Below are 92,025 nucleotides of genomic sequence, written 5' to 3' on the forward strand. Positions count from 1 at the left end.
TATATAAAAAACGTAAAATTTATAGCTCTTAAGCATCTATGTACAATTTATTATCTAATCACTCAGTATAAACAGAGCTCTACATGAGATGTGAAATTTTATATTTAAAATTTTCCATACTTTTACCATATACATTTTCATTAAAATAGAAAAATAAAACTAGACTTATAACAGATTATAATTAAACATTATTCGATGTATAAAACTTTAATCCTTGTATATCGATTTTTTTATCAAAAATATACTCAGCAGAGTTTCCATAGATATCTGTTTAATACAAGATTTATTGTGTAAACCTTACATATCTTTTCAGTAAAATGATAGAGTATCACTAATAAACAAGATTTATACATATTAACCTTAGTCTATAAATAAATTTTTTTTTTAAAAAGTGAACAGAAATAAAAAAATTCTGTTCACTTCACTAATCATCCTAATAAACAAGGTTTAGTATTATTTTTAAAGCGATTATGGGATTATCTTTTAATACAACTATCACTTTTATACAAGTTGCATTTCAGCTATTCTTTAAATTAGTTTCTAATTTATAAGTACTTTTCTCGATGAGCACTTAATTTTAATTTTTTTATTCTACTTTTTCTAGAATATTTCTTAATTGATGTATCCATTTCTCCAAAGATGTATGTGTCGCTTTTTCAAGTACCTCTGCATACAACGCATGTGAAACGGGATCTTTTTTTTTCATATAACTTAATGATTTTTTAGGTCCATAATATTTTAATGAACAAATGTCAAAATATATTTCTAGACTGTCAACTAGAACCCAATGTAGTCTATAATATCCTTCAGGATCTTTTCTTAACGATCTAGCTAGCATTTTTTCACACCACTCAATTTGGGCTTTATTTTCTTCGTAATTTTTATACGGAATGGAACTTATTACATAATTCACTCTTTTTTTTAGCCACATTCCTATTTTATCACTGTCATAAACAATTTTTCCGTCAAAAATTTGGACAAAACTCATAAAATCAATCTCTGAGTTTTTAAAATAAGACTTGGGATACACAAATAAATCCAATTGGATATCATCTACAAAAGATGTATCATGTATATATTGACAAGTATTGCTTATTACTAATACGTCAAAATCGCTATTAGTATTATTTGTTTTGTTTGCATAAGATCCATACAAAATAATAGAGCTTGGATCATATTTTTCAAAAATATATTTCATTATTTTTTCCATAAATTTTTCTCCTAATATTTAATATTAGTAACCATAAGCTATACTATAATACATATTCAAAGTAAAAAAAGCGAGAATTTTTTAATTCTCGCTTTAAGTGCACAATATCTATACTTATTGTACACGAGATTCAGTTAATTCTTTTGCTTTAGAACTACCTTTTGAAGCTAGTTCTTTTGCTTTATCTGTCTGCTCACTGGTAAAGTTAGTTACTGCTTCTGTAGCATCACCCATTTTATCTTGTAATGTTACAGAATCTTCTTCATGCTGCTCTTCAGTTTTTATATCTACAACATTCACATTCACTTCGATTACTTCTAATCCCGTCATATTTTTAACTTCTCTTGTAATGATTTCTTTCATTTCGTTATAAATTTTATGGATATCTTTTCCATATTCTGCGACAATATCTAGGTCTACCGCCACTTGTTTTTCTCCTACTTCAACATCTACACCAGATGTGACATCATCTGTGTTTACTAGTTTACCAGCCAAATTTGAGAAAAAACCACCGTCTACCGTAAGCAGTCCATCCACTTTCTCCAATGAAATGCCAATAATTTTTTTGATTACTTTGTCTTCATATGTTAATTTTCCTTTAACCACTTCTACTTTTTTTAATTCTTTTGTGTTTTCTTTTGCTTTATCCATTAAAAATCGCTCCTATACGTTTATATTTTTTATTTATTAATGATTTTCCCAAGAAAATCACTTTTGCTAATATAATTCCCTATAAATATACCTAATACAACCATGATAACAACAAGAATTGTTTTAAAAAAACCTACAGTTAAAAATAAAATTGCAAAGACTAATCCCGTTAGTCCGCCAATAATTGGAGACTTATACACTGTTAATATTTCTTTCAAATTCTCCCCTCTTTCTTTATATTACTCGTTTTTTTTCTTTTTTATTATCGTCTGAACGAGCCACATTTTTAAAGATAACTTCTGTTTTTATCGATGTATCTAGTCCAATGAAATTCTTAATATAGGTATCAATTTTTCTAATTGACTGATTCGTCTGATCAATAATATCTATATTACTACTGGTATTTCCAACGATTTTTATTTTTATCTTTTTTTTATACATTTTTACTTTTACTTTCGAATCTTTTAACAAGCTAGACTGGTTTATTTGTGATTGAACTAAACCTATAATCGCACTTTTTTTTATCTCTAATTTGCCTTTATCTTCATTCAACTTGATAGACGTAACTTCTATAGGGCTTAGAATAGTTACAAAAATAGTTAAAGCAACAGCTATCATTCCTATGACGCTCCCCCAATAAAGATAGAAAGGTAGATATCTACCTATCAAAGGATAGTCTTCTGGCCTGATAAAATGAACGCTCAATGAGTAGACAAATTGATAATGGACAAAAATTGTAAATAAAAAAGTGCCAAAAATAAAAGCAATAAAACTAAAAAGTATTTTTTTCCCCTTCGTCATCGATCCCCCCTACTTTCATATGAAATTTATCACAATAAAATTTTACCAAAAGTATTTATTCTATAAAAATTTTATGCTCAAAATTTTTAGTATTATTAATTAACAATCAACTTAATAGTGGCTAATTAAAACAATATTGTTCTTTTTAATAAAAAGAGTCAGAACATTCCTTTACATAATTTTCAAAGTCTTGAACTTTCTTGGTTACTTAATTCACGAATGTCTCTGCTTTTTAATCATGAATATCAGCAACATTCCATTTCGTACATTTTTTAACTTTAAATTAATCAGCTAAACCTTCATCTGCCATTTTCATTCACTAAAGTTTTTTTATTGAAATGATACAGAAATCACACTATTTCCTATTATTTGAGGTGGTATAGAACGTGTTGTAGCAAAGTCTTTATGCACTCTCACTACTATTTTATCTCCTACTCTAATCTCTTTATTTGTAGGTAACGTGGTAATCAGTCTTCCACCCTCATTAAATGTATCTAGATTGTTTTGGTCTTCCTCATCGACCACTTTTACGTCATCAAACGAAATGAAATAGTCATCTGTCTGGTCTACTTTCTTCGGTGGTTCGATAAGCGTAGCAGAAAACTCAATCGATGACTGGTCTGATCCACCAGAAATGGATGTATCTTTTTGTTCATTATTTTTTATAAGCAAAAATATAGCAACAAAGAGTATTATTAGCATCATAAAACTAATTATAAATATTTTTTTCATGAGATACCTCCTTTTTTATACAATCATACCATATTAAATGTTTTTTGTTATTTTTTTAGGAATAAATTTGGCATATTTTATCGTTTAATAAACTTCTTTGTTAACTAGATGTGTTGTCAATACATCTATTATTTAGATTACTTTTACTGATTTCCCCTTTATGTATTATACTTATCAATTATTATCAAATTCTAAAATAGGTTAAAAACAAGTACAAATTAGAAGGCCTTCTTAAGAGTAATTTTTGCTACATATTTTTATCAATCCAATCTATAAGGTTGATTAGTAGTGAATAAAAATGTCAGCAGGTCATGACCTACTGACATTAAGATACCTTAAAATATTATTTTACATTATATAAAAAATTTATTTTAAGCGGAATATGTTTAAACATAAATATCTTTCTTTTATTTTTAACTAATACTTAATAATACGTTTTAACGAATTACAACCGCGAAATTTCTCTCCTTGTATACACTCTCAAATGTATTCTTATCGATCCAATATTTACCAGAAACCGGATCCGATACGTGAAGTTTTCCTTTTTTGAATCATAACCATCTAAAGTTACTGCATGATTATTATTTACTGCTCTACCAAAATCCCATATTCCCCATCGTACCGGTTGAAATTTTATCGTTACCCAAGCAACAATTGTGATTATTATTTTTCACTTCATTTAGTAATTCATCTAAAGAATGACCTGACATATCTTTTAGATCACCATATGCTTGTTCCCATTTTACTAAAGGAATAGGATAGATAGCGGAATAAGTCCATGAGTTTTCAACAAAAGGACTTCCTACCAATCCATCATAAGGATTTCCACTAGAAGAGATAGGAATCGTCTTCAAAAACTTGATTAAGTCCCAATCTGGAATTTTCCCTTTATACTGTAATCCTTGTAATAGTGAAGCTCCCTCACACCCACTAGGTGCTCCTAATGCATACTGATCATAATTTTTTACTCCAAGTAAATTATAATCTTCAGAAGCAAAAGCATTAGTACTCAGCATAAAGAATACTCCAACAACAGGCAAAATAAATGATTTTTTTAGTATATTGACTATACCTTTATTTATACTCGTTCACCCCTTTAAAATTTATTAAATGCGTAATCGTGCTGTTATTTTTTAAATTTAAAAAGGATTAGACTGTGAAATGCCAATTTGTAAGCGATCTAACGGTTCCCCAAAAATTCCTGCATAACTATCTAATCCAGGAATAGAAACATTATCTGCACTTACTTTTAACCATCCTAATCGTTTCGTAGTTTGTGAGCGATAGTATGCTTGTGATAATTTTTCTCCCTTAGGTGCTATATAATTTAACTGAACGCCATCAATTGCTTGTCCTTGAATACCTGCTACACCATTCACTGTATCATTTTTATTTCCTTTATTTACCCAAGCTAACCAGCCACTTTGAGCTGTATGAACACGATACTTCATTTCCCCTTTATCTACCTTAATATAAAGCATGTCATGTTGACGATTAGGATAACCTGCAAAACCATCATTAGTGTTGTTAAAGTTTGTTACTTCCCCCAACCAAGATCCCCCAAGGACGTGTAAACCATAATGTACATTTGTTGTGAAATTTGTTGGTCCTGGATTTGGAGGTGTAGGCGTAGATCCTCCTTGAAGTATAGGAATTGGGTTAAACCAAGTGCCATCATCTTTATTCCAAGAAGAATGAGCAGAACGCCATTCTTTTTTTGTCATTCCTAAATGTAAATGACTAGAAGTAAACTTTCCTATCAGCTGTCCTTTTTTAACAGTTTGTCCAGTGCTAACTTTAATATCTCCAACATTTCGGCTAAATTCTTGATAAATCACATTTGTGTTTCCTGCTTGTAGTACAATAAATGCACCTAATGAACCTCATCCTACAGGATCCCAACCACAATATAAAATTTTACCATTATAATCATATCAAAGTGTTAAAGTGGAATGCCTGTGGTTTTCGTAATTTCTATAATTTCAAATTGCGGATTTTTGTCCAACAAGGAAATTAATACAACCCAAATTAAAAGTCCAGAGGATTTTCTCCTCTGGACTTGAAACGACTCTACAATTTCTCTTTACCAACATTATTTGAAAAAAATCCAAATAAATTTGAAATTTTTTAATTATGATTTTTTATTACTGTTTTCGATGGCTATTTTTTGACTTTCGAAAACGTAAAACAGAAGTTATAAGGACCAGTACTAAAAGTACTGAACCTACTCCAATACTTATCAACGCCAGCCTTTTATTTTCACCAGTTTTGGGTAAAGTGTGTTGGGATGATGAATATGTTTCTTTGTTATTAGTTTTATCTTTATGGTCAAGCTTATTATCCGCTTTTGAGTCAGGATAAATTTTATATTTCATATACACATAAGTTACAGTCTGAGCTTGATCTGTATACTTACCCGTAGGGTTGCCTCGAACTTCTTTGAAAGTATAGCCATCAATCGCTTTTTGTTCAGTGGTGTAGTCATCTCCAATATTACCCGTTTTCACTACTTCATCTGAAATCTTATTTCCTTCTGTATCAACATATTTAGCTGTCACTTCTGCTGCTTTTACTGGATTCTTCACGTATACATAAGTAACCGTTTGAGGTTGGTCTGTGAACTTACCCGTAGGGTTGCCTCGAACTTCTTTGAAAGTATAGCCATCAATCGCTTTTTGTTCAGTGGTGTAGTCATCTCCAATATTACCCGTTTTCACTACTTCATCTGAAATCTTATTTCCTTCTGTATCAACATATTTAGCTGTCACTTCTGCTGCTTTTACTGGATTCTTCACGTATACATAAGTAACCGTTTGAGGTTGGTCTGTGAACTTACCCGTAGGGTTGCCTCGAACTTCTTTTAGAGTATATCCCTCTATTTCTAGCCTATAATCCGGCGTTGTTGCATCAAAAGATTCACCAATATTGCCACTAATCTTTTGAGAAGGTTTCAATTCATTCCCGTCCGTATCAATATAATTCACCGTAACATCTGCAGCGGCTTCTTGATGATTGATCGAAAATTGGTGCAAGTAGGTTCCTGATGAAATGGCATAAAAACTATAACCATCCGGTTGTGCATATGACCCAGCTGGATTATTATAAAAAGCATTGTATTCCATTGTTTCAATATTTTCAAATTCACTTTGAGTAACCCCAGATACAGTAATCCCATCTTCAGTAATAGTTAATCTTGAAGAAGGTATCTGCACACCATTCAAATCAAAGTATGTCTGACTAGTACTATTTGATGTTGTAAAAGGAGGCTGATACCCATCAAAATTTGTTAATCGATTAGGCATAATGGAAAACGGAATAAAAAATGATTGATTTTTGGGATCATAATTTAACTCTTTTGCAGATAGTGAAGTGACTGCGTCATTTCTTCCTGTATTTTGGCCATATGCAGCCAAAATCGATAGTTTGGGAAAATCATTTATCACAGTAAAATCTGTCACACCACAAGTCTGAATTCTTAATTCTGTTAAATTTGGCAATGCAGTCAACGGTGCAATAGTCGTAATATTCATATTAGACTCAAAACTTAGCGACTCTAGTCCTTTCATATTAACAATTTTTGAAAACACTGCATCGGTTACGCTTGCGGAACTAAGATTTAGTCTAGTTACATTGTCACCAAAGTTTGGTACATTATCATCGGTTACATTTGCTCCCATTAAATATACATAAGCTAAATTATTTAAAGACTTTAAAACTGAAAAGTCAGTAATCTGATTTTGTCCGCTCATATAAAACGATGATAAATTTATGGCAAATTCTAATCCCTTCAAATCAGCAATAGCGGAATCTGCAGCGTATATATAAAGAGTCTGAAGTTTGTTCATCTGTTCCTTCGTGATTTCAGATACCTCTATACCTAGTGATTTAGCAACCACGGATTGTAGCGTTGGATCTGGCATCCAAGTTGCAAGATCTTCTGTATCATTAGCCATAGCGATTTCAGATTGTTCTTTAGAAGCTTGTCCTGCTGCTTCATTTTTGACTTGGTTATTTCCATGAGTTTCACCGTAATATTTTGCGCCGTTAGTAGAGTTTTCCGTAGTTGTTTCTTCTGTAGATTCATTTTTGTCTTCTGTCGAAGAATCAGAGGATTTGTCTGACGTTCTTGAAGAATCCAACGTTATATTTTCCTTATTCATTTTTTCAGAATCTTCACTAGTTGTTTGCTCTAAACTCTCTTGCTGATCATCTGCTCGAACATTCACAATCGGAGTCAAAGAAGACGTCACTATTAAACTTGCTAAAGATATATAGGAAAAAGCTTTCTTTTTCATTTGTCATCTCCTTCTAGGCGATTTTAAAACCACCAAATTGTATTAATTTGTGTATCTGATACATTATAACAATATTTGACTAAATTAACAATTCTTTAATGTGCATTAGATGAAAACAATAATTTGGAAGAAAAATATACATGGTGATATATAGCTTACAGTGTGAGAAAAACAAGTAGTAAAAGCAACTGCTCAAAGAGATAGATTTTTAAAAAAGTGATTTGTGCTTCCTACAATTTTTTATGCCATTTCATTATTGAATAGACAATTATTTTAAGGAAATAATAATTTACAATAGTATGTACCTATTGGTACTTTTGCATCAGTAACTTATAATAGTCATTTTATATTTTATTATTGGCGAAGCTTTCTAAATTTTTCTTTATACTATCAGCTTTTCTTGTCTGTAAATCTATATATGATAGAGGTAATCCAATATTCTTAATTTTTTCATCAAGATACGAAGCATCCACCTCATTATACATAATAATATCTGCATTAGGAATATCATCTTGTGCTATATCATAACTAATTATAGTTAAATCCCATTCAGGTTGTAATTCTTTTTTTAACTTGTCTTGAAATCTCTTAGAACTTATCCACACCATAGCATATCCACTACTTCTAATCACAGTTCCATTAGTATTTATTGTATAAATCCATACTACACTTTTCATAATTTTTTCTCTCCTTATATGTTTATTTTTTCATTAGTATGCTTCTTTGTCTTTTGATAATCTTTTAGCTGTTCCTTTAGACAGTAAAAATCCACCCATTAAACTTCAAAAAAAAGTTAAACTATTAATGAACTAAAAATAATAAATTCTTTTACAAAAGCTTGATGAATGTTTATTAATATAACAATCATAAGTAATTACTTACATATTAATTTACTACTAAAAGTGCTATTAAACAAAAATTTTTAAATAATATGTATACTCAAAATTTAGAAAATTAATTGTTGTTATTATGTCTAAACCATCTATAAACTAGATTTGTTAAAATTTAAAATACAAATACTATTCTAAACTTTTCATCTCATAAAATTTTCAGCTTTTAAATAACTGGAAACTTTGGAATGTAAAAATAGGAAATTTAAAAAATTTAATTTATCTTTAAAGTTCTTGTTTTACTATTTCTATGATTTGCGGTAATATAAAATAAGTTAATACAAGGAGCGTAATTTATGAAGATTACTTTTAATGATATATTTTCTCATATCCCTTTTTGGAAACAAATTATAGTTTGGCTTATTAGTATTGTTATTAGCGCCAAGGTGATTGATTTATTTACTAAACAAAATGGCATATTGTATACTCTTGTAAAACTTGTTGTGGGTTTCTTATTAGGATTGTTAATACTTTATATTATTGCAAAAAGAAAGCACTCCTCTTAAAGAGGAGTGCTTTCTTTTTTAGAATAATGCCCAAGCTATTCCCTGTGCAAATTTTCTTGCTACTCCACCACTGAAGCCTAATGCTTCTAGTCCTACAGTTAGTCCATCTTCCAATGTTCCAGAAAATGTTTCTAATGTCTTGGCCAAACTATTAGCTGCCCCGTAACCAACAACTGCTTTTATCCACCCTGGTAACTTGTTATAATTCTTTAACAGAATTTTAGCTGCCGCAGACCATTTTCCCCGAACTTGTCTATCTGAATTTCCATTCACAACATACCCATTTATCAAATCAACATTAGAAGGAACTTGGCTATTAACTTCATTAATATCAGAATCTGTCAATCCTAAGCTTTTTAAAAAGTTTATCTCATCATTATTTAAAGGATTGGAAAACTGTTTATTGTTCTTGTCATAACTAGGATTTGTTTCATTTTCAATATCCCACAGTGAAGTTTGATTCCCACTATTATATTCTGATGCAAAAGCAGTTGTTCCTGGAACTACCATACCTAAAACTAATACTGACAATAGTGTTATCGAAGAAATTCTTAAGCTGTTTTTCATAATTACACTCCATTCATAAGTTTAATTTCTAAATTATATAGTTATGTCACCTTGTTTGCAGCCTTTTTGTCTAGAAAAAATTTAATCAAAAGTATTTTTCATGTATAACTTCCTACTTTTTTTTTTATTTGTTGTAATTATAGCAATACTTAAGGTAGCTTATTATCAAAATCCCTATTTAACGTTTATCCCATCCTAAGAAACCGCAATCTTGTTAGAATTGCGACTTCTTTGATTCTTATACATTTAAACAAAAAAGCTGAGTTAAATGCATAAGAAAGACTGTCTTTTTTTGGGAGAACAGTCTCTAAGGATATAACATATTTTGACTTTTCATCTCTAACAAATACTCATAAAACCAGAATATCTACTAGTATAGTTTCTACAAGTATGATTAAAAAGTTCTTAACAATACAGTACAGACATACTAAAAATTTACGCAAATGAAATATGCCCAACTTGAATGCCCTACTGCTTACCTAGTAGCAATCAGAATATTAAAAAGACCAACAAGGCATACCCTGTTGGTTCTTTTAATTATTTAGCTATACTTACTTTGTCAATAACATTATTAAGCAATATTTCTCCAAGTGTAAGTTGCTACATGATCAGCGTGATCGTAGTCTACAAACATGTTAGGGAGTGCATACGGAGATACCAAACGTCCAGGTATAATCATTCCATTTCCATTATTGGCAAACCAATAACTGTGAAATACTATTTTAGAACAATAAGTAGGATCTAAACTTGTAGGCGCACCTGTAATTCCATAACTAAAACTTTTTCCTCTTATATTATTATTTCCCCAATTGGCAGATTGGGCTGGTTTATAAGCAGCCTTTGGTCTATATACTTTTGTCCATGTATCTTTTGTAGAATTACGAGCAATCATCCATTGAAACAAACTAATTGTTGACGGGTGCTTTTTGGGTCCGTCTATACTTAAGATAGTACCATCGCCTAAGTAAATACCTGCATGACCTACTATCGGACTAGAGGAAGTACTATTGGTGACTAGAATATCACCTGCTTGTGGTCTCTGAATATCTCTTTTTTTCCGAGCATGTTCTACAACAGGATCTTTAGGTTCCGGATATGTGACAAACTCATAAAATTCTGAGTATGTTATGGTGTTGTCTAATTCACCTTTTTTTATTAAATCTGTGTATTCCTTCTTAATAGCACTCTCGTCTAAACCAATATCTCTCTTTTGTCTAACTGCTTGTTCTCTTGCTTCAAAATTATCTAGTTCGACTCCTGATAAATTGTATTTGTCCAGAAAGTCGTCTATTTCATCAGCACTTGCTTTTGATGGAGCTATAAAGAACAATCCAACACTCAGCAGAAAAATAATCCCCAATAACATTTTTTTCATTTACTTCTTCCTTCTTTCTTTTGAATAATTTTGTAAACGCTTCCCTTCTTCACTTTACCATAGTCTTGAATCCATTTAAAGGATTTCTAAGTTAAATGATATAATAATCATTATTTTCTATATATGATATAATTAAAGAAAATATCTAGGAGTTGAGTAATATGGATTTATTTTTTGAAGTGATACGTGTTACTGGTGGTTTTTTGTTATGTTGGTTAGTATTTGTTATATTTTGTGCCACTTTAATTTTTCTATCAATAAAACATTTTAAAGAGTCACATATTCTTCATTCGTTTATTATTATTTTAGCATCCTTATCAATAATAATTACTACTTATATGGCATTGGGACTTTTCATAGCCATTCTTAATAAGTAGTTTACTAGCAAATATCAAGTATCTTTATTTTCTAGTAATCTAGTATCTATTTTTTCACTCCTAAACTTTTATTATTTATCTTTAGTAAAATATTTGTCTACTTACTTATAAAATGCTATAAAAGAATTGTAGGAAGCACAAATCACTTCTTTACAAATCTATCTCTTTGGCCAGTCGGCGGAAAACGACTGGCTATTTATCTGGTAAACAAAATAAAAGCAATCAGTGGTCGATTGCTTTTTTTGTACTTAATTTTAATGTAGTTCCTTGTAAGATAAATACAATAAATAGTTTGTATTCTCAATGAATTGGTAGATTGCCAGTTTTATCGTAGTGCTTATACCCTTCATTTTATTTACTTTACTCTCTACCTCTTCCTTGTTATAAGTAAAAAAATTATCTTGCCATACCAACGTTATTACTAACTCTTCTTCACGTAAATTTATAAAATACGTACATCCATAAGAATTTCCTCTTTCGTTAGCATAAATTTCCATATTAATCATTCTCTCCTTTTTTTAAGATCGCCTCTACTGGCTATTTTACCACTATTTGTTATTTCTAAACTCCGCTTAATTGAAGGAAAGTCTGTAAGACTTTCCTATGAATTTGTCAATATACAGTCGTTCGCTCGTACCATCTTCGACGTCGCTCTCTTCCTTTGACGCTTCGCTATATTGACAAATTCAGCCAGCTGTTACACAGCTGCCCTTTATTGAAAGGGAACGGGGCTTACAGCCCCTTTTCCCCCATCAATCTACGATTGCTGGGTCCCCCTGCGTGTGCTTCGCACACTTCCCGCCCGTTTACAACGGGCTATCGCTGACTTTGTCAGCTCACTTCCTTTCGCGTTCTATTTCCTTTGGTTGTCACCAGCAACTCCGTTGCTTCTATCACAGCTTCTGGGTAAACACAAGGGTAAATATACGGAGTTTGTACGCTGCTAAAGCAGCAACAACCTCTCGCCCTTGTGTTTACCTTCAGCCGTGATAATCCAACCTTACAAAGAAAATAGAACGCTAACGAAAGGAAGAAAACCCCTTCCAAAGAAAGCTATTTTTCTATTCTTCTTTGAACCAAATTAGGAGGGATATATTATGGGTTTAGACATGTGGCTCTATGAAAAAGAACAAGAAAAAGTGGAAGCACAAGCAATTGGTTATTGGAGAAAAGCAAATCAAATACGGGAATTTTTTGCTAGTTACGCACCCGAACAATCAGACATAAATATTGAAATGCTTATTGTGAATGAAGAAATGCTTTTAGAACTAAAACAAAGAATTATGCTTTGTCTAACCGAGCGCAAGGAAGAAACTTCTTCAGAATTACTACCAACCAGTCAAGGATTTTTCTTTGGTAGTACGGAATATGATGATTGGTATTATCAGGACTTAGAAATAAGTTTACCTATCATAGAAAAAGCACTAACAGCCATTAAAGATAACAAACTAGTGTTTTATCATGAATGGTGGTAATGCTATGGGATACACTACAGAACTTATAGGTACTTTCACAATAAATAAGCCTGTATCAGAGGACGTTGCCTCTTTGTTTCGTGGGCTTACAAATACTCGTAGAATGAAACGAGATAATACCTATCTTATTGAACATGGTTATGGAGATTGTGGCATTGATGGAGAATTTTTTGTTGAAGATTTAGATAATTATGGACAAGGTAGTTGTCTGGAATCAATCATTGAGTATAACTTCCCGCCTTCTACACAGCCAAGTTTATGGTGTGATTGGGAATTATTAGACGATAGCCAAACAATTTGTTGGAACTATGCAGAAAAATTTTATAACTATGTTGAATGGATAGAGTATTTAATTAACAACTTGTTGAAACCTAAAAATTATATTGTCAATGGCGTAGTTGCTTATCAAGGAGAAGATTTTGACGATTTTGGAACGATATTTGTCCGTGATAACTACGTTCATCACTTCCCACAATTAAGAAAACCACTTGATAGTTTTCAATAATAAAAAAGAGCAAGACTACTTGCTCTTTTTTATAGTCTCACTTACTTTTTGCTTATGGAAGCAAAGTCCTACAGCCTTTGCTATGAATTTGTCAATATACAGTCGATCGCTCGTACCGTCTTCGACGTCGCTCTCTTCCTTTGACGCTTCGCTATATTGACAAATTCAGCCAGCTGTTACACAGCTGCCCTTTATTGAAAGGGAACGGGGCTTGCAGCCCCTTTTCCCCCACCAATCTACGATTGCTGGGTCCCCCTGCGTGTGCTACGCACACTTTCCGCCCGTTTACAACGGGCTATCGGACTACGTCCTCCCTTTAGCGCTCCTCCGTCGCGCACCGGCCTTTTCGGCCTCCACCTTCTTGTCATTCTATTTTTTTGAAAAAACGGCAATTCCATTGCCTTATATCCCATCTTCCGTTGGATTAACAAGGGTAAATGCACTAACACCTGCATCCAGCTAAAGCTGGTACAGCTGTAAGCCCTTGTTAAACACTTCAGATAGGATCTATTTTTCTTAACAAAAAAATAAAAAAACAACAAGAAGGACACCCTTCAAAAAAGGAGAATTTATGAACCCAAAATCTGAAATCCTAAAAAAACTTCATCTATTTTCAAGAAAACATTCTTTGTCTACCGTTTACTATGACTGGATACATTTAATGGCGTTTACGTTTTCAAACAGTTGTGACAAACATAATTACGAAGAAAGAGAAAACCAATATTTACACACTATTAGTAAATACACAGAAGAAGAAGCCCAAATATTTGCAGAATGTTTCGGTCTTTTAATCCTAGCTTTTGAAAATAAACATACGGATTGGTTAGGTGAAATTTACATGGAACTACAACTCAATTCCACACAATCAGGACAAGTATTCACACCATATCATGTTGCAAAGCTAATGGCTGAACTAACGTTTAATAGCAATGAACCTCAATTAATTCACCAGAATTATTTTTCTTATTATGAGCCTTGTTGCGGAGCTGGGTCACTTATTATCGCTCTTTCTGAAGTTATGATAAAGAAGAAATACAATTTTCAAAAACAATTGATTGTTCACTGTGAAGATATAGACGAAAATTGCCTTTTAATGTGTTATGTTCAACTATCCATACTCGGCATAAAGGCTATATGCAAGGTTAAAAACAGCTTGTGTGAAGAACCTGAATCATCCGTTTGGAAAACCCCTTTTTATCAATTAAGTGTTTAAATCTAATCCAACGTCCAAACTTGTAATACCTAGTGAATACATGATATACTTAATAAAAAATGGAGGTGTTAACCATGACATCAACAAAAACTAGAAAACAAGGAAACTCACTGGTTATAACAATCCCTGCTGCGTTAGGAATCAAAGAAGGTGAAGAATTTGTTATTCTTCGCAAAAGCAATGGATCCATCGCTTTAATTCCGAAAGTAGAAGATTTTTTTGAAAATGCGACTGAAGGAGAGTTCTATATGCCCGAATTAGCGATTGATTACTCACCTAGCGGAGGCGAAATCGATGGAATATAAACCAAAGCAGAGAGATATTGTTATCATCGACTTTGCACCTTCAAAAGGGTATGAAATCAAAAAACGTCGCCCAGCTCTTGTAATGAGTAAAGACAATTACAATCGTTCAACCAATTTAGTGATTGTATGTCCAATAACCTCATTAAGCAAAGAACGTCCCTTTCTTGTTCCTATCTATAGTGAAAAACTTCATACTGCGGATAACGCAGTAAGTAAAGTAAATACACTGCAAGTATATTCGCTAGACTATACAGAACAGGCCCAACGTGGGATAAAATACGTAGACACGTTGGACGAAGAAACATTTTATGAAATTGCGCAAAAGTTTTTACAAAATTTCTCGTTTGTTATTTAAAAAGCCTTCAGTCGAAGGCTTTTTTTGTTGTCCACTTTATGGAAGCAAAGTCCTACAGACTTTGCCATGAATTTGTCAATATACAGTCGTTCGCTCGTACCGTCTTCGACGTCGCTCACTACCTTTGACGCTTCGCTATATTGACAAATTCAGCCAGCTGTTACACAGCTGCCCTTTATTGAAAGGGAACGGGGCTTACAGCCCCTCTTCCCCCATCAATCTACGATTGTTGGGTCCCCCTGCGTGTGCTTCGCACACTTCCCGCCCGTTTACAACGGGCTATCGGACTACGTCCTCCCTTTAGCGCTCCTCCGTCGCGCACCGGCCTTTTCGGCCTCCACCTTCTTGTCATTTTATTTTTTTGAAAAAACGGCAATTCCATTGCCTTATATCCCATCTTCCGTTGGATTAACAAGGGTAAATACACTAACACCTGCATCCAGCTAAAGCTGGTACAGCTGTAAGCCCTTGTTAAACACTTCAGATAGGATCTATTTTTCTTAACAAAAAAATAAAAAAACAACAAGAAGGACATCCCTTCAAAAAAGGAGGAACCCCCATGCCAAAAATCTATTTTGACGATTTTATCAAACTAACAAAGGATAAAATGGCTCAACAAATGGAAAACATGACCTATCAATACAAAGAAACCAAAGTGCCAAAATCGCATTACAAGAAAATGTTAGAGACAGCTCAAGAGGAAATCATAGAGCATAGTGTCGAAATTAATCTTATAGATACTTATTATCGGACATTAGAGCAGTTGCTAAAAACGAATCCTAAGTGGCTTTTCCAAGCACTTCTTTGTATAGATACTGGTATAAAACCTAGCACTATTAAGCCTGCAGAATATCAAGCATTAGAACTAACATGGTCTAAATTTATCGAAGATAAAAAAGCAAAAACCGTCGATAAAGTATGGTTGGACTACTTTGAAAACATTAAAGAAAATGGTGCTACTTACTCACTTATTAAAGAACAAGACAATAACTTTTAAAATTCAACAGGAGATAATAAAAATGAAAAAAAGAAAGTACAAAAATTATACAGCTATTTATCTAGAAACTATTTCTATCGAGGAATTTACAAAAAGTATAGAAAAATATAAGCAGGTTAAAAAAACAGAAAAACATGTTGTCATCAGACCCACTAAAAAGGCAATAAACAACTTTATTCAATCTCACTCATTATTACTATCAGAATGTACAATAGGAGCTAGCTATGAACTTTTAGGAATGCAATTTCACGCAGTTGATAGGTACAAAAGTCTTGTTACATTTTCTTATCTCAATAGAGAAGGAAAAAAAGAAGAAATAACACCTTTTATACAAAGTACTGCCCCGGTTGCCTATGTGCTTCTAGAAACTATTTTCGAGTATACAACAGGTAAACTTCTCTATTTCTAATTTATTTAGAAACTTCCGTTTTATTTAAATAGTAACACTTTCTACCTTTCTTAATAATAGGTAGAAAGTGTTTCCATCCTTGGTTAGTATTCGTTACACGAATACTTATGAATTTGTCAATATACAGTCGTTCGCTCGTACCGTCTTCGACTTCGCTCACTACCCTTGACGCTTCGCTATATTGACAAATTCAGCCAGCTGTTACACAGCTGCCCTTTATTGAAAGGGAACGGGGCTTGCAGCCCCTTTTCCCCCATCAATCTACGATTGCTGGGTCCCCCTGCGTGTGCTACGCACACTTCCCGCCCGTTTACAACGGGCTATCGGACTACGTCCTCCTTTTTAAAGGGCTTTTCCTTCGGGCACGGCAATTTCATTGCCTGGTATCACACCTTCCATTCAAGTAACAAGGGTAAATACACTAACACCTGTATCCAGCTAAAGCTGGTACAGCTGTAAGCCCTTGTTACTCATTCCAGGAGTGATCCATTATTATTTACAAAGGAAAATCCCTCCCTTAAAAAAAAGGTCAATCGGCATCATTGTTTTTTTAACAGATCATTTACTTATTTACAACAAATACATACAATAGATATTAGAAAAGAAAAGGAGTATTTTATTATGAATACACATTATACCTGTAAATACTGCGGTACTACTCTATCAGAACGATTAACATGTAATTTTTGCGAAATTGGTTTTTCACTTGACTCTGTATGCAAAGATAAAGAACGATCATCACAAATCCCTTATGAAATACCTATCTTAGGCGATGAAAATGAAGTTCTTAATCGCTCAACGATTGACTTACTATCGGAAAAAACACTTACGCTGTATTACTTGCTGAAGATTGCTCGTAAATCAAAAGATACTGCTTTTCGTGCGCATGAAGAAGAAAAGGTCGCTGTTTTAATCAAAAAAATATACATCATTGAAAATATAATTTTTGAAAGAGAAGGTGTCTTCCCTAAGGCAATGAACGACTCGGTATTAAAAAGAAAAAGAAAAGAAATTATTGAATTTGAAACGTATTTACGAGATAAAAATAAGTATATTATGAAATAAAAAAGCAACCAATCAAAGAACTATCAAGTATTCTTTGATTGGTTGCTTTTTATTGCTATGCTACTAATCACCAAATGCTTTCAACAACTCGTATCTATCTCTAATTAATTTTTCCATTGTATGTGCTGGATAGTATCTCTTGTTTTTTGTAGCCTTTTTCTTTTCATGTGAGACAATTTCCTCCCACATTGTGGCAGCCTCTTCAGATACTTCAAAATAAATCCTTTTCTTTTGCTGTGTACCTAGTTTATTCAGGTGTGTACCTGTCATGTCCTCACCTCTTTTATTTAAACTCTTACTTTTCTAAAATCATCACAATGAGTAAATCAACACTCCATTTTTTTAATGGATTCTTTTATTGTTTGACAAGGAAAAGTATTGATCCCATTTACTGATTTAGTAGTCGTATAATATGGAGTTAAAATTCCGCCATCGTCATGAATCATAAAATAGTCAACTCCCTTTTTGCTTCCAATTCTTTCAATGCAGTACACACCTTCGACTGGATAATCACACACAACAAAATCAATCGGCATAAATCCTTCATTTCTTAACATAGTACTAATTTTTAGTAAATGCTCTTTCTCTAAACTATCAGATAAATTATCTCTAATTTTAGTTTTTGCTAGGTTTGTTCCTTCAATTGCTTTCCAGTCACCATCGTAAATATATTTACTCATTTTTTATACTCTCCTTTGATTGTAGTTAACATTTTGGTATTGTTTGTCAGCTATTACTTATCCTGTCTAAATAAACATTACTATAATTCCAAACTATTTCGACAACATTCTCTTTTATTTAAATCCTTTGTCTGTGACATAGCCTGGTATGCTCCAGATTCCGAGTGATTCATTTTCAGCCTTTTCCTGTGCTTCCTCTAATTCTAGTAAATACTTAGTATTAGGCTCTTTGATATAAGCCACACGTGCTAAACCTTCTCTCACAAGCGTTTTTTGTAGTAATGTTCCATCTACGAATATGTAGCCCAGCGCTCGTCCGTAGCGATCTGTTTTATCGCCCTTATCATATTCAAAAGTAATTTCTGAAGCAGTAGACAAAAGCTCTTTTATACGGTTGCTAGCTTCTATGCCATAGGGCTGAACTTTTGTATTTGGTTTTACCGTCTCCGGTGTGTCAATTAACAAGAAGCGAACCTTTTGTTCTTTTCCGTCAATCCTCAAAACCGTTGTGTCACCATCTACGTGTCGAACAAGTTCAGCTAGAATACGTTGATCGTTTGAAATGGTTTGAGTAAAATTTTCAGTAACTTCCTTAACACTATCTAGTGCTTTTTGTTCAAGATTTGCGCATCCTGATAAGAATAAAGTGGCTGCTGCTGTTAGCAGTAGCCACTTTATTCTGTTTAGTTTTTTCATATAAACACCTTTTTCTTCCCCAATATTTATTTTTTCTGTTTTATAGAATAATCAATTTGTTTGTCACTCTCATTGCTTTTCTTGAAAGCAACACCTTCCAAAGCCCGTTCCCACTTGTCTGTCTTCATTTTGCGCATTTTAATACTATCTTGATAGTTTTTCTTTAAGTCCTCTTTTTCCATGTAGATAAAGCTCCTTTTTTTAAAATGTTTTCAAATTAAAATGGTAAATCATCATCCGAAATATCAATAGGACGTCCGTCACTAAAAGGATCTGCTTGAGGACTAAATGATCCATTTGCACTCCCATTAAATGAACTACTAGGAATTTGATTGTTTGACTCTTGCTGCGGTTGTTCTTGTTGTTTCGACTCATTTTTCGCTCTTGATTCTAATAATGAAAAACTTGTCACAAATACTTCAGTAACATACACTCGTTGACCTTGTTGATTCTCATAGTTACGCGTTTGAATCCTTCCTACTATCCCCACTAGTGTTCCTTTCTTTGTATAAGTAGAAAAGCTTTCTGCAGATTTGCGCCATATGACACAATTAATAAAGTCAGCTTCTCGTTCACCATTTTGATTTGTAAAATTCCGGTTGACTGCTAAGGTAAAGGTCGCAACTGCTGTCCCATTTGCAGTATAGCGTAAATCTGGATCTTTCGTTAATCTCCCAACTAAAGTACTTGAATTCAACATGCTGATCACACTCCTATTACTTTTTTTATTTTTTTCTGAATTCGTAAGCATTGTTTTTTTAAAGTTAAATAAATGACTGCTGCAGTAGCTACTATAAAAAGAATTTTAGCGACAAATGATATAAGTGGCACAAAAAAGACAAGAAGCGGCACAATATAAGTCCAAATGTAATAAAATATAGTTAAATAGATAGCAACCAGCATAAACAAAGCACTTAAGAAACATATCCTTTCAAAACCTTGCGTCTTAGAAATACCTTCCAAAACATATAACAACGGGAAACCTAACGCCTGGATAAGCAATGATAATAGATAATCTATTCCTGCACTTACAAAAGAATAGATACCTTTAAAAAAAAGTAAAATATTTTCCATATTACTCCCTCCTTTTGCACTAAATTACCATTCATCCTCCTGAAATTCTTATTCACTTTATTATACCTTATAAAGTTAACTTTGTAAATATAATACATTGATTTTTTTACCTTTATAAAGTATACTTTGGATAAGAGTTATCAAGGAGGTATCATTTTGAATAAAGAAGAGTTCAACAAGATACTAGACAATCATCCATTATTTCTTAAAGAATATCTGCAAGAAAATTTACTTACAAAAGACGAAGCACCAAAGTTTACGCAACAAACGCAAGCAAGTTTTGATTCGACGGCAAAGCTAAATTCAGTGATACAGCCATTCTTCTCTAAACAAAAGAACGGCCGCACCACTTTTAAGCTATATTTGAAATCTGAAATGATTGAATACGGTAAAAACAGACGAAGAATACACAAAAAAGAGGACTGATAGTTACGTCCTCTTTTTTATGCTCTTGCTAATTGTGCTTTTTTTGCGTATTTCTTTTGGTCTTCTCTATCTACTGCTTGATACCCGTAGTTCTTCAGTAAAAAGGCCATTTCGTGCGCAGAATCTGCTTCATAAAATCCTACGGTCTGATCAAAACGTTTTCTAGTAGCAATCATTTTTTTCTTTCCTTCTCGTTTCTTCACCGATAGTTCTAATTGTTCTCCGTCTTGTCGTTCATATGCTTCTGAGATCATTTTTCTTTCCAAACCTTGTGCCGTTCGTACTTTTAAAATGTCATTCCAATCCTTATATATGACATCTACTGGTTTGTAGCGTTCTTCCTTGTATAGTCCGTAGTATCGCTTTACTTTGTAATCTAAACTACGCAAGACGTCTACGCCAATATCAGGTTGGGGTTTCCGCAAAAACTCTTGCACATCAATATACCCTGTATTTGCATTTCTAGACTCATTTAATGCTTTTGCAACTTGAATAGAAACCTGGCCAACATCTATCACATGATCATTCCGTTCTCCAGGAGAAATTGCAGAATAATAACCACGATAATTCCATCCGTTTCCGACTGTTGTTTTATTAGACATATCCGTTAATGCTTTGTGGACCCCTGCAATTAATTCCCACTCTACCGAACCATTTACGGCTGCTGAAGCTGCCTGATAATGTCGGATATTATCTTTTAATACCCAGTGGTCCAACGGAATTAATGAATGGAATTTTTCGTACTTATTCATTTGATCCCAAAACTGATGCCCTGTAGGGTCATTATCCAAACCAAAAAACAATCCTTGTTCAGGTTTAGTACCTCTCGTCTCTTTCATATAATTAACAGCTGAAATCACTGTCTCTATATTCATACCATGCCTTCCATCTAAACAAAACAACATACAATCTTTCAGCTTCTCCTTATTTAAGGACCAATAGGACAAAGCATCAATAGGTGCTTCAAAGAAAAAGATTTTATTTGGATTTTTCCCTAGTGTAATGTTAAATCCAAAATGCTTTTGAGAGTTTTTTGCAATCTTTTTTACAATACCTCTAGGTCCATTCTTTTCATAGTCTACTTCTATTCCTTGAACGCTAGCTCCGACCCGTTTACCAGCTTGATTCCAAACGAAAATAGCTTGGCCATAAACATCTTGTTGAATCATCCCTTTGTGAATAAGACTCTTCACTATTTCTTCGTCCAACCCTCGTTTATTGATTAAATAATTTTCGACTTTTTCTGTAGAAGCTGCATGCTTGAAATAGTAGCGAAAAGGTTCCTTTTTTTCTATTTTTATTTCTGCTTTTGGAAACTCTGTATTCGTGAGTATTGCAACACATTCTTTGAACGTGCCTAGTTTCAAATACTCTTGTGCAAATGCAATTGTATCACCGCCACTTGTCTTTCCATCCGCATTAATTACTGAGTTTTGCCACCAGCGATTGGTAAATTTATTAATTCGTAGACTATCATGTTCTGCATCCGTTGCCCACTTGTTTCCTAAGTCGATAATATCTAAACCTTGCGCACGAGCAAAGTCCACAATAGACACCTGTTTTGCTTTAGCCTTTAATTCATTAAACGACTTAGCCCTGTTCTCATTCTCGTTGGAACGAGAACGATCTTCAGACACTTTTTCCTGGGGCTGCGAATTAGACTTTCCTTTTTTTTCCGGCATTTATAAACGCCTCCTTCAGTTTTTTATTGATAACATTTATTTTTTTCCTTCCCACCTAACGACAAAAAAAAGACAGATCTATTCGTTCTGTCTTTTTCTTTATCTGCTATTTTCTTGTTCTTGTTCACGGATCACTTGCTGGTAAACACGTTGGTTTTTGGCATGTTCTAATTGCTTATCTAAACCACGCTTTATTTTATTCAGTTGTTTTTGACTTACTAGCGGTTTTTGAGCCGTTGTTTTCCTCCACTCCTCCTGGTTTCTTACAAAAGAAAGAGGAGATTTTTGTCTGCGTTCTTTATCCTGTTCCTTCATATCACGTAACAAAGAATTACCTAGTCGTGTATATAACTCATGATACTTATTCCGCCGATAATCAAGTATACGTTTGTACTCAATATCACCTGTCCCATATGCCCGTTCTCGTATATCCATTTCTTCTTTTAACTGTTGATCCAACTGAGAAATCAAGTAGGGTTGAAACTCAGATAAATATGTTTCAATGTATTGATCAATAAATGGACGAACCTCTTTTAACGCATTGTTGTTGTACTTCCACAACCGTTTATCATTTGGCAAACGATCATAAATTTTTGTATACAAATTTCTGTAGGGATCCTCCCGCAACGCTACATTCCACGAATAACCAGGACTAGTAATTTCCTTACGAATAAGCGTTGATATTTTTTCTAATGACTGATCCCTATTTAACATAGAACTCACCATTCGGCTACGAACATGATCGAGTGACTTCTTCTTCCAACTTCCCTTACGCGCTTGATAGGACTCTCCTGTTTTTCGATTAAGGAATGTCCCATAGGGCCGAGTCGGTTCTGGTTCGACAATCGCAAAGTGAACGTGGATATTATCCGTATTGTAATGAATAGAAGCAGCCCACTTTGCCGACTCTGCTAATTGCTCTTCTACTAGCGTTTCTTCTAACGTATATCGAACGGCTTTTCTTAACGCTTCCGCATCGAGGTGTTTTGTTTTTGGATCCCAAAATCCGTAACGAGCAAGCCACGCGTTATCAAATGAAATCACGCCTTGCCACATGACCGAATCTTGTTCCTGGGCCAGCTGAAAAACTTCCTTCATAGCACGTCGTTCCGTCCGTGATAATTCATCCTTGTGTGCTGTAAAAATCCCTTCACTCTTTTCTGGGTTTTCCATGTATTCTAGGTAACCATCTTTGTCTTGGGTCGCTGCATTGAACTGGTCATAGTGTGCTGTGCGGATTGCTTCTTCCCGGTCTAAATAATCAACATATTCTTTAAACACTTTTGCGTTACCTGTGACATATTTAAAAGCAAAGACAACACCGGGACGTTTCTTCGCTTCACTCATTCATGACCACCTGGATTTATATTGGTATTCTTTTGTTCACGCTCCACTTTTTTCATGCGATAGGCTGCTATCTCGTCCGTTACCCGTTGAATCGATTGTTTCATTGGCTTGGCTACTAAGTCATTCATTCCACCTAGAGACGAGATTCCTTCTTTGATTAACCGACCATTCTCAATATCCATCAGTACCCTAACATTTTTGTCAACGTATCCCGTACGTATACGGATAGGGTCTAGCTCTTTTTTTATATCTGCAATAATAGATTCACGCAGAAACTGCATCGAGTCTAACTCATTGCGCAGCTCGTTTAGTTCCACACATAAGTCTTGCAAGATATCTGCCTTTGTCTTCCCTTTTTTTTCTTCAAGCTGCTTGGCAAAATACTTCATTGCAACATCATGCTTTCCTGGGACAAACTTTGCTTCAAACCTGACACGTTCTTCCATTAGGACACCTCCCCATAGTCTTGTAAAAAGCGTTCAATAATTTTTTGTTGTTCCTTAATCACCTTCAAGGCTTCGGACAAAACTAGCTCGTGGTTTTTGATAAGCGCCTCCCACTCCAGACGTTCACCAGTGAACTCGACACTGGCCACGTGAGAAGCTAAAACAGACTTTGCGTAAGCTTCGCGGCTTTTCGTTTTTTGTTTGGCTAAATCATCAAGACCCGCCACTGTTTTTTGGGAGAGTTTACGTAATAAAATATCTGGCATAGCGACAGTCCTTTCTATAAAAATTTGAAGTATCGTACGATGGAATAAGCGGAGCTTATCTCCATCGCGTTACAAGATAGTTGAGGGCTTGGCACAAGGCCTCAACTATCTTGTAAGAGCATAAGGCAACCCTGATATCAAATATGATATAAACCGCAGTGCGGTTTGGGTTTGAGGTGATAACAGATTTTTGACAAAAATCGGCTAAAATACATCTTTAGCCGACCTTGAACAGCCGACTAAACAATACTTATTAACGGCTAGCCGACTAGAAATAACCTGTAGCCGTTCGTTTTCCCGTTACTTTTCCCCCGTTTTTTCAGTCAATTTTTGGTATTGTTTAATCATTTCCTTCTGTTCTTTGACTCGTTTTTGTTCTTCTTCTATTGACTGAGTCAAGGTATTTATCTTGGTCTGATTCTGTGATATTTTCGTTTCATCCGAAGTGCGTTGCTCGCTTGTTTTTAATGAAAGGCTCTCTTTTATTTCATTGATTGACTCTTCCAAAACTTTGATATCTTCTTTTGTATTTTGAATAGTTTTTTCTGATTGTTTCACTTTTTTTCTGGCTTCTTCTTCTAAAAATTTATAGAGAATTTTTAAATATTCTTGCTTGGATTTCGGTTCAAACTTTGTCTCTGAATGCGTATATTTTTCTGCTACAGGAAAGAGTTCTGTGGAACTGATAAGGCTCTTCACCTCACTCTTTGTGTAGAGTGCAATATAGATATGATCCCAATTTTTTTTAACAGACTTAACAAAAATTTGATAGTAATCATCCGTGATTTTTTCTACTTCTAGATCCAAGGAATTAAATGTATTTTTTGTTTTTCGTGCTACAGGTTGAATAGGATCTAAAGGATCAATTTTATTTGTTTGAAAGTAAACACCTAACTGTAAAAGTTCTCGATCTTCATAGTAATTCATGTTAACGATTTGAATAGTATTCTGTCCTTGCTCAACAGCTTCTCCTACTCTTACCCCTTTGTCTTTTTCGCTCCCTTTGTAAAAAAATAGACTGCCTAACATGAAGAGAACGACTGTTAAAAGAACGTATCCTATCCGTTTATACTTTTTTACTCGACCGTCTTTTAATGACAATTCAGGAATCATTTTCTCCCTCCTTCCGCGACTTATTTTTTTCTCACAAGACTAGTTGTAATTGGATATTCTTTCCCCCATTGGCGGGTGTATTTTACTGCTATGCGTCCTTTTTCACCGTTCTGTTCATATATAGTGAGTTGACCATTGCCATCAACACTCGCTACGATTCCAGTGTGTCCATATTCTGTAATTGCATAGCCACCAGGTGCAAAATTTATTACATCTCCTGCGCGAACATCGCCATAAGAAGGATTCATAATTACTTCCCAACCATAAGACGCCCAATCATAGTCTGTTCCTATCTGTGAGGCATACCATTTATTAGATCCCATCAGTTGAGGTCCACCCAGCATAGTGACATAATAAGCTGTTAATCCGTAACACTCGCCGCCATTAATAGTTTGACCTAAAACACCATCTAGTGAATTAATTGATCCAGTGGAACCTTCTTGTTGTTCTGTAGTAATATACTGTTTTACTTTGTCACAATAAAAGAAGTTACCACCGTTTAAATAGAGCCAACCGCCATTGTATAAAACAGCAATAGGATCGTTATATTTATACCGTTGACCAGTGGTATTTCCTAACGACGGTGCGACCACTTTTAATGAATATTGATCCGCTAATTTCGTTGAATGTACTTTCCCATTTTGCGCAACATACACGTTATAGTTACGTCCAAAATTATACGATTGGACAGCTGTCCAACGATCATTTCCTAAGGCTCGTGCCTCTTCCAAACATTTTTTGTAGTGCTTAACCCCTTGACGAATTGACGATTCAGAATCGGATAAAGTAAACTGTGACAACCCAGCTGATTCACTACTTTGCATCGGGTCCGGCTCTTTTCCACCTGACTCAACCATCATAATGGCTAATAGGACCGGCACCTCTTCTGGGATCTTTTCTTCACGCGCATATTTTTCTACAATTGACTTTTTCGACAGTACTTCTTGACTCAAATTTTGATTTCCAACCACACCTTCAACTGATCCATTCGAGCCGTTTGAACCATCAGCTTGTACAATAAGAAAAGCACCTATGGTTACGAGTATCGTTATAAAAAGAGTTGATAGTATGGTGAAGAATCCTCCTGGTATGAGCCAACATAATACCTTATGTTTCAATAGCTTCTTAACCATTTACGCTACTCCTTTTCTTGAAAAGAGACCTCCTCTATTTTCCATTCTTTTTCAGTTTGCTCAAAAAGAATTTTACAGGTCATTGACAGTCCGCGGTTATGCTTATCTACACCCATAAATGAATAAATTAACTGCTCCTTGGAGCCATAATGAATTACCTCTTCTTTCTCAATGTTTTGCACTAATTGAAACGAAGGGTACTGTCCCCCAACTAATTTCTTGTAAACAGAATCATTCACAATTGTTTTAATTGAAGAATCTTTTTTCACATCAGGATCCATTAAAGAAACAATAAATTGTGTGCCTATCGCTTCTAATTTAGTAATCGAATCAAGGTTAGCCTCATTCCAATTTGCTTTATCAATAGAATTCCGTGAAGGTTGTTCTTTATTGACTGAGTTTTTCGTCTTAGACATCACAGTTGAGAAAGACGTTGTTTCTTCTGATTCCGAAGAAACGTCTGTAGTTGAAGAAAGAATATACTCTTCCTTCTCGACGTCTTTCTTATCTGTTGGCCATAGATTTATTGCAAGCCCAAAAATGAAAAACGCACCAAAAAGGCCCGCAGTTAAAAGCCAAAATCCTTTAGGCTTTTTCATTACGCACCACCTCCAAAAATATTCAATTCTTCTTTTGTAACTTCAATACTCATTAACAAATTTTCTGCCCCATCGATGCACAACAATCCTTGTCCTCTTTCAAATTGAGGAATCAAATCATATTGCGTCTCAGTAATACTATCTCCAAACAACTGCCGGATAATGGCCAATGATACTTTGCTGTGTTTTAAAAGAAAACGGTATTGACACAAACCATATAATTGAGAAATATCATTGGCTGCTTTGGCCATTTCTTTATCTGAAATTTGATCCATTTTTGGAAACATTCTCTCAAGCCGTTGTGTTGCTAACCAGATACCACCAAACAGTTTTCGGGCTTCAGACATCATTGTCATAAAGAACTTCGTTACATAAGATTTCGTTGTATTTATCCAGTTATGACATTCGTCTACTGCAATTACAAAATGTCGTGCCAAATCCAATGCTTCTTCTGAATCCATTGTTTTAATTCGTTCATTATACAGATCAAATTCTTTCATTCCTTGTCGCATACACGCCTCGTTGGTTTGATCAATAGCGTTATACATCTGTAAATCTTGAATATCTTCTGAAAGTTGTAACAAAGTATTCGTGTTGTAACAAACTACTTGGACGTCCCCTAGATCTTTGAATGTTGTTGGACCATTAAACATATTTCCATACTGTTTTCTTAACTGGGTTAAAGATAACAAAATGCTTGAGTACAACGTTTTATAATCAGGTTCGCGCTCTTGTTCTTTTCTCTGTTCAAAATAGGTGATTACATCACTTAAAATAGGGTAATCTTCAACCGGAAGTCCTGTAATTGGGCCCTTTTGATTTTCACCTGTGAAACCAAGTGATTCATAAAAATCGTGCAGCGTATTCGTATACAATTTTATCGTATCTGATCCAGCCTCTTTATCAATCATTCGATACTTAATACCTGCTTTAGAGATATGTTGCTGAAAGGAACTTTGTTCATCCACTGTGCCGTCTTCTCGAATAGCTGTTGGAAACACCTGGTACATATTTATCATTCCATCAGTTCCATCCAGATTTACTACAGTACCGTTAAACGCACGTACTAGAGAATTTGCTTCCTTAGTGGTTCCAAATATCCGAATTAAATCTCCACGCATTGCACGATCAAATAACATTGCTTTTAACGTGGTAGATTTACCTGCACCCATATCTCCTGAAAGAAAGGCATTATAATACGTTCTTTTACCGGTTTTTTCAAAAAAATCAATATAAACTGTTCCTCCTGTAAAAGTCGTTCCATAATAGCGACCACGTCGATCGTTTAATGCTGTTTGATTATGAGAAAAACCTAGTCCCATTACCTCTCCAGGTAACGGTAAACTTTGTCGTGCATTGGATAAACGTTCTTGTTCGTTAATAGGTAAGAACATTGAACGGTATTCATCGTCATTTTCATCCATAAAAACAGTTCCAGTGTATCCTTCACTTCCAATGGTTTGTAGTATATCGTTGACTCGTTTTTCCAGTCCTTCTTCCGTTGCATCATAAACAAAAATACGCAAATGAACTTGCTTCATTTGTTCCCCTGTTTGACTCAAAGACAAAGACCATTCACGAGAGATTTGTTCTTCAGCTGCCAACTCGTCATACTCAGCTGTCGTTTGTGCTCGTCTTTTTTGAGAAGATATTTCACTAATCGAATCAGCAATTTCCTGCTTGTAATTCCTTTCTTCTGGTGTATAGTAATCTACAATTAAAATTGTATTCGGTGAGACTAATTGTTTCACCCAATTATCTGTAAAAATTGTAGGACGATCAATTACGTGAATACAGGTATTATAACTATCACCCATCCGTATAAAGTATTCATGGGCTGTTGATACTCCCCCTTTAGGTTGTGTATCATAGATAAATTGTAAATCTCTTCTACTTTGTTGGGTATGTTCTGATACTTGTTTTTTACGTTTATTCTTCTTCCACAAGTCGAATCCCTCCTGTATTATTCATTAGCTGCAATACCAAGACTTTGTCTTGTTCTGATATAGGTTCAAATGAGTATACCTTGTGAATGGCCGCTTTTTTCAAGTTATTTTCCAGTTCTTTCACCGTATTACCAAAAAACCAAGAAAACGAAGTAAACCGCATAACTTCTTTCTCAAGCCATTTCAGCTTTTCTAACTCATTTTGGAGTAATCGTAAATGAACGGGATTTGTCGTGTGATCAATCATTTTTTTGTAATAAGTTTGCTGTAATTTGTTCTTTTCTGGAAAATTCATATAAACTTCTTTCACTGGAGATTTGTACTCTCGCATGAACTTCCAAGAGTTTGCTTCAATTACATCCAATTCTTCATAAGTTAAATAGTCTAAATCATACTTCTTAGGGACAGTAATTTCTGCGTAAATTTCGCGATAACTATTTCTTAACTTTATATATCCTTCAGGTGTTATCCCTGCAACTGGGTAGATTTTGGTAATTTCTAGGATTTTTTTCTGATTCTTTTTGGATTCTCTACTTTGTTTCTTTTTTCGTTCAGCAATCGCATCAATTCCCATCACTATTCTCCTCCTTTGGTGCATGAATTGGGTGATAAACTCCGCGCGTTTTATAAAACGCACGGAATATCACCTGAAAATTCTTTTTTTCATATACTTCAGACGGACTAATTAAAAAATAAACGGTTAGTGGAAATATCACTAAAAATATCCCCTGGAAAATCCCTACAAAAAAAGTAGAAATTAAGTAACCTAAAGGAATTGAAAGGACGCAGATAATCACGTCTTTCATGCTTAATTTTTGATTGTATTTTTCTTTTTCAATTAATCGTTTAGGCACTGCTATTTGTCGTCTCATGGCTTATCTCTCCATTTTTTCCCTGTATTTTTTCCTAATTCAAAGCTACGAGCACCGCCACGTACTAATTTTGTTTTCGATAGATCCTGACGCGCACCTATATATTTATCCACCAAAGCATCGTTAAGTGTGTCAGTTGACATAGGTACAGATAAATCTTTTTCTAGTTGTGAACGTGCTTCTTTCACTTCACTTGGTAACGACATTGGATTAGCTTTAACCCCTGTAAAACTATTTTCTTTTTCGCCTTTACCAGCTTGATAAGCAGCCAACGCACCTGGTGCTTTAGACGCTTGATTTTGAACACCTTTTTTAGAAAATACATTAGAAGGTGCTGGTACCTTCGCTTTCCTGTTTTGAGTTTCTGAGTTTTTACCTAACCCAAGGTGTGAAGGCGACTCTTCTTTGTTATTCCCATTTATTTTATCTAAAACTTTTGCTGCTTCTTTTGGATCATTAATTGTTGGAGGAGTTGGGCGCCCATTATCTGAAGGTCCTTCTCCCGTATTATTAGAATTCCCGTTATCTTCATTCACTTGAGAACCATTTTTACCGAGTCCTTTTTCTGGATTATTATTTGAGTTGGTAGACGTTTCGTTACCACCGGAAGAACCTTCATTTTTAAAGTTACTTAAAGATCCTCCTTCAGTATTAGGTGAAACATTCCCCTTAAATCCACTTAATAAACCACCAATTGCTGAACCTGTATTTGTAGCCCCACGTACAGCTTTTCCGCCAACTGATTTTGCCATATGGCCCAACTTGTTGACACTTGCTGCAGTAGCTCTTCCAGCGCTAGACAATGCCATTCCACTTTGACTTAAACCAATTAAGCTTCTTCCTACAGAACTTAATCCTGCATCGATTCCAAACAACTGCTCTACTATATTTGGACCGTCAATTGCAGCCATAGCTCCAGCCAAAATAGCAATCATATCCCATGGTTTATCCAACGATAATTCTCTAACTGCAGACATATAGATAGTAAATAGGTTTAACAGCAACGACAGCAAATACAAGACAATAAACGAATCTCGTATCTTTAGGAACAGTGTCTTGTTTCGTTGGCCACTATCTAAATCAGTCAAAACTAAACCGTAACTAAGAATTTTCATTGCGCCTATTTCATAACTGATCTTCGCTGTTTTGAAAATAGTAAAGATTAGTACCAATCCATAGGCCAATAATTCTAAAAGAATATACCAAGGGTGCCAGGTATAACGGTAATACGCCTCGTCAAATTTAAACATACCTTTCATTTTTGCTAGTTGGGGTTCGCCATTGACTTCAATAACCTTTTTACTCAACGTTTCTTTTCCTTGTTTAGACAGTGGCGAATCGTCAAAAAATACTCCACCAGTATCAACAGCTTCTTTTATGTCTAACAAACGTAAATTGTTCACTGTTTTTATGTCGTTAACGCCCAAATCATTATCCGGGTATCTCCATTCTTGTTTGTCGATCGCATAAAGATCTGTAATGTTATTCTGAAATATTTGAGTCGTTGCTTCAGACGGACTCTGTAAGTTCTCTCTACCTGCAGTTACAAGTTGTCCAGCTTGTGTCATGAAAAAAGGCAACCCAACAAATAATAAAATAGCAAATAACACGTTATTTACAATTTTTTGTTTGTCTTTTTTAGGATCACCCATTAATCGAAAGGCGATCCACAGCATTGCCAATGTCATAAGAGATATAACGATAGGTCGATAAGGTTCGATAAAACTTTGGATTTTAGGACTTTCCCAAAAATTCATCACTTTGTACATTTGACTTACGCCATCACCTAAGGAGTCTACAAATCCCTTTAGGCCTAACAAAATTGAGTATCCTATCCCTCTCAACGCATTGGTCCAAAAGTCTGCGACTTTTAATAATGGATTAAACTCAAGCAGTCGAGCAATAATTTCCTCATTTGACATTTAATATAGCCCTCCTATCCCTTCAGCACACCATAAAATAACTCTTGTACTTCTGGTATTTGGAAGTTTTCCAACCAATTTTCAACTAATTCTACATGCTGTAATGAAGCGAAATAGTCATACTGATCTTCGTCAACAGAGCGTTGTACAATCGAGCGCATAAGAGCCAACTGATCTTCACTGAAATAATCCGTTAGTAATGTTAAATTTTCATGTACTTCTTCAATACTTTCTAACAGTGTTGATACCTCTTCTGGGCTCATTTTTTCATCACTTAATACTTCTGGATACAAATCCATATCGTCCACCTCCCTAGTTTCTTGAAGTTCTTGAGGGTCCTTCGTGTATTCACCAGTGTCCTCTAAGTCAACAGTATCAATCTTAAAATTGATAATTAAATCTTTCATATGCAATTCAGCATGTTCGCTCGTGTTTTGGTGTAGCTCTTCAAACGTCATTGGGTGATCAAAACGAGGCATTAGATACTCGTAACGGTGTAACATTTTAGTACCTTCTGCTTCACTTGCTAAAATCGGCCGTGGATTAACACCATTTCCTTTTAAATCCCTACGCATTTTGGTACGATAAACAACCCATTCCCCAGGTTTTAACATGCGTAGCTCTTCTTCTTTTAGCAGCTCCCGGCCGTCTTCTGATTCACCATAACTTTTATCCATACTTAGTGGATCCCCGTGACGACTAGCTGCTATAACGGTTGTTGTTCCTAACATATTACAGAAGTACTTGGCATCGTCTTCGCCGTCTCCCATAATGTAATATTTATTCCCACAAGCATTGATTAACGTACGCGCAGCTTTATCTCCATAACGATCCTCTAATTGCACAACCGATTGTGTGATCAGATAATAAACCATTCCTCTCTCCAAACCGACGTTCATATGTCTACCTAACCCATGAATCGGTGGAATATTCGCCGCTTCTTCAAATAAATGTTTAACTTTACGTGGTAGGGTAGACTCTTTTGACATGGTCGCACTTTTAGCTAATACATAACCAGCTTGAGAAATAAAGGTTGAAATCAGCGCATAGTTAGAATCGTCATAGTCTGGATAAACAATAAACAAAGCAACTGGTTTATCACCAAAAACTAAATTTTCAAAATCAAAATCACTTGTTGCTGTTAATCGACCAATGCTATCAAAGGTAAAGCTTTTCAACTTCGCCATTGTTCCAGTATAAATCCCTGAACGAGTAATCCCTTGTGAGAACTTAATTGTCGCAAACTGTAATTTTGCAGGATTCGTTGGCTCAAGATCGCTAAAGAATGCGTCTAATGAAGTCAATCCATTTTCGTCAGGATCTTGGCCAAGCTCACTTAACATAACAGCAACTGTATACATAGTGACTTTTTCTGGTGTGTTATTTTCCTTACAGATAAAGCAAACAGCTAAAATCAAAGCATTCACTAACGCTATTGATGCTTCTTCCCACATTGGGTCAGCATTTGATTTATCGTTATGGAAAATAGAATACGAAAATGTATTACATAGCAACTGGGCAGAATCATAATCGCCTTCCCAATAAGCATTCTTTATTAACTCTAATGGATTATATCCAATAGAATATGAAGGCTGAACTAAATTCAAACAGAACACATCAAAACCAAATTTCTCGAATTCTTCTTTAGTGTTTTTTATCATATTTCCTTTTAAGTCAGTCACTATTACAGAGTCTTTGATTCCTGCACGCATAATCAAATCTAATGTTGGATAACTCCACATTTCAGTTTTACCTGACTGTGTTCCTGCGTCTATCCAAGCATTTGTTTTATTTCGATCAATGAACACATAGCCATTCTTGCAATAGGGAAGATTGAACCCTTTTATTTTCCAAAAAAAGTATCGAAAAGGATTTAAATTGAAATGTAGCACAGGAACGCCACTTTCGCCTTCGTATTCTTTATGGTCTAAAGCAACAATAGGATATTGTTGGATCATTTCTTTAAAAGTTGTCCACCGCGCTACTCCTTTTGTTCCTTTATTTATATCCCTAAACGCAATACGCATTTGATACAATTTTTTCGGCATGAATAACAACCACACCAAAATAACCAAGAGAGTAGAGATAAATGAAACTTCTCCAAGTACTGGAGCAAACTGAAACGGCGAAGTGCTTTGTACGTAGCTCAATATCTTTTTCGGTAATTCCTTTAACAAAACTGGATCACTAGAAGCTCCCTGATGTTTTAAGCTAACTAAAGTTTGCAATAAAACAAACAGCACTTTTGATACCAGGTTCAACAACAGTAAAAGAACGATAAAAGAAACTATCGCTACTAATGTAATCACAGCCGGGTGTGCAAGAATCTTTTTCCATTGTTTATACTTTTTATTCACAGTTAATCCCTCACTAACGACTGAATCCTTTTACAACATTTTTCGCATTAGAAGTACTTTTTGTTTTCCTTATTGTTACTACTTCTTGCGATTGCTTATTTTCTTTTGTAGCACTTTGTTCTTTTTCATAATATTGATCTAATTGTTGAATAAAGCCTTTACACGTTTTTTGAATACCTCCCATAATCGCGACTTGTTCTTCTGGCGTTTCCCCATAAAATTCTTGGCCATTATTCGTCCATGCAGCAATGTAAGGAATGGCATGTTCTTTTGTGTCAATACCATAATGACTTGAAACAACGTAAGAGACCATTTCTGCTTGAAGCTCTTTAATACTTACTTGCAACTCAGTTACATCTTTTGTAGACCAGTAACTTCCAGCTTCCTGTACTCTTGTTGTGTCATGTAATTGAGCATGTGCCAATTCATGAATCAACGTCGCGACTTCCTCACTAGGTGTATTTCTCGGATTTAGCACGATTTCTTTATGGCCGTCTTTCCCTACAGCAAAAAGCCCCTTAGCTGCCCCAAGTTCTCGGATACCAAAAATAGAACTAGCAGGAGTATGGACTGGTACACCCATATTTGTAGATACTTTTGTCAATGCACTTTTAAGACTTGATAGGTTGGTTGCATTGCTCATAGTAAATTCAAATCGTTTATTAGGAAACAATTTGGGATAATCCTCTGGTTTTGCATTCGTTTGTGTAATATCAAAGACCGTTGTAGGAGAGAAGGTTTGTATACTGTGTTTTTTTAGCTCTCCAGTCTTCAGTTTTTCTTGCTGCTCTTTCGTTGCTTTGTTTACAGGAATTCGCTTTCCATCGGCATTAATGTATTCAAAAACATTTGGTTTTAATATTCGAATGCCTTTTTCGCCTTTTTTTACCGAAAAGCCCATTTTCTTAAAAAAAGCAAAACTACCAACTGCTTTTGCCCCCTCAAATTGCGTTTGTATCAGTACTTGATTTCGAAAGGAATATTCATGAAACCGATCCATGAATTGGAAAAATTCCAATTTGTCTTCTAAGGTATTCATGTGTTTTTTTACAAACGTAAGTGTTTGGTCCGTCATCATTTTGACTTCTTGTTCAATTTCTTCTTTTGTCCGTTTTTGATACTTAGCCATTGAAAAACTCCTCTCTGGTCATAAACACCCCTTCACCTTGTAGACTTTTTTCACGAAAAATACGTTGAAAGTCTTCAGCAACGACTTCGTCTACTTCTGTCACTAGCAACTCTTTTGTATCGATATCTTTTGCATGGAGCCGATTAGGCTCAACCGAGGTAATACGTACAATACTTTGTTTATTCATTGTTCTCCTCCTTCATTCTAAAAAAAGAAGCAGGTAAGAGTACCTTGCTTCTTTTCACACGTTTTATTTATACTTTGATTAATGAATCTTTAGCCAATTGTAGGTTATTAAATGCGGTATCAACGTTTTGTTGTGTTGCTTGAGTGTCTGATAATACTTGGTTTGCTTCTCCTAAAGCAGTCTGAAGGACTTCCCAGCTACTTGTAGTGTATAAATCAGCTTCCAATTGCATTACTTCAGATACTAATTGTGTTAATGAGGTTTTATCCACTTTGATTTCTAAACCTTCTTTTGCTTGTTTTAAGGCTGTAATCTGTGCTTTCACCTCTTCTTCAGTTACATTTCCATTAGAGACTAAAGCTTTAGCTTTATTAAGTTCATCCATAAAATGAGCAACTGTTTGTTCAGTATATCCAGATAAATCTAGTGTTTCGTATTCAGCGATTAAACGATTTAATTCAATCAGACTCAAATCTGGTTCGCCAACTTTCTGAAGGCTGTCTAAAGCAGTTTGTACTAATTGGACCATTTCATTGACTTGTTCCTGGGTTGCATCGATTAGGGTAAGCAAATGCTGTGCCTGTCCTACTGCTTCGTCTAAAACCTGAAGACTTTCTGCAGTGTATATCTCACGATCGATACTTTTCGCTTGAATTATAACATTCCGTAGCACTTCCTTATCTCCGCGTGCGACTAGCTGCATAATCGCTTGGTTTAATTCTTTGAGAACAGAATCAATTGTTTCCTGGGTTGCTTCCCCTTGTTGAACTAGCTCTTTAGCAGAATCATTTGCTTGATCTAGTTGTCTAGCACTATCAGTTGTATAAAGTTCCCGATTAATATTTTTAACCTGTTCTATCAAATTCTCTAGTTCAGTCATGTTTCCTCGCAAAACTAATTGATTAATCGTATTTTGTAACGCTTGTACTTGAGCATTTACTTGCGATTGTGTTGCATTTCTTTCTGCTAACATAACTTTAGCCTGGGTTAATTGGGCTTGCATAGCTTCATAAGATTTTGATAAATACGCTTCTGCTGGTAAGCCTTCAGCATTTGCAATCAAAAGTTCTAAAACGCCGTAATCTACAACTACAACTGGTGGTTGAGGATCTGGGTTAACTGGCTTATTATCGTCCGGTTTAGACGGATTTGTTTCTTCTTCCTTAGGCTTACTTGGTACAATTGGTTTCTCCGGAACTTTATCGGGAATCACAATTGCAGGATTTTTAACAATTTGATCAACTATGGTTGGCTGTTGTTCTTTGTCCTGTTCCTTAATTGTTTGTGCTACTGCTAATAGTTCTTTTGGTTGTAACGATTGGACACTATCTTGTTTATTTGTATCCATTTTTTCTGTTTCTGATAGACCAAAACGATCAAAAACATTTTTAGATACGTCCGTATCTTCTTTTTTTGTTTGCTCTTTTTTACTCTTTTTCCTGTTATCTTCCGGAATAATCCATGACGAACTTTCCTTCTCCTTTTTAGGGGCTACTTTTTCTGCAGCTTGTGGTTTTGCTGGTGTGAACGATTGATACGCAGCATAGCCCACTGTTCCTGTACAAACTAAAATTGCGGCCGCTATTCCCATAACTTTCTTATTTTTCAACAAGTCTTTGTCAAAAAAAGAATTATTTGGGTTATTCGTTTTCATTGTAAAACTCCTCTCCTAGTTGAGATAAACGATTTTTCCAAAGAGTCTCATTCTTCGTATCTTTTTTTTCTCGATAGAAATGGACCATTTCCTGACACGTTTTTCCCGTTTCAATTAATTCACCTAATTGATTATTTTTTAGATTTTTGTTGATTTTTTCCGCTTCTGAAAACTCTTCTTTTCTGATCATTCGAATTGCTTTTCTTATCCATGCCTTGTTCAACTCAGTTGTCAGTTGTTTACTTTTTAACGTTTTGTTTAATATTTCCGCTTCTTCTAACTGGTCTAACTGAATGTACGCATAAGCAAGCATTACTTTTCGATCAGCATTCAATTCTGTCCCTTCAGTTTGAACAACTTTCTTCCATTCTTTTTGATAGAATGCTAGATCAAACGTTCCTTCATTCGTTGGGAATTTTTCATTGAACGATTTTAATTCTTGAAATTCTTGTTTCTCTACAAGATACTGCTCGATAGCCTCACGATTATCGGGAAATGCCACTGCTGCTTCTGAGTACTTCCCTTCTTCCAACAATTGTTCATACGTTGGTTTAGAAGGGGCTTGCTCTTTTTTTGAGTAAGAATTAACAAAAAATAAACTACCACCAATCAAAGAAAAAAGAAGCACCCCCATTAGTATGAAGAAAATGCTTCTTTTCTTTAAAGTTCCACCGGAAAAGTGACGACGTTCTCGGTGAATATTCGTGGATTTTTTCTCTTTTTTCTGTTTCTTTTTGTTTAAATCATTTGCTGGCTCTGTCACTTTTGGATTCTCTAGTTCTTGCTGAATAGCTGTGATCAATTCCATACATTCTGTAGAATTTGTATTCCCATAAAGAGTAGTAAACGTATGCTGAACAACGAGAAGAAGGTTTCGTGAAATCCCTTCTCCTATTACACAATCGTCGCGAAAAAGTACGTCTTTATCTTTTACAAGCTTAATACGTATCGTATCTTTTATTCCTGTATCTTCAGCAAAGGTTTCAAGCCTCTGTAAAAGTATATTCGTTTCTATTAAGCTTAGCTTTTTTCTTGATGGAGGAAGAAGCTTTTTCACCCTCCTCCCTCCGGTTATTTGAACATACATACTCTTTCCTCCATTACGCAGACATTAACCAATTCACAATTGCTGCACCAGCAACTGCAATTACAATCCCAATTACAATGTGTTCAATATGTTCTTTTGCTTCTTCCACTTTTCGTTGATTTTTGCGCATCATGTTCCAAGCAGCTTGTAACAACTGTAGAGTAGCCCAAGAACCAGTTAAAGTGGATATTCCACCGATTAAAAAGATTAAGATTGTTTGAATACGATCCATTATGCCTGACCTCCTTTTGTATGCTGTTGTGTAGAATTATTATTTTGTTTTTCTGGTTGTGAACGCTTTGACATTAACAGTAACGCTTTGGTTAATGTTGCTTGATTTGCTGATATATATTGTTGATAATGCTCTCCCAACCACGTGTCATGATCTTCGTTTTTAGCCTCCATAATGGCTTTTGCTAATTTTTTGCGATTATTCAGTTCAGTTTGTGTAATTTTCATAAGTTCCTCCTAATAGCTAACAATTTTCTTTTTGTTACGTTTTAATTGGTTTGCTTGTTTTCTTTTGGCTGTATTCATTTGTTTAGGAAATGTTGGTGTAAATCGTTTCCCAACAAGCCGCAATTCATGTAAGAATTCCATTTCTTCGTTATAAGCCCCAACTGGGACCTTCTTAACCCATTCTTTTTTCCGACCATATCCTTGCCAGATATACCCAGCTTGATAAAGTTGTTGTTTACAATCAAATCCACCAACAACGCCAATATAATAATGCAAACAGAAAAGCGCCTCTATAGGTCGTAAAACTTGGACATCGATACTAGGAAATTGTTTAGTTAAATAATTGGCTTCTTCGTCAGCTTCTTTTTTTGTTGTAAATTCTTTTTCCCAAGCTTTCGCCAATGTAAACCAACGATACATTCGTTGTTTTAAAACTACACGTGCTTCATAACTATTCGTGACATGGACCGTAAAGGAATTGTTTACTAATTTATTTGATAGATTCCATGTAGAAACTTCTCCAAACTGTTCAATCAATTGATCATACTCTTTGATTGCGTATATTATTAGTGTGTCTTCAGACAGTAAATCCATTGACATTGCTGTTGTAAGTAGCAAATAGAATCTTTCGTAAAACACATCATTACTTTTTAACTCACCTTCGTCCATAAACGTCACATGACGAGCAAGTTCCCTTAAAATAGTTAATATCGTCGCTTCAGGTGGCTGAGTTAGTGTAAATAATTCGATTTTACGAAAATTGGGTAAATATTGACTTTGTTTAGATTTCAATTCCTTTGGTACAATACTCATTTCAAAATTTTTGTAACGATTGATATCTTCAAATGTGTTCGCTAATATTGCACATAGCAAATCGTAAAGTGTCTCCTCTTCTGTAGCCATTCATTTCACCTCCTTTCAGGGTCTCATATTAGATATTTGTATCTAAATAATTGTAATTTAAAGATAATTTCAACCCCTAGTGAGCCTAAAAGAAAAAAAGGCAATATCATAGGTGCTAAAATGTAAAACATTACTGTCTTCATGAAATATTTCCTTCCCTTATTTAGGTTGTACATATGACAACATGCTTGTATTTTCAGCTGAAATTGTTCGTGTAGAAACCACGTTTAAACCTTTTACGTTCATTTCTGAAATTAAGATACTACCGTCCTTGTTCACTTTCTCCACAAATGCCACATGACCATAAGTGCTGTCTGCGCCTAAAACAGCTGCAGGAAATGAAACAGCTGTGCCGGCTTTTGGTGTTCTTGTGACTTCATAGCCACGCGCACGTCCTGTTTCTGCCCAATCTTGGCCATTACCCATTGTTAGATCGATATGTTTTCCTAATTGAGTGATTCGGTTGTATACATATTGCGTACAATTCCCCCAGGCATAGCTATTTCCTGAATCATAATTTACACCGTTGTAACCAGGAAAATCTGATTCACTCGGCGTAATTGTTTTCTCCTGGTCAAATTCAGTCAAATGGTACGTTTCAATCAAACCGTTTAATTTTTGATTGTATTGAGTATCGGTCGCATACGTTCCTGTTAACGCCTGTGTGGCATTTTCGTATGTTTTCGCTACGCTTTTATGTGTGCCTGTGTAAATCGCTGTGTTCCAGCTCACACCGTCTTTTAAGAGCTTTGCATAGTCCTCGAATGATTCTTTATAACTCGGATATTTTCTAAAGTTTGATTGAATAGAATATAGCTGACCTGTTCCGTCGTCTTCAGCTGTCAGAAACGAAACAGATTGGCCGTTAAAATCGCCCTTAATTCCAAACAAATTGTAATTTGGTTCACGGCTTAATTCACTGCTACCACTACCACTTTCTAAAATGGCTTGCGCAATCATGACACTTGCGAACAAATCGTTGTCTTTTGCGACGTCTCTTGCGGTTTCACCGATCTGTAAAACAAACTCTTCTGTACTTTTCACTTTTTCAAAATGAATAGTTTCTGTGCTGTAAGGGATTGTTACAGCTGGTTCTTGTGCGACTGTTTCATTGGGTGTTTCACTTGAAACGATTTCTTGTTCCATTGAAACACTAGGCGTGGTTTCTGGAACAATTATCGGTGGTTGTGTTTCATCGGTTGCAACAGGTTGTTCTTTGGAACTGTCTGGAACAGTTTCAGTTGTACTTGTTGATTGTTCTGAACTTTCCGCTGTTTCAACTGTCTTTTCAGTGCTATCAGAGGTTTCCGACGTTTCAGTTTGCTGTGTCTCACTTGTTGCTTCCATCGTTTCACTAGGTTTCGTTTCGTCTACTACTTGACTAGTTTCCATTGTTTCCGTTTCATTGCTCGTTCCGTCTGCAAAAGCAGTGATTGGAGCTGCAGTAGAAAGTAAAAGAATCGTCGAATAAATAGTAATTAGTTTCCTCACTGATTTCCCTCCTAATTTTGTATTTAACTAAACTCAATGCTGTCTATAAATCGTTCTTTCCAATCTGATTCTTTTTTAGCAAAGTAATTTAGTTTTGCAATTGAAAAATGTGATTCGTCTGAAATTTTAAACTTCAATACTGCTTGATTTTTTAATTGTTTGTTGCCTTTTATAGGTAGATTTCTTACAATCTCTCCTGAGCCTTTTTCTAACTTCACAGGAACTTTTTGTTTCCCAAAAGTTAAAATAATACGCGTGTATTCACTTAGATTCTCTTCATTAAAAATTTTATTTCCTTTTAACTCTTGCAGTTTTCCTTTTGGGATAATGATTTCACTTGCACGACCTGTATGATCAAACAAAAAGTATTCCTTTAGTTCCGGTGTATATAAAAATAAATCCACTGTATCACCTCCTCCTGTTTTTGACGTTCACTTTTTGACACAAAAAAAGACACAAAAGAGAACTTTTCTGTCTGTGGTTAGTTATTCTGTTTTCTTTTTGTTGTTACAAGATATGCTGCGCCTGCTAATAAAATGAATCCTAGAATAGTAAATAGAATTCCTTTTTGTTCGCCCGTTTTTGGCAAGAATTTAGTTGGTGGTACAATACGAACTGTTTGAGCTAAATCATTAATATCTGCATGTGTTGTTAATTTTAAATTGTCACGATATAGGTCTTCAAAAACAACCACATGAACTTCTGAAGTAATTCCTTCAGAATCAAACGTAAATGGAACAATTACTTCGCCATTTGCGGTTTTTGGTACAAACGTTTTAACTGCTTGCACTTCTTTACCATTAACGACAAATGGTTTATTCGTCGTTTTATCCATCAATTTACCTTTAACTGTGTAAGTTTTACCTGGTGTTAAATTCGTGTATTTCACTTTATCATTAATAGTCATTTGTCCGCCAGAAACACCTAGCTTGCCATTGTTGATTGTAGCCGTGGTTTTTAATGTCGGTTTGTTAAATTCGATGGTTTGGTCTTTGTCGTGAATGTCGGCATGAACTGCGACTTCAGTTTCATTTCGTGTCAAGGTTTCAAAAACAACAGTTTCTTTTCCTTGTAAGTCTTTCGCGTTTAATTCAAATGAAAGATCCACTGTTCCAGTGACTAATGGTGATTTTTGTTTTTCTGCAGTTTTCACTTTTGCTTCAGTGGTGACAATTTCTGCTTTTCCATTACATGCGATAAATTTTAATGAGTTACGGACTTCTTTTCCGTTGACTAACAATGGTTTGTTTGTCGCCTTATCCATTAAAACACCTGCTAATTCATAAGTTTTACCTTCGATTAAATCAGTGTAAGAAACAGTATCAGTGATTGTCACTTTTTCTAAAGCATCCGCTTTGTGATCACCTGAATCTTTGTTAATCGCTGTTGTTTTTAGTTTTGGTTCAGTGAATGTAACAGTTTGTCTTTCATCGTCAATGTCGTGATGGACAGCAATTTCAGTGTTTTCACGTGTTAATGTTTCAAAAATAACAACTGACTTTCCTTTTAACTGTTCAGCATTCATTGTGAATGTCACTTCAACCGTTCCTGAAACGCGGTTAATTTGTACGGCAGCAGCTCTCAGTGCTGGTTTATCCATGTCACTTGGTTGTTCAGAATCTGTTGCGTCGTTTTGGTCTTCAATGATTTCTGCTTTTCCATCACGAGCAATGAAATTCACTTCATTTCGCACTTCTTTTCCGTCGATTAATAGTGGAGTGTTTATTTTCTTATCCATTACCACACCAGAAATGTTGTACACTTTTCCGTCTAATAAATCTGAATAAGAAACAGTATCAGTGATTGTTACTTCTTTTAACGCTTCAGCAGAATGGCTGTTAGAATCATTGTCCAACGCCGTTGTTTTTAGTTTTGGCTCTGTAAATTCAACGGTTTGTCCTTCGTCTTCAATGTCTGCATGAATCGCTATTTCTGTGTCATTTTTGTACAGATTTTCAAATACAACGACTGTTTTTCCTTGTAAATCTTTCGCATTTACTTTAAATTCAATCGTTTCGCTACCTTCAGACGTTGTTGGTGTAAAACGTTTGCTAGCGGTCACTTCTTCCCCATCGATTAACAATGGTTTGTTTGTTGCTTTATCCATTAATTTACCTTTTAATTCATAGGTATTTTCTGGAATTAAATTTTTGAAAGATACCACGTCAACAATAGTAACTTCTGCTAAAGGATCAGAAACTTTTGAACCGTCTTCCTTAAAATGCGCTTCTGTTTGAATTTGAGGATTATTTACTTTCACAGTTTGGCCTTTGTCATTGATATCTGTATGTTTAACAACGTCATACCATTCTTTTGAATCGCTGCGTTGTCGACTTAGATATTCAAAAACAACTAGTTCTTTTCCTTTCAATTCGCGTGCGTCAAATTCAAAAGTAACATCAATTGTTCCTTTAGCCTTTGTGGGTTTGAATGTTGCTTCACTGATTACTTCTTCCCCATCGATTAACAGCGGTTTATTTGTTGCTTTATCCATCAATTTACCATTCAATTTGTATAATTTGTTTGGTTGTAAGCCTTCATAAGCAACCGTATCTTTTAAAATAACTTTTTCTTCGGGATCAAATTCTTTTCCATTGTTTTCTTCATTGACTGCAGTTGTTGTAATTTTAGGATTGTCAAAGGTGACCGTTTGCGGCACGTCGTTAATATCCGCATGGACAACAATTTCTTTGTTATTTTGATACAGTGTTTCAAATACAACCACTGTTTTACCAGCAAGAGCTGACGCGTCAAACGTGAAGCTTACTTCAACAAAGCCATTTTTAGTTGTTGGTTTGAATTTCTTCTCTGAAGTCACTTCTTTTCCATTTACTAGTAATGGTTTGTTTGTTGCTTTATCCATTAATTTTCCTTTAACAACGTATTCGCGGCCGTCAGTATAAAGATTTGTGTAATTCACTTTATCTTTAATTGTGACATTCTTTTCTGGGAAAAGCACTTTGTCACTATCTTCTTTGTCTGTCGCTGTTGTTTTCAAGATCATTTTAGGATTTGTGAAGTTCACTGTAGTAGTTTGTGCCGCTTTAATCGTTACTTTCTTAACACTTGTATCTAATAGGTATCCGATTGGGGCTTCAATTTCTCGAATTTCTAATTGAGTATCTGCTGCATATTCTACAGACTCAAATTCCCCATTTTTGTTTGTAGTAGCTGTTTTTTTTGAGCCGTCCGCTAGATTTTTCAATTCAAATTTAGCCCCAGCCACTGGATTTCCGTTATCATCCACTTTTTTAATTTTGGCTTTACCATTTTTAATTACGTTAAACCTTAAAAAAGCAATGGTAGGGTCAGAAGCCCCTGCTGTTGATACTGATTGAGACCCTGGTTTTACCCAAAAATATTGATTACCTGAATAGTATGATTTTCTGTCAAAATCCACACGACCTGACTTTGAACTTGCAGTAGCAGTAACTTCCAGCGTATTTCCATTCTTTTTGATTGTTAAACCAGAATTATTTACGACAACGAAATTTCCTAAAACACCATTTGTATCTGGAATTTTTATAGTTTGTCCTTGCTTAATGTTGTAGTCTTTGTTGTGAAATGATGGTCTTACTTGGAAATTTTTCATATTTTGAATAATCGTATTTTTGTATCCTGCATAATTAGGAAGACTAGTACTCACAGACCATCCTAGTTGCTCCCAAATATACATATTTGTAGCCATAATGTACTCTACGCTATCGCCACTTTTAGCTCCAAAATTCATAATGTCATTGATCTTGATTCTTTCTGCTAATGAAATACCAGCGAATTCTGTCTGTTGTGTAAAGCCTGCACCCGGAACAAATACAACTCCCGGTTGTACACAATAGGCTAATTTTCCATCAATATACATAGGCTGATAAAATTCACCCCACGCTGTCCATGCACCTTTACTAACATCGTATCTATCATAAATTGGATTACCTTCAGTACCGATAGAACGTGCAAGACGAGTACGTCGTTCAAAAGGAATTTCAATACTTTCTCCTTTGTCATTTTTAACTGACATACCAAAAGAAGAGTCTTTTTTTGCATAATCACCATACAAATATTTAGCTAATGAGATAATCTCGTTATCTGTCAAGCCTTGTACGTCCGTTGGATTATCTCGATTGGCCAATTCTTCTCCTGTTCTTTCGGCTTTTTCATGTGTTTCTTCCGTTACTTCAGTTGTAGAAGTTGCTTCAGTGTTAGTAGCTTCGCTTGAATTAGTTGTAGAATCAATAGGACTGTCATTACTATTCATGCTTTCACCTATTGTTTTATCTAACTCCGTTTGAGTGTTTTGTGTACTTTCTGCTGTTGTTGATTCATTAACTTTACTAGAAGATTCTGTTGATTCTTCAGGTGTTTTTTTCTCTTCTATCTCACTAGAAGAATCCACTTGTTCAGTATTATCCAAGCTTTCGGCCATAGCGATTGTCGAAGGTACAACATTCGCTCCTGCAATGGTCAGCATAGCTAACAGAACAAGGAACTTATTTTTTACTTTACTTAATTTATCTTTCATTGTTTTCCCACCTCAAAATTTTAATTTTTATATTTGCGCTTCTTCTGAAGGTGGATCTCGCGGAAAGAACATTTCTCATCACTCCTCAAAATCAAAAAAGGCAACGATTGAGTATTCTTCAATCGTTGCCTCTTTAATTTAAAATATTTTATCCAAATGGTACTAGTTCACCTGTGAATCCTGCTGATCTTCCATCTGTATATAGGACTTCCCAAGTCTGCACTCTATAAGGTTGGCCAGTAGAGATTTCCAATTCGCGTGCTTTTGCTGTACCCGCAGCTTCAGCAGCAGCTTGTGTTGGAAACAGGCCCAAACTTCCTTGTGGCGTGCCTGGATCAATTGTATTACTTGGTGGAGGGGTCACATTTCCGCCACCGTTATTACCACCACCAGAGTTTCCACCGCCATTGTCAACTGGTGGAGGTGTTGGGTTTGGTTGTTCCGGTGTTACAGCGCCACCACCATTTCCTGCAGGTGGTGCTGGTTTATACCCTCCACCATTATCGACAGGTGCTTGCGGTTGTTCTACTGGCTGTTCTACTGCTGGTGCTTGTGGTTGTTCTGCTTGGCCAGTTGTATTGTTAGCTGGTGTTCCGTTTGCTGCTTCATTTTGAACCTTGTTTTCTTGTGCTGGATTAGTTGCATTTTCTTTGTTGTTCCCAGCTGTAGCCTGTTGTTTTTGTTCTTCAGCCTTTTGTGCTTTTTCTTTTTCAGATTTCTCTTTTGCTTCTTTGTCTTTTTGCTCTTTAATTCCTTGTTTAAGCTTGTCTAAGCGTTTTTGGTGTGCTTCTTTATCTTTCTTCAAGTATTCGTCTTTTTCTTCGTTAATGCTGTTTTGAGCTGCTTTAATGTCACTATCTTTTTTAGATTTTTCTGCAGTCGCTAACAATTGATCTGTTTTCTTAATCAAGTCTAAAAACGAATGAAGTTTTGTCATTTTCGCTTTTGGGTCTTTTTGGTCCTGTTCTTTTAATTTTTTAATAATGGTTTCAGCCATTTCAATGTCTTTAGCACTTCGCGTGTCATATGCTTTTTTCACTGATTCGTCGACTTGTAACGACAATTTTTTGTAGTCCTCTTTTTCTTTCTTTTCTGCTAACTCGATTTTTTCTGCTTGTGCTTTCTTTTGGCTATTTACTGCATAAACAGAACCACCACCAATTAAAAGTAGTGCTGCAACTGATACCCCAATAATTTGATTTTTCTTTAACTTAAACCCTTGTTTTTCACTCATTTCTTCTTCCTCCTAAGATTTGTAATTTTAGCGTACCTAAATGTATCTATTATCGCAAGCAATAGCTTGTTCTTTTCGTCACATGCTTTTTATCCGATTAAACTAACACGCATATATAATTCAGGTGTTTCTTTCTCTTCCCTTTTAACAGGACAATAATCTTTGTATAAAGCTTTCGTTTCATGAACTGCTTTATACAACGTTATTTTTCGTTGTGTTGTCCACTGTTTCGCGTTTTGTGTTTCTTTAATGTTCTCTTCAACCAATAATTTCTTTTTACCGTTCTTTTTCATGTAGTCAATTAGTTCAACAATCATTTGTTTCGTAATATATGCCATGATTAATTTCTCCTTTTTTTGTTACTAAATTTCATTCATTAGTGAATATCGCTTTCAGGTTAAGCGTACCTTGCTCAACTTCAGGAATGGAGCCTCCTTCTAATTCATAACCTAAAGCAAAAACCTTTGGCACGATAAGTGACACAAGTATCAGTCTATTTCACCCGCAAAGAAAACTGGCTTGCCGAAACAAACGATCAATTTCCACTACTTACTTATCTGGCATGAATGCTAGAAATAGGATAACTTCTCTTGTCAAAAGGCTATCCCACTGTCTTTTTTTAAGTGCAGAGAGCAATCAGCGACAGTTACCAAGTTACTTTTTATCTCCGCGTATGTACTTTTCAAGGAGCAGTTATTCCGAAGTAATGACAAGAACGTTTCACTAATCAATGAAACCTAGTAACAAAGATTTTTAAACATATTGTTTAATTTTAACCGGTTTTTCTAAAAATCTAAGCGGCTCTAATTCGTTTTTGCGTGAAGCAACAATCATTCCGTCTCTTTCTAAATTCTTTGCTAAGAAATATAAGTCCTTAGCCGCTATGGTTTTTATTGGATCATTCCTTGAAATAAAATCACCATTCCACGCATTTACAAAAATCTTGTTATCAAACGTTTTAACTGTATGAGTTTTGTAAATAAAATCTTTTGAGCAAGTTTTTAAATATTTCTTTCGCAATTTTCATCACCTCCGTTCAATTTTTTGACAAGTTAACAGACAAAAAAAGAGGACACTACGCGTGAACTGCGTAATATCCTCTTTGAAGCACTACATTACTTAAACTATAAAATAGATTTCAATGAATTTTTTTGAAATTAAAGTTACACATTTGTTTCAAAAAATCCATAAAAATCACTAAAAATCAAACAAAAGTCGTTTTCTTTTTAGGCAAAAATTGCTATAATACAATTTGTTGTAACATTAGTTGCAACAAAAAGAACCTTACAGTTCATGCCTGCTAGAGCATATGAATTGTTTTGCTTCCCTCTAGGGTTGGTAGCCCTATGGAAGAGGTTCTTATTTTGTTATCTTTGAGTGCGTGAATTACGCCATCAAAGAAATTGTTAACACACTGATAATACTAAGGATAGATAATATTTTTTGCTTTCTCATAAATATACTTCCTCCTCTAAAAAAATTATAGAACAAATTTGAATATTTTTCAACACTTTTTTTCGATAAAAATCTTCACGAAGAAAAAACAATGGTTTAAAGAACCAATATAAGGCATTAAATTTATGCTGCTTTTCACCTGTTTTTTTCATTGTCTTACTAAAATATGTTTTTTAAGGCTAAAAAATATGCTACAAAAGGAGTTTTTTTATGTTTGATACAAAAAAGATTATTGAAATCAGACAAGAGTTAGGATTTTCCCAAAAAGATTTTTACGAAAACATAATGTCAAAAGGTAGTTATCAAAGATTCGAAAGAAATGAAAAAGATTTATCAATTAAACAATTGGAACAGATTTGTGAAAAAATAGCTATGAGACCAGAAGAATTATTTTATCGCTCCAATGTCACCCAATTAGACTCATTACCATTTTGGAAAGAAAAACTTAATCTACCTACTGTTCTATCTTCTAAAAATAACTTTTTAGAAAAGTTAAAGGAAGTAGAGTACAAAAAAAATAATAGTTACGGTCACTATTGCTTATACATTACAATGATAGCCTTAGGAATACAATCAAGTTACATCGATAATGATTATTTCACAAAGAAAGACCTTCGTTCACTAAAAAATATGTATAAAAAACGTCAGGTATTTTACTCATTTGATTATGAGTTGGTAAGCAACATCGTTTTTTTTATAGAACCAAAAGAAATAGCATTTTTATTAGAAAAACTGTTTCCTGTAGAAGAAACTAACGGTGTTACTTTTGATTTTTGTGTTCAACAATCTATTAAAAATTTAATTTCAAAATTTCAAGACCAAAAAGATTATGAATCCGCATCAAAATACATAGATATTTTTAAATCATTAAGAGAAATACCTATGTTTAATATCGATCTGTCTTTAAATCTAGAAATAGTTTATTTAGAACAACTTACAAAATTTCTTCAAACTAGAGACATTACTATTTTTTTAGAAGCAGTACAAACAGTAAAAATGTTTAAACAACTTGGATATAATAAAACTTATGAGAGTCTTGATAATGAACTTAAAGCAATTTCTCAAAGAGAAAACTTTGTATATCCTGACAAGAACCTTTATGCAATACAACCATACTCAAACAATCTTTAAAAAACATAAAAGTTACTCCGTTTTTGGAGTAACTTTTATGTTTTTTAAATTAAAGTTTTTAAAATCCCCAGTCCGCCAATGATATTCCCTAAAGCCCCACCTATATTTGCAAGTAAAAATACTAAACCAATTTTTATCAATCGATTTCTATAAATAGATTTAATTGATAACACATCATCTTGTACAGTTAAAAAATCTTTTACGGTCGGCTTTTTCACAGTTGCTTCAGTTAGAGCTGCGAATACACCAACTGATAGAACTGGAGACAATGCTCCAACAGGTGCCATTATTAAAGAAGTCAATACAGTTAAAGGATTAGGAAGAGCAAAACAAGTAAATAAAGCTGCTAGACCACCATTCCAAATAATCCATTTAAAAATTTGTGAAAAGCCTACTTCTATTCCTGAAAAGAAAGAAAGTCCTACAAGTAAAAGTATAGACATTGGGAAAATACATTCAATAATTTTGCTACTAAACTTTTTAGAAGGTACATTAGTTAATTCATCTAAAGAGAAAGTCCTCTTTTTTTCTAGTTTATCAACAATACCTTTGACATGAGCTTTTCCAACAATAACAACATTAACGCTGTATTGACTGTCTAATAATTTAGTTGCCATAACTTTGTCCCTTTCAGTTATAATATCATTAAATATTGTAGGAAATTTTTTGGAAAGCTCAATGAATACATTATCAAAACTATCGGATTCCAAAAAATCTTCTAATTTGTCGGCTTCAATATCTTCAATCTCAGAAAAAAATGTCATAATTAATTTTGGCTTTTGCCAAAACCCTAGGTGTCTCCACATTCTTTTAAAAGTCACTTGTATGTCCCTATCAATCAATTGAATATCAGCGCCAACGTCTTTAGCACTCTTTATAGCTTGAATTAATTCTCCTGCCTGTGTAGTACCTTTTTCCTTAGCTAGTTTTCTTTGTAGCGCTCCATAAATAATATTGGAAAACAATACTACTAGTTTGTTTTCTTTAATTACCTTAACAATATCCGTTTTTGCCCATTTATCTGGGTTAGTATACTTTTGATATCGCTTGTCATCTAACTCAATACAAACACATTCTGGCTTAACTTCATCTATAACATTTTTAACAAGTTTTGCACTTTCTTCCGAAATATGATTTGTCCCGACAAGATAATATGTTCTACCTTGAATAATTAATTTTTCTACTCCATCCATAGCAATCCCCATTCTATTGAATCTTCATTTTTTTATAATCATATTTTGCTCCAACCGAATGGATGGATACGTTTTTAATTGCTTCTTTTTGTAATTTAGCATTCCCTACCTGAAGGATTGGCACTACCCCCATATCATCAATTAATATTTTTTCTGCTTTTTTCAATTCTTGCCAACGTTTAGAAGAAGTATCATGAAGTAATTCATCATAATTTTTATTCGAATATCCGCCGTGATTCAACGGACTATTTGTTTCAAAATTTGCTAAAAAGCTAATAGGGTCTGCATAATCAGCCTGCCATCCGCTTAAACTCAAAGTAAAATTCTTTTTTGTTAATCGCTCTATAAAGGTATTAGCAGGAATTGGTGTTACAGTAACCTTCAATCCTTCTAAATTATCTTGCAACTGTCCTTGCAGAAATTCTCCTGCCTTTTGTTCAAACTCTCCATCACTTACAAGTAAATCTAAAGAAGTATTTTTATATAAATCAATTTCTTTTTTAGCCCTATCCCAATACTCTTCTGCTTGTTTTTTGTTAAATTCCACTAATTTTTCATTAGCAAAATCTTTTTTATTTACTGGATTAAAAGCCATTTCTTTTGGTACTACGCCAACAGAAGCAATGGACCCATTATCTAGTAATTTTTTAACTAGACCTTCCCGATCGATAGCATAGCTAATCGCTTTTCGGGCATTTTTGTTTTGTAAAAGTTTATTTTCACCAGTTTGGTTCATTTCTAAAAACATTGTATTGGCCATTAATGTTGTCGAATATTCTTTATTTTTTTTAAATTGTTTTGAATATTCCCCAGCCAAAGGTGCATCATCTAATTGTCCATCATTATACAAATTTATTCCTGTATTAATTTCTTTAACGACTTGGAAGTTAATTTTATCCATAGAAACATTTTTTTGATCCCAGTACTCTTTATTTTTAGAAATCGTCCACTTATCAGAAGTGCCTACTCCCTCTAAATTTGTTAAGTTAAATGCTCCATTTGTTACAATTGCTTTTTGAGAAGACCCATAGCCTTTCCCATACTCTTTAATAGATTTCTTCTGTACTGGATAGTAAGCAGTTAAGGATAACAGATCAGTAAAATAAGGTGTTGGTTCAACTAATTCAATTTCTAATGTCTTCTCACCATTACTTTTCACCGCTAAATTATCTTTGGCTTGTTTTCCTGAAGCAATTTCTTTGGCATTTTTTATAGCGGAAAACAGTTCCACATTGGGAGAAGCTGTTTTAGGATCTACAACTCTTTGCCACGCAGTCACAAAATCACTAGCAGTTATTTGTGTACCATCAGACCACTTAGCGCCATCTCTAATCATAATGGTATATGTTTTGCCATTATTCGATACTTTTGGTTGACAAGCTGCAATTGCTGGTTGCGGTTGATTTTTTTCATCTAATCGATACAACCCTTCCATCACATTGGCCAATAAAGTTATACTCGTTTGATCTACAGCAGTCGCTGGGTCTAAACTTTGGACAGGTGTCCCTGCAGTTAAAGTAGCTACCTGTTCTACTTTTTTTTTGATTACATCTTGTGAATCTTTTGTAGCAGTATTTGTACCACAACTAGCTAATACTAAAGGTAATAACCCAATACCTAAAAAACAAAACTTTTTATACTTCTTCATGTGTCTAACCCTCCGTTGTTAAAAGTTACTAACCAATTGATAAGGCTTGTACAAAATAATTTTAACAAATAACTAAACAAAATAATACAAAAATTAGAATAATATATAGGGGGAAAGTATAAAAGAAATATAATGTGTTGGCAGTTGACATGTTTAAATTTATCCAGTATTCCATAGTTTTAATTGCTGGTATTCCATAATTCTTTGGCTGTATTTATCAGTTTGTTCAACCAGTCTTACTAATATATCGGCTTCTTTAAAAAATGTCTTAATACCCTGTTTATAAGCTGATTTCACTTGCTGTTTTACTTGAATAACTGTACGAATTAATGCTTTACGAGTAGCAACTACTAAGCCCCCTCCTCGGCCGGCTTTTACTTGTACAAATAATTTACCTTCTGATATTAATTCTTTTAATGCACGATCAAGTGATCGTTTCGGGATTGATTGGCCGTTAAAAGTAATTGCTGCTTGTAAATCTGTTTTAGTTAAACTTACTTCGGGCCGATATCTATAACATTGTGTTTCTAAGTAAGCTAAAATATCTTCTTTCCATTCAGATAAGTGTGATTGTTTTCTTTCATGACGTTCTTTTTTAAACTTATACCAATTATTTCTTTGTTGGGTAAAAATTGTTTCTTCAGAGAGTGATTCTAAGCTCCAGTTTGATACTAGTTCTTGCACATATGCTTTACTTGCGCCTTCATATTTACCTGAATACGCACTCTTAACAATTCTCTTTACTTCTCCAACTGTTAATGGGTAATTCAAAGAGCTGTTGAATACATCCATGTCATCAAAACAGCGTTCTTGTTCAATTTTTGACGCATAGTAAGCCAAAGATAAAGTAAAAATTACATTGTTTCGTCCTAGTTTTCCTTTAGTACCGACGACTTGCGGATTATCAATTAAAACTTTAACCCACTGCTCTTTGATCTGATTCATCTTTACAGCAACAACATTAAGATTTGGTTTTTTGTATGTTCTTTTTGGCTCAAACTTCATAGACCATTGAATTAGTTTTTGCATATCATGAGTTAGAGCTGGGTAGTAATAGACTACATTGTCTGTTCTAGGAATACGTGCAATGCCAAAATGGTTGCATCCTAAATCGACTGAAGGTAATACTTCAGCAAATGCTTTTCTTAAATTTTCGGATACTCTTTTTGCCACTTCGATTGACTGATAATTTCTTTTTGATGAAATATACCAGGCATTTTCAAGAATGAAATACGCTTGAAATCCCGCTGGAGTTTCTAAAATTAGCGTTGGCATTAGTTCCAGATCAATTGCAGCATCGAGAATCATTTGAGAATCTAATTTTTCACCTGGTGAGCGATCAAAATCGATTACAAAAGTGTTGATTTGTTGCAAGTTTCTTTCGTTGTGGCCTTTAACAATAGTTCTATTATCATCAGCATATGCACCATAACTATAAACATTAGGGGTCCAATGAGTAAATTTATCTTCATTTTCAGCTAAGGCTTCTTGAGAAGTAAGAACGATTCCACGAGAGTCCGTCATTAACTCCTTTGATCTAAACCCAAAAATAGCACCTTTTTTCCCTTCAGCTTTATAGCCGATTGGTTTAATTTTGCTGTTTAAATACTTGTATTCACGAATGCCACTTTTTAAAATAACTGAAATAACGTCAGAAACTTTCATCTTCTCACCGCCTTACTTGAATTTTTATATACAAAAAGAGAGTAGCAGTACGCCAGTACCACCACTCTCTTGAAACATCGTTTTTTCTCTTTATTATCAGTTAAATTACACACTGAAATATGCTTGAAAACGTTGATATATCGCTCATCCTATGGTATAATTGCCAAGAAAAGAGAGGGCTAACTCTCTAATTCTACAAATATACTGATAAACTAGTAGTGGTAGTTTATCATCGAGGGACGCAAAAGAATTGAAAATGGGTGTACATTTTTGATTCTGTAACTTATTTGATTTGGCGATCAAGTAAGTTACCGTCTCTATTTTTTTATCTTAATATTTATAAATTCAATACTCTTAAAAAATACCGTACATAATTAAATTTGTAAATCATTATTTTTTATTTTCTTTAGCAATAGTATACCAGTATACTCCAAAATATGATTGTAAGTATACTGGTATACTATTGCTTTTATCATGATAGTATACCAGTATACTTAAACTTTTATTCAAAGGTATACCAGTATACTTTAGAAATATTGCTTGTTAAAAGGTTCGCTTAAGAAAAGTATACCAGTATACTAGTATACTTTTCTTCCAGTATACTTAGCTTTAGTATCTTGGTATACCAGTATACTTTTACTCCAGTATACTTTTGAAATAATTTTTATTGACAATTAAAAATGGCGGTGGTATACTTTTTTTAAGTTATCAAAAGTATACTAAGGAGGAGTTATCAATGGGAAAAGTATATGTTATTGGAAATTTTAAAGGCGGGGTTGGTAAAACTAAAACAGTAACCATGCTTGCATATGAAAGTGCACTACACTTAGGACGAAAAACATTAGTAATTGATTTAGACCCTCAAGGAAACGCTACTAGAGTATTAGCTAAGACGGGAGATTTAGACGAAATCACTTATACTGTTACTGAAGCTTTTCAAGAAGGTAGTCTTGAACCAGCAATCACCAATATCTCAGAAAACCTTGATCTCATTCCAGCTAACACTGCATTTAGAAATCTCACCAAAATTTTAATGACAAAATTTCCGTCTAACGAATTTGACCAAATAAATTACTTGAATACATTATTAAAACCCCTTAAAGAGAAATATGACGCAATTTATATTGACGTTCCACCAACTATTTCAGATTTTAGTGATAATGCAATGCTTGCAGCAGATTACTGTATTATTGTTCTTCAAACGCAAGAGTTATCTTTAGACGGTGCTCAAACATATATCGCTTATATGCAATACTTAGCTGACACATACGATAATGATTTACAGGTCTTAGGTATAATTCCTTGTATGTTGCGTCCTGGGGGTAGGGTAGACAATAAAGTATTAGAACAAGCAAAAGAATTATATGGAGGAAATGTATTAAACACTGTTGTAAAATATCAAGAACGTTTAAAAGTCTACGATGTTGAGGGAATTAAAATTAGTCATAATTACACAGGTAAAGCAGACGGTTGGGACGTTAAAGCGCATAAGGTATTTATTGACGTATTAAATGAATTAGATCAACATCAACTAGTACTAGAAGAATTGGAGGGATAAAGTATGAGTAATAGTTTCGAACCTATTATCAAAACTAAGAAGAAAAAATCTTCTTTAGAAGAAAAACATGTAAGTGTTAAAGGTAATGATAATTTTTCAAGAGATACTGCAAATAATTTTGCTACAAAACCTACATCAGTATCTAAAAAAACAAGCACAGATAATAGTGATGTTAAGCCTTCTACAGAAGATCGACGATATAAAGCTACTATGACTCAAAAAATATCTCCTTCAGTCAATCTTAAAATAAACACTTTAAAACCCTTTCTTGGTGATTTAGAAAACATGCCCAAAGCCACAGTAAATGATATTTTGAACCTCTTGCTAGATAATTATGTAAACACAAAATTTTCTACTCGACAACAAGAAGCATTCAATTCTATGTATAACACACAAATTGAACTTTTAAAGAAGTAGTAAGTTTAACTTAAGTATACCAGTATACTGGTATACCTAAAAAAAGAGAGTATATTAAATACTCTCTTTTTTTATATTATAATTTATGATTCCGCATTATAGAATTCTTCTTAATCGTGTATATTCGTTTACATAACGAGCATTTATACTTGTCTAAATCACTCGACACTCTACTTGCAAGACAGCCACACGAGCACTGCACATAGGCAATACTAGTTGTAGTAGTATCTTCTTTGATTAGTTTACCTTGGTAATCATATGTTTTCATAAAAATCTCCATCGCTGTAATAGTCGTTAATGAAATCATCAATTGTTTTACTTTCTTCTTCGGTTAATTCTGAAAATTCTACGCCTATAAAAGGCTCTTCTACAGTTTCTACTGCAGACCATTTCAAAAAGTTATGAATTTTAATGTGCCTTATGTCGTAGAAATCGATTTGAAAATCACCAATTAAAACAACATCAAACTCAGCCATTCCACGGAAAACACCAAAAACATGCGGTTTTACACGATCATATTCATCCAATGAGTTCAACTGGATTTCAAGCACTTTATTTTGTTTAATTGAGCGATCTAATAAGTATTCTATTTTAAATTGAGATTGTTGTGGAAGCCTTTCAATCTCTCGTGCATTGAATTCATTAGTTTCTTTGATTGCTGCTTGCAACTCTCCTAAAGGGAAAGCAGTTGGCCACTTCAAATCAAAAGGGCGGTCTATATAATCGTTATAAGGTGTAAATTCCTTTTTAGTTTTCTTCATTTGTTAACCTCCAAGACCGACGTTTCCACCTGCATGACCACCAACTAATCCGGCTCGATTCACAGCTGTTGCTCCATCTAAAAGAGAAGAAGCATGTATCAATGCTTTAAAGCCAAATTTTTGACGTATTTTATCAATCAAATAATCCAACTGATTATCTACAATTTGTTCTTCAGGAACAGAAAAGAGATCTAACTGAAGGGTAGTATCCCAAACCAGCTTTCCAAAGGAGACGCCTAAATAACGAATGTCTATTCCAGGAACATAGTTTTCTCGAAAAAGCTTTAAAACATGTTCAGTTAACACTTTTGTGTTGTTGCTACGAGCGATTTTAAGCTGTTTTCGCCAACCAGACCTGCCCAGTCCATCAACTTGTCCTTTAGAATAACCAACAAAAATTGAAATACATTCAGTTTGACAGTTTGAATATCTCAACCTGGTTGCTACCTGGTCTGAAAGTTCCTTCAGCACTAATTCAATTTGATCCTTTCGAGCATAGTCTCTAGGTAATACTTGACTATTACCGAATGATTTTTCTTTGGCCACCTGGCTTTTTTCTCCTAAAAAACTACGATCAATGCCCCAAGCATGTGCGAACAGTTGTAATCCCATGACTCCAAAGCGGTGTTTTAATAGATAAGGATCTGCTTGTGCTAAATCATAAATCGACTCAATTCCTGACATCTTTAAACGAGCAGCCATACGCTTGCCAATCCCGCAAAATTCAGTGATAGGGGAGATAGACCAAACTTTTTCTTGTACATCTTCATATCTCCATTCTGCAACAAAACCTGTTGTATTTTTTGCTTCGTTATCTAGGGCCAGCTTGGCTAACAATGGGTTATCTCCAATGCCAATTGTAACGTATAATCCCATATGGTTATAAATAACACGTTGAATAATTTTGGCCAATCGATAAGCAGTATCACATTTGAAATACTTCAGAGAAGCAGTTATATCAATGAAGCTTTCATCCACACTAAAAACAGAATGATCTTCATCTGCAACAAAACGTTTGAGCAGATTATTAATTTCACTATTTCTTTTCATGTATAAATTCATTCTTGGTGGAACAATAATCAAATCTGGGTGATCAGGCACTTCATCTTTACGAGTCACATTAGAAATTCCCAGGACTTTTTTTGCCATTGGCGAAGCAGCAAGTACAAGTCCGCCTGCATTATCCGCACCACTCATTACTATAAGCATTGTTTTGAGGGGATCTAAGCCACGTTCTACACATTCTACGCTCGCGTAAAAGGATTTTACATCGATACATAAAACATCTCTCCGGGGTTCTTTGGAATAATCAAATTTCATGCAAAAAACCGTCCTTTCGAGTTACATTATACGAACTAACGTTCTGTTTTGCAACAACAAAATTTCAGTTTTCCGAATTATTTTAAATTTAAAGTAGCTCAAAAATCTACAGTCATTATTTTTTTAGTTTGTGTTTAACGCGCAAGTAGATATCAACCAGCCAGTAAATAATTGTAATTAATACTATTACTTTTAGAAAGTTCACCATGAATACTAGATTGAATGCGTATTTTAACCACAAAAGCCATAATATAATCGCGATAACTACTTTTCCAAAGGTATTCAATTTCCTAACCAATAACCAATGTAAAAAATCTTCTCCTTTGTTTTTAGTAGCTCTATATTCTTCTAGAATATTTTTTTTCATGTTTAAACCTCCTTTTTTCTCATCTTATATTAACATATATATAATTACATGTTAATATAAATATAATGAAAAAGAAAGGAGGTAGTTTTCTTATGAAAAAATTAGCACTAGGTTCATTGCTTTTAGTTGCTCTAGGTGTTATCGGGACATCTTTTGCTTTAACTACTGAAGCAAAACAAGAGGCTGGATATGGACATCCTCTTATTGATCACAAAATTTAGGCAAAAAAAAGACATCCCTTTTATTACTGCTAAAAGGAATGTCTTTTTTGTTCTCTAATGATTTCTTATTTTTTTAAGTACATATTACTTTTTCAGTCTTTTTGACAGCCCCTAATCAGGCACCTTTTAAATACTGGCTATCAACGTAACCAGTTATACGTTTTCCTCGATTATCAATTCCACTAACTTGCATCCAATAGATCCCACCTACTTTTTTTGAAAAGAAAGACCCATTTAAAATCGTACCTTTAGGAAATACACCTACAATTTTAGATTTAGTACTCATGCTTGAGCGACAATTCAAGGCAGCAGTTGTTTTCACTCTATATTCACCATGACGTGTAGAAAGAGTAACTACATTTTCTTTTATATCTTCAAAAGAAGTAGCACTTACCGGTGTAGAATTAGATATAGTTGCTGTGGCTAAAATTCCAAGAAACAAAAAAGTAAATACTATTTTTTTCATGAAATCCCCTCCCGTTATTAATTTTTAATCAGTAGTTGTTTTAGGCTTTGTGGCAGCATCACTACATTTATTTCTTTTTACTTTTTTTGATTTGTATTTCTGTTATTCTTTTATCCTGTTTCATATTTCCAGCGAAAAAAGCCATCCCTACTACCCCTGAAGATAAAACAAATTCTAAAGCTGACCAATGAAAAGAAACCGTCAATATTAAGACAAGAAAAAAAGCAATTCCTAAAATAGCGTCTTTTGTTCCAAAATTCAAGTAACCAAAATTCATTAAGCACCTCTCCTCCCTTTATTCCCCTTGGACTTACAATAGGATATTTTAAACCAGCTATAAGAAATTCAATTTTCTGACAATTATAATTCCTTAAAAATAGGCACTACTGTCCTTGTTTTCTGCCTATGCCGATACTCCTTTTTGCAAAGACTACATCTAAAAATTTGCCTATCCGTATTATTTTTGCGTATTGCTAAATGTCCACAATCACATTGTACATAGTAGACTGGACAACATTTTTCTTTATCTAAATTTATTTCTTTACCAAAAAAATCATATACCCTTCGTTTCATTTAAACTCCCCGCTATTATAGTATTTCTTTAATCATTAAAAGCAAAAGTAAGAAAAGACAAACCTAAAACGCCAAACATAATTTGTTTTTCTGTAAAAGCCAATACTAAGAAAGAACAAGCGATTACTATCCATGACCATTCTTTTACTTGAAATTTTTTCATCTTTTCACCTTCCCATAAACCCATCACAAATCTATTGATGGCAGTAGTATTTTAATGTTTCTTCTTAATTATTATACCATATATACCCCACAACGCTAATAACGTTCATACATACTAGTAAACTCTTTAGAACCACTCCTCCCAATCATCTTTTCTACTTCAAGCATGCTATTTGTTTCCATTAATTATAGTGCGTGTTTGTATTTATAGTTTAACACTCTTTTGGGACGTCCTTCTAGATAGTTTTTAGTGTTTGCTCTATACCTCAGACAAGTTTCTATAGAATGAAAAACATTGAAGAGACATTCTTTACACTCGATTTTTTCGTCATCCGTACATTTGATATAATTTTCTATGTTATATAATTTAAGTGTTTACATTCCAATTTCTTACTTTTTCTTTAAAGAGTAGAAACAAAATATTTGTTGTCTTCTCTACTTCATACGTGCTACTTGCTTCCATATTATATTAATTTTAGTCATGATATTAGCCCAAATTAAGCTATTCTTATAAAAAAGAATCAGTGTCTAAAATCATGTAAACTTTTTACACAAAGCAAAACTTTTTTTTTAAAATGATTTTTGTATTAAAATAAAAGCAAGAAAAGGAGGGAAATCTTGTTATGAAACTTACCATATCTGATACAGCTAAAAAGTATTTAGCTGAAAAAGTTCCCCATAATACTTTTATTTTAGCTCTTAATGACGGTTCTAATCAATTTTCTAATGTTGGCGGGTCGTGCGCTGTAGGTGATAAATTTCAGATTATTTCTACGGATAATTCAGTAAGTGGATATTCAATTGTTTTGTCTAACCCTACATTTACCGTTCATATATCTAACGCTGAGAAAACTTTTTTGGGCAACGATATTAAAATTGATTTTAATCCTAGAACTTACTCTCTAGTTTTAAAAAATGAGAGTGGAATTTTAGATTCGAATGTCTTTTTTAATACTAATAATTAGTTTTTTCTAAGTCCTAAATATAAAGATAATTTTTCTCGATTTTTTTCATAGATTACTTAAATAGTCAATTGTATGTCGCTACTGTCATAGTAAAGAAAGAAGGATATGAGAGTTGTTTATTCATACTAGAAAATTACAATACAATGCTAAACCTGATCGACCAGACCCAATTATGGCCAGAAAGTTACAAGAGGCACTTGGAGGACAATGGGGAGAAATAACTGGAATGCTATCCTATTTAACTCAAGGTTGGGGATCATCTGGTAGCGAGAAGTATAAAGACTTACTATTAGATACTGGTACAGAAGAAATTGGACATGTTGAAATGATTTCAACTATGATTGCTTATTTATTAGAGGGGGCTCCAACGTCTATTACTGAAGAGGAAGCAAAAAAAGATCCTGCTTTAGCTGCTGTATTAGGAGGTATGGACCCTGAGCACGCAATAGTCCATGGATTGACAGCAGGTCTTACTAACCCTAATGGAGTAGCTTGGAATGCGGGGTATGCTACATCTAGTGGAAATTTAGTAGCTGATATGCGGTTTAATGTTGTCAGAGAATCACAAGCACGAACACAAGTTAGCAGGCTTTATCACATGACGGAAGATAAAGGTGTCCAAGATATGTTAAAGTTCTTGTTAGCTAGGGAGACTCAACATCAATTACAATTTATGAAAGCTCAAGAAGAGCTGGAAGAAAAATATGGAGTAGTTATTCCGGGTAATATGAAAGATATTGAGCACCAAGAGTTTTCACATACCATTATGAGTTTTTCTGATGGACAAGGATCACGTGCTTTTGAAGGTCAAATAGCGAAAGATGGCGAAAAGTTCACGTATCAAGAACATCCAGAGGCAATGGGAGAAGTACCTGTATTTAAACATACACATCCAAATCTTCATAATGATCAAGGATAGGTAGTTTTATTCAAAACTATCTATTACAAGACTACAATAAAAAAAGCCGAAAATGTTTCTATCTTTTCGGCTTTTTTTATTGCTTAGACTAATTCTCATATTTAAACTGGTAAATATTTCTTTCTAGAATACAATCACTTTTATGTAGACTTTCTTTTATCTAAACTAAATTTTACATTGTTGAAATTTTTTTAAGTATCATCATTTTATTTACGCATAAGATATATCTTAATAATGAACACATTATTTAATACGTTTATCACTAAGTCATAGTTGTTCTTTTGCTTTTTTGTCTATTTAAGTGTAGACAAAGAAAATTCTGTGCTATTGTTTTTCTTTATTGTATCAGGAAAAAAGAAAATAGCTACTAACAAATTATTTATGAAAAGTTGACAAGTTATTTTCTAACTTGTATTCTGTATATGTTAATTGAATAGATTTCTTCGGGGCAGGGTGTAATTCCCGACCGACGGTGACGAGTAATTACTTGAAGTCCGTGACCCGCATTTTTGCGGTTGATCCAGTGAAACTCTGGAACCGACAGTTAAAGTCTGGATGGGAGAAGAAGAGCTTAGTGGATATGATAGGAGGAGTGTGTCTTCTATTGTCATGTCTTCTTTAAGTCTGAATTTTTTACCAGCCCTGCGTATATACGTAGGGCTGTTTTGTTTGGAAAGGAGGAATTTTCTTGCATGAAGCGTTTATGGAACTGGCGATTAAGGAAGCGAAAATGGGAGAGGGGAGAACCTTTACTAATCCTTTAGTTGGTGCAGTAATTGTCAGTGGAAATGAAATTATCTCAAAAGGTGCACACCTGAAATATGGCCAAGCGCATGCTGAAATAAATGCAATTAATGCATGTAAGTCTCCCGAAAAACTACTCAATTCAACAATTTATGTAACCTTGGAACCTTGTGCTCATTATGGAAAGCAGCCACCCTGTACGCAGGCAATCATTGATTCAGGAATAAAATGTGTCGTAATCGGGCAGCTTGATCCTAATCCGATGGTTTCAGGAAAAGGAGTGGATAAGTTAAGAGAGCAAGGTGTTCATGTAATAATAGGTATACTTGAAAACAAGGTACGAGACTTAAATATACATTATAACCACTTTTTTGAGAAGCAACGTCCGTTTGTTTCTTTAAAGCAGGCAATGTCATTAGATGGAAAAATTTCTTTAAGGCAAAAACGAACAAATCTTACTCAAAAGCAGGCATTTGAAAGAGTTCATGAAGAAAGAGGAGATTATCAAGCAATTTTGGTAGGAAGTGAAACGATTTTTATTGATGATCCGCTACTTTTAACAACAAGAAAATCTCAATTTCCACCTGTTCGTATCGTATTGGATAGAAGAGGGAGAATTTTGGCTAATTCTAAGTTAAGTATTTTTAAAGAATCTAGTGTCCCAGTATTGATTTTTACTGAAAAAGTTGGACATGCAAATCAATTACCAAAGCATGTAGAGGTTCTCTCTTTAACCTCCGTTACGATTCAGAATGTTCTAAATGAACTATACAAAAGGAATATTCACTCTGTTTATGTTGAGGGGGGCTCAGTCATTCATGATGCTTTTTTAGCCAGTGATTACTGGGACGAGATAATTTGTTACGTAGCACCATTACTTCTTGGTGGAAATAGTCTTCCAAGTATGTCGAGTAATCGAGTAAGCAATTCCGGAACCCCATTGAAATTTGTGAATATCGAAAAATTAGGCAGTGATCTTAAGATTGTTGGAAGGAGAGCGTAATATGTTTACAGGTTTGATTCTAGAAAAAGGGAAAATTCTTCGAATAAAGCATATGGGTCAAACAATTAAGTATATCTAAGTCAATAGAATGGAAGGAGCTGAATTAGTTGAGTAGAAAAAATATTCAGGAAGCAATTGAATTTTTAAGAAAAGGCAAGTTGATTGTGGTAGCAGATGATGATGATCGAGAAGCAGAAGGTGATTTGGTTGGTGTAGCAAATTTAGTTTCACCTGAAAGTGTCAACTTTATGGTTACATTTGCGTGAGGCTTGATTTGTACTCCTGTTTCAAAACAAATAGCTGATCGTTTGAAACTTAGAGAAATGGTAAAAGAGAATACTGACAGCTTCGGAACCGCATTTACCGTTAGTGTAGATCACCAAGAGACATCAACGGGGATTTCAGCTTATGATCGAGCAAAAACGATTGAAATTTTGGCAAAAAATGAGAGTGTTTCGGAAGAATTTCATCGTCCCGGACACATTTTTCCACTAATTGGTAAAGAAGGCGGTGCTTTGGAACGAAGAGGGCATACGGAAGCAGCCATCGATTTAGCGAAACTTACAAATCAAAGTGAAGTAGCCTATATTTGTGAAATTTTAAATGAGGATGGAACAATGGCAAGAAGACCGCAATTAAAACAATTTGCCCAAAAACATAAGCTGCCTTTTATTACAGTGGAAGAATTAGTAACCTACCTAAACGCAGAAGAACCGTTAACAGTGAGCCTTCCTACTGCATTTGGCGAATTTGACCTGACTCTTTTTGAAGACCAACAAGCTAAGGAACATTTACTATTATCAAAAGGAGAGATTCGACAGTCTAAAGAGCCGTTGCTAGTTCGTGTGCATTCTGAATGTCTGACAGGTGATATTTTTGGCTCGCATCGTTGTGACTGTGGCGAACAATTGCATGAAGCAATGCGAATGATTGAGAAAAAGGGAAGAGGAGCCATTTTATATTTTCGCCAGGAAGGTCGTGGGATTGGTTTAAAAAATAAATTACATGCATATCAACTACAGGAACAAGGCATGGATACGTTTGATGCAAATTTGGCGCTTGGTTTTAAACCAGATGAAAGAGATTATCAGTTTGCAGCAGAAATACTGGATGCTTTGGGTGTAGAAAAAATTGACTTAATCACGAATAATCCTGAAAAAATAGAGCAATTAGAAGCTCTTGGAATAAGTATCAATCAACGGATACCTCTGGAAATTCCAGCAGTGAAAGAGAATGAAAACTATTTAAAAACAAAAAAACAAAAATTTCATCATTTACTAACTATTTAAGAGAGGAAGAAACATATGGCAACGTTTGAAGGGCAGCTTAATGGAAAAGATATGAAAGTGGGAATTGTAGTTGCACGATTCAATGAATTTATTAACGCAAAGCTATTGAGTGGAGCAATGGATAATCTATCTCGTCATGGCGTACTAGAAGAAAATGTTGATATTTATTGGGTACCCGGTGCATTTGAAATTCCTTTTATAACCCAAAAATTAGTTAAAAGTAAAAAGTATGATGGCTTAATTACCTTAGGAACCATCATCAGAGGAGCAACGACACACTATGAATTGGTCAGCAATGAAGTCGCAAAAGGAGTGGCTCATATTGGTCTGGAATCAAAAATTCCTGTAATGTTTGGTGTGTTAACAACTGAATCCATTGAACAGGCGATTGAGCGATCTGGAACAAAGGCAGGAAATAAGGGAGCAGACGTTGCTCAAGGACTAATTGAAATGGTTTCCTTGAATAAAAAAATAATAGAAAAATAGCTAGTATAATTGATAAAAATTGAAAATTTAAAATAGCGTAGTTTCCAAAAATTTTAGTTAGTTTAAGCTATCTTCAACTAAAGCAACTTTTCTGAGGAAAGTTGCTTTTATTACATAGGTTTTAACGATTACATTTTCTCAGATAACCATCTAAAATATTCATAATCGGTAACTATAATCATTTCTTTGAATTCCTGCTTTCTGTTAGGATTTACTCGGATAACGTCTTCAGCCAAATCTAATAATATCTTTTCAACCACTGAGTATCTTTCTCTCTATTTTAAATTACAACTACTCCATTTTATTTCTCACTAAGTAACTGCTCTTCCTTTGCTTGTTTCTTGATTCTTTTGAGAGTAGACAAAGAAATACCTGTTTTCCTTTCCACTTCTCGCATGCTGTTTGTTTCCATTAACTCTAGTGCATGTTTATATTTATCATTTAGGATTCTTTTTGGGCGTCCTTCTCGATAATTTTTATTATTCGCTCTGTGCCATTGTTTTCCTTCTTGGGTACGTGTCACGATTAAATCTCTTTCAAATTGCGCAAAGCTACCCAGCATATTCATCATTAACGTTTGCATAGAATCACTTTTATTTGGCTCAAAGGTTAGGGCATTATCTAAGAAGGTGATAGTCACTCCTGAATTGTTTAAAGAAGAGATAATCGAATTTAAATCAACGATACTTCTAGCTAGCCGATCAATTTTCGTCACTAAAACTTTATCGCCAGGTTTTACAATAGATAGTAGTTCTTCTAATTCTTTTCTTCCTTCTTTTTTTGTTCCCGTATATTTTTCACTAAATATTTTTTTTGCTCCGGATTTTTCTAGTTTTTGAATCTGGGTTTTGTAATCTTGGTTACTAGTACTCACTCTTGAATAACCATAAATAGACAAAATTTCTTCACCTTTTCTGAACATAAGTTTTTGACACCTGATGATTTCAAGTATAGCACGAAAAAACAAAGAGGTCAAAAACTTTTAAGTATCTGAACCCGACGAATTAATTCTAAAATACCTAATCTCGATTGACTAACTAAATTACACTAAGTTAATTAAATGCAGTATATAATCATTTAAAACTAATTAATTATTTAGTATAATGAAAGACAAGAGGTGATTGTATGTTAACCACAAAATCTAGAAAACAAGGAAGTTCTGTAGTATTGACATTACCATCTAATAACGGACAGAAACCAAAAGCAGACCAAGAATATATAGTGATGTATTCTGATGATGGGACAATTACGTTAGTCCCTAAATTACAAGATCCATTTAGTGGTGGATCAGAAGGGGAGTACTACGAAAAAGATGAATGGTATGACATTGAACCTGGAGGGAGAGAATTATTTTAATGAGTGACGAAAAGAAATATATTCCTAAAAAGGGCGATATTGTATGGATAGATTTCGATCCTTCAGCTGGAAAAGAAATACAGAAAAGACGTCCAGGTCTAGTAGTTTCTAGATATGAGTTTAATAGAAAGACAATGTTTGCAGTAATTTGTCCCATAACTTCTACAATTAAAAATATGCCCACTCGTTATACATTACCTGATGAAATGGAAACTCATGGACAAGTCGTTATTTCCCAATTAAAATCTTTAGATTTTACAGAAAGAAAGTTAAGCCAAATAGAACATTTACCATTAAAGGATATGGCTAAAATAGATCAAATCATTGAATACATTTTTTAATTATAATAGGAAGAAAGAATACATATAATATTTAATGTTCATGAATTCTTTCTTTTTATAACGTCTATTTACTATAACGTATTATAGTAAATAGACAGAAAGGAGGATAAATTGAACCTAAGAAAAATAGAACATGAAATTGAAGAAATATTGTCTAAGGATACTCATTCATGGGTGCGTCTATACGAGCTAATAAGAGAAGTAGAATATAGTAAATTATGGCGTAATGAGTATAGTTCTTTTACACAGTGGATTAAACATTTAGCATATGTAACAGGAGTAACTGAATCTCTAATATGGAAAAGAAAAAAAGCAGGAGAAATATACTTTGACTACCAACAACGAGCAAGAAGTAGGGGAGTTAGTGTTCCTAACATAGAGGACGTAGAAGTCAGTCCAGATAACTTTGAATTAGTAGAAAAAATTAGCCAAGGAAACAGCCAAATAAAAGATGAATTAATGCAACAAGTTTTAGTAAAAGATATTAAGCGATCTGATTTAGTAAACACTTGGTCAACTATTAAAACGATTCAAGCTAAAGAGGGTGGGGGAATCGTTAAAAAGAATAGATACTCTAAAATTGATAGTAGTGACGAACAAATATTTACTATATCTGATTTTTCGTTTGCATTGTCAGAAAGTTCGTGGTTACAAATTGCTAAGAATTCATATCACAAAGGAAAATCAGTTTATAAGCTAATTCCCAATTTTTCCTTTTATTCTTCGTTATTGATGAGATCTGTTACTTTAGATTTTTTATTGCTAGAAAACGTGTCTAGTAAATACACACAAGAATTAAATACACATAGCATCGAAATAGTTTTTTCGGATAACAAACTTAACAATATAATTTTAAATACTAAAACTAATTATAGCTGGGTCGTTGTTCCTGAAGATATCTCACTCATTGCACTTAAACAGCTTCCTAAAGAAATAGGGTTATTAAAAATTTCATCTAAAAGAATAATACAAGTTGTTAGGAATGCAGCACTTACTAATGAAACTAGTAAATTAGATATTTTACAAGCATTCATCGTTAAAACTATATAAATTAATATCTTATATGTAGAAAAAAGTGTTTATTATACATCATCAATAATCTATCATGACGATGCAGCATATCTCAAAAATGGCATTGAGTTTATTTTTACCATATGAAAAAATGGGAATAGCAAGTGTCTTTATATTTTTGATTGTTATGTAGATTTCGTGCTAAAATACATTGAAAAACTTAGCATGAAAGTTGAAAGAGTTATTGAAAAAAAGGATTAATAATTAATAGGCGGTGAATTCAGTTGTTAGAAAACAAATTAGGTATTATTAACCAACTTGAGTTAAACAGAGTTGAGGAACGTGTCAGTAAAGAAAAGGCAAAACAATTATATGACTCTGGAGATATTGACAGAGTAGAAATTGGAACATTCAAGGGGCTATCATATATTCATAATTATTTGTTTGAAGATATTTATGAATTTGCAGGTAAAGTTAGAAGTCAAAATATTTCTAAAGGAAATTTTCGCTTTGCACCAGTAATGTACCTAGAAATCGCTTTAGAACATATAGATAAAATGCCCCAAAGAAATTTAGATGAAATTGTAGCCAAATATGTTGAAATGAACATTGCACATCCTTTTCGTGAGGGCAATGGTAGAGCAACGAGAATATGGTTAGACTTAATTTTGAAAAAAGAATTAAAGCAGGTTGTAGATTGGAACTTAATTGATAAAGAAGATTATTTATCTGCAATGGAAAGAAGTCCAGTCAAAGATTTGGAAATTAAATATTTAATCTCAAATGCTTTAACTGATAAAATTAATGATAGAGAAATCTTCATGAAGGGTATTGATATTAGCTATTATTATGAAGGGTACACCGAATACAATGTTGAGGACTTATAAATTAAAGGCTTCATTTTAAAGAAAAATTCAAGTTGTTACGCATGCAGCACTTACCAATGAGACTAGTAGTTTATATGTCTTACAAGCGTTCATTGTTAAAACCGTTTAACTTAACCTTTTATATGTAATAATAAAAAACATTTATTATTTTTCATTAATGATCTATCCTGTTAATGTACCATACAACAGAAGAAGAAGGGAATGGTTAAATGAAAATTTCAGCTAAATTATTTGTTTTAGGAATAGGCCTAACTTTTGGAGGTCTTATAACAAGTGTTCCAGCAGAAGCAAAAAATATTGTGACGAGTAACTATGAATTAGGAAGTTTTGCTCAAAATGACCCTGTCAATTATTCCTTACTAAGAAGTAAACGCAGCCTCAGTGAAACACCTCCTAGAGTGGATTTTATCGATATTTCCTCTCATAATGGAGAGATTTCTGTAGAACAATTTCAAAAGATGAAAAACATGGGAATTAAAGGCGTAGTAGTCAAATTAACTGAAGGAACAACCTACAAAAACCCGTTAGCCCCTAGTCAAATTACCAATGCCAAAAAAGCAGGTCTAACTGTTTCAACATATCATTTTTCTTGGTTTGAAAATCAACAAGAAGCAATTGATCAAGCCAATTACTATGCGGATTACGCAGAAGAATTAGGGCTATCCCAAAATAGTGTCATGGTTAATGATGCAGAAACAACACCAATGATTAACGCAGATGCCACAAAAGTTTCTGTCTACTTTAGAGATCAATTAGCAAAACGTGGCTTCAAAAATGTTGTCCATTATTCTAGCGCTAGTTGGTTCAATAATAATTGGATGGAATATGACGTTTTAGGTAAAGAAAATAGTTGGGTAGCAGAATGGCCGGCGAACCCAAGTGCTAATAATTTATTGCACACAGATACAGCCGCTTGGCAATGGAGTAGTCAAGGTTCTTTTGATTTCATTCCTGGATCTAACTTTGACTTCAACGTAGATTACCTAGGACGCTTTACTACTAACTAAAAAAGAGCGATTCTTTTTAGAATCGCTCTTTTTTTCTGTCTAATCGACCACTGAATAAACATACCTAAAATACTTCACCAGATAAATAGACAGTCGTTTTCCGCCGACTGTCTAAGACTAAGATAGATTTGTAAAGAAGTGAATAACATACTTTACATAATAGAATTTTAACATATACAAATAAAATGAGCCAAATTTTAGTATCTTAAATACATTAGTTATTATGTTATATATTTAAATGTAAATTATTCAACGCAGGTTTTTGTTTGTTAGTTTCAAGTAAAAGCTTGCAAAGTTATTCATGATTCTGTATTCTTATATTTATATTAAAGGAGGTGGTTTAATTGACAAGTGATTCGATAGAAGGTGAGCAGAGAACTTTAGTATGTTTATCCTATTTCTTAATTGAATAAGAATACAGTAGTGCATCAAAAATTACTTTTCATTACCAGGATAGTAATAGATGGGCTTTTTTGTGTTTAACTATATTAAGATAGGGGTTTAAAATAATTTATGGAAGAAAAAAATATATACCAATTAAATATTAATGAAGTATTAAGAAAATACAATATATCAGATTTAGAAAATGGTTTAACAGATAAACAAGTTAAAGAAAGTTTGTTAATGTACGGATTAAATAAATTAGAGTCAAAGAAGATACCAAAATGGAAACTACTTCTTAGACAATTTAATAACATGATAATCTATATTTTATTGTTTTCGGCATTGCTTACATTGATAATGGGACATATCTCAGATGCCCTTATTATTGCATTAGTGGTTATTGTCAATGCACTGATTGGCTATTATCAAGAGGCAAGTGCCTCAGACGCTTTAGAGCGAATCCAAGAAATGCTATCTTCTGAGGCAACTGTGTATAGAGACGGGATCAGAAAAGATATTCTTTCCGAAGAAGTGGTTGTTGGTGATGTTGTCTTTTTAGAAGCTGGTGATAATGTTCCAGCGGATTTGAGAATCGTTGAAGCCGATAATTTGAGGATCCAAGAATCTGCTCTGACTGGTGAACCTGATTCTGTAGAGAAGACTGAAGAATCTTTAGAAACGACAGACATACCACTTGCTGAAAGAGTTAATTTAGCTTTTGCTTCAACTTCTGTTACTTCTGGTAGTGGCATAGGAGTTGTAACTTCAATTGGTGAAAAGACTGAAATAGGAAAAATATCAACTGATGTTAATAATACGGAAACTAGAAAAACTCCACTCATGAAAGAGATAGATGGCTTAGGTAAAGGAATTACTTATGTCATCATGGCGGTAGCAATAGCTTTGTTTGTTTTTAGTTTGATTTTAGAGACTTATTCTTTGTCAGTGCTATCTCTTGCCGTAGTTACAATGATTGTGGGGTCTATCCCTGAGGGATTACCAGCCACAACTTCCGTTGTTCTAGCAATGGGTGTGAGTGATATGGCTAAGAACAAGAATACAATAGTTAAGACCTTGCCTGCTGTAGAAACATTAGGCTCTGTAGATGTTGTAGCTACAGATAAAACAGGAACTTTAACTAAAAATGAAATGACTGTTAAAGATATTATTTTTTACAAAAAATATCTTCAAGTTACAGGAGATGGATACAAACCCAAAGGAGAGATTCTTCATAATGATTCTCCAGTTGTAGTCGATAACCAACTTGAATTGTTTTTAGAAGCTGGGTTTGAAGCTAATGATACGGTGCTGGTGAAAGAAGAGGACCGTTGGACAATTAATGGAGAGCCTACAGATGGTTCTTTCTTAACGTTGTTTTATAAGCAATATTCTTATCCTGAGAAACCAGACTATGAAGAAATAGACATGTTACCATTTGACTCAGACTATCGATACATGGCAAAGCTTGTTGAAAATAGTCAAAAAGAACGGATTATTTTTATAAAAGGTTCTCCCGATAAACTTTTTCCAATGGCACAATCTTTTGATTCTTCATTTGACGAGAAATATTGGTTTCAACAAGTAACAGAACTTTCTGAGGAAGGAAAAAGAGTTGTTGCTGTTGGATTCAAAAAAGTCTCTTCAGATATTGAGGAAGTGACACATGAATTACTTAGTCAGGGTATAGATTTACTGGGAATTGCAGGAATCATTGACCCTCCAAGAGAAGAAGTTATTCATGCCTTAAAAGAAATGAATCGTGCGGGTGTGCATGTCAAGATGATAACGGGTGACCATCCTTTAACAGCCAAAGCAATAGGTGAAAAACTTTGTTTAGCTCCTAAGATAAACGTGGTAACTGGTGCAGAACTTGACAGTATGTCACACGATGAATTTAAGAATGCAGTGTTGTATAATCAAGTATTTGCAAGAACCACACCAAAAAATAAAATGGATATTGTGGAAGCTTTACAAGAAAGTGGAAAAGTAACTGCAATGACGGGTGATGGTGTCAATGATGCTCCCGCTCTAAAGAAAGCAGATATTGGTGTAGCCATGGGAATGAACGGAACTGATGTTGCAAAAGATTCTGCGGATATGATTCTAACAGATGATAATTTTGGAACAATGTCTGTAGCCATCAGAGAAGGTAGAAGAATTTACGATAATATCAAGAAGAGCATATTATTCCTTCTGCCAACATCTTTCGCTGAAGGTTTAATCATTGCTTTTACAATTTTGACGCAAAAAGAAATGCCATTACAACCAACACAATTATTATGGATTAATATGGTATCAGCAATTACAATTCAGTTTGCTTTTATCTTTGAGCCTGCTGAAAAGGGGATTATGCATAGAAAACCACGTAAAAATGGGAATCGTTTGTTAAACAATCATGATATATGGCAAATGGCTTACGTATCGGTTTTGATGGCTCTGATAAGTATTATTTCATATGAATGGTTATTAGCAGAAGGTGTTAGCCAAGCAGTTGCTAGTACTATGATGATTAATGTTGTGGTATTGAGTAAGATATTCTACTTATTCAATATTCGTACTAGTCAACCGGTAATATCAAAAAGTTTCTTTAGTAATCCAAAAGCCTTTGTAATAATTTTGATTATGATTGTTCTTCAGCTAATTTTGACCTATGTCCCATTTATGCAATCTTTGTTTTACACTTCTGGGATGTCAATAATTCCCTGGGGTATTTCGATTGCATCGGGTATTGTCATTCTTATTATCACAGAAATTGACAAGTTACTTAGGCTAAAAACAAATAAACAAACGTAATAGCAATATATCAGACAAAAAATAAAAATTCGACTAGAAAAATCTAGTCGAATTTTTTAGTGTAAAAGCAGTTGGTGGATAATAACTGTATGTTCTCTTGTGCTATAATAGGCATAAAAGTGAATATACATTTCAGGAGATGATTTAGTAATGGGATTAAATGCATTTTTAACAGGATTAGCCAATTTAGAAAAAATAAGGAGAGCTCCAGGTTTTTTTAAATATACTGAACACACAGTAGCTGCCCATTCATTTAGAGTAGCAATGATTGCTCAAACTTTAGCTGATATAGAAGAGGTATCCGGTAATAAAATTAATTGGCAAACTCTATATGAAAAAAGTCTAAATCATGATTATACGGAAAGATTTATTGGTGATATAAAAACACCAGTGAAATATGCTAATAAAGAATTACGCAGCATGTTAGCTTCTGTTGAAGAAAGCATGACAGAAGCTTTTATAAATCAAGAAATCCCTAATGAGTTTCAAACAATTTATCAAAGAAGACTTTCAGAAGGAAAAGATGATACTTTGGAAGGTCAAATTTTATCTGTTTCAGACAAAATAGATTTAATGTATGAATCATACGAGGAAATTTCTAAATCAAATCCAGATAATGTATTTAAGGATATGTTTTTCGATGCAGTAATAACAGTAAAACAATACAGAGAGCTAAGTAGTGTCCAATATTTTTTTAAAAATATTTTTCCAGAACTAATACAAGATGACTTTTATGGAAAACTTTCGTTCCAAAAAGAAATAGAAACTATCCTTAATGATTGAATATCCAATAATTCTAAAAATCTACTTTTTAGAATAGAAAAAATCCTTTTCATACTTATTTTTTCATATAAAAATGGTTAAAATCGAAAAGAACAAATTTAAATATCTTGAATAAGAAAAGTTCCAACACGAATAATACAAGTTATTTACTCTTTGAAATACCAGTAATAACAAAAAATGCGAACGAAATACTCCTTTTAAACATAAAAGTTTCGGTTAATCTTAACTTTCAACCTTATTATCCTACTTTGAATAATATATCTTATGTTAACTAGATTATTTTTACAAATTAAAAAAGACAAAGATGATTATCGCCTTGTCTATTTCCATTAATAACGGGCCAAGCAGGATTTGAACCCGCACAATCTCCCATATGAGTTTTGACCCTACTTATAAAGTTAATATTAATTATAATTAATGTTTCTCTCTATTACAAATAATTTAATTCCATACTACTTAAAAATCTCTTTGCACTTTATCTTATAAAAGACTGATCGAAAAAGCATTTAAACATACCACAATTGAGTTAAATACTTTTTCAATCAGTTTCCATTTTATGACAAAAAGTTATGAAATAAAACGTTGCTAAAGCTGTTTCTTTTGATTGATTATCTTAATTTTTTGTGTAGCATTTCTCTGTAGTATTCTTTGCTAGATTCGTAAAGAACAATTGTCTTTTTCTTACTTTCAGCATAATCTACAATTGGATAAGGATAAGACTCACCCAAATTCACGTTGTATCGATTTTGTAATTCTTTATTCATTAATTCTGGTTGGTGGATATATTTTGTAGGTACTTGTTTTAATTCGATGACATATTTTTTTATAAACAAACCTTCACTATCAAATTTCTTTGACTGAACAGCAGGATTAAAAATTCTAAAATACGGAACAGCATCCGTTCCAGTAGATGCTGCCCACTGCCATCCTCCAATATTACTAGCCGCATCATAATCAATCAACATCTTTTCAAAATACTTTTCACCCCATCGCCAATCTATGTGCAAATTTTTCACCAAAAAAGAAGCAGTAATCATTCTTAAGCGGTTATGCATCCAGCCCGTTTCTTTAAGCTGACGCATTGCAGCGTCTATTATAGGATAACCAGTCTGTCCATTTTGCCATTTAACAAATTTTTCTTGATTGTTTTCCCATTTAATGTAGCGAAATTTTTCTTGATTTGCTACTTCTTTTTGTTGAGGAAATGTACTGTAGATCATATTATAAAAGTCTCGCCAGGCTAATTCCTTCTTATATGTCTCTTTACCAAGACTAGTTACGACTGAGTCTAGCTTATGCCAAACTGTCCGGATTGAAATTTCTCCAGTTCTTAAAAATGTAGATATATGGCTCGTTTTGTCTTTGTAAGGAAAATCACGTGTTTTTTCATATGATTGTAAATCATTAGAAATAAAGGATTCTAGCATGGATTGTGCCGCTTCCTCCCCCCTACAAAAATTCGCAATAGGGATATTATCCATCATCTTATTGAATCTTTTTTCATCTTCAGGAAATAATGACTCAGAAAAAATTTTTTCGGAAGTGTAGGGAACATCAATTGGCGTTTCCTTCATTGCTTCTTTCCAATTATTATAATATGGCGTAAATATTTGGTAACTTCCACCGTCTTTCTTCCTTATTTCATTATATCCGTGTAAATAGGTGTCCTGAAAAATTGAATATTCAATTTTATTTTTTTCAAAAAAACTAATTGACTGTTGGTCGCGAAACGTACCATAACCACACGTGTCTTCGTTAAAATAAATAGATGTCCATTCTGGAAGTTTTTCTTTTAAACGAATAAATGAGTCCAAAGGGTCTCCAAACATAATTTGCAAATGGGACTCTTTATCAACTTTTCTTTTAAATGAAGCTACGCTTGAAAAAAAAGCATCGTGATTAGGGCTGTCTTTTATAAATTGTTGTGGGTTTACTTGAAATATTAATATCAATTCTTTCGAATCTACATTTTTTAAAGCATGATATAACGCCTTATTATCCTGAAGTCTCAAATCACGCCTGAACCACATTACTGTTTTCATTTTTGAATCCCCCTTAATTAATTATATTAGATACATTGTTATGAATGGTAGCTATATAGATTAAGTTTCCCTGATAAATACTCTCCTAAATAAATATCACTTATTCTGCTATGGCCCTGTTTTACAACTTCATTTTCCAACCATTCTTCATCATGATTAATCAATTCTAGTACGTCAAAGTTTACTTGGCCATCAACAATTATAGGGTATCGGATATTTTCATCCCCAAATTCAATAAGTGTCAATTGACCGTTTTGTTCTAAAACAGCTCTCTTAATATGCTGTACCTCATAAATTCCATTAGATCTTAATTTAAACATCAATTCATTTGCAGATATACCATTTTTTAAACATTCATTCACGTCTACAATACCGTTCTTAATAAGAGTAATAGGCTTTCCATCAACAATGTATTTAACGTATCTGTTATGCTCTTTAGCAAATTTTAATATCAATACCAGTAACGTCCAGATAATTAACACTAATACAAATTGTAAAACCGTAATAGAATCGTTATAAATGACACCACCTATTATCCCGCCTAAAACATAGTTTTGAACCTGATCCATTGCAGAAGAAGGAGCTAAATTTCCTTTTCCCATTAAGTTAATTTGAATAATTAAACAAATAATCCCCAAGGCAAATTTAATAATGATTGGACTGTAAAATTGCATATATTCTCTCCTTTATTTATTTAAGACTATATTTTGATTAATCAAATAGGCTTTCTCAAGAGTGAAAGAGCTTTGATCAGAACTTAGGTTTACTCTAAAATAATTCTTCTTAATTTTGATCATTATTCCATCTACTAATTGTGTCGAGTTAACAAATATATCACTTTCATCTATTTTTTTCTCTTTTGCTAAGTTTTGAACTAAGTTTACCATCTGAGATGATTGGGTGTGTTTTGCTTGATTTGATTGATAGTCAGAATATTGGACCCCAGAGGCAAATATTAATAACAGTAAAAAAATAATGCTTAAATCCCTATACTTTGTCTTTATACGATGTCGTAAATAAAGAATAAATACAATTACTAATAAAAAAAGAGAACCAAATATCAAAAAATATCTAAGATAGTCGTTAATATCAGACTGCGATTCTAAATAATTTATCCCATAAAAATTCATTACAGTTCCACTTCCTCTTCTAAATACTACTCAATAATGTATTCTATCGCTTTTACAAGTTTATGATAAAAGTATACTACAGTATTCTTTTTTCAACATCCAACAATCTGCTAACTCATCTATAATTATTTTTTTATCTGACGAAATTATTGACTCCATACTTTTGAGCAGCTCATTTTTATCAGTATCATACTTACATATAACTAATACTGGATTGTATTCTTTATTTTTCTCATTTACCTCAATAACATATTCTAACCCGTCTATCCAATATTTATCAATTAATCCTTCAATACGCCCCATAGATTTTTCTATATCATCACAAACAAATATAACTTTTTCTTCCTGATAACATAGTATTATTGATTCTGGAATAGATTCTTGCAAAATTTTTAAAATTTCAAAATTTTTTATACCCATCGGAAAAGCAATATTTCTATATATATTTTTTTCCAATTTAGTACAAGAAATTTTTACCCTTAATAATTTGTAATTTTCATATCTCAGCATTTATCAATGACCTCCAGTTATTTAGTCTCTATTTGAAAAGTAATAGTTTATTTATGAATTATCACTATACAGGGCTAGATTTTATTTATATATTGTAGATAAAAGTGATAAAGAAAAGAGCGTGTACATATGCAAATTTTTAAAGCAAGAGATTCCGACAAAAATCAATTAGAGAAATTTCTAAAAAAAAATTGGGGAGACTGTGAAATGGTTATTTCTTCTGGTCGCTACAATTATAAAAATTTACAAGCCTATATTTACAAAGATGTTGGCTGCGTTGTTGGATTAATTACATTCATTCAGAGAGCCACAAATTTAGAAATTATATCTGTAGACAGCACCATAAAATCGAAAGGAATAGGGACTGCTTTAATAAATCACTTAGAAAAAACTAGTAGAGATCTGAGCGTAAAAAAAATATCTGTCATAACTACTAATGATAACTTAGAAGCTCTAAGATTTTATCAAAAGAACGGCTATAGAATTGTAGAAGTTTTTCCAAATGCAGTAAAAGAAGCAAGAAAAATAAAACCTTCAATTCCCTTGTTTGCAGCTAATGGAATTCCTATATTAGATGAATTAAGACTAGAAAAAATTTTTAAATATATAAAATACCCCAGAAAGCTCAAGTTTTATGTATGAGTTTCTGGGGCTGTTACATATAATTCACTTATTATAGGCTTTAATATCTTACATAGACTACACCTGATCCTGAATTAGCATGCAGCCACAATTGCAATTGGTCCCCATTTGATGGTTTTTCCTTATAACGTAACGTCAAGTTACTATAATTGTGATTGAAGTTAGTCCAGTCACAAATAACTTTATTTTTAGAAACATTATATATTGCTGCAGACCAATTTAAAGATAGAGGTCCTCCATTAACAACATCAAGCATTAAAAAATAAGGATTATCAGAGATTTTATTCCAATTTCCAATAACGACAGGTTTTGTCCCCATTCCTCCATGCAGTTCTCCACTCCAACTACCGCCTATCTCTTTTAAAGTTAATTTGTTATTTTTTAACATGTTGTCTTCCTTGGTAGAAGTTTCTGCATGTACTGTTGCTGATAGACTAATTGAAAGTAAAAATGCTACAGTAAAATATATTAAATAGTTTTTTTTCATAAAAACACTCCTCAAATATTTTATTTAATTTTTTATACTAACTTTAAAAAAAATTATATATATTGACATATTATAAACAAACACTTTTCAATTTATTTAAAAATAAAAACCCTTTTTTTTATTACTAAGCTGTCAAAGTTATCAATTAATTAATATTGATTTAAAAAAATATCTGCTGATTAACAAGCTTTAAATAAGCTGTGTGCTTCTTTAGGGTTCCATGATGCATCACCATAATTGTAATGTGTCACTAAAGAAATATAATTTGTGCCTTCATACGAAACAATTTCTCCTTTTTCGTATAATTCCGGATTAGTAATTGATCCTAATTTAAATTCTCTTCCCACTCCAGGATTAGGAATAACCGGTACCTTTGTTGATACAGTGATTTCGTTGCTTTCTTCAGAATAAACTCCATCCACACTAACTGCTTTTACAGTATATTTATATTTTGTAGATGCATCTAAGTTCTTGTCTTTGTAATGGGTATTAGATGTCGTAGCAATTAAAGTATTATCTCTATATACTAAATATTCTTTAATACCGGATGAATGTGTAGCCTTATTCCACATAAGCGAAATTGTACTATCTGTTTCGCCCATCGAGTGCAATCCGCTAGGTGCAGTTGGTTTCTCTTGGGCGTCTTCGCTAAGGGTTTTAGCAACAATCTGATCACTTTTCTCTGATAGTTTTTCTGCTTGACCAATTGCCTGAATTTCATATTTATATTCAGTTGATGCATTTAATTTGCTATCTTCAAATAGATTTTCTTTTACTGTAGCAATTTTAACTCCGTCTCTATAGACATTATACTTTTCTGCTGTAGTTTGAGCATCCCAAGATAATGAAGCAGTACTCTTAGTGACATTTGTTACTTTTACATTTGTAGGTTTGGTAGGTAACACAGGAATCTCAGAATTTTTAACATTTACATCAATCACGTTGTAAAATGCATTAGACGTATCTGCGACGTCCCAAACGGCTAATATAACGTTGTAACCCACTCTGTTTTGAGGAATATTAATTGTATGGCTTAGATTGTTTGATGCAGATGATCCATCATGCTCAATCGTTCCAATAAGTTCAAGTTCATCTCTATTCAATGGTGCATTTTGATTCCAACCAGATTTGGTCATGTAGTAATGCCACTTTGTTGTCTTGTGAGGTGCTGTATAATGCCAAGTAAATGTATTAGCTCCAGTGTTTATATCTGTTTTCTTCCATCTATCGCTTGTTTGATTATCTAGTACATAATCTCCGATTTGTCCAAAGCCGCCATTTGCAGATGCAATACGGCCATCTGATGGACCTCCTTGTGGAAATCCCTTAGGTGCTTCTAATGATTGTGGATTAGTAATAACATTTCCATACAGATTAAGTGCAGCAGTCCATCCTACAGTTTGTTTGTCCAACTGACCTTGGTAACCTCTTGCCGGAGGTGTTTCTACATATCCATGTGCAAATGCTGAATCTGTGTTTAGCATTAGAACCATCCCCATTAAAGTTGTTGCTGTAAATAAACTTCCTAATAATTTTCTTTTCATAATATTTCTCCTCCCGGTTTCTTGTATTATTTATAGTAATGGAATATATCCAAGCAAAATAGATATTTTTATTTATTTTCCTTTCTTTTATTTTCTATCTTAAACAGAACTACACACAGAAGAATCACTCCCACAACGCTAATTAAATGATTCTTTTGTTCTCCTGTCCTAGGATATATTCTCTTACTTGATTCCTTATTTCTATAGATGACATATTGGGGAACATTTTTTACATTCACTTTTGCCTTACTTGATATGCCTTCATAGCTATAGGTAATTTCATATACTCCTGCTTTTTGTGTATCCACGTTCCCAGTAACTTTTACTTCCTCAAATTTTACTGGTTTGCCCTCTCTATCCATCGCACTATCGAAGTTTTCTTTTGCTGCCCATTTTTCTCCTACGTATATAGTAGAGTCATGGACATTTAGGGCCATTTGTTTTTCTTTCACATTCACTTTTGCCTTACTTGTTATACCCTCATAGCTATAGGTAATTTCATATACTCCTGCTTTTTGTGTATCCACGTTCCCAGTAACTTTTACTTCCTCAAATTTTACTGGTTTGCCCTCTTTATCCATCGCACTATCGAAGTTTTCTTTTGCTGCCCATTTTTCTCCTACGTATATAGTAGAGTCATGGACATTTAGGGCCATTTGTTTTTCTTTCACATTCACTTTTGCCTTACTTGTTATACCCTCATAGCTATAGGTGATTTCATATACTCCTGCTTTTTGTGTATCCACGTTTCCAGTAATTTCCACTTCCTCAAATTTTACTGGTTTGCCCTCTTTATCCATCGCACTATCGAAGTTTTCTTTCGCTGTCCATTTTTCTCCTACGTATATAGTAGAGTCATGGACATTTAGGGCCGTTTGTTTTTCTTTTACATTCACTTTTGCCTTACTTGTTATACCCTCATAGCTATAGGTGATTTCATATACTCCTGCTTTTTGTGTATCCACGTTTCCAGTAATTTCCACTTCCTCAAATTTTACTGGTTTGCCCTCCTTATCCATCGCACTATCGAAGTTTTCTTTCGCTGTCCATTTTTCTCCTACGTATATAGTAGAGTCATGAACATTTAGGGCCGTTTGTTTTTCTTTTACATCCACTTTCGCCTTACTTGTTATACCTTCATAGCTATAGGTGATTTCATATACTCCTGCTTTTTGTGTATCCACGTTTCCAGTAACTCCTACTTCCTCAAATTTTACTGGATTACCATCTTTGTCGGTAGCTTTTACAAAATTATCTAAAGGATTCCAAATGTCCCCTTCGTAAATAACTGAGTCTTTTGTTTCTAAAGATGTTTTATCCCTAGAATAATAGTAAATTAAATTTTGTTCTAAATCTGTGTATTTACTTATTATGTCAGACCCTTCTTTTTCAACACCATTTAGTTCGGCTTTTAAATATATATATCCTTCAATTTCTTTTGACTTACTTTCAAATATATCACCAAACACAGCGTTCGGATCTAATATATTTTCTTGAGGAAGAATATTTTTTTGTGTTTCAATATCCATGTACCTCACATGAATAGGAGCTGCTTTTTTTAGCTTGTACGTGTAAATAACCGTTTGTTCTTTTTCGTCATCATATAATCCGTTACCAGATTTAACTTCTTTTCCATCAATTGTTATATTTTTTACTTCATACCCTTTAAATGACTTAATTTCAGTACTGAAAGAATCATTCCATTTTTTATTAGCTGTATTAAGTTCATATTCTTCAAAAATGTTTCCTTCTTCGTCTTGGTATACGACATGAATTGGTTTTGCTGGTGCACGATCATATTCAAAATAGACATTAACCACTTTGTTAGCGTCTGGATAAACACCTTGTGCATTTTCAGGAATACTGCTAATCTGATAGTGTTGAATGTTCTTAGGATTAAACTGATACGGTTGATTAACGCCACCAGATTTTACATCGTTTGTTGCAATGGGCTTTTGTGTATCTTTATCTAAATAATTAAGTATTACTGTCCCACCTACATCAGGTTCATAAGAATATATAATCTCTGTATCGTCATCTGAAAATTTACCTGTGGTTATTTCTGGAATCTTAGTCAAATGATAATTATTTATAATTTTAGGCTGACTAGTATAGGGGTCATCAAAATTACCTGACAAAATTTCTGGTTCAGAAATTTCTTTATTATTCATACTGTTTATATACCGAACAGTTACTTTACCAGAAGCCTTTTTCTTTCTGAATATATAACTAACTTGGCCCGAATAGGTTTCGGATTCTGTGTCTATAAACTTACCAGATATATTTCCTGTAGTTTTAATTAGTTCGTAATGGTTATTTGTTAATTTTTTCAAAATTGATTCAATGTCTTTGTTTTTATCACTAACATCGAAAGAAGAATTATACTTACCATATAATAAATAACTTTCATGAATTATATTTCCTGTTTGATCTTTGAAATTAGCAATAACAGGTTTTCCATCGTTAATTGTGTAAACAAAAGTGATTTCTTGTTTTTTATCTGTTACTTGACCAGAAATTTCATCTTTTTTTTGATGATAGTGTTCAATTTGTTCTGCTTTCTCATTAAATTTTTGACCAAACTTCAATCCAGTAATTGTTTTATCTTTTTTCAGTTTAGTACCATTTTCATCGATATAATGTACAATTATTGGTCCACCTTCAGATACCTGATAATGATAAACAATCTCTTTGCTTTCTTCATCTAAATATCCTTTTATTGGATCAGTGCTATCTATAAGTGTATAAAAAGGAATTTCTTCTCTTGGAGTAACAACATAATCATCGCCCCATCTACCACTAATAACTTTATTATCAACTCCAGGAATAGGAGCTCCATCTTGATCTACGTATTTCACTGTTAAAGGCTTAGCTGAAGATAATCTATACTCAAATGTTATTGTCTGAGGTTTTTCATTTAGAGTTATTTCTTTGTTTAGCTTCCCATCAATTGTTTCATAGTGTGGAATATTTTTAGCTTCTGCAGTTTTTACTTCTCCGTACTTCCCTTTTAAAGTATCCGAGGAGGGTTCTCCAAACGCCTCTTTTTGACGCTCATTTAGATTAGTCTCTTTATTCAAGAAATTGACAGTAGTATCCCCTCCTTGGACTCTTTCAAATTGATATTCAGCTTGGATAGTACCGTCTATATATTTACCAGAAGTATTTTTCTCACCAATATATTTATAGAATTGTTTTTCAATATACTCTTTTTTTGAACTATAATCGGCTTTCACGTCGTTATCATAGTTAGTGCCAATTTTACCAAACACAGTATTATCGTTAATAATTGATGTACCTGAATCGACATCTGTATAACTAACACGAACTGAACCTTCTTCATTGTCCTTCGTTACGTGTACTCGAATTGAAATAGGATTTTCTAATAAATCTTGTGAATATAAGGTTTTCTTTGTACTCCCTGAAAATGTTTCCCATTCTAGTGTATGATAAACTGTGTAAACACTACGCACTTCTAACCAAAAACTTGTATCTATTTTCTTATTGGTCTTTGCACTGATTGAAATGCTGCTGGGGCTTGTTTCCGTCGTACCATTTCCAGGTCGATTATAATCAATCTTTAATAAGTTAGTATCAACTCCATCTGTAGTGTATATCGGGTTCATACTGATAACGTATGCTTCTTTCCCCCATGTAATATCTCCTTCGCTATAAGTTCTTGAATTTCCTGTCTTATATGAATAAAGATTATTTAATGGCTGTGAAACTGTACTAATATGTTGATTTGAACTATTAGAAATCATTTTTTTAACTGCGTCTGTTAAAGTTGTTTTTGATTCGTTTTTTGCTTCTGAAACACGTTGTTCTATTGCAGCATATACGTCATTAGAATCGAATACTATAAAAAGACTGGGAGAAATTAAGCATGCTACTATTAAAATTTTTATGAATTTTTTCAAGTTGTATTCACCTTTCCATTGCTAAATGTTTTATGATAAAAATAATATTGTTTCGACTTGATCAGTTAAATATGCATATTTAATACTAAATTCTTCATTTTTGCTTACTACAGACATAACCTTGAGCATTTCTTTTCTTATTAATTTATCATTCTCATATATTTTAGACTTATCGATTTCTAGTATGTCAATAATCATCTTTTTTACGGATACTTCCTTACTAGGTATGTCTGATAAGTAATCAATCAAATCTTTTTTGTTCATGTTAGTTTTTTCCTTTCTACATTTTTTTATAAAAAATTGGACTTTCATCATAGCTACTGTAAAGATTACAAACTATTTTAATTCTGCCAATAGCTTATCTTCTTCCGTTATTCGCATATATAGACATATTCCATAAGGCAAGAAAAAAAACATTATAGTAATCCAAGAATGAAAAAACATTGTAAGGCCTATCAGTTCAGGAATAATATTTAAAAAGTAATTTGGATGTTTGATATATTTAAATAGCCAACTTGAATTCAATAATTGTTCATCTACAATAATAAGTTTCACGGTCCAATTTTCTCCTAAAACTTGTATCACTCTTATCAAAATAATGAAAGAAAAAGTTATGATTATTATTCCTATTACACTATAAATATCTAATTCAACTTTCTTATATATCCCTTCAAAAAAAGAACAAAAATAAAATAAAGTGTGTAAAATTGCTAATAATTTAGACACTAATTTCCCATATTCTTTTCCACCTAACAAGATCAACTTTTTTTCATTGTTCTTTGAGATAAGTAATACAGTAACTCTAAATAGTGCTATAAGTCCGAAAACAATGTATAGATACAAGCTCACTTGAAAATTCTCCTTTTACTAAACATCTTTTATTTTTTTAATAAGAGATTATTTAACGCATAAGAAATCAGCTGTTTATTTTGAAATACCTATTTAACATAAGCAATGCAAACACAATAAATAAAATTGAAAGCAGTCCTATAATATATATAAAATACTTCTCAAAGAAGCTTTCTTTTCTATCAACAGAAGTTTTGTTTAAATTCTCTGCTATTTCTGCTTCAATTTTAAATTTTTTGGAAAAAGACCACTTATTTCCTTCTCCATCAGTCAAATTAATGCTATAAGTATAGTCTCCAGGATCAAATTGCTTATCCCACTCTGTCATAAGATTAAATTTAGAATTAGGAGCAAAATTCAACTGATCTTTTGTTTGCGTGAGGAGGGGATTTTTATTTCCTTTTTTAGTTATTGCTATCTCTGCGTTCACTTTTGAGATAATGGTAGGTGTAATATTTCTTAATTCAAATTTAACATTATTTCTCAAGTTTTCTTGAGAAACTTTTACTTCTCCTCCTTCTAATTTAGGAGAAATTTTTTTGGCTGTTTCCGTAAGTTGAATTGCTAATGTTCGTGTAAATATGTTATTTACACCGTTAGATCCCTTCTCTATAGAAGGCTCTACAGTAATTCCTCCTAAAGCTATCCCTTCAAATGGTGTTTCTGGAACTGATAATTCAAGAGAAACTTCTTTTTCACTATTTGCAGGAACGTCAACAAGCTGTTCTGTTAGTGTTAAACAATCTTTTAAAGATAGTTTCAACGATTCATCTTTTTCAAAATTAGTGATAGAGTAATCGATAATCCCGTTTTGATTGGTAGTTGCTGTATTCACATATAGTTTGTATTTTACGCTCTCATTCGAGTTATTCTTAATTTTTATTTTGAGCGTTTGCTTTTGATTTGGTGTGACAGTTAAATCAAAATAGCTTGGAACTTCAGGATTCTGATTTTCTGTTAATACAGGTGTAACAGAAAAATCATTGCTGTCAGCTAATACTAGTTGCTGAAAACCTAAAGCTGAGAAAGCAAACATAAGGAATAGCACAGCTTTCTTTATTATTCTCATCATTTTCTCCTCTGTGATAAAAAGCCTCCCGATACGGAGGCCTCTTTATGATTAATACTTTATTTAGTTCCTGGACCTTCAGACAAGTTCCATACGATAGTCGTTGTATAAGTAGTGGCCAATTGTTTTTCTGGAACTGTTAACTTAGCGTTTAAACTAACATTTGTATCAAACTCTGTTGTCTTAATGTCAGTATCTGCAACTGTTGCAATCGTCTGTGGCTGAGAATTTAAATCAGCGGATGATCCAGGTTTAGCTACTGTAGAATTTGATTCAATTTTTGGAGCGACATTTAATCCCATTCCTTTAAAGTTTTCATCTTTTAATTTAGCTGTTAATGTCCACCCTTTACTACTTGAACCACGTAAATCTTCAATGGTAATACTTGATTTATCTTTTTCTGTCGCTGTTGTTCCACCTTTTTTTACGGTAACATCATTAAAAGTGATATTTTTAGTGTCAGAAATTTTAATTCCACCAGATTTTACTAATACAGAAGCTGTGGTTTCTTCCGCATGTACTGACTGTCCTAATCCAAATACTGCTATTGTTGCTAAACCTGCTACTACTAAACTAATCTTTTTCATTCTTATCTTCTCCATTTCGTTTATTATTTATATATATCCCAACTACTCCTAATAAGAGTACTAGTAATCCTATAATTGAGATAGATAAATTAATACGCTCATTCGTTTGTGGTAATCTGTTTTTTTTATTCAATTTCGTGTTTGATTCTTTATACTTTTGTTTACTTGAATCGTTAGTGCTTTCTTTTGGATTTTCAGGTTCTAACGGATCGTCATGTATAATTCTTACAGTCACTTTACTTTGTATTTCTTCTGCAAATACAGATACGTTGATGAAACATAATGGAATACTAACAGTTAGAAATAAAAGTAAACTCAATAATAGTTTTTTTATCATACTATGGTCCCTCCACAAGATTCCAAGTAATTGTTGTGGAATATTCTTGACTAGCTAAATTATTTTTTGAAGGGACTTTTAATAATATACCATCAGTGCTTTTCCATTTATTTGAGACTTCAACTTCTAAAGGTTCGGTAGCACTTACCTGTTTATCTTGTGTATAGACAGGAACTGCCGAGCCATTCAAATAGCTGTCAACTCCTTTTTCATTACGATAAATCAAGTATGGTGCAATACCTTTTAAATCGGATGATGCTTTAGCCGTTAGTGTCCAATTCCCTTGTTTATTTGATCCACGGTTATCTTTTATTAAAAGACCCAGACTACCAGAATATTTTCTTTGGACAATCTGTTCACTTTTTGATTTTGAAAATTCTTTAAATGTTAATGTCTTAGGAACTGTATAGGTCAACGTTCCTGGTTCAACGTTTATCGTTACTTCATATTCATATTGCACTTTTTTACCAGTAGTTAATGTTTCTTCAACAAGTATTTTAGCTCTTTTATCTCCAGATGAGGCAGTATCAGGATATTCTACAAATTCCTTTACATCTATATTTGAATAGCCTTTTAAATCAATATAATCTTTAACATGTTCATCTAAATATTTATTTGTGGAATAAATTGGTATTTTTCCTGTTTTAGGAGTTAATTGATTGAAGTGTAAAGGACGGTATCCTGACGTAGTAATCTCATAGTAAACTGCTTTTTTAGCATCATTATAAGCTTGCTTCTGTTCATTTTCGTATAGCCAATTTTTGCCAGTTTCAGTTTGCCACGCTCGAACAATATCACCATAGTTTACAGCTTGATTTTGAGCAGTACCCCACTCTTTCAATTTATCTTTTTTTAATTCATTTCCACTTGCTTTAATGTATTTATCCCCATTATTCGACTCATCTATTTTCAAAATCTGTTTGTTAGATAAGTCAAACCAATTAAAAGTGTAATACTGTTGATTTGGAAAATTTGAATGAATTGCTAGATTATCATCATTTTGACCTTGAGATGCAACAATAGTTGGAGTTGATTCTGTGTATAACGTAAATGCTGCAGATGTTCTACCGTTGGCTCCATAATCATAACTACCATAAACGACACTATTTCCCCAACCTACTTCAACTGGCACATCTATCTCCACTGTTTTTGAAGCATCAGATTTTAAGGTAATTCTTATTTTCGCATTTTTTGTTCCTACAGTGTCTGTTGTAAGGCTATTAATCAATTCTACTTTGTACTGGTCAGAAGATAATACCTGATCACCTAATTTAACGTTTTTTACAAATTTAGAGTAGTCAAACTTTGATGTATCTATCCCTAGGCTAGTTGTTTGGGATGCTGGCTCTGCTGTCAATTTTTTTTCGTATACATTAACACTTATAGTCAAGTTTCCAAAAAAGCCTCTGTCTTCTTTCCCTTTGTAGGATATTACTGGAGTAAGACTATGAACTCCTTCACTTAAGTTATTAGTTTCAACATTAATATCAGTCCCTACGTATTGAGATAACGCATTGTCTATATACCATATTACTTTGCAGTCATTTGTGTTATAGGATAAAAACGATGAATCTCCAATACTAGAAACCTTAATAGCGGTACCTTTTTCCACTTCAAAATTTAATTTAGGGGATATAGACTGATAAAATATAGCATTTGTATTTTCATTAAATAATTTTTCTGGATGACTATTTCCTAACTTAATATAGACCGGATTTGTACTTGTTTTACTTCCAACACTATACTTTTCATTTAAGGTTATTAAATTGCTTAAATTGACATAAGTAGAAGAAGTATTGTTATTGTTTAGAAAATTCATAGATGTTAAACTTTTTACATTACTCAAGTCCAAACTAGTTAAATTAGGCATGTCAGTAAATAATCCATATCCTGTGAGCTCTTCTAGCCCTGATAAGTTAATCTTTTTAACATTAGGCATTTGTTCAAAATTGTTATAACTTCCACTGCCGACACCTACACTCTCTTTTATTTGTGGTACTATTAACTCTTCACCTCTAAATCCGTCAAACACCCCATTATATATTTTTTCAGCAGATGGTGACTCAAAATATATTAATCGATTAGGGTCTTTATAGTTACTAAACGTAGATAAAGAAGCCCTTCTCAACTCTTTAACGGTTCCATCATCCTTATATGAAGTTAGTTTACCTGGTTGTCCATTAGCACCAGCACAATAGAACTGGCTTGGCAGATAATTCGAGTTTTTAACTTCTAACTCTGAAATATTTGTATAGCTTAATTGCCTAGCCATTCCCGCAGCATTGTCTTCACCAAATTCGCCGTCTACAATAAGTTTTGTCACATTTTTTTGATTGATTAATAAGTCATAGATTTTTGATTGAACTGCAAGAGCATCAGGCTTGCCTGTTAGCTTAGCAGTAGCTACATTTCCTGATATTGTAATTGTGACTGGCTCTGCTCCATGTACTTCTTTAGGAAAGTAAATAAATGGAAGTACACAAAGTAGAACAAAAAATATTTTTTTCAAATTATTCACCTCTTTTTTTATTACTCTTATAATATTTCTTTTCGTAAACAAAACAAATGTTTTACTTACATTTAAAATAACAAAAAAATACACATCAATCCCCTTGGAATTAACGTGTTTTATTTCTTAATATGTATTAAAATAAGGGTGTAAGCAAAACATTTGAATAGATGACATACAATAACTGCTCATAAATTATAACAAATATATTTATCTTCTATTATCTTATTTTGACTTTTTTTTCTATTTTGAGATAATATAGCAGGTGATTATCTACTAATCTAAAATTATCTCTGGAGGAATTTATGAAAACAATCGGTTATGCTCGTGTTAGTACCATCCATCAACAATTAGACTCGCAGCTAAATGCATTATCAAATTATGGATGCACAAAAATATTTACAGAATTCGATAGTGGAAGAAATACGCATCGAAGAGAACTTAAACGTGCACTGGACTCTTTAGAATCTGGTGATACTTTTGTAATTTTTAAACTTGATAGATTATCTCGAGGGACAAAGCATTTGTTGTGCTTGATGGAAGACTTTAATGATCGTGGTATTAACTTTATAAGTATTCAAAACAATATTGACACTAGTACTTCAATGGGCAAATTTTTCTTTACAATCATGAGTGCCTTTGCGGAAATGGAGGCTGACCTCATAAGGGAGCGAGTACTATCTGGGTTAGAGGCTGCAAAAGCGAATGGAAAAACTTTAGGTCGACCATTAGAAAATAAATATATAGACGAAGTTATATATGATTACTTGAACACAACTAACTCTATCGTAGATATTGCAAAAAAATATGATATCTCTAGACCTACAGTTTATAAGTATCTTGAAAGAAAAAAAATTCCATTAAGATCAAACTAAAATTTTTACTCAGAGAATCCTACACTTTTAACAATTTCCTTGTTTATAATTTCATTCAAGTAAGCACCTAGCTTGTTCCAAGCAACTTTATCAAATACGTCTCTAAAATAAAAATATTCCTGATTTGTCTTCACAACGTAATTATCAGATATTATGATGTCGGCATCTTTATAATTATTAACCAGTTTTAAAGCATTTGCGCTGTAATTATGGATCAATGCATTCTCCACAACAGATTTATACTCTGGTCTACGTTGAAATTCAACATACACTCCTACTGGAATATCTTTGTTCAACTTGACATATCCCATTATGATTTTCGTAAAATTAAAAACCAATTTATCAAATGAGGGTTCCTTGTAATACTTACTAAAACTTTTTTTGATAGCTGACTTAATAAACTTTTCTGTCTTCTCGTTTCTTAATTGGAATTTGTCAAACTTCATAAATTTATAAAGTTTTAAATAATGAATGACAATAAAATGATTACAAATAGAATATACAAGAAGAAAATAACTATCTTCGGTTAAGGTATATTTTTCACAAATCTGATTGATTAATAAAACACAGGGATTGATTATTTTGTTTCTATTATTATTTACTAGCTCTTTTCCTAGTACTATTTTTTCATTTTTCGTTCTTAGTTCTCTAGTAAAATAATTAAGAATGAATGCTAGCTGAATCAATTCATCATGAAGCCCACCTATCTCTCCTAGTTCTCTTTTCTGTAAGTATGTTAAATACATAGGCAACTCTTTTTCTTTATTTAATATACGACCGACAGATTTAACGGAATCTGGTAGTTCAGCAGATACATACCCTTTTCTGATTGCTACTTCATACACCGCCATGATGATGTTTACTCTTTTCAGATTGGATGGAGAAAAGGTTTTTATTCTTTTAGAGTTTACGAAAGAATGTATAGTTTCTATTTGTAATTCAGATATAGTTTGAAAATACCAACTATTTTTCGATGAAATAATATTTATCATTAGATAGTGTAATAAGCGTATTACCACTTCTTCTCCTGATAAACATAGGATCTTATCACTTTTTTTTAAAATACTTACACCCAGATCCATTATTAAAAAAAAACTTTCAATTTTTTTTAATAATTTATATGTGTAAGACTCGCTGTAGGAAAGGTTATTAGCTAACTCCATTACAGTAAATTTTCTCTGCTCTAAAACAAACAATAAACTGTTATACAAGCTTGAACTAAGTAAATATTTTTCTCGTATATACTGTAACAATTGAACATAGTCTTCATCTTTTACATTTTTTGATAAATGAACAACATTTTTATCTACTATAAGTAATAATTCTTTTTTGTTCTGATCATTGTAATCAGCTATATCTAGCTGAAGACTATTGATAGCTCTCTTCACTTTCTTTTTTGACACTTTTAATTTTCTTTCTAACACCGTTACTTGTATACCATAGTTGTGTAAATCATGAATAATTAGTAATTTTTGAAGCTGTATTTCTGAAAAAAAAAGTCTAAGAACATTTTCAGGTAACAAATTTATCATCCTTTCTACGAAAAAAATACAAAGCTAACTATACAACATATGTAAGTGTCTTTTAAAGTAAAAAAAAAAGCAAGATTTTTTTCAGCTAAATATTTCCAGTTACAAAGGAATCCCATTATTACTAAATATATTTAGTAATC

Annotated in this window: 94 protein-coding genes, 3 pseudogenes and 1 riboswitch; of the genes and pseudogenes, 28 read left to right on the forward strand and 69 right to left on the reverse strand. The window is 33.4% G+C overall.

Annotated features, from left to right (window positions below):
* Positions 1–586: 586 nt before the first annotated feature.
* The 9 genes and pseudogenes from IGI87_RS13520 to IGI87_RS13560 all read right to left on the reverse strand — a co-directional run bounded on the left by IGI87_RS13520 (position 587) and on the right by IGI87_RS13560 (position 8,366).
* A complete protein-coding gene (locus tag IGI87_RS13520) occupies positions 587–1,210 on the reverse strand; it encodes a nucleotidyltransferase domain-containing protein (protein ID WP_438737453.1) in 624 nt (207 codons plus the stop codon).
* 114 nt (positions 1,211–1,324) lie between these two features.
* Positions 1,325–1,861, reverse strand: coding sequence for an Asp23/Gls24 family envelope stress response protein (locus tag IGI87_RS13525; protein WP_010829182.1), 537 nt, complete (start codon positions 1,859–1,861; stop codon positions 1,325–1,327).
* Between the two features lie 29 nt (positions 1,862–1,890).
* On the reverse strand, positions 1,891–2,079 hold the full coding sequence (locus IGI87_RS13530) for a DUF2273 domain-containing protein (RefSeq protein WP_010821197.1): 189 nt from the start codon (positions 2,077–2,079) through the stop codon (positions 1,891–1,893).
* A 16-nt stretch (positions 2,080–2,095) separates the two neighbouring features.
* The gene (gene amaP / locus IGI87_RS13535; RefSeq protein WP_438737455.1) at positions 2,096–2,662 is read right to left on the reverse strand and encodes an alkaline shock response membrane anchor protein AmaP; all 567 of its coding nucleotides are present in this window, start codon (positions 2,660–2,662) and stop codon (positions 2,096–2,098) included.
* 330 nt (positions 2,663–2,992) lie between these two features.
* Positions 2,993–3,394, reverse strand: a complete 402-nt coding sequence (locus tag IGI87_RS13540; RefSeq protein WP_438737457.1) for a hypothetical protein — start codon at positions 3,392–3,394, stop codon at positions 2,993–2,995.
* A 593-nt stretch (positions 3,395–3,987) separates the two neighbouring features.
* The gene (locus IGI87_RS13545; RefSeq protein WP_438737459.1) at positions 3,988–4,410 is read right to left on the reverse strand and encodes a C39 family peptidase; all 423 of its coding nucleotides are present in this window, start codon (positions 4,408–4,410) and stop codon (positions 3,988–3,990) included.
* A 123-nt stretch (positions 4,411–4,533) separates the two neighbouring features.
* Positions 4,534–5,322: pseudogene (locus IGI87_RS13550) on the reverse strand (M23 family metallopeptidase); the annotation flags it as partial.
* A 216-nt stretch (positions 5,323–5,538) separates the two neighbouring features.
* A complete protein-coding gene (locus IGI87_RS13555; protein ID WP_438737461.1) occupies positions 5,539–7,689 on the reverse strand; it encodes a MucBP domain-containing protein in 2,151 nt (716 codons plus the stop codon).
* Between the two features lie 344 nt (positions 7,690–8,033).
* Positions 8,034–8,366 (reverse strand): hypothetical protein, encoded by a 333-nt coding sequence (locus tag IGI87_RS13560; RefSeq protein WP_174126111.1) that lies wholly within the window; start codon positions 8,364–8,366, stop codon positions 8,034–8,036.
* Positions 8,367–8,875: 509 nt separating this feature from the next.
* On the opposite strand from IGI87_RS13560, the gene IGI87_RS13565 reads away from it, so the two are divergent.
* Positions 8,876–9,085, forward strand: a complete 210-nt coding sequence (locus IGI87_RS13565) for a hypothetical protein (protein ID WP_173958771.1) — start codon at positions 8,876–8,878, stop codon at positions 9,083–9,085.
* A gap of 18 nt (positions 9,086–9,103) precedes the next feature.
* Here IGI87_RS13565 and IGI87_RS13570 read toward each other — a convergent pair whose 3' ends face one another.
* The 3 genes from IGI87_RS13570 to IGI87_RS13580 form a co-directional block, all read right to left on the reverse strand.
* Positions 9,104–9,652: a hypothetical protein gene (locus tag IGI87_RS13570; protein ID WP_425141820.1), complete on the reverse strand. Its 549-nt coding sequence runs from the start codon at positions 9,650–9,652 to the stop codon at positions 9,104–9,106.
* Positions 9,653–10,223: 571 nt separating this feature from the next.
* Complete coding sequence (locus IGI87_RS13575; RefSeq protein ID WP_438737464.1) at positions 10,224–11,027, reverse strand: hypothetical protein; 804 nt, start codon at positions 11,025–11,027, stop codon at positions 10,224–10,226.
* Positions 11,028–11,658: 631 nt separating this feature from the next.
* Entirely contained in the window at positions 11,659–11,901 is a 243-nt protein-coding gene (locus IGI87_RS13580; RefSeq protein WP_025193935.1) for a hypothetical protein, read from the reverse strand.
* Positions 11,902–12,501: 600 nt separating this feature from the next.
* Here IGI87_RS13580 and IGI87_RS13585 point away from each other — a divergent pair.
* The 8 genes from IGI87_RS13585 to IGI87_RS13620 all read left to right on the forward strand — a co-directional run bounded on the left by IGI87_RS13585 (position 12,502) and on the right by IGI87_RS13620 (position 17,728).
* Positions 12,502–12,879 carry a hypothetical protein gene (locus tag IGI87_RS13585; RefSeq protein ID WP_174126109.1) on the forward strand — a complete coding sequence of 126 codons (378 nt, stop codon included), beginning with the start codon at positions 12,502–12,504 and terminating at the stop codon, positions 12,877–12,879.
* A 4-nt stretch (positions 12,880–12,883) separates the two neighbouring features.
* The gene (locus IGI87_RS13590; RefSeq protein WP_438737467.1) at positions 12,884–13,384 is read left to right on the forward strand and encodes a hypothetical protein; all 501 of its coding nucleotides are present in this window, start codon (positions 12,884–12,886) and stop codon (positions 13,382–13,384) included.
* A 571-nt stretch (positions 13,385–13,955) separates the two neighbouring features.
* Positions 13,956–14,597, forward strand: coding sequence for an N-6 DNA methylase (locus IGI87_RS13595; protein WP_174126108.1), 642 nt, complete (start codon positions 13,956–13,958; stop codon positions 14,595–14,597).
* Between the two features lie 59 nt (positions 14,598–14,656).
* Complete coding sequence (mazE, locus tag IGI87_RS13600; protein WP_025189702.1) at positions 14,657–14,902, forward strand: type II toxin-antitoxin system PemI/MazE family antitoxin; 246 nt, start codon at positions 14,657–14,659, stop codon at positions 14,900–14,902.
* Positions 14,892–15,257, forward strand: a complete 366-nt coding sequence (locus tag IGI87_RS13605) for a type II toxin-antitoxin system PemK/MazF family toxin (RefSeq protein WP_010818203.1) — start codon at positions 14,892–14,894, stop codon at positions 15,255–15,257. Before mazE (IGI87_RS13600) ends, IGI87_RS13605 begins: the two co-directional genes overlap by 11 nt.
* 559 nt (positions 15,258–15,816) lie before the next feature.
* Positions 15,817–16,254, forward strand: coding sequence for a hypothetical protein (locus tag IGI87_RS13610; protein WP_010818204.1), 438 nt, complete (start codon positions 15,817–15,819; stop codon positions 16,252–16,254).
* A gap of 22 nt (positions 16,255–16,276) precedes the next feature.
* Complete coding sequence (locus IGI87_RS13615) at positions 16,277–16,663, forward strand: hypothetical protein (protein ID WP_010818205.1); 387 nt, start codon at positions 16,277–16,279, stop codon at positions 16,661–16,663.
* A gap of 621 nt (positions 16,664–17,284) precedes the next feature.
* Positions 17,285–17,728: a hypothetical protein gene (locus IGI87_RS13620; protein WP_105194742.1), complete on the forward strand. Its 444-nt coding sequence runs from the start codon at positions 17,285–17,287 to the stop codon at positions 17,726–17,728.
* Positions 17,729–17,791: 63 nt separating this feature from the next.
* Here IGI87_RS13620 and IGI87_RS13625 read toward each other — a convergent pair whose 3' ends face one another.
* The 6 genes from IGI87_RS13625 to IGI87_RS13650 form a co-directional block, all read right to left on the reverse strand.
* On the reverse strand, positions 17,792–17,998 hold the full coding sequence (locus IGI87_RS13625) for a hypothetical protein (protein ID WP_174126107.1): 207 nt from the start codon (positions 17,996–17,998) through the stop codon (positions 17,792–17,794).
* A 56-nt stretch (positions 17,999–18,054) separates the two neighbouring features.
* Positions 18,055–18,408, reverse strand: coding sequence for a hypothetical protein (locus IGI87_RS13630; RefSeq protein ID WP_174126106.1), 354 nt, complete (start codon positions 18,406–18,408; stop codon positions 18,055–18,057).
* Between the two features lie 114 nt (positions 18,409–18,522).
* Entirely contained in the window at positions 18,523–19,104 is a 582-nt protein-coding gene (locus IGI87_RS13635; protein ID WP_174126105.1) for a thermonuclease family protein, read from the reverse strand.
* A gap of 26 nt (positions 19,105–19,130) precedes the next feature.
* On the reverse strand, positions 19,131–19,286 hold the full coding sequence (locus tag IGI87_RS13640) for a hypothetical protein (RefSeq protein ID WP_174126104.1): 156 nt from the start codon (positions 19,284–19,286) through the stop codon (positions 19,131–19,133).
* A 35-nt stretch (positions 19,287–19,321) separates the two neighbouring features.
* The gene (gene ssb, locus IGI87_RS13645; RefSeq protein ID WP_010818211.1) at positions 19,322–19,804 is read right to left on the reverse strand and encodes a single-stranded DNA-binding protein; all 483 of its coding nucleotides are present in this window, start codon (positions 19,802–19,804) and stop codon (positions 19,322–19,324) included.
* 5 nt (positions 19,805–19,809) lie between these two features.
* Positions 19,810–20,178, reverse strand: coding sequence for a hypothetical protein (locus IGI87_RS13650; RefSeq protein ID WP_010818212.1), 369 nt, complete (start codon positions 20,176–20,178; stop codon positions 19,810–19,812).
* A 156-nt stretch (positions 20,179–20,334) separates the two neighbouring features.
* On the opposite strand from IGI87_RS13650, the gene IGI87_RS13655 reads away from it, so the two are divergent.
* A complete protein-coding gene (locus tag IGI87_RS13655) occupies positions 20,335–20,604 on the forward strand; it encodes a hypothetical protein (RefSeq protein ID WP_025189703.1) in 270 nt (89 codons plus the stop codon).
* A 17-nt stretch (positions 20,605–20,621) separates the two neighbouring features.
* Here IGI87_RS13655 and IGI87_RS13660 read toward each other — a convergent pair whose 3' ends face one another.
* The 25 genes from IGI87_RS13660 to IGI87_RS13780 all read right to left on the reverse strand — a co-directional run bounded on the left by IGI87_RS13660 (position 20,622) and on the right by IGI87_RS13780 (position 47,967).
* Positions 20,622–22,286 carry a DUF3991 domain-containing protein gene (locus tag IGI87_RS13660; RefSeq protein WP_174126103.1) on the reverse strand — a complete coding sequence of 555 codons (1,665 nt, stop codon included), beginning with the start codon at positions 22,284–22,286 and terminating at the stop codon, positions 20,622–20,624.
* Positions 22,287–22,385: 99 nt separating this feature from the next.
* A complete protein-coding gene (mobP2, locus tag IGI87_RS13665) occupies positions 22,386–23,633 on the reverse strand; it encodes a MobP2 family relaxase (RefSeq protein WP_174126102.1) in 1,248 nt (415 codons plus the stop codon).
* On the reverse strand, positions 23,630–24,079 hold the full coding sequence (locus tag IGI87_RS13670; protein ID WP_010831088.1) for a hypothetical protein: 450 nt from the start codon (positions 24,077–24,079) through the stop codon (positions 23,630–23,632). The genes mobP2 and IGI87_RS13670 overlap by 4 nt, the downstream gene beginning before the upstream one ends.
* Entirely contained in the window at positions 24,079–24,345 is a 267-nt protein-coding gene (locus IGI87_RS13675) for a hypothetical protein (RefSeq protein WP_010831089.1), read from the reverse strand. Before IGI87_RS13675 ends, IGI87_RS13670 begins: the two co-directional genes overlap by 1 nt.
* 300 nt (positions 24,346–24,645) lie before the next feature.
* Complete coding sequence (locus IGI87_RS13680) at positions 24,646–25,458, reverse strand: hypothetical protein (protein WP_425141807.1); 813 nt, start codon at positions 25,456–25,458, stop codon at positions 24,646–24,648.
* A gap of 20 nt (positions 25,459–25,478) precedes the next feature.
* Positions 25,479–26,591 carry a lysozyme family protein gene (locus tag IGI87_RS13685; RefSeq protein WP_438737477.1) on the reverse strand — a complete coding sequence of 371 codons (1,113 nt, stop codon included), beginning with the start codon at positions 26,589–26,591 and terminating at the stop codon, positions 25,479–25,481.
* A 5-nt stretch (positions 26,592–26,596) separates the two neighbouring features.
* On the reverse strand, positions 26,597–27,190 hold the full coding sequence (locus IGI87_RS13690; protein WP_174126099.1) for a hypothetical protein: 594 nt from the start codon (positions 27,188–27,190) through the stop codon (positions 26,597–26,599).
* A complete protein-coding gene (locus IGI87_RS13695; RefSeq protein ID WP_174126098.1) occupies positions 27,190–29,136 on the reverse strand; it encodes a type IV secretion system protein VirB4 in 1,947 nt (648 codons plus the stop codon). Before IGI87_RS13695 ends, IGI87_RS13690 begins: the two co-directional genes overlap by 1 nt.
* The gene (locus IGI87_RS13700) at positions 29,120–29,710 is read right to left on the reverse strand and encodes a hypothetical protein (protein ID WP_010711780.1); all 591 of its coding nucleotides are present in this window, start codon (positions 29,708–29,710) and stop codon (positions 29,120–29,122) included. Before IGI87_RS13700 ends, IGI87_RS13695 begins: the two co-directional genes overlap by 17 nt.
* Positions 29,700–30,008, reverse strand: coding sequence for a hypothetical protein (locus tag IGI87_RS13705; protein WP_010815354.1), 309 nt, complete (start codon positions 30,006–30,008; stop codon positions 29,700–29,702). The genes IGI87_RS13700 and IGI87_RS13705 overlap by 11 nt, the downstream gene beginning before the upstream one ends.
* The gene (locus tag IGI87_RS13710) at positions 30,005–31,930 is read right to left on the reverse strand and encodes a pLS20_p028 family conjugation system transmembrane protein (RefSeq protein WP_010815353.1); all 1,926 of its coding nucleotides are present in this window, start codon (positions 31,928–31,930) and stop codon (positions 30,005–30,007) included. The genes IGI87_RS13705 and IGI87_RS13710 overlap by 4 nt, the downstream gene beginning before the upstream one ends.
* Before the next feature lie 14 nt (positions 31,931–31,944).
* Positions 31,945–34,287 (reverse strand): VirD4-like conjugal transfer protein, CD1115 family, encoded by a 2,343-nt coding sequence (locus IGI87_RS13715; RefSeq protein ID WP_010815352.1) that lies wholly within the window; start codon positions 34,285–34,287, stop codon positions 31,945–31,947.
* A 13-nt stretch (positions 34,288–34,300) separates the two neighbouring features.
* Complete coding sequence (locus IGI87_RS13720; protein ID WP_010815351.1) at positions 34,301–35,416, reverse strand: ArdC-like ssDNA-binding domain-containing protein; 1,116 nt, start codon at positions 35,414–35,416, stop codon at positions 34,301–34,303.
* Positions 35,409–35,603, reverse strand: coding sequence for a hypothetical protein (locus IGI87_RS13725; RefSeq protein ID WP_010815350.1), 195 nt, complete (start codon positions 35,601–35,603; stop codon positions 35,409–35,411). The genes IGI87_RS13720 and IGI87_RS13725 overlap by 8 nt, the downstream gene beginning before the upstream one ends.
* A gap of 67 nt (positions 35,604–35,670) precedes the next feature.
* A complete protein-coding gene (locus IGI87_RS13730) occupies positions 35,671–37,257 on the reverse strand; it encodes an FIVAR domain-containing protein (RefSeq protein WP_174126097.1) in 1,587 nt (528 codons plus the stop codon).
* Complete coding sequence (locus tag IGI87_RS13735) at positions 37,244–38,314, reverse strand: response regulator (protein ID WP_438737482.1); 1,071 nt, start codon at positions 38,312–38,314, stop codon at positions 37,244–37,246. The genes IGI87_RS13730 and IGI87_RS13735 overlap by 14 nt, the downstream gene beginning before the upstream one ends.
* 43 nt (positions 38,315–38,357) lie before the next feature.
* A complete protein-coding gene (locus IGI87_RS13740) occupies positions 38,358–38,576 on the reverse strand; it encodes a hypothetical protein (protein WP_010815347.1) in 219 nt (72 codons plus the stop codon).
* A complete protein-coding gene (locus tag IGI87_RS13745; protein ID WP_010815346.1) occupies positions 38,576–38,803 on the reverse strand; it encodes a hypothetical protein in 228 nt (75 codons plus the stop codon). Before IGI87_RS13745 ends, IGI87_RS13740 begins: the two co-directional genes overlap by 1 nt.
* A gap of 9 nt (positions 38,804–38,812) precedes the next feature.
* Complete coding sequence (locus tag IGI87_RS13750) at positions 38,813–39,706, reverse strand: hypothetical protein (RefSeq protein ID WP_174126096.1); 894 nt, start codon at positions 39,704–39,706, stop codon at positions 38,813–38,815.
* A 159-nt stretch (positions 39,707–39,865) separates the two neighbouring features.
* On the reverse strand, positions 39,866–41,197 hold the full coding sequence (locus IGI87_RS13755) for a glucosaminidase domain-containing protein (RefSeq protein WP_174126095.1): 1,332 nt from the start codon (positions 41,195–41,197) through the stop codon (positions 39,866–39,868).
* 23 nt (positions 41,198–41,220) lie between these two features.
* Positions 41,221–41,601 (reverse strand): hypothetical protein, encoded by a 381-nt coding sequence (locus tag IGI87_RS13760; protein WP_174126094.1) that lies wholly within the window; start codon positions 41,599–41,601, stop codon positions 41,221–41,223.
* Positions 41,602–41,678: 77 nt separating this feature from the next.
* Positions 41,679–45,713, reverse strand: coding sequence for a VaFE repeat-containing surface-anchored protein (locus IGI87_RS13765; RefSeq protein ID WP_438737487.1), 4,035 nt, complete (start codon positions 45,711–45,713; stop codon positions 41,679–41,681).
* A gap of 148 nt (positions 45,714–45,861) precedes the next feature.
* A complete protein-coding gene (locus tag IGI87_RS13770) occupies positions 45,862–46,947 on the reverse strand; it encodes a hypothetical protein (RefSeq protein ID WP_174126092.1) in 1,086 nt (361 codons plus the stop codon).
* A gap of 89 nt (positions 46,948–47,036) precedes the next feature.
* Entirely contained in the window at positions 47,037–47,285 is a 249-nt protein-coding gene (locus tag IGI87_RS13775) for a hypothetical protein (protein WP_438737491.1), read from the reverse strand.
* 415 nt (positions 47,286–47,700) lie between these two features.
* Positions 47,701–47,967, reverse strand: a complete 267-nt coding sequence (locus IGI87_RS13780; RefSeq protein WP_174126090.1) for a hypothetical protein — start codon at positions 47,965–47,967, stop codon at positions 47,701–47,703.
* A gap of 645 nt (positions 47,968–48,612) precedes the next feature.
* Here IGI87_RS13780 and IGI87_RS13785 point away from each other — a divergent pair.
* Positions 48,613–49,533 carry a helix-turn-helix domain-containing protein gene (locus IGI87_RS13785; RefSeq protein WP_174126088.1) on the forward strand — a complete coding sequence of 307 codons (921 nt, stop codon included), beginning with the start codon at positions 48,613–48,615 and terminating at the stop codon, positions 49,531–49,533.
* 44 nt (positions 49,534–49,577) lie between these two features.
* On the opposite strand, the gene IGI87_RS13790 is transcribed toward IGI87_RS13785, so the two are convergent.
* The 3 genes from IGI87_RS13790 to IGI87_RS13800 form a co-directional block, all read right to left on the reverse strand.
* Positions 49,578–50,738: a TraB family protein gene (locus IGI87_RS13790; protein ID WP_174126087.1), complete on the reverse strand. Its 1,161-nt coding sequence runs from the start codon at positions 50,736–50,738 to the stop codon at positions 49,578–49,580.
* Between the two features lies 1 nt (position 50,739).
* A complete protein-coding gene (traC, locus tag IGI87_RS13795; RefSeq protein ID WP_174126086.1) occupies positions 50,740–52,374 on the reverse strand; it encodes a peptide pheromone-binding protein TraC in 1,635 nt (544 codons plus the stop codon).
* Positions 52,375–52,533: 159 nt separating this feature from the next.
* The gene (locus IGI87_RS13800; RefSeq protein WP_174126085.1) at positions 52,534–54,039 is read right to left on the reverse strand and encodes a primase C-terminal domain-containing protein; all 1,506 of its coding nucleotides are present in this window, start codon (positions 54,037–54,039) and stop codon (positions 52,534–52,536) included.
* 736 nt (positions 54,040–54,775) lie between these two features.
* On the opposite strand from IGI87_RS13800, the gene IGI87_RS13805 reads away from it, so the two are divergent.
* Positions 54,776–55,597 (forward strand): ParA family protein, encoded by an 822-nt coding sequence (locus IGI87_RS13805; RefSeq protein WP_002365892.1) that lies wholly within the window; start codon positions 54,776–54,778, stop codon positions 55,595–55,597.
* A 3-nt stretch (positions 55,598–55,600) separates the two neighbouring features.
* Positions 55,601–56,014 (forward strand): hypothetical protein, encoded by a 414-nt coding sequence (locus IGI87_RS13810; protein ID WP_174126084.1) that lies wholly within the window; start codon positions 55,601–55,603, stop codon positions 56,012–56,014.
* Positions 56,015–56,090: 76 nt separating this feature from the next.
* Here the strand turns inward: IGI87_RS13810 and IGI87_RS13815 are convergent, their stop codons facing one another.
* From IGI87_RS13815 to IGI87_RS13830, 4 genes are all read right to left on the reverse strand, one after another.
* Positions 56,091–56,321, reverse strand: a complete 231-nt coding sequence (locus tag IGI87_RS13815) for a hypothetical protein (RefSeq protein WP_042898632.1) — start codon at positions 56,319–56,321, stop codon at positions 56,091–56,093.
* Entirely contained in the window at positions 56,269–56,775 is a 507-nt protein-coding gene (locus tag IGI87_RS13820; RefSeq protein WP_174126083.1) for a hypothetical protein, read from the reverse strand. Before IGI87_RS13820 ends, IGI87_RS13815 begins: the two co-directional genes overlap by 53 nt.
* Before the next feature lie 3 nt (positions 56,776–56,778).
* The gene (locus IGI87_RS13825) at positions 56,779–58,095 is read right to left on the reverse strand and encodes a Y-family DNA polymerase (RefSeq protein ID WP_174126082.1); all 1,317 of its coding nucleotides are present in this window, start codon (positions 58,093–58,095) and stop codon (positions 56,779–56,781) included.
* Between the two features lie 115 nt (positions 58,096–58,210).
* Complete coding sequence (locus IGI87_RS13830) at positions 58,211–58,462, reverse strand: hypothetical protein (RefSeq protein ID WP_105223231.1); 252 nt, start codon at positions 58,460–58,462, stop codon at positions 58,211–58,213.
* A 92-nt stretch (positions 58,463–58,554) separates the two neighbouring features.
* Here IGI87_RS13830 and IGI87_RS13835 point away from each other — a divergent pair, with 92 nt between their 5' ends.
* Positions 58,555–58,683: a hypothetical protein gene (locus tag IGI87_RS13835; RefSeq protein ID WP_258077569.1), complete on the forward strand. Its 129-nt coding sequence runs from the start codon at positions 58,555–58,557 to the stop codon at positions 58,681–58,683.
* Positions 58,684–58,798: 115 nt separating this feature from the next.
* Here the strand turns inward: IGI87_RS13835 and IGI87_RS13840 are convergent, their stop codons facing one another.
* From IGI87_RS13840 to IGI87_RS13855, 4 genes and pseudogenes are all read right to left on the reverse strand, one after another.
* Positions 58,799–59,149: an SH3 domain-containing protein gene (locus IGI87_RS13840; protein ID WP_174126081.1), complete on the reverse strand. Its 351-nt coding sequence runs from the start codon at positions 59,147–59,149 to the stop codon at positions 58,799–58,801.
* A 67-nt stretch (positions 59,150–59,216) separates the two neighbouring features.
* Entirely contained in the window at positions 59,217–59,426 is a 210-nt protein-coding gene (locus IGI87_RS13845) for a hypothetical protein (RefSeq protein ID WP_002358191.1), read from the reverse strand.
* A 324-nt stretch (positions 59,427–59,750) separates the two neighbouring features.
* Positions 59,751–59,885: a hypothetical protein gene (locus IGI87_RS13850; RefSeq protein WP_256213937.1), complete on the reverse strand. Its 135-nt coding sequence runs from the start codon at positions 59,883–59,885 to the stop codon at positions 59,751–59,753.
* A gap of 188 nt (positions 59,886–60,073) precedes the next feature.
* Positions 60,074–60,148: pseudogene (locus IGI87_RS13855) on the reverse strand (recombinase family protein); the annotation flags it as partial.
* 359 nt (positions 60,149–60,507) lie between these two features.
* On the opposite strand from IGI87_RS13855, the gene IGI87_RS13860 reads away from it, so the two are divergent.
* The 5 genes and pseudogenes from IGI87_RS13860 to ribH all read left to right on the forward strand — a co-directional run bounded on the left by IGI87_RS13860 (position 60,508) and on the right by ribH (position 65,290).
* A complete protein-coding gene (locus IGI87_RS13860; RefSeq protein WP_174126079.1) occupies positions 60,508–60,849 on the forward strand; it encodes an iron-sulfur cluster biosynthesis family protein in 342 nt (113 codons plus the stop codon).
* A gap of 112 nt (positions 60,850–60,961) precedes the next feature.
* A complete protein-coding gene (locus tag IGI87_RS13865) occupies positions 60,962–61,768 on the forward strand; it encodes a manganese catalase family protein (RefSeq protein WP_174126078.1) in 807 nt (268 codons plus the stop codon).
* 435 nt (positions 61,769–62,203) lie between these two features.
* A riboswitch (FMN riboswitch) is annotated at positions 62,204–62,339 on the forward strand.
* A gap of 117 nt (positions 62,340–62,456) precedes the next feature.
* On the forward strand, positions 62,457–63,515 hold the full coding sequence (gene ribD, locus IGI87_RS13870) for a bifunctional diaminohydroxyphosphoribosylaminopyrimidine deaminase/5-amino-6-(5-phosphoribosylamino)uracil reductase RibD (RefSeq protein ID WP_437435082.1): 1,059 nt from the start codon (positions 62,457–62,459) through the stop codon (positions 63,513–63,515).
* Positions 63,516–63,622: 107 nt separating this feature from the next.
* Positions 63,623–64,804 (forward strand): annotated as a pseudogene (ribA, locus tag IGI87_RS13875) (GTP cyclohydrolase II).
* Between the two features lie 15 nt (positions 64,805–64,819).
* Positions 64,820–65,290, forward strand: a complete 471-nt coding sequence (ribH, locus tag IGI87_RS13880; RefSeq protein WP_173962200.1) for a 6,7-dimethyl-8-ribityllumazine synthase — start codon at positions 64,820–64,822, stop codon at positions 65,288–65,290.
* Between the two features lie 301 nt (positions 65,291–65,591).
* Here the strand turns inward: ribH and IGI87_RS13885 are convergent, their stop codons facing one another.
* Positions 65,592–66,212, reverse strand: a complete 621-nt coding sequence (locus IGI87_RS13885; RefSeq protein WP_438737518.1) for a recombinase family protein — start codon at positions 66,210–66,212, stop codon at positions 65,592–65,594.
* A 203-nt stretch (positions 66,213–66,415) separates the two neighbouring features.
* Here IGI87_RS13885 and mazE (IGI87_RS13890) point away from each other — a divergent pair, with 203 nt between their 5' ends.
* The 7 genes from mazE (IGI87_RS13890) to IGI87_RS13920 all read left to right on the forward strand — a co-directional run bounded on the left by mazE (IGI87_RS13890) (position 66,416) and on the right by IGI87_RS13920 (position 73,852).
* A complete protein-coding gene (mazE, locus tag IGI87_RS13890; RefSeq protein ID WP_000958277.1) occupies positions 66,416–66,646 on the forward strand; it encodes a type II toxin-antitoxin system PemI/MazE family antitoxin in 231 nt (76 codons plus the stop codon).
* Positions 66,646–66,987: a type II toxin-antitoxin system PemK/MazF family toxin gene (locus IGI87_RS13895; RefSeq protein WP_001278770.1), complete on the forward strand. Its 342-nt coding sequence runs from the start codon at positions 66,646–66,648 to the stop codon at positions 66,985–66,987. Before mazE (IGI87_RS13890) ends, IGI87_RS13895 begins: the two co-directional genes overlap by 1 nt.
* Before the next feature lie 111 nt (positions 66,988–67,098).
* Positions 67,099–68,037, forward strand: coding sequence for a hypothetical protein (locus IGI87_RS13900; RefSeq protein WP_010829201.1), 939 nt, complete (start codon positions 67,099–67,101; stop codon positions 68,035–68,037).
* A 245-nt stretch (positions 68,038–68,282) separates the two neighbouring features.
* Complete coding sequence (gene fic, locus IGI87_RS13905) at positions 68,283–68,885, forward strand: protein adenylyltransferase Fic (RefSeq protein ID WP_010821245.1); 603 nt, start codon at positions 68,283–68,285, stop codon at positions 68,883–68,885.
* A gap of 209 nt (positions 68,886–69,094) precedes the next feature.
* The gene (locus IGI87_RS13910) at positions 69,095–69,892 is read left to right on the forward strand and encodes a GH25 family lysozyme (RefSeq protein ID WP_016627046.1); all 798 of its coding nucleotides are present in this window, start codon (positions 69,095–69,097) and stop codon (positions 69,890–69,892) included.
* 513 nt (positions 69,893–70,405) lie between these two features.
* Positions 70,406–73,069: an HAD-IC family P-type ATPase gene (locus IGI87_RS13915; RefSeq protein WP_438737500.1), complete on the forward strand. Its 2,664-nt coding sequence runs from the start codon at positions 70,406–70,408 to the stop codon at positions 73,067–73,069.
* Positions 73,070–73,219: 150 nt separating this feature from the next.
* Positions 73,220–73,852, forward strand: a complete 633-nt coding sequence (locus IGI87_RS13920) for a YfbR-like 5'-deoxynucleotidase (protein ID WP_086318231.1) — start codon at positions 73,220–73,222, stop codon at positions 73,850–73,852.
* Positions 73,853–74,460: 608 nt separating this feature from the next.
* Here the strand turns inward: IGI87_RS13920 and IGI87_RS13925 are convergent.
* Genes IGI87_RS13925 through IGI87_RS13940 form a run of 4 tightly spaced genes read right to left on the reverse strand, consistent with a single transcriptional unit; the run spans position 74,461 to position 77,534 of the window.
* Entirely contained in the window at positions 74,461–75,894 is a 1,434-nt protein-coding gene (locus IGI87_RS13925) for a cryptochrome/photolyase family protein (RefSeq protein WP_438737503.1), read from the reverse strand.
* Positions 75,895–75,932: 38 nt separating this feature from the next.
* Positions 75,933–76,568: a DUF421 domain-containing protein gene (locus IGI87_RS13930; protein WP_202254778.1), complete on the reverse strand. Its 636-nt coding sequence runs from the start codon at positions 76,566–76,568 to the stop codon at positions 75,933–75,935.
* A gap of 12 nt (positions 76,569–76,580) precedes the next feature.
* A complete protein-coding gene (locus tag IGI87_RS13935; protein ID WP_010829195.1) occupies positions 76,581–77,024 on the reverse strand; it encodes a DUF3290 domain-containing protein in 444 nt (147 codons plus the stop codon).
* A 60-nt stretch (positions 77,025–77,084) separates the two neighbouring features.
* Entirely contained in the window at positions 77,085–77,534 is a 450-nt protein-coding gene (locus tag IGI87_RS13940) for a hypothetical protein (RefSeq protein ID WP_208783321.1), read from the reverse strand.
* A gap of 129 nt (positions 77,535–77,663) precedes the next feature.
* Between IGI87_RS13940 and IGI87_RS13945 the strand changes: the two genes are divergently transcribed.
* Positions 77,664–78,176, forward strand: coding sequence for a GNAT family N-acetyltransferase (locus IGI87_RS13945; RefSeq protein ID WP_202473238.1), 513 nt, complete (start codon positions 77,664–77,666; stop codon positions 78,174–78,176).
* Positions 78,177–78,216: 40 nt separating this feature from the next.
* Here IGI87_RS13945 and IGI87_RS13950 read toward each other — a convergent pair whose 3' ends face one another.
* The 9 genes from IGI87_RS13950 to IGI87_RS13990 form a co-directional block, all read right to left on the reverse strand.
* On the reverse strand, positions 78,217–78,663 hold the full coding sequence (locus IGI87_RS13950) for a hypothetical protein (protein ID WP_202473237.1): 447 nt from the start codon (positions 78,661–78,663) through the stop codon (positions 78,217–78,219).
* A 179-nt stretch (positions 78,664–78,842) separates the two neighbouring features.
* Positions 78,843–80,207: a lytic polysaccharide monooxygenase gene (locus tag IGI87_RS13955; RefSeq protein WP_438737507.1), complete on the reverse strand. Its 1,365-nt coding sequence runs from the start codon at positions 80,205–80,207 to the stop codon at positions 78,843–78,845.
* Between the two features lie 68 nt (positions 80,208–80,275).
* Entirely contained in the window at positions 80,276–84,127 is a 3,852-nt protein-coding gene (locus IGI87_RS13960) for a bacterial Ig-like domain-containing protein (protein ID WP_438737509.1), read from the reverse strand.
* Positions 84,128–84,157: 30 nt separating this feature from the next.
* The gene (locus IGI87_RS13965) at positions 84,158–84,391 is read right to left on the reverse strand and encodes a hypothetical protein (RefSeq protein WP_010829188.1); all 234 of its coding nucleotides are present in this window, start codon (positions 84,389–84,391) and stop codon (positions 84,158–84,160) included.
* 72 nt (positions 84,392–84,463) lie between these two features.
* Entirely contained in the window at positions 84,464–84,976 is a 513-nt protein-coding gene (locus IGI87_RS13970; protein WP_010829187.1) for an isoprenylcysteine carboxylmethyltransferase family protein, read from the reverse strand.
* Positions 84,977–85,043: 67 nt separating this feature from the next.
* The gene (locus tag IGI87_RS13975) at positions 85,044–86,048 is read right to left on the reverse strand and encodes a WxL protein peptidoglycan domain-containing protein (RefSeq protein ID WP_174126212.1); all 1,005 of its coding nucleotides are present in this window, start codon (positions 86,046–86,048) and stop codon (positions 85,044–85,046) included.
* Between the two features lie 56 nt (positions 86,049–86,104).
* Positions 86,105–86,632 carry a WxL domain-containing protein gene (locus tag IGI87_RS13980; RefSeq protein WP_002408990.1) on the reverse strand — a complete coding sequence of 176 codons (528 nt, stop codon included), beginning with the start codon at positions 86,630–86,632 and terminating at the stop codon, positions 86,105–86,107.
* Positions 86,619–86,969: an LPXTG cell wall anchor domain-containing protein gene (locus IGI87_RS13985; RefSeq protein ID WP_174126213.1), complete on the reverse strand. Its 351-nt coding sequence runs from the start codon at positions 86,967–86,969 to the stop codon at positions 86,619–86,621. The genes IGI87_RS13980 and IGI87_RS13985 overlap by 14 nt, the downstream gene beginning before the upstream one ends.
* A gap of 1 nt (position 86,970) precedes the next feature.
* Complete coding sequence (locus IGI87_RS13990; RefSeq protein ID WP_438737513.1) at positions 86,971–89,571, reverse strand: hypothetical protein; 2,601 nt, start codon at positions 89,569–89,571, stop codon at positions 86,971–86,973.
* Between the two features lie 212 nt (positions 89,572–89,783).
* Here IGI87_RS13990 and IGI87_RS13995 point away from each other — a divergent pair, with 212 nt between their 5' ends.
* Positions 89,784–90,353: a recombinase family protein gene (locus IGI87_RS13995; RefSeq protein WP_010821193.1), complete on the forward strand. Its 570-nt coding sequence runs from the start codon at positions 89,784–89,786 to the stop codon at positions 90,351–90,353.
* 5 nt (positions 90,354–90,358) lie between these two features.
* On the opposite strand, the gene IGI87_RS14000 is transcribed toward IGI87_RS13995, so the two are convergent.
* Positions 90,359–91,876 (reverse strand): hypothetical protein, encoded by a 1,518-nt coding sequence (locus tag IGI87_RS14000; RefSeq protein ID WP_438737515.1) that lies wholly within the window; start codon positions 91,874–91,876, stop codon positions 90,359–90,361.
* Positions 91,877–92,025: the final 149 nt, after the last annotated feature.

It is taken from the genome of Enterococcus sp. DIV1444a (genome assembly GCF_051712125.1).
GTDB lineage: Bacteria > Bacillota > Bacilli > Lactobacillales > Enterococcaceae > Enterococcus > Enterococcus faecalis.

Coding starts and splice junctions, on each gene's coding strand:
- IGI87_RS13520 (WP_438737453.1), bottom strand. CDS start 1,210: ATGGAAAAAATAATGAAATATATTTTTGAAAAATATGATCCAAGCTCT.
- IGI87_RS13525 (WP_010829182.1), bottom strand. CDS start 1,861: ATGGATAAAGCAAAAGAAAACACAAAAGAATTAAAAAAAGTAGAAGTG.
- amaP (WP_438737455.1), bottom strand. CDS start 2,662: ATGACGAAGGGGAAAAAAATACTTTTTAGTTTTATTGCTTTTATTTTT.
- IGI87_RS13540 (WP_438737457.1), bottom strand. CDS start 3,394: ATGAAAAAAATATTTATAATTAGTTTTATGATGCTAATAATACTCTTT.
- IGI87_RS13545 (WP_438737459.1), bottom strand. CDS start 4,410: ATGCTGAGTACTAATGCTTTTGCTTCTGAAGATTATAATTTACTTGGA.
- IGI87_RS13555 (WP_438737461.1), bottom strand. CDS start 7,689: ATGAAAAAGAAAGCTTTTTCCTATATATCTTTAGCAAGTTTAATAGTG.
- IGI87_RS13560 (WP_174126111.1), bottom strand. CDS start 8,366: ATGAAAAGTGTAGTATGGATTTATACAATAAATACTAATGGAACTGTG.
- IGI87_RS13565 (WP_173958771.1), top strand. CDS start 8,876: ATGAAGATTACTTTTAATGATATATTTTCTCATATCCCTTTTTGGAAA.
- IGI87_RS13570 (WP_425141820.1), bottom strand. CDS start 9,652: ATGAAAAACAGCTTAAGAATTTCTTCGATAACACTATTGTCAGTATTA.
- IGI87_RS13575 (WP_438737464.1), bottom strand. CDS start 11,027: ATGAAAAAAATGTTATTGGGGATTATTTTTCTGCTGAGTGTTGGATTG.
- IGI87_RS13580 (WP_025193935.1), bottom strand. CDS start 11,901: ATGGAAATTTATGCTAACGAAAGAGGAAATTCTTATGGATGTACGTAT.
- IGI87_RS13585 (WP_174126109.1), top strand. CDS start 12,502: ATGGGTTTAGACATGTGGCTCTATGAAAAAGAACAAGAAAAAGTGGAA.
- IGI87_RS13590 (WP_438737467.1), top strand. CDS start 12,884: ATGGGATACACTACAGAACTTATAGGTACTTTCACAATAAATAAGCCT.
- IGI87_RS13595 (WP_174126108.1), top strand. CDS start 13,956: ATGAACCCAAAATCTGAAATCCTAAAAAAACTTCATCTATTTTCAAGA.
- mazE (WP_025189702.1), top strand. CDS start 14,657: ATGGAGGTGTTAACCATGACATCAACAAAAACTAGAAAACAAGGAAAC.
- IGI87_RS13605 (WP_010818203.1), top strand. CDS start 14,892: ATGGAATATAAACCAAAGCAGAGAGATATTGTTATCATCGACTTTGCA.
- IGI87_RS13610 (WP_010818204.1), top strand. CDS start 15,817: ATGCCAAAAATCTATTTTGACGATTTTATCAAACTAACAAAGGATAAA.
- IGI87_RS13615 (WP_010818205.1), top strand. CDS start 16,277: ATGAAAAAAAGAAAGTACAAAAATTATACAGCTATTTATCTAGAAACT.
- IGI87_RS13620 (WP_105194742.1), top strand. CDS start 17,285: ATGAATACACATTATACCTGTAAATACTGCGGTACTACTCTATCAGAA.
- IGI87_RS13625 (WP_174126107.1), bottom strand. CDS start 17,998: ATGACAGGTACACACCTGAATAAACTAGGTACACAGCAAAAGAAAAGG.
- IGI87_RS13630 (WP_174126106.1), bottom strand. CDS start 18,408: ATGAGTAAATATATTTACGATGGTGACTGGAAAGCAATTGAAGGAACA.
- IGI87_RS13635 (WP_174126105.1), bottom strand. CDS start 19,104: ATGAAAAAACTAAACAGAATAAAGTGGCTACTGCTAACAGCAGCAGCC.
- IGI87_RS13640 (WP_174126104.1), bottom strand. CDS start 19,286: ATGGAAAAAGAGGACTTAAAGAAAAACTATCAAGATAGTATTAAAATG.
- ssb (WP_010818211.1), bottom strand. CDS start 19,804: ATGTTGAATTCAAGTACTTTAGTTGGGAGATTAACGAAAGATCCAGAT.
- IGI87_RS13650 (WP_010818212.1), bottom strand. CDS start 20,178: ATGGAAAATATTTTACTTTTTTTTAAAGGTATCTATTCTTTTGTAAGT.
- IGI87_RS13660 (WP_174126103.1), bottom strand. CDS start 22,286: ATGCCGGAAAAAAAAGGAAAGTCTAATTCGCAGCCCCAGGAAAAAGTG.
- mobP2 (WP_174126102.1), bottom strand. CDS start 23,633: ATGAGTGAAGCGAAGAAACGTCCCGGTGTTGTCTTTGCTTTTAAATAT.
- IGI87_RS13670 (WP_010831088.1), bottom strand. CDS start 24,079: ATGGAAGAACGTGTCAGGTTTGAAGCAAAGTTTGTCCCAGGAAAGCAT.
- IGI87_RS13675 (WP_010831089.1), bottom strand. CDS start 24,345: ATGCCAGATATTTTATTACGTAAACTCTCCCAAAAAACAGTGGCGGGT.
- IGI87_RS13680 (WP_425141807.1), bottom strand. CDS start 25,458: ATGATTCCTGAATTGTCATTAAAAGACGGTCGAGTAAAAAAGTATAAA.
- IGI87_RS13685 (WP_438737477.1), bottom strand. CDS start 26,591: ATGGTTAAGAAGCTATTGAAACATAAGGTATTATGTTGGCTCATACCA.
- IGI87_RS13690 (WP_174126099.1), bottom strand. CDS start 27,190: ATGAAAAAGCCTAAAGGATTTTGGCTTTTAACTGCGGGCCTTTTTGGT.
- IGI87_RS13700 (WP_010711780.1), bottom strand. CDS start 29,710: ATGGGAATTGATGCGATTGCTGAACGAAAAAAGAAACAAAGTAGAGAA.
- IGI87_RS13705 (WP_010815354.1), bottom strand. CDS start 30,008: ATGAGACGACAAATAGCAGTGCCTAAACGATTAATTGAAAAAGAAAAA.
- IGI87_RS13710 (WP_010815353.1), bottom strand. CDS start 31,930: ATGTCAAATGAGGAAATTATTGCTCGACTGCTTGAGTTTAATCCATTA.
- IGI87_RS13720 (WP_010815351.1), bottom strand. CDS start 35,416: ATGGCTAAGTATCAAAAACGGACAAAAGAAGAAATTGAACAAGAAGTC.
- IGI87_RS13725 (WP_010815350.1), bottom strand. CDS start 35,603: ATGAATAAACAAAGTATTGTACGTATTACCTCGGTTGAGCCTAATCGG.
- IGI87_RS13730 (WP_174126097.1), bottom strand. CDS start 37,257: ATGAAAACGAATAACCCAAATAATTCTTTTTTTGACAAAGACTTGTTG.
- IGI87_RS13740 (WP_010815347.1), bottom strand. CDS start 38,576: ATGGATCGTATTCAAACAATCTTAATCTTTTTAATCGGTGGAATATCC.
- IGI87_RS13745 (WP_010815346.1), bottom strand. CDS start 38,803: ATGAAAATTACACAAACTGAACTGAATAATCGCAAAAAATTAGCAAAA.
- IGI87_RS13750 (WP_174126096.1), bottom strand. CDS start 39,706: ATGGCTACAGAAGAGGAGACACTTTACGATTTGCTATGTGCAATATTA.
- IGI87_RS13765 (WP_438737487.1), bottom strand. CDS start 45,713: ATGAAAGATAAATTAAGTAAAGTAAAAAATAAGTTCCTTGTTCTGTTA.
- IGI87_RS13770 (WP_174126092.1), bottom strand. CDS start 46,947: ATGAGTGAAAAACAAGGGTTTAAGTTAAAGAAAAATCAAATTATTGGG.
- IGI87_RS13775 (WP_438737491.1), bottom strand. CDS start 47,285: ATGGCATATATTACGAAACAAATGATTGTTGAACTAATTGACTACATG.
- IGI87_RS13785 (WP_174126088.1), top strand. CDS start 48,613: ATGTTTGATACAAAAAAGATTATTGAAATCAGACAAGAGTTAGGATTT.
- IGI87_RS13790 (WP_174126087.1), bottom strand. CDS start 50,738: ATGGGGATTGCTATGGATGGAGTAGAAAAATTAATTATTCAAGGTAGA.
- traC (WP_174126086.1), bottom strand. CDS start 52,374: ATGAAGAAGTATAAAAAGTTTTGTTTTTTAGGTATTGGGTTATTACCT.
- IGI87_RS13800 (WP_174126085.1), bottom strand. CDS start 54,039: ATGAAAGTTTCTGACGTTATTTCAGTTATTTTAAAAAGTGGCATTCGT.
- IGI87_RS13805 (WP_002365892.1), top strand. CDS start 54,776: ATGGGAAAAGTATATGTTATTGGAAATTTTAAAGGCGGGGTTGGTAAA.
- IGI87_RS13810 (WP_174126084.1), top strand. CDS start 55,601: ATGAGTAATAGTTTCGAACCTATTATCAAAACTAAGAAGAAAAAATCT.
- IGI87_RS13815 (WP_042898632.1), bottom strand. CDS start 56,321: ATGATTTCATTAACGACTATTACAGCGATGGAGATTTTTATGAAAACA.
- IGI87_RS13820 (WP_174126083.1), bottom strand. CDS start 56,775: ATGAAGAAAACTAAAAAGGAATTTACACCTTATAACGATTATATAGAC.
- IGI87_RS13825 (WP_174126082.1), bottom strand. CDS start 58,095: ATGAAATTTGATTATTCCAAAGAACCCCGGAGAGATGTTTTATGTATC.
- IGI87_RS13830 (WP_105223231.1), bottom strand. CDS start 58,462: ATGAAAAAAAATATTCTAGAAGAATATAGAGCTACTAAAAACAAAGGA.
- IGI87_RS13835 (WP_258077569.1), top strand. CDS start 58,555: ATGAAAAAATTAGCACTAGGTTCATTGCTTTTAGTTGCTCTAGGTGTT.
- IGI87_RS13840 (WP_174126081.1), bottom strand. CDS start 59,149: ATGAAAAAAATAGTATTTACTTTTTTGTTTCTTGGAATTTTAGCCACA.
- IGI87_RS13845 (WP_002358191.1), bottom strand. CDS start 59,426: ATGAATTTTGGTTACTTGAATTTTGGAACAAAAGACGCTATTTTAGGA.
- IGI87_RS13850 (WP_256213937.1), bottom strand. CDS start 59,885: ATGAAAAAATTTCAAGTAAAAGAATGGTCATGGATAGTAATCGCTTGT.
- IGI87_RS13860 (WP_174126079.1), top strand. CDS start 60,508: ATGAAACTTACCATATCTGATACAGCTAAAAAGTATTTAGCTGAAAAA.
- ribH (WP_173962200.1), top strand. CDS start 64,820: ATGGCAACGTTTGAAGGGCAGCTTAATGGAAAAGATATGAAAGTGGGA.
- IGI87_RS13885 (WP_438737518.1), bottom strand. CDS start 66,212: ATGTTCAGAAAAGGTGAAGAAATTTTGTCTATTTATGGTTATTCAAGA.
- mazE (WP_000958277.1), top strand. CDS start 66,416: ATGTTAACCACAAAATCTAGAAAACAAGGAAGTTCTGTAGTATTGACA.
- IGI87_RS13895 (WP_001278770.1), top strand. CDS start 66,646: ATGAGTGACGAAAAGAAATATATTCCTAAAAAGGGCGATATTGTATGG.
- IGI87_RS13910 (WP_016627046.1), top strand. CDS start 69,095: ATGAAAATTTCAGCTAAATTATTTGTTTTAGGAATAGGCCTAACTTTT.
- IGI87_RS13915 (WP_438737500.1), top strand. CDS start 70,406: ATGGAAGAAAAAAATATATACCAATTAAATATTAATGAAGTATTAAGA.
- IGI87_RS13920 (WP_086318231.1), top strand. CDS start 73,220: ATGGGATTAAATGCATTTTTAACAGGATTAGCCAATTTAGAAAAAATA.
- IGI87_RS13925 (WP_438737503.1), bottom strand. CDS start 75,894: ATGAAAACAGTAATGTGGTTCAGGCGTGATTTGAGACTTCAGGATAAT.
- IGI87_RS13930 (WP_202254778.1), bottom strand. CDS start 76,568: ATGCAATTTTACAGTCCAATCATTATTAAATTTGCCTTGGGGATTATT.
- IGI87_RS13935 (WP_010829195.1), bottom strand. CDS start 77,024: ATGAATTTTTATGGGATAAATTATTTAGAATCGCAGTCTGATATTAAC.
- IGI87_RS13940 (WP_208783321.1), bottom strand. CDS start 77,534: ATGCTGAGATATGAAAATTACAAATTATTAAGGGTAAAAATTTCTTGT.
- IGI87_RS13945 (WP_202473238.1), top strand. CDS start 77,664: ATGCAAATTTTTAAAGCAAGAGATTCCGACAAAAATCAATTAGAGAAA.
- IGI87_RS13950 (WP_202473237.1), bottom strand. CDS start 78,663: ATGAAAAAAAACTATTTAATATATTTTACTGTAGCATTTTTACTTTCA.
- IGI87_RS13955 (WP_438737507.1), bottom strand. CDS start 80,207: ATGAAAAGAAAATTATTAGGAAGTTTATTTACAGCAACAACTTTAATG.
- IGI87_RS13965 (WP_010829188.1), bottom strand. CDS start 84,391: ATGAACAAAAAAGATTTGATTGATTACTTATCAGACATACCTAGTAAG.
- IGI87_RS13975 (WP_174126212.1), bottom strand. CDS start 86,048: ATGATGAGAATAATAAAGAAAGCTGTGCTATTCCTTATGTTTGCTTTC.
- IGI87_RS13980 (WP_002408990.1), bottom strand. CDS start 86,632: ATGAAAAAGATTAGTTTAGTAGTAGCAGGTTTAGCAACAATAGCAGTA.
- IGI87_RS13985 (WP_174126213.1), bottom strand. CDS start 86,969: ATGATAAAAAAACTATTATTGAGTTTACTTTTATTTCTAACTGTTAGT.
- IGI87_RS13995 (WP_010821193.1), top strand. CDS start 89,784: ATGAAAACAATCGGTTATGCTCGTGTTAGTACCATCCATCAACAATTA.